Source organism: Flavobacterium zhoui, from assembly GCF_042787235.1.
Lineage (GTDB): Bacteria > Bacteroidota > Bacteroidia > Flavobacteriales > Flavobacteriaceae > Flavobacterium > Flavobacterium zhoui.
This window is the reverse complement of the sequence record NZ_JBHZPY010000008.1, coordinates 57,672-163,508: the sequence shown is the minus strand read 5'-3', so window position 1 is coordinate 163,508 and position 105,837 is coordinate 57,672. Positions and strand designations below refer to the sequence as shown.

General features: G+C 33.2%; 96 protein-coding genes, 1 other RNA gene and 2 pseudogenes. 38 read left to right on the top strand and 61 right to left on the bottom strand.

Translation table 11 applies throughout. The features are described 5' to 3' along the window. On the top strand, positions 1–1,171 hold a 1,171-nt coding region (locus ACFX5F_RS10775; protein ID WP_379852045.1), incomplete at its 5' end, for an OmpA family protein. A gap of 62 nt (positions 1,172–1,233) precedes the next feature. Here ACFX5F_RS10775 and ACFX5F_RS10770 read toward each other — a convergent pair. From ACFX5F_RS10770 to ACFX5F_RS10735, 8 genes are all read right to left on the bottom strand, one after another. Continuing rightward, positions 1,234–1,734 carry a CAP domain-containing protein gene (locus ACFX5F_RS10770; RefSeq protein ID WP_379852044.1) on the bottom strand — a complete coding sequence of 167 codons (501 nt, stop codon included), beginning with the start codon at positions 1,732–1,734 and terminating at the stop codon, positions 1,234–1,236. Positions 1,735–2,148: 414 nt separating this feature from the next. After that, a complete protein-coding gene (locus tag ACFX5F_RS10765; RefSeq protein WP_379852043.1) occupies positions 2,149–2,652 on the bottom strand; it encodes a CAP domain-containing protein in 504 nt (167 codons plus the stop codon). Positions 2,653–2,818: 166 nt separating this feature from the next. Further along, positions 2,819–3,463: a pyridoxamine 5'-phosphate oxidase gene (gene pdxH, locus ACFX5F_RS10760; protein ID WP_379852042.1), complete on the bottom strand. Its 645-nt coding sequence runs from the start codon at positions 3,461–3,463 to the stop codon at positions 2,819–2,821. A gap of 57 nt (positions 3,464–3,520) precedes the next feature. Continuing rightward, a complete protein-coding gene (locus ACFX5F_RS10755; RefSeq protein WP_379852041.1) occupies positions 3,521–4,426 on the bottom strand; it encodes a ribonuclease Z in 906 nt (301 codons plus the stop codon). Positions 4,427–4,500: 74 nt separating this feature from the next. Continuing rightward, positions 4,501–4,833, bottom strand: a complete 333-nt coding sequence (locus ACFX5F_RS10750) for a ribonuclease Z (RefSeq protein ID WP_379852040.1) — start codon at positions 4,831–4,833, stop codon at positions 4,501–4,503. Positions 4,834–4,906: 73 nt separating this feature from the next. Next, on the bottom strand, positions 4,907–5,833 hold the full coding sequence (locus ACFX5F_RS10745; protein ID WP_073205870.1) for an aspartate carbamoyltransferase catalytic subunit: 927 nt from the start codon (positions 5,831–5,833) through the stop codon (positions 4,907–4,909). A 53-nt stretch (positions 5,834–5,886) separates the two neighbouring features. Then, entirely contained in the window at positions 5,887–6,426 is a 540-nt protein-coding gene (gene pyrR / locus ACFX5F_RS10740) for a bifunctional pyr operon transcriptional regulator/uracil phosphoribosyltransferase PyrR (RefSeq protein ID WP_379852039.1), read from the bottom strand. 82 nt (positions 6,427–6,508) lie between these two features. After that, positions 6,509–7,696, bottom strand: coding sequence for a DUF418 domain-containing protein (locus ACFX5F_RS10735; protein ID WP_379852038.1), 1,188 nt, complete (start codon positions 7,694–7,696; stop codon positions 6,509–6,511). Positions 7,697–7,899: 203 nt separating this feature from the next. Between ACFX5F_RS10735 and ACFX5F_RS10730 the strand changes: the two genes are divergently transcribed. Further along, positions 7,900–8,073, top strand: a complete 174-nt coding sequence (locus ACFX5F_RS10730) for a hypothetical protein (protein ID WP_379852037.1) — start codon at positions 7,900–7,902, stop codon at positions 8,071–8,073. A 105-nt stretch (positions 8,074–8,178) separates the two neighbouring features. Here the strand turns inward: ACFX5F_RS10730 and ACFX5F_RS10725 are convergent, their stop codons facing one another. From ACFX5F_RS10725 to nagB, 3 genes are all read right to left on the bottom strand, one after another. Continuing rightward, complete coding sequence (locus ACFX5F_RS10725) at positions 8,179–9,798, bottom strand: ABC-F family ATP-binding cassette domain-containing protein (protein WP_379852036.1); 1,620 nt, start codon at positions 9,796–9,798, stop codon at positions 8,179–8,181. A gap of 188 nt (positions 9,799–9,986) precedes the next feature. Next, positions 9,987–12,014 carry a beta-N-acetylhexosaminidase gene (locus ACFX5F_RS10720; RefSeq protein ID WP_379852035.1) on the bottom strand — a complete coding sequence of 676 codons (2,028 nt, stop codon included), beginning with the start codon at positions 12,012–12,014 and terminating at the stop codon, positions 9,987–9,989. Between the two features lie 18 nt (positions 12,015–12,032). After that, positions 12,033–13,970 carry a glucosamine-6-phosphate deaminase gene (nagB, locus tag ACFX5F_RS10715; RefSeq protein ID WP_379852034.1) on the bottom strand — a complete coding sequence of 646 codons (1,938 nt, stop codon included), beginning with the start codon at positions 13,968–13,970 and terminating at the stop codon, positions 12,033–12,035. A 501-nt stretch (positions 13,971–14,471) separates the two neighbouring features. Between nagB and ACFX5F_RS10710 the strand changes: the two genes are divergently transcribed. Together ACFX5F_RS10710 and ACFX5F_RS10705 are read left to right on the top strand one after the other, a co-directional pair. Beyond that, positions 14,472–15,173: a LytR/AlgR family response regulator transcription factor gene (locus tag ACFX5F_RS10710; protein WP_379852033.1), complete on the top strand. Its 702-nt coding sequence runs from the start codon at positions 14,472–14,474 to the stop codon at positions 15,171–15,173. Between the two features lie 191 nt (positions 15,174–15,364). Then, positions 15,365–17,026: an MFS transporter gene (locus ACFX5F_RS10705; protein ID WP_379852032.1), complete on the top strand. Its 1,662-nt coding sequence runs from the start codon at positions 15,365–15,367 to the stop codon at positions 17,024–17,026. A gap of 120 nt (positions 17,027–17,146) precedes the next feature. Here the strand turns inward: ACFX5F_RS10705 and fsa are convergent, their stop codons facing one another. The 3 genes from fsa to ffs all read right to left on the bottom strand — a co-directional run bounded on the left by fsa (position 17,147) and on the right by ffs (position 18,945). Then, positions 17,147–17,803: a fructose-6-phosphate aldolase gene (fsa, locus tag ACFX5F_RS10700; protein ID WP_035672771.1), complete on the bottom strand. Its 657-nt coding sequence runs from the start codon at positions 17,801–17,803 to the stop codon at positions 17,147–17,149. A 127-nt stretch (positions 17,804–17,930) separates the two neighbouring features. Continuing rightward, positions 17,931–18,734 (bottom strand): SDR family oxidoreductase, encoded by an 804-nt coding sequence (locus ACFX5F_RS10695; RefSeq protein ID WP_379852031.1) that lies wholly within the window; start codon positions 18,732–18,734, stop codon positions 17,931–17,933. Between the two features lie 113 nt (positions 18,735–18,847). After that, positions 18,848–18,945: signal recognition particle sRNA small type (gene ffs / locus ACFX5F_RS10690), an RNA gene on the bottom strand. Between the two features lie 88 nt (positions 18,946–19,033). On the opposite strand from ffs, the gene ACFX5F_RS10685 reads away from it, so the two are divergent. Both ACFX5F_RS10685 and hutI read left to right on the top strand, forming a co-directional pair. Then, on the top strand, positions 19,034–20,083 hold the full coding sequence (locus ACFX5F_RS10685) for a glutaminyl-peptide cyclotransferase (protein ID WP_379852030.1): 1,050 nt from the start codon (positions 19,034–19,036) through the stop codon (positions 20,081–20,083). A gap of 11 nt (positions 20,084–20,094) precedes the next feature. Further along, positions 20,095–21,333, top strand: a complete 1,239-nt coding sequence (gene hutI, locus ACFX5F_RS10680) for an imidazolonepropionase (RefSeq protein WP_379852029.1) — start codon at positions 20,095–20,097, stop codon at positions 21,331–21,333. 48 nt (positions 21,334–21,381) lie between these two features. Here the strand turns inward: hutI and ACFX5F_RS10675 are convergent, their stop codons facing one another. Next, positions 21,382–22,266, bottom strand: a complete 885-nt coding sequence (locus ACFX5F_RS10675) for a DUF8428 domain-containing protein (RefSeq protein WP_379852028.1) — start codon at positions 22,264–22,266, stop codon at positions 21,382–21,384. A 100-nt stretch (positions 22,267–22,366) separates the two neighbouring features. On the opposite strand from ACFX5F_RS10675, the gene ACFX5F_RS10670 reads away from it, so the two are divergent. Together ACFX5F_RS10670 and ACFX5F_RS10665 are read left to right on the top strand one after the other, a co-directional pair. Beyond that, on the top strand, positions 22,367–23,404 hold the full coding sequence (locus ACFX5F_RS10670; protein ID WP_379852027.1) for a formimidoylglutamase: 1,038 nt from the start codon (positions 22,367–22,369) through the stop codon (positions 23,402–23,404). Positions 23,405–23,518: 114 nt separating this feature from the next. Next, positions 23,519–24,772, top strand: a complete 1,254-nt coding sequence (locus ACFX5F_RS10665; RefSeq protein WP_379852026.1) for a DEAD/DEAH box helicase — start codon at positions 23,519–23,521, stop codon at positions 24,770–24,772. Between the two features lie 134 nt (positions 24,773–24,906). Here ACFX5F_RS10665 and ACFX5F_RS10660 read toward each other — a convergent pair whose 3' ends face one another. Together ACFX5F_RS10660 and ACFX5F_RS10655 are read right to left on the bottom strand one after the other, a co-directional pair. Next, positions 24,907–25,302: an IS66 family transposase gene (locus ACFX5F_RS10660; protein WP_379852025.1), complete on the bottom strand. Its 396-nt coding sequence runs from the start codon at positions 25,300–25,302 to the stop codon at positions 24,907–24,909. A 134-nt stretch (positions 25,303–25,436) separates the two neighbouring features. Beyond that, positions 25,437–25,862: an IS66 family transposase gene (locus tag ACFX5F_RS10655; RefSeq protein WP_379852024.1), complete on the bottom strand. Its 426-nt coding sequence runs from the start codon at positions 25,860–25,862 to the stop codon at positions 25,437–25,439. A gap of 196 nt (positions 25,863–26,058) precedes the next feature. On the opposite strand from ACFX5F_RS10655, the gene ACFX5F_RS10650 reads away from it, so the two are divergent. The 15 genes from ACFX5F_RS10650 to ACFX5F_RS10580 all read left to right on the top strand — a co-directional run bounded on the left by ACFX5F_RS10650 (position 26,059) and on the right by ACFX5F_RS10580 (position 41,898). Further along, complete coding sequence (locus tag ACFX5F_RS10650) at positions 26,059–26,772, top strand: esterase family protein (protein ID WP_379852023.1); 714 nt, start codon at positions 26,059–26,061, stop codon at positions 26,770–26,772. A gap of 48 nt (positions 26,773–26,820) precedes the next feature. Continuing rightward, complete coding sequence (locus tag ACFX5F_RS10645) at positions 26,821–27,762, top strand: ATP-grasp domain-containing protein (RefSeq protein ID WP_379852022.1); 942 nt, start codon at positions 26,821–26,823, stop codon at positions 27,760–27,762. Positions 27,763–27,830: 68 nt separating this feature from the next. Continuing rightward, a complete protein-coding gene (locus tag ACFX5F_RS10640) occupies positions 27,831–28,940 on the top strand; it encodes a carboxylate-amine ligase (RefSeq protein WP_379852021.1) in 1,110 nt (369 codons plus the stop codon). A 42-nt stretch (positions 28,941–28,982) separates the two neighbouring features. After that, entirely contained in the window at positions 28,983–29,813 is an 831-nt protein-coding gene (locus ACFX5F_RS10635) for a type 1 glutamine amidotransferase (protein ID WP_379852020.1), read from the top strand. Between the two features lie 13 nt (positions 29,814–29,826). After that, the gene (locus tag ACFX5F_RS10630) at positions 29,827–31,017 is read left to right on the top strand and encodes a hypothetical protein (RefSeq protein ID WP_379852019.1); all 1,191 of its coding nucleotides are present in this window, start codon (positions 29,827–29,829) and stop codon (positions 31,015–31,017) included. Positions 31,018–31,517: 500 nt separating this feature from the next. Then, on the top strand, positions 31,518–32,081 hold the full coding sequence (locus tag ACFX5F_RS10625; protein ID WP_379852018.1) for a gluconate 2-dehydrogenase subunit 3 family protein: 564 nt from the start codon (positions 31,518–31,520) through the stop codon (positions 32,079–32,081). 57 nt (positions 32,082–32,138) lie between these two features. Then, positions 32,139–33,842: a GMC oxidoreductase gene (locus tag ACFX5F_RS10620; protein ID WP_379852017.1), complete on the top strand. Its 1,704-nt coding sequence runs from the start codon at positions 32,139–32,141 to the stop codon at positions 33,840–33,842. Positions 33,843–33,852: 10 nt separating this feature from the next. After that, on the top strand, positions 33,853–35,016 hold the full coding sequence (locus ACFX5F_RS10615; RefSeq protein WP_379852016.1) for a Gfo/Idh/MocA family protein: 1,164 nt from the start codon (positions 33,853–33,855) through the stop codon (positions 35,014–35,016). Positions 35,017–35,054: 38 nt separating this feature from the next. Then, entirely contained in the window at positions 35,055–36,107 is a 1,053-nt protein-coding gene (locus ACFX5F_RS10610; protein WP_379852015.1) for a sugar phosphate isomerase/epimerase family protein, read from the top strand. Positions 36,108–36,124: 17 nt separating this feature from the next. Then, positions 36,125–36,505 carry a c-type cytochrome gene (locus ACFX5F_RS10605; protein WP_379852014.1) on the top strand — a complete coding sequence of 127 codons (381 nt, stop codon included), beginning with the start codon at positions 36,125–36,127 and terminating at the stop codon, positions 36,503–36,505. Positions 36,506–36,587: 82 nt separating this feature from the next. Beyond that, complete coding sequence (locus tag ACFX5F_RS10600) at positions 36,588–38,045, top strand: Gfo/Idh/MocA family protein (protein ID WP_379852013.1); 1,458 nt, start codon at positions 36,588–36,590, stop codon at positions 38,043–38,045. 37 nt (positions 38,046–38,082) lie between these two features. Then, entirely contained in the window at positions 38,083–38,814 is a 732-nt protein-coding gene (locus tag ACFX5F_RS10595) for a 3-keto-disaccharide hydrolase (RefSeq protein ID WP_379852012.1), read from the top strand. A gap of 47 nt (positions 38,815–38,861) precedes the next feature. Next, on the top strand, positions 38,862–40,100 hold the full coding sequence (locus ACFX5F_RS10590) for a nucleoside permease (protein ID WP_379852011.1): 1,239 nt from the start codon (positions 38,862–38,864) through the stop codon (positions 40,098–40,100). 8 nt (positions 40,101–40,108) lie between these two features. Beyond that, positions 40,109–41,002: a hydroxypyruvate isomerase family protein gene (locus tag ACFX5F_RS10585; protein ID WP_379852010.1), complete on the top strand. Its 894-nt coding sequence runs from the start codon at positions 40,109–40,111 to the stop codon at positions 41,000–41,002. A gap of 20 nt (positions 41,003–41,022) precedes the next feature. Further along, the gene (locus ACFX5F_RS10580) at positions 41,023–41,898 is read left to right on the top strand and encodes a sugar phosphate isomerase/epimerase family protein (RefSeq protein ID WP_379852009.1); all 876 of its coding nucleotides are present in this window, start codon (positions 41,023–41,025) and stop codon (positions 41,896–41,898) included. Between the two features lie 265 nt (positions 41,899–42,163). Here ACFX5F_RS10580 and ACFX5F_RS10575 read toward each other — a convergent pair whose 3' ends face one another. Further along, a complete protein-coding gene (locus ACFX5F_RS10575; RefSeq protein WP_379852008.1) occupies positions 42,164–43,159 on the bottom strand; it encodes a phytanoyl-CoA dioxygenase family protein in 996 nt (331 codons plus the stop codon). A gap of 156 nt (positions 43,160–43,315) precedes the next feature. On the opposite strand from ACFX5F_RS10575, the gene ACFX5F_RS10570 reads away from it, so the two are divergent. Continuing rightward, positions 43,316–44,152 carry an AraC family transcriptional regulator gene (locus ACFX5F_RS10570; RefSeq protein ID WP_379852007.1) on the top strand — a complete coding sequence of 279 codons (837 nt, stop codon included), beginning with the start codon at positions 43,316–43,318 and terminating at the stop codon, positions 44,150–44,152. Positions 44,153–44,199: 47 nt separating this feature from the next. On the opposite strand, the gene ACFX5F_RS10565 is transcribed toward ACFX5F_RS10570, so the two are convergent. The 23 genes and pseudogenes from ACFX5F_RS10565 to ACFX5F_RS10455 form a co-directional block, all read right to left on the bottom strand. Continuing rightward, positions 44,200–45,855, bottom strand: a complete 1,656-nt coding sequence (locus tag ACFX5F_RS10565) for a M1 family metallopeptidase (protein ID WP_379852006.1) — start codon at positions 45,853–45,855, stop codon at positions 44,200–44,202. A 44-nt stretch (positions 45,856–45,899) separates the two neighbouring features. Beyond that, on the bottom strand, positions 45,900–47,114 hold the full coding sequence (locus tag ACFX5F_RS10560) for an ATP-grasp domain-containing protein (RefSeq protein WP_379852005.1): 1,215 nt from the start codon (positions 47,112–47,114) through the stop codon (positions 45,900–45,902). A 3-nt stretch (positions 47,115–47,117) separates the two neighbouring features. Continuing rightward, complete coding sequence (locus ACFX5F_RS10555) at positions 47,118–48,551, bottom strand: leucyl aminopeptidase family protein (RefSeq protein ID WP_379852004.1); 1,434 nt, start codon at positions 48,549–48,551, stop codon at positions 47,118–47,120. 85 nt (positions 48,552–48,636) lie between these two features. Further along, a complete protein-coding gene (locus ACFX5F_RS10550) occupies positions 48,637–49,767 on the bottom strand; it encodes an alpha/beta hydrolase (protein WP_379852003.1) in 1,131 nt (376 codons plus the stop codon). Positions 49,768–49,906: 139 nt separating this feature from the next. After that, positions 49,907–50,506, bottom strand: coding sequence for a bifunctional phosphoribosyl-AMP cyclohydrolase/phosphoribosyl-ATP diphosphatase HisIE (hisIE, locus tag ACFX5F_RS10545; protein ID WP_379852002.1), 600 nt, complete (start codon positions 50,504–50,506; stop codon positions 49,907–49,909). Positions 50,507–50,589: 83 nt separating this feature from the next. After that, positions 50,590–51,345 (bottom strand): imidazole glycerol phosphate synthase subunit HisF, encoded by a 756-nt coding sequence (hisF, locus tag ACFX5F_RS10540; protein WP_379852001.1) that lies wholly within the window; start codon positions 51,343–51,345, stop codon positions 50,590–50,592. Continuing rightward, a complete protein-coding gene (gene hisA, locus ACFX5F_RS10535) occupies positions 51,339–52,067 on the bottom strand; it encodes a 1-(5-phosphoribosyl)-5-[(5-phosphoribosylamino)methylideneamino]imidazole-4-carboxamide isomerase (protein ID WP_379852000.1) in 729 nt (242 codons plus the stop codon). Before hisA ends, hisF begins: the two co-directional genes overlap by 7 nt. Before the next feature lie 47 nt (positions 52,068–52,114). Continuing rightward, positions 52,115–52,696 (bottom strand): imidazole glycerol phosphate synthase subunit HisH, encoded by a 582-nt coding sequence (gene hisH / locus ACFX5F_RS10530; protein WP_379851999.1) that lies wholly within the window; start codon positions 52,694–52,696, stop codon positions 52,115–52,117. Positions 52,697–52,782: 86 nt separating this feature from the next. Next, the gene (hisB, locus tag ACFX5F_RS10525; RefSeq protein WP_379851998.1) at positions 52,783–53,919 is read right to left on the bottom strand and encodes a bifunctional histidinol-phosphatase/imidazoleglycerol-phosphate dehydratase HisB; all 1,137 of its coding nucleotides are present in this window, start codon (positions 53,917–53,919) and stop codon (positions 52,783–52,785) included. A 24-nt stretch (positions 53,920–53,943) separates the two neighbouring features. Beyond that, positions 53,944–54,993 (bottom strand): histidinol-phosphate transaminase, encoded by a 1,050-nt coding sequence (gene hisC / locus ACFX5F_RS10520; RefSeq protein WP_379851997.1) that lies wholly within the window; start codon positions 54,991–54,993, stop codon positions 53,944–53,946. Beyond that, the gene (hisD, locus tag ACFX5F_RS10515; RefSeq protein ID WP_379851996.1) at positions 54,983–56,275 is read right to left on the bottom strand and encodes a histidinol dehydrogenase; all 1,293 of its coding nucleotides are present in this window, start codon (positions 56,273–56,275) and stop codon (positions 54,983–54,985) included. The genes hisC and hisD overlap by 11 nt, the downstream gene beginning before the upstream one ends. A gap of 73 nt (positions 56,276–56,348) precedes the next feature. Beyond that, positions 56,349–57,206, bottom strand: coding sequence for an ATP phosphoribosyltransferase (gene hisG / locus ACFX5F_RS10510; protein ID WP_379851995.1), 858 nt, complete (start codon positions 57,204–57,206; stop codon positions 56,349–56,351). Between the two features lie 282 nt (positions 57,207–57,488). Continuing rightward, positions 57,489–58,001: a DUF2231 domain-containing protein gene (locus ACFX5F_RS10505; RefSeq protein ID WP_379851994.1), complete on the bottom strand. Its 513-nt coding sequence runs from the start codon at positions 57,999–58,001 to the stop codon at positions 57,489–57,491. A gap of 77 nt (positions 58,002–58,078) precedes the next feature. After that, positions 58,079–59,197 carry a VIT1/CCC1 transporter family protein gene (locus tag ACFX5F_RS10500; protein ID WP_379851993.1) on the bottom strand — a complete coding sequence of 373 codons (1,119 nt, stop codon included), beginning with the start codon at positions 59,195–59,197 and terminating at the stop codon, positions 58,079–58,081. A 123-nt stretch (positions 59,198–59,320) separates the two neighbouring features. Continuing rightward, on the bottom strand, positions 59,321–60,448 hold the full coding sequence (locus ACFX5F_RS10495) for an efflux RND transporter periplasmic adaptor subunit (protein WP_379851992.1): 1,128 nt from the start codon (positions 60,446–60,448) through the stop codon (positions 59,321–59,323). Then, entirely contained in the window at positions 60,449–64,792 is a 4,344-nt protein-coding gene (locus ACFX5F_RS10490) for a CusA/CzcA family heavy metal efflux RND transporter (RefSeq protein ID WP_379851991.1), read from the bottom strand. It lies immediately after the preceding gene. A gap of 691 nt (positions 64,793–65,483) precedes the next feature. Then, entirely contained in the window at positions 65,484–66,878 is a 1,395-nt protein-coding gene (locus ACFX5F_RS10485) for a HAMP domain-containing sensor histidine kinase (RefSeq protein WP_379851990.1), read from the bottom strand. Between the two features lie 6 nt (positions 66,879–66,884). Beyond that, positions 66,885–67,547 (bottom strand): response regulator transcription factor, encoded by a 663-nt coding sequence (locus tag ACFX5F_RS10480; protein ID WP_379852050.1) that lies wholly within the window; start codon positions 67,545–67,547, stop codon positions 66,885–66,887. 3 nt (positions 67,548–67,550) lie between these two features. Beyond that, a complete protein-coding gene (locus ACFX5F_RS10475; RefSeq protein WP_379851989.1) occupies positions 67,551–68,960 on the bottom strand; it encodes a DUF3570 domain-containing protein in 1,410 nt (469 codons plus the stop codon). 9 nt (positions 68,961–68,969) lie between these two features. Then, positions 68,970–69,179: a DUF4266 domain-containing protein gene (locus tag ACFX5F_RS10470; RefSeq protein WP_379851988.1), complete on the bottom strand. Its 210-nt coding sequence runs from the start codon at positions 69,177–69,179 to the stop codon at positions 68,970–68,972. Beyond that, a complete protein-coding gene (locus tag ACFX5F_RS10465; protein WP_379851987.1) occupies positions 69,172–70,161 on the bottom strand; it encodes an FAD:protein FMN transferase in 990 nt (329 codons plus the stop codon). The genes ACFX5F_RS10470 and ACFX5F_RS10465 overlap by 8 nt, the downstream gene beginning before the upstream one ends. Before the next feature lie 5 nt (positions 70,162–70,166). Further along, positions 70,167–70,601 carry a thioredoxin family protein gene (locus ACFX5F_RS10460; RefSeq protein ID WP_379851986.1) on the bottom strand — a complete coding sequence of 145 codons (435 nt, stop codon included), beginning with the start codon at positions 70,599–70,601 and terminating at the stop codon, positions 70,167–70,169. 20 nt (positions 70,602–70,621) lie between these two features. Beyond that, positions 70,622–70,741: pseudogene (locus ACFX5F_RS10455) on the bottom strand (hypothetical protein); the annotation flags it as partial. Positions 70,742–70,778: 37 nt separating this feature from the next. Here ACFX5F_RS10455 and ACFX5F_RS10450 point away from each other — a divergent pair. Continuing rightward, entirely contained in the window at positions 70,779–71,057 is a 279-nt protein-coding gene (locus ACFX5F_RS10450) for a hypothetical protein (protein ID WP_379851985.1), read from the top strand. A 164-nt stretch (positions 71,058–71,221) separates the two neighbouring features. Continuing rightward, positions 71,222–73,321 (top strand): LTA synthase family protein, encoded by a 2,100-nt coding sequence (locus ACFX5F_RS10445; RefSeq protein ID WP_379851984.1) that lies wholly within the window; start codon positions 71,222–71,224, stop codon positions 73,319–73,321. 61 nt (positions 73,322–73,382) lie between these two features. Here the strand turns inward: ACFX5F_RS10445 and ACFX5F_RS10440 are convergent, their stop codons facing one another. Then, the gene (locus ACFX5F_RS10440; RefSeq protein WP_379851983.1) at positions 73,383–74,381 is read right to left on the bottom strand and encodes a zinc dependent phospholipase C family protein; all 999 of its coding nucleotides are present in this window, start codon (positions 74,379–74,381) and stop codon (positions 73,383–73,385) included. A 98-nt stretch (positions 74,382–74,479) separates the two neighbouring features. On the opposite strand from ACFX5F_RS10440, the gene ACFX5F_RS10435 reads away from it, so the two are divergent. Next, positions 74,480–75,220, top strand: coding sequence for a YoaK family protein (locus ACFX5F_RS10435; protein ID WP_379851982.1), 741 nt, complete (start codon positions 74,480–74,482; stop codon positions 75,218–75,220). Here ACFX5F_RS10435 and ACFX5F_RS10430 read toward each other — a convergent pair. The 4 genes from ACFX5F_RS10430 to fabG all read right to left on the bottom strand — a co-directional run bounded on the left by ACFX5F_RS10430 (position 75,213) and on the right by fabG (position 80,048). Further along, positions 75,213–76,178, bottom strand: a complete 966-nt coding sequence (locus ACFX5F_RS10430) for a YeiH family protein (protein WP_379851981.1) — start codon at positions 76,176–76,178, stop codon at positions 75,213–75,215. The genes ACFX5F_RS10435 and ACFX5F_RS10430 overlap by 8 nt on opposite strands. A 75-nt stretch (positions 76,179–76,253) precedes the next feature. After that, positions 76,254–77,150, bottom strand: a complete 897-nt coding sequence (locus ACFX5F_RS10425) for a LysR family transcriptional regulator (RefSeq protein WP_379851980.1) — start codon at positions 77,148–77,150, stop codon at positions 76,254–76,256. A gap of 20 nt (positions 77,151–77,170) precedes the next feature. Beyond that, positions 77,171–79,198, bottom strand: a complete 2,028-nt coding sequence (locus ACFX5F_RS10420; protein ID WP_379851979.1) for a hypothetical protein — start codon at positions 79,196–79,198, stop codon at positions 77,171–77,173. Positions 79,199–79,301: 103 nt separating this feature from the next. Next, positions 79,302–80,048: a 3-oxoacyl-[acyl-carrier-protein] reductase gene (gene fabG / locus ACFX5F_RS10415; protein WP_379851978.1), complete on the bottom strand. Its 747-nt coding sequence runs from the start codon at positions 80,046–80,048 to the stop codon at positions 79,302–79,304. A gap of 479 nt (positions 80,049–80,527) precedes the next feature. Between fabG and ACFX5F_RS10410 the strand changes: the two are divergent. After that, a pseudogene (locus ACFX5F_RS10410) lies at positions 80,528–81,634 on the top strand (cytochrome-c peroxidase). A gap of 49 nt (positions 81,635–81,683) precedes the next feature. On the opposite strand, the gene ACFX5F_RS10405 reads toward ACFX5F_RS10410, so the two are convergent. The 13 genes from ACFX5F_RS10405 to ACFX5F_RS10345 form a co-directional block, all read right to left on the bottom strand. Next, the gene (locus ACFX5F_RS10405) at positions 81,684–82,106 is read right to left on the bottom strand and encodes a hypothetical protein (RefSeq protein WP_379851977.1); all 423 of its coding nucleotides are present in this window, start codon (positions 82,104–82,106) and stop codon (positions 81,684–81,686) included. 216 nt (positions 82,107–82,322) lie between these two features. Beyond that, the gene (gene sucD, locus ACFX5F_RS10400) at positions 82,323–83,195 is read right to left on the bottom strand and encodes a succinate--CoA ligase subunit alpha (RefSeq protein WP_035672307.1); all 873 of its coding nucleotides are present in this window, start codon (positions 83,193–83,195) and stop codon (positions 82,323–82,325) included. Between the two features lie 86 nt (positions 83,196–83,281). Next, positions 83,282–83,644, bottom strand: coding sequence for a nuclear transport factor 2-like protein (locus tag ACFX5F_RS10395; RefSeq protein WP_379851976.1), 363 nt, complete (start codon positions 83,642–83,644; stop codon positions 83,282–83,284). Position 83,645: 1 nt separating this feature from the next. Continuing rightward, on the bottom strand, positions 83,646–84,575 hold the full coding sequence (locus tag ACFX5F_RS10390) for a UDP-3-O-(3-hydroxymyristoyl)glucosamine N-acyltransferase (protein ID WP_379851975.1): 930 nt from the start codon (positions 84,573–84,575) through the stop codon (positions 83,646–83,648). A gap of 87 nt (positions 84,576–84,662) precedes the next feature. Then, a complete protein-coding gene (efp, locus tag ACFX5F_RS10385) occupies positions 84,663–85,229 on the bottom strand; it encodes an elongation factor P (RefSeq protein ID WP_379851974.1) in 567 nt (188 codons plus the stop codon). A 53-nt stretch (positions 85,230–85,282) separates the two neighbouring features. Further along, entirely contained in the window at positions 85,283–86,068 is a 786-nt protein-coding gene (gene lpxA, locus ACFX5F_RS10380) for an acyl-ACP--UDP-N-acetylglucosamine O-acyltransferase (RefSeq protein ID WP_073208626.1), read from the bottom strand. A gap of 70 nt (positions 86,069–86,138) precedes the next feature. Then, positions 86,139–87,527, bottom strand: a complete 1,389-nt coding sequence (locus ACFX5F_RS10375; protein ID WP_379851973.1) for a bifunctional UDP-3-O-[3-hydroxymyristoyl] N-acetylglucosamine deacetylase/3-hydroxyacyl-ACP dehydratase — start codon at positions 87,525–87,527, stop codon at positions 86,139–86,141. Continuing rightward, positions 87,520–88,563, bottom strand: coding sequence for a UDP-3-O-(3-hydroxymyristoyl)glucosamine N-acyltransferase (lpxD, locus tag ACFX5F_RS10370; protein WP_379851972.1), 1,044 nt, complete (start codon positions 88,561–88,563; stop codon positions 87,520–87,522). Before lpxD ends, ACFX5F_RS10375 begins: the two co-directional genes overlap by 8 nt. A gap of 118 nt (positions 88,564–88,681) precedes the next feature. Next, complete coding sequence (locus ACFX5F_RS10365) at positions 88,682–89,923, bottom strand: HD domain-containing protein (RefSeq protein WP_379851971.1); 1,242 nt, start codon at positions 89,921–89,923, stop codon at positions 88,682–88,684. 193 nt (positions 89,924–90,116) lie between these two features. After that, positions 90,117–91,517 (bottom strand): M16 family metallopeptidase, encoded by a 1,401-nt coding sequence (locus tag ACFX5F_RS10360; RefSeq protein ID WP_379851970.1) that lies wholly within the window; start codon positions 91,515–91,517, stop codon positions 90,117–90,119. A 4-nt stretch (positions 91,518–91,521) separates the two neighbouring features. Then, on the bottom strand, positions 91,522–92,835 hold the full coding sequence (locus tag ACFX5F_RS10355; protein ID WP_379851969.1) for a M16 family metallopeptidase: 1,314 nt from the start codon (positions 92,833–92,835) through the stop codon (positions 91,522–91,524). A 290-nt stretch (positions 92,836–93,125) separates the two neighbouring features. After that, complete coding sequence (locus ACFX5F_RS10350; protein ID WP_379851968.1) at positions 93,126–93,293, bottom strand: hypothetical protein; 168 nt, start codon at positions 93,291–93,293, stop codon at positions 93,126–93,128. A 546-nt stretch (positions 93,294–93,839) separates the two neighbouring features. After that, positions 93,840–94,634, bottom strand: a complete 795-nt coding sequence (locus ACFX5F_RS10345) for a 3-keto-disaccharide hydrolase (protein ID WP_379851967.1) — start codon at positions 94,632–94,634, stop codon at positions 93,840–93,842. 169 nt (positions 94,635–94,803) lie between these two features. Between ACFX5F_RS10345 and ACFX5F_RS10340 the strand changes: the two genes are divergently transcribed. The 6 genes from ACFX5F_RS10340 (at position 94,804) to ACFX5F_RS10315 (ending at position 99,580) form a co-directional block, all read left to right on the top strand. Beyond that, complete coding sequence (locus tag ACFX5F_RS10340) at positions 94,804–95,070, top strand: hypothetical protein (protein WP_379851966.1); 267 nt, start codon at positions 94,804–94,806, stop codon at positions 95,068–95,070. Positions 95,071–95,353: 283 nt separating this feature from the next. Continuing rightward, on the top strand, positions 95,354–96,907 hold the full coding sequence (porX, locus tag ACFX5F_RS10335; protein ID WP_379851965.1) for a T9SS response regulator signal transducer PorX: 1,554 nt from the start codon (positions 95,354–95,356) through the stop codon (positions 96,905–96,907). Between the two features lie 81 nt (positions 96,908–96,988). Then, positions 96,989–97,396 (top strand): tRNA (adenosine(37)-N6)-threonylcarbamoyltransferase complex ATPase subunit type 1 TsaE, encoded by a 408-nt coding sequence (gene tsaE / locus ACFX5F_RS10330; protein WP_379852049.1) that lies wholly within the window; start codon positions 96,989–96,991, stop codon positions 97,394–97,396. 8 nt (positions 97,397–97,404) lie between these two features. Beyond that, complete coding sequence (locus ACFX5F_RS10325) at positions 97,405–97,878, top strand: GNAT family N-acetyltransferase (RefSeq protein ID WP_379851964.1); 474 nt, start codon at positions 97,405–97,407, stop codon at positions 97,876–97,878. 91 nt (positions 97,879–97,969) lie between these two features. Beyond that, a complete protein-coding gene (locus tag ACFX5F_RS10320; RefSeq protein ID WP_379851963.1) occupies positions 97,970–99,169 on the top strand; it encodes an alanine dehydrogenase in 1,200 nt (399 codons plus the stop codon). Positions 99,170–99,205: 36 nt separating this feature from the next. Next, positions 99,206–99,580, top strand: a complete 375-nt coding sequence (locus ACFX5F_RS10315) for a DUF4258 domain-containing protein (RefSeq protein WP_379851962.1) — start codon at positions 99,206–99,208, stop codon at positions 99,578–99,580. Positions 99,581–99,759: 179 nt separating this feature from the next. Here ACFX5F_RS10315 and ung read toward each other — a convergent pair whose 3' ends face one another. Next, entirely contained in the window at positions 99,760–100,446 is a 687-nt protein-coding gene (gene ung / locus ACFX5F_RS10310; protein WP_379851961.1) for a uracil-DNA glycosylase, read from the bottom strand. A gap of 145 nt (positions 100,447–100,591) precedes the next feature. Between ung and ACFX5F_RS10305 the strand changes: the two genes are divergently transcribed. From ACFX5F_RS10305 to ACFX5F_RS10290, 4 genes are all read left to right on the top strand, one after another. After that, on the top strand, positions 100,592–102,757 hold the full coding sequence (locus tag ACFX5F_RS10305; RefSeq protein WP_379851960.1) for an endonuclease MutS2: 2,166 nt from the start codon (positions 100,592–100,594) through the stop codon (positions 102,755–102,757). Between the two features lie 189 nt (positions 102,758–102,946). Continuing rightward, on the top strand, positions 102,947–103,252 hold the full coding sequence (locus ACFX5F_RS10300) for a GIY-YIG nuclease family protein (protein WP_379851959.1): 306 nt from the start codon (positions 102,947–102,949) through the stop codon (positions 103,250–103,252). Between the two features lie 158 nt (positions 103,253–103,410). Next, positions 103,411–103,827, top strand: a complete 417-nt coding sequence (locus tag ACFX5F_RS10295) for a thiol-disulfide oxidoreductase DCC family protein (RefSeq protein WP_379852048.1) — start codon at positions 103,411–103,413, stop codon at positions 103,825–103,827. Between the two features lie 76 nt (positions 103,828–103,903). Next, the gene (locus ACFX5F_RS10290; RefSeq protein ID WP_379851958.1) at positions 103,904–104,032 is read left to right on the top strand and encodes a hypothetical protein; all 129 of its coding nucleotides are present in this window, start codon (positions 103,904–103,906) and stop codon (positions 104,030–104,032) included. A gap of 67 nt (positions 104,033–104,099) precedes the next feature. On the opposite strand, the gene ettA is transcribed toward ACFX5F_RS10290, so the two are convergent. Then, entirely contained in the window at positions 104,100–105,794 is a 1,695-nt protein-coding gene (gene ettA, locus ACFX5F_RS10285; protein ID WP_379851957.1) for an energy-dependent translational throttle protein EttA, read from the bottom strand. Positions 105,795–105,837: the final 43 nt, after the last annotated feature.

Sequence of the window (105,837 nt, the reverse complement as noted above, 5' to 3'; positions counted from 1 at the left end):
AATAAAAATATATAAAGCGAGTTTGGTGAATGATAAATGGTCTAACGTAACTGAATTGCCTTTTGACAGTAATAATTACAGTACAGCCCACCCCGCTTTAAGTCCCGATGGAAAAACGTTATATTTTGCTTCCGATATGCCCGGAACATTAGGTCAGTCTGATTTATTTAAGGTGACAATTAATGAAGATGGCAGTTTTGGAACTCCTCTGAATCTAGGAAATAAAATCAATACCGAAGGAAGAGAAACCTTTCCGTTTGTAAATTATGAAAATGAGATTTACTTTGCCTCAGACGGGCATCCGGGCCTCGGAGGATTAGATATTTTTATGTCTAAAATAAATGAAGATGGAACATTCAGTCCCATCCAAAATGTAGGTGCCGACGTAAATTCTCCTAAAGACGATTTTGCCTATTTGATTGATACAAAATCAAGAAGAGGTTTTTTTAGTTCCAATAGAGATGGTGGACAGGGTTATGACGATATTTATAAATTTCTGGAAACTAAAAGACTGATTTGTGAACAACTGTTGTATGGGGAAATAACTGATCTTGTTACAAAAGAACTTCTACCTGACGCAAAAATCAGTCTGTATGATAGTCAATTTAATCTTCTTAACACGACTATTTCAGATGAGAAAGGGAATTATACTTTTAAAGTGGAATGTAGGAAAACATATAATATAAGAGCTGAAAAACCAGAATACACCACAAAGGAAGAGAAAATTACTATTGCTGAAACAAATGGAAAAACATATTTCCCAATAACATTGGAAAAAGCAAAATGTAAAGTAACTATAGGTGATGATTTAGGTAAGTGCTTTGGAATAAAAATGATTTACTTTGATTTTGATAAATCTAACATTAGACAAGAGGCAGCTTTAGATTTAGAGAAAATATTAGATGTTTTAAATCAAAATCCAACTATGAAATTAGATATACGTTCACATACAGATAGTCGTGGAACATTCAAATACAATGAGGCTTTATCGCAAAGAAGGGTCACATCTACTATAGGATGGTTGATTAAAAATGGGGTCGATTTGAATAGATTAACCGGAAGAGGATATGGAGAAAATCAACTAGTTAACAATTGTTCTGATGGGGTCAAATGTACTGAAGAAGAACATCAGTTGAACAGACGAAGCGAGTTTATAATTACTGCTTTGTAAAAATTAAAAAGAGGCTGCGACTTGGGGAAGACAGCCTCTAATTCCAAAATAAAAAACTCAACTTATATTCTTGCGAAAATGTTAGTGTAATATTTTCTACCATTCGTTGGATTCTCTCTAATTGATATTCCAAAATGAGTAAAATTACCTTCGATATTCTCTTTATGTCCTGGACTTGCTAACCATGCATTTACCGCAGCTTGAGGGGTACTATAGTTATATGCTATATTCTCACTAACAGTTTTTGCACCTAAAACTTTCATTATATTTTCAGAGCGAGCAACAAAATCATTATGGTTCACTACGTTATTAGCAATCATGTAATTGTCATGCTCTTCTGACTTGTACGACATGTGATTGATCTTTTCTAACGGATTTAAACCAACACTAACTCTGTAAGTATTTATCAATTCCATTGTTTGTAATTCTGTTGCATTGTATGTGTATTCTGCTACTTTTAATGATGAAACATCTGTCGCCGATGAAGCATTATCTGAAGAACAGGAATTCAAAGTGCATACCATTGAAACAATCAATAATGTACGAAGTAGATTTCTTTTCATAAAAATAGTAGTTTAAGTTTAAAGAAGATTGTGGGGCAAACTTCTTTAATGTATTAACAAACATTTTGCTCTAATAATATTTAAAACTACATTTTTTATCGTTAAAACACCAAATAAAATCGATGAACTACATCATAAAAAAAAATAATCATATATATTTCTTACATTAACAAAATATTAACCAGTTTATTAATGGTAATCTTCTTAGGTCAAAAGTGAAAATTAAATGGAAATTTACATACAATATTTCTTATCAAATAACTAGACCATAAGGTGTTAAACGTAATTCATATACACTCCAATATTAAATTTCGATAAAGCTTTAGCTAGATACATAATTACAGAATTGTAATTATAAAAAAAGACCGCCTTTTTGGGAAAAGACGTCCTCTAATTTTTTTTAAAAAAATTAACTTATATTTTCACAAAAATATTGGTATAATATTTTGCCCCGTTTGCAGGATTTATTCTAATTGCAATACCAAAGTGATTAAAATCCCCTTCAATATTTGCTTTATGACCTGGACTAGCCAACCACGCATCAAAAGCGGCCTGTGCTGTATTATAATTATAAGCAACATTCTCACCAACAGTTTTCGCACCTACTACATTCATTATGTCCTGAGAACGAGCAACAAAATCATCATGATTAACAACATTGTTTGTAATCATGTAATTATCATGCTGTTCTGACTTTAAAGAAATGTAATTAATTTTTTGCAGAGTATTTAAACCAATACTAACTCTGTAGTTGTTTATTAAATCCATTGTTTGAATCTCTGAACTATTATAAGAATAATTAGTTGCTGTTGGAGAAGAAGTGCTTGATGCTGGATTTGCAGAAGAATCTGAAGAACAGGAATACATGGTATTCACCGCTAAAAAAAGTAATAATGTACGAAGCAAATTTAATTTCATAAAACCTAGTAGTTTAATTTTAAAGTAGATTTTGGCGTCAAAATTCTTTAAAAATTTAAAATATTATTCTTTAATAATACTCAAAACTACTTATTTTACCGGATAAGAGCCAAATAAAATCGACAAACTACACAAATCAAATAATTTACTCTATGTTTTTCTTACACTAAGGAGATAAACGTTCAATTTTCCAGTCAAAATTTTCTTGACTTGTATATCGAATCCTGTCATGCAATCTATTAGGTCGTCCCTGCCAAAATTCAACTTCTATAGGAGTAACCAAAAATCCTCCCCAATGTTCTGGTCTTGGAATTACAATACCTTCATAATCATTCTCTAACTGTTTTAAATTTTCTTCCAAAAAAGCACGCGAGGGAATAACTTCGCTTTGATTTGAAACTATAGCCCCTAATTTACTTCCGTCGGGTCTGGATTCGAAATAATTGTTTGAAGTAATTTCTGAAGTTTTATTTGCGATTCCTTTTATAATAACTTGACGTTCCATAGAATGCCAAAAAAAGGAAAGACATATCTTTGGATTTTGAGCAATTGCCTTCCCCTTTTCTGAATTATAATTAGTGTAGAATATAAATCCTTCTTCTGTGAATTTTTTTAATAGTACAACTCTTGATCGTGGAAATCCATCTAAACCAATTGTAGCAACAGTCATAGCATTGACTTCTTCATTTCCTCCAAAATCTTCTACCTCATGAAACCATCTATTAAAAAGATTAATGGGATCTTTAGGAATATTAGATTCTAATAACTCGCTCTTTTCATACGATTTTCGGTAATGACTTAAATCTTCCATATATTATATTTTTTGGTATTCTAGACTATTCAATTTTTATAAATTTAGGTTTTAAATTTAAAACTCAAAACTTTTTCCATCATCGGCTAACAGCACTTCGGGAAAAATAGTTTCGGCCTCTTCTTTAAAAAAAGTTATATTTTCATATCGTGTAGAATAATGTCCTAGAATTAATTGTTTTGCATTAGATTTAAAGGCAATCATTGCCGCTTCTTTTGCCGTAGAATGAAGTGTTTTTTTAGCTAAATTCTCTTCCGATTGTAAAAACGTAGATTCATGATATAAAACATCTATATTTTCAATAATAGGAATTATAGATTCATCATAAGCCGTATCAGAACAAAAAGCATAATTCTTTGCCGGAACTGGATCAAAAGTTAATTTTTCGTTTTCAATTACTCTTCCGTCCAGAAGGGTAATATCTTTTCCGCTTTTTATTTTTTGATAATAACAAGTATCAATTTCATAATTTTGAACGGCATCTAAATTAATTTTCCTCGCCCCTATTTTTTCTTGGAACAAAAAACCATTGGTGTAAATACGATGTTTTAATGGTATAGTTTTCACCAAAACCTTTTCATCTTCAAAGATCACTTCACCTTCTGCAGATTCTAATTCATGAAAAAACAAGCCGTAATTAGTCCAGGAATTGGATAATCGCAATTGTAACTTGATGATTTCTTTAATTCCTTTTGGACCATAAATATGCAAATCGGTTGTTCTATTCAATAATGTGAAAGTAGACACTAATCCTACAAGTCCAAAAAAATGATCTCCATGCAAATGCGAAATAAAAATATGATTAATCTTCGAAAACCGAATTTTGTTTTTGCGCAATTGCACTTGAGTACCTTCTCCACAATCAATTAAAAACAGTCTGTTTTTAATTTCTAAAATCTGAGATGTAGGATTCGTAAAAGTTCTGGGTGTAGCTGCATAGCAACCAAGTATTGTTAGTTTCAATTTCTTGTTTATTCGGTTATTGCGTATTGGGGTAAATCAATTGAACGGTTAAATAAATAATGGAATCCATTAATTTAAAAACCTAAATCTCTTTCTATTTCTTCCATTTCAATAATATCATGTGCTTCTAATAAAGAAGGTACAACGGTCAATTTGCTTGGAACTGCATTATAGTCAAAATCTGAGGCAACTATAACAAATGATTTTTTAGCTTTTTTATGCTGTTTGGATAATGGCATAAATGATTTGATATTATCAGTAGAAAAGCCTTTATAAAGCAAAAGATCAATAATCAGATTATGCTTTTCAAATGTTTTATATTGATGTGTAACTTTCATCAAAAAAGAGGTAAAATCACCTTGTGTGTCTCTAATGGTTATCGTGTGGGCTTTTTGATCTACTTTCATTTTTTTATTAATTTCAGAGAATGCAAAATCGCAAATTTTATGAATAGCTAAGTTACTAAGTTTTCAATTGAAATTACTGAATTTTTGAAGCTAAAAGATAAATAACTGCCATCCTTATTGCTACACCATTTTCTACCTGGTTTAATATCACAGATTGATGAGAATCAGCCACTTCACTTGTAATTTCGACTCCACGATTAATGGGCCCTGGATGCATGATTACGATTTCTTTATTGAGCGAATCCAATAAGGTTTTATCAACACCATACTGTTGCGCATATTCTCTTGTTGAGGGAAAATAATTCACATCCATTCGTTCATTTTGAACACGTAACATATTAGCAACGTCACACCATTCAAGCGCTTTTCTTAAGTTAGGCTCAACAGTTACACCGAGAGACTCAATATGTCGTGGTATAAGCGTTTTAGGTCCGCAAACTTTCACTTCTGCACCCTGCATTTGCAAAGCATATATATTTGATAATGCTACTCTTGAATGCAAAACATCACCCACAATAACTACTTTTTTGCCAGCAACTTCGCCTAGTTTTTCTCTAATTGAATAACTATCCAATAAAGCTTGTGTTGGGTGTTCATGTGCTCCGTCACCTGCGTTTACGATACTTGCTTTTACGTTTTTGGATAAGAAATAAGCTGCTCCAGGATTGGCATGTCGCATCACCACCATATCCACTTTCATAGAAAGTATATTATTTACTGTATCGATGAGTGTTTCTCCTTTTTTTACTGAAGATTGTGCTGCTGAAAAGCTAATAACATCGGCTGATAATCGTTTTTGTGCTAATTCAAAAGAAAGTTTTGTTCGTGTACTGTTTTCGAAGAAAATGTTAGCAATTGTAATATCTCGTAAGGAAGGCACTTTCTTTATTGGTCTGTTTATGACTTCTTTAAAATGATCGGCTGTTTCAAATATTAAGTCAATATCATTCTTGTTAATGTATTTTATACCTAATAAATGATTTACGCTTAATTCTTTCATTTTTTTTACGATTATTAATTTTTTTAATAGTTAGATTTTAAATATAATGTTGTCTAACTTGTAATTAAATACACGCCATCTTCACCATCATTTTCTTTCCAACTCACTTTCACTTTTTCGTTATTTATGGCATCTACCTGTCTTCCTCTATAATCCGGTTGTATGGGTAAATTTCTACTGAAACGTCTATCAATTAGAACCAATAATTCTATTTCAGAAGGTCTTCCAAAAGACTGAATAGCAGTCAAGGCTGATCTAATGCTTCGTCCCGTAAATAAAACATCATCTATAAAAATGACTTTTTTATTTTCGACAATAAAATTAATCTTGGTTTTATTTGCTTCCAATGGTTTATCGGTTCTGCGAAAATCATCTCTAAAAAAGGTAATATCCAAGTAACCCAATTGAATTTCAGGAGTTTGGTATTCTTTTTCTAATATTTCTTTTATACGTTCTGCTAAAAAAACGCCTCTTGGTTGAATCCCCACCAAAATGGTATCTGAAAAATCTAAGTGCTTTTCAATTAACTGACAGGCCAAACGATGTAATATGATAGTAACTTCTTTTGCAGTAAGTAATACTTTTTGACTCATGTTAAAGTGTGTTGTTTGGTTGCGCAAATATACGAATTCCCTTTTATGATTTTATAATTATAAAGCGAGAAAATAGATGTACTTATTTTTTACCGAATGAAATCCATGTTGCTTTGTGCCAAATATATTCTAAGGGTCCCTGCTTATGGGTTTTAAGCCACCAAGTACAGAACGATAATTGGCTAATAAACAATAGTATTCCTATCAACAGGCAGTAAGTTGCTCCAGTATACTCAAAAAGACCAAGGCCATATCTATAATAAATAAAGGCCCCAATCATGGATTGCATAATATAATTTGTCAAACTCATTTTCCCGAAAGGAACTAACATAGATAAAGTCTTATTAACAACTTCCTTTTGATACAGTAAAACAAAGGAAGAAACAAGAACTAACATAAATGCAACATTTGACCATGATGCAAAGATTATTGTAAGTTTATTTGATAACGTTGCTCTTGTTACTATATCCACCATATAGGTCTTTAAAAGATATAATGGAATAAAAAAAATAATTGCATAACGTAATACTTTGCTCCAAAATTGGTTCGTTGCAAGAGTTGTTGCAAAAAGTTGTTTTCTGCCTAATAACATTCCAAACATAAATAAAGCCGGAGCTTGGAAAATCCTTCCATTTTCCCATGACCATAATAAAGAGGCGGTTTTTCCTAATGTCAAGTCTCCAATAACATAATCCATAAAAGAACCATGTTTCATATAATAACTTATACTTTCATAATAGGCATTTGATAAATTAGGAGGAGCCACATAATCCGGATTCAAAATATAATAAATACATCTTGCCCATTCCAAAGGTTGCAACATCAAAATAATAGCAGTAATAAACACCGCTTTATTACTCCAATTTACAACAGGGATCAACAAAAGTCCCAGAAAAGCATATAAAGTAAGGATATCACCTTGATAAAAAGCCGTATTAATGAGTCCAAAAACCAACAACAGCATCATTCGCCAAAAGAAACGCCCTCTAAAATCATTTCCTTTTTTAGCTTGATTGTCATTTTGAATATAGAAACTAAACCCAAAAAGTAGTGCAAAAATAGCATAGGATTTACCACCAAAAAGGAAAAACAGCGAATCCCAAACAATTTTATCTAATGCTACAAGCCACGTTGGAAAATTTTCCGGCAAATAATAATATTCAAAATGTTCCACATTATGTAGTAACATAATTGACATAATGGCAAAACCGCGCAACGCATCAACCACTTCTATTCTTGGAGATTTTAAGTTTAATGTAATGTTGGTCATAATGATGGCATGCGTTAAATAAAATAGTAAACCTCAAAAATATATTTTTTTGGATAAATAGTAGTTAAAAAAAATATTTATAAACATCCATTTTGTGATTTTTGGGATAAACTATTCGAAAAATTATATAAAACTCTGTAGAAATTATATAAGTAATCAATTCATTGATTTTGTATCTTTATGTAAATAAAAAATAAAAATCCATGAAAAAAAAGATAACAAGATTATTGATGCTGTTGATAGTGTTAATTTCATTTACAAGCTGTTCAGTAATAGAAGGTATATTTAAGGCCGGTGTTGGTGTTGGTGTTTTTATTGTGGTTGTTATAATTGCCATTGTTGTACTTATTATAAGCAAAGTCTTCGGTAAGAAATGATTAAATATTATCAGCATTTACAACTTCTACAAAGGGATAAGCCACTATTTAAAAAAAACGCCAACTGAAAAGTTGGCGTTTTTTTTTATCAAGATAAACGACTGTTTAAATAGTATACATTTTAATTCTCAATTCTTGAACTTTTTCATCATCTAGATAGTCATCAAAAGTCATGTAACGGTCTATTGCTCCATTCGGTGTTAATTCAATAACACGATTAGCAACCGTTTGAGAAAATTCATGGTCATGAGTGGTGAAAATTACAGATCCTTTGAAGTTTTTCAATGAATTATTGAAAGCTGTAATAGACTCTAAGTCCAAGTGATTCGTAGGTTCATTAAGCATCAAAACATTTGCACGCTCCATCATCATTCGAGACAACATACAACGTACTTTTTCTCCTCCAGATAATACTCTGCACGTTTTCAAAGCTTCTTCTCCTGAAAAGATCATTTTACCAAGGAAACTACGAATATTAACCTCATCACGTTCTTCCTCCGTTTTTACCCATTGGCGTAACCAATCCACAAGAGAATAGTCACTCTCAAAAAAAGAATGATTTTCTACTGGCAGATAAGCTTGATTTGTAGTAACTCCCCAATCAAAAGTACCTGAATCCGCTTTTTGATTTCCATTTAAAATTTCGTAAAAAGCAGTTGTAGCACGTGAATCTTTTGAGAAAAGGACAATTTTATCACCTTTAGCCATATTCAAATCAACTCCTTTAAACAAAATATCTCCATCAATTGAAGCGCTCAAGTTTTGCACATTCAAAATTTGATCTCCTGCTTCACGCTCCTGATCAAAAATAATCGCTGGATAACGACGGCTTGATGGTTTTATATCCGAAATATTCAACTTACTAATCATTTTTTTACGAGAAGTAGCTTGTTTTGATTTGGCCACATTCGCACTAAAACGACGTATGAACTCTTCTAATTCCTGTTTCTTTTCTTCTGCTTTTTTGTTTTGTTGCGCACGTTGTTTAGCGGCTAACTGGCTTGATTCATACCAAAAAGTATAATTCCCGGAATAATGATTTATTTTACTAAAATCAATATCCGAAATATGCGTACAAACGGAGTCTAAAAAGTGTCTGTCGTGAGAAACTACAATTACTGTATTTTCATAATTTGCCAAGAAATTCTCTAACCAAGCAATGGTTTCAAAATCTAAATCATTGGTAGGCTCATCCATAATAAGTAAATCAGGATTTCCAAAAAGAGCTTGTGCCAAAAGGACACGAACTTTTATTTTACCCTCAAGATCTCCCATTAAAGTATAATGATGTTCTTCAGAAATTCCAAGATTTGACAACATCGATGCTGCATCAGAATCAGCATTCCAACCGTTCATTTCTTCAAATTGCACTTGCAACTCCCCTATTCTATCTGCATTTTTATCATTGTAATCTAAATACAAAGCATCCATTTCTTTTTTGATGGCATACAATGTCTTATTTCCCATCATTACAGTCTCAAGTACGGTGCTTTCGTCAAACATATTATGGTTTTGGTTTAAAACCGACATACGTTTTCCGGATTCCAAATGAATATGACCTGATGTAGGATCCATTTCACCTGCAATTATTTTAAGAAAAGTAGATTTTCCAGCACCGTTGGCTCCGATAACTCCGTATATATTACCATGTGTGAAGGTAGTATTTACTTCATCGAACAAAATTCGTTTGCCAAACTGAACTGATAAATTGTTAACTGTTAACATAAATATTTTTTATAAAAATTTTTGCAAAAGTACGAAAAAAATACTGATTTTTATGAATTGTAGATAGCTTAACATTAAAATAGTAGTCCTGGAAAAATACGATGAAAATTAAGCTTGTTAACACTTATATTTTCTTTAAAATTAACAAACAAACAAGCTTAATTTTAATACTTATTTTTTGGAATTCATCACTGACTTAATTTCTTTAAACTAGCTAAAACTGCCACCTCAACATCGGCAGGGCTTCTGGAATTAAATTGTTCTAATAAACCATTTAGTACATCAGGGTTAACTGTTTTTTTGTTTTCTATAACTAATAAGAGTTCTTCGGATATGTCCTTTAAATTTTTGGATAAAGGCAGAAGCGGTTGAATTAGCGGAGCATTGGCACTTAAATTATTTAAATCTGCATCCATAGCAATCCATTTTCTAAAAAAATTAGTTACTAAAGTTTGACTTTCTTTATTTTTATTTTCTAAAAAATTGTTTACCGCTATATCAAAATCATAGGCATCAAAAGCATCTACTGTGCAGGCATCAGCAAATAAAGTTAGTGGAGAAAACATAAAATATTTTTTTCCTCCTCCATTTCGTTTGTAATTTTTTAGTGGTTCACAAACATTAGAAAAATCTCTCAATGCTTTTGTGTCTTGATTATTACAGATGTTTCTTAAAATCACCTCTTTGTTTCTAAGATGCATAATGCCTAATTCTTCCAATCTAAAAGAGATCGTTTTCAATCTTTTATGCAAACTATTCAAATCATTAATATTTTCATTAGACCACAATCTTTCAGCAATAGCCGCAGTTCTTGGCCAAATTCTGGAGTCAATATTCAAAGGCGTCACCAGTTCGCTCCACATTGTTGCTTCGCCTCCTAATATTCTTGCTTTTTCCTCAGCAGTAAGAACAATATTTTTTGGTATCGGATCGTTCAAATAATGACTTTGTATGCTAAGCATCAAATCAATGTAATAGCCATTGGACAAAACTGTTTTGTAACCATTTTTAGCAGCAGCGATAAGAGAGCCTCCTGGAACAACACTTTCATTCGCTCCTTTCCAAGAATGAATAATAGCCTCTTTGGACATATCTTTTGTCATTATTTCTTCCCACCCCATTAATTCTTTATTATATTTTTTTAACATTGGAATCAATTTCATTGTGAAATAGGTCTGCAATTCATGATTATTTGCCAATCCATTTTTTTTCTTAAATTCTTGTATTTTAGGATTTTCATCCCATTCTTTCCCTTGATTTTCATCACCGCCAATATGAAAATAATTTCCTGGAAACAAGGGACAAACCTCATCAAAAATTTCACCTAACAACTGATACGTTTTTGGATTTGTCGGATCTAATGTTGGTGTATAAATTCCAGATCTCCTACCAACGATATAGGCAACTTCATTACTTACTTTACTTCCTATTTCTGGATACGCAGTCAATATTGCCGAACCATGACCGGGAACATCTATTTCCGGGACTACTAAAATCCCTCTTTCAGAAGCATATTTTACCACCGTTTTAATTTCCTCCTGAGTATAATAATATCCATCTGAAGCTAATTTCGTCAATTTAGGATGCTTTTTAATTTCAATTCTCCAACCTTGATCATCTGCTAAATGCCAATGGAATACATTCATTTTCATTGAAGCCATTGCATCGAGATTCCTTTTAATAACATTTACAGGTTGAAAATGCCTTGCTGCATCTATCATTAATCCTCTCCAAGTAAATCTTGGAGAATCCGTAATTTCAACCATTGGAAAATAATACGAAGTACTTGTGTTTTGCAATAATTGCAATAATGTTTCTAACCCATGCAATGCCCCAAGATCTGTTACTGCATTAATCATTATTTTATTCGAAGAAATCGTTAAGGCATAACTTTCGTCTTCATTCAATCCTACTTTCCCATTTCGAATACAATTAATTTGTAATTCTGCACCAGGAACCTCATTGTTTTTTGTTATAAAAGCCTGTTCCAAAAATAATCCAGTTCTGCCATCTAATCTTCTCAAAAAATTGGTCGCTCCTGCAAAAATTCGAGGGTTGGGATTGCCGGTAATATTTAATTTAAAACTTTTAGATAAAGTAAAAGTTCCTGAGGTCAAATTTATATTCTGCGGCCACGGCATCAGATCTAATTCTTCCTTTTTAATTTGTGAATTAGATAAAAAAGGAATAAACAGTAGGATTAAGATGTATTTCATATGTTTTTATTGTTCTTTTTAATAATCAAAACGCTTAAAAGCTTCAATCGCTTCGTATTCCGCTAAACCTAAATCATCATATAATTTAGCCGTATGCTTATTCCTATCTTCTGCTCTTACCCAAAATTCTCTGGAGTCATTTCCCTGAAACATCACTCTGTCTTTTTGAGATTGGTGATATAAAATAGCATGTCTTTTTAGTAGAACTTCATCTGGACTCAAAGGTACGGCCATGTCAATTTCATGAATATCCCATTCATGCCAAGCCCCTCGGTACAACCACAACCAGCAATCATTCATGTATTTCTCTGGCTTCAATTGTTTCATTGCCGCAAATATAGCATTAAGACAAACTTCATGTGTACCATGTGGGTCTGCTAAATCTCCTGCCGCAAAAACCTGATGAGGTTTAATTTTTGCGATAATACCCTGAACTATTGCAATATCTTCAGGACCTAACGGATTTTTTTTTATATGTCCTGTTTCATAAAATGGCATATCCAGAAAATGAATATTCTCCTCCTTTAATCCAATATATCTTGTCGCTGCATAAGACTCTCGGCGTCTAATCAATCCTTTCAATTTTCTAGCCTCAACTGTATCGACTTCATTTTCTGATTTATTATTTAAAAAATCTATAACCGCTTGAAAATTCATTTTAGTTTTAGCATCTCCAATGAAATCATTACAAACCTCAGCAAATTTCAAAGCTTCATCATCTGTTACTGCAATGTTTCCAGAGGTCTGATAAACCACATGAACATCGTGTCCTTGTTTTATTAATTTAGAAAAAGTTCCTCCCATAGAAATCACATCATCATCAGGATGCGGACTAAAAAGGATCACTCTTTTCTTATCAGGATTAGCCCTTTCCGGTCTATGGGAATCATCAGTATTAGGTTTACCTCCTGGCCATCCGGTTATGGTGTGCTGCAATACATTGAACATATTTATATTCAAGTCGTAAGCGGAACCTTCTAATGCTAAAAGATCAGACATTCCGTTATTATTGTAATCTCTGTCGGTCAATTTCAAAATAGATTGATTGGTACTTTGACACAGCCAAACAATTGCTTTGCTTTTTAACTCTTGAGTCCAAATACATTCGCCCACTAACCACGGTGTTTTAAAACGGGTTAATTCCGAAGCTGCCGATTGATCTAAAACGAACGTAGCATTAGCATGATTTTGCAAAAATGTCGCAGGAACTTCAGAGCTAATATCGCCTTGAATTGTTCTTTTTATTATATCTGCTTTGTTTTGGCCCCAAGCCATTAATACAATTCTTTTAGATCTTAGAATAGTTGAAACTCCCATGGTAATTGCTCTTTTAGGAACATTGTCAATCCCATTAAAATCAGATGAAGCATCGACTCTTGTAATGTGATCCAAAGTAATTATGCGAGTGCCCGAGTTGATATGGGATCCTGGTTCATTGAACCCTACGTGACCCGTACGACCAATACCTAATAATTGAAAATCAAGTCCGCCAGCATTTTTAATATTCATTTCATAATCAATACAATATTGATTCAGCTCTTCAATGGCTACAGTTCCGTCTGGAATATGTATGTTTTCAGGTTTAATATCAATATGATTAAAAAGATGCTGATTCATAAAATAATGATAGCTCTGATTGTTCTCTTTAGTCATTGGATAATATTCATCCAGATTAAAAGTGATAACATTACTAAAACTAAGTCCCTCTTCTCTATGCATTCTAACAAGTTCTTCATATACCTTTATAGGCGAAGAACCAGTAGCTAAACCAAGAACACAAGATTTATTTTGCTTTTCTTTTGATTTAATCAATTCAGCAATTTCCTGCGCTACAATTACAGAGGCTTCTGTTGAGTTTTTGAAAATTTCATTGTGAATTTTTTCAAATCTAGTTTCTTCGAATTTACCGGCACTTTTATAGCTGATGTCTGGTTTAATTTCTAAAGCACTTTTCATTTTTATTCTGTTTTAATTCTAATTTATAAAGATATGCATTTTTTTAAATGGTGTAAACGCTCCGGAATGCATTTAGGTTGGACACTATTTTATTCTTTTCATGTAAATATAGCTTTAACGTGATTTTAGAAAAAATAATTTATACCAACAGCACCTAATATTCAACCAACGACATTTTTTTATCAACAATGCGTTTTAAAAAACGACAAATGAATGCGTTGATTTTTGCTGATTTCAAATTATTGATTTTCGTAAACAAGTGTTTTCTATTTAAATAATGGCAACCTAAAAATAAAGATTAATTGTTAGGCCATTAACGGAAGTACCATGAGTTTTGAAATTCTGAATTATTTTGTACTTTCACCACATACAAAAACAAAAAAGGTATTGGTATAATAAAGACTAAGAAGCGGTTGAAATTAATTTTCAAAAAGCAATTCCCTTTCGAACATAAAGTAAAGTTCAAATATTATATCATCTCTTTACAAATACCTATTCCTAATGAAGATTAAATGTGTTTTAGTAGATGATGAACCATTAGCTATAAAAGTCCTTCAGAATTATTTTACCAATTTTGCGGATTTTGAAATTATTGGCAAATTTAGCAATGCACTGGAAGCACTGGAGTTTATCAATAACAATAGTGTAGATGCCGTATTTCTCGACATCAACATGCCTATGATGACTGGTTTTGAATTGATTCGATTAATTGAGTATAAAACTAAAATTGTAATCACCACAGCCTTTAGGGAATTTGCTGCCGAAAGTTATGAATTAGATGTATTGGACTATTTATTAAAGCCAATCCCTTTACCGAGATTCATTAAATGTATCAATAGAATTACAACTGAAATCAATTTAAAAAATAACACAAAAATTGAAGCGCATCGGATTGAACCCCATATTTTTATCAAAGTAGATAAGAAAATGATAAAAATAACATTAGATGAAATTCTTTTTATCGAAGGAATGAAAGAATACATTAAGGTCGTGACGAGCGATAAAACTTATATTACACACAAATCATTAACTTCCTTATCAGACGAATTACCAGCGGATCGATTTGTAAGAATTCATAAATCGTTTATCATTGCAATAGACAAGATAAAATCTATAGAAGGAAACCGAATTCAAATACTTTCTTACACTTTGCCCATAGGACGAAATTACAGCAAAGATGTAAAAAGTAAAATTTTAGAATAGAAGTCATTTGAATATTTTACTTGAAAGCGTAAAAAAATAAAAAAAAAGCATCATTTTTTAATAAAACGTGATTATTCTATAATTTTAAGAATATTTATTCTAAATAATTTTTTTTTAATTTACTTAACAAATATATTTACCATCTTACTGCAAAAAAAACAAAAAATTAAACTAAAAAACCAAAAAAAATTATGAATTCAGAACAGACGAAGTCGAATAATTCGGCTCTTTATACCTTAATTACAGTATTCTTCTTTTGGGGATTTATTGGAGCATCAAATGGTGTTTTCATCCCTTTTTGTAAAGCTAAATTTGGTTTAGACCAGTTCCAAAGCCAGCTTATCGATTTTGCTTTTTACGGGGCTTATTATATTGGAGCGTTACTGCTTTTCATTTTTAGTAGCTTAGCAAAAAATGACATTCTAAATGCTTGGGGTTTCAAAAAAGGAATTATCAACGGATTATTAGTAAGTACTTTTGGAGCTTTATTAATGATTTTGGCCGTATCTCAAGGAAGTTATTTATTCATTCTTGGTGCTTTATTCATAGTAGCTTTAGGTTTTTCTTTACAACAAACTTCCGCACAACCCTTTGCAGCTTCGTTAGGAGAAGCTCATACAGCATCAAACCGTTTAAACTTAGCTGGTGGAATCAATTCACTTGGAACCACAATAGGACCAATAGTTGTTTCTTTTGCCTTATTTGGAGTTATTTCCGGTGTCAGCATTGAAGAATTTGCTCAAAAAGAAGATTCATTAGATTCCATGAGAATACTTTATGTATTTGTTGGAGGTTTATTCTTATTGGCTGCCGCCTTATTCTATTTTTCAAAAAAATTACCATCCGGTAAAAGTGATTCTACTTTTGAACCTGCAAGCAAGGCAATGAAAACGCTTATAGCAATTACGGTAATTTTAGTAGCAATATTTGCTTATATATTCTCTCGATATGAAGATCAAGAGTTCATCACTCGTTTTATTGACAATAAAGAAAAGGATTATTTAGGTTTAGGATTGACAGTTGCAACATTATTAGTTGTGGTTATAGGGTTATTATTCGCTAATACCACAGCACAAAAAAATCCTGAAGGATGGGGAGCAATGAAATACCCACAATTAGTTTTGGGAATGTTAGCGCTCTTTACTTATGTAGGTGTCGAAGTAACCATTGGAAGTAATCTTGGATCATTATTAGAAACGGATACTTTTGGTAAAATTGCAGGTCCTTCATTAGCACCATACATGTCAATGTATTGGGGAAGTTTAATGATTGGTCGTTGGGCAGGAGCAATTTCAGTGTTTAATCCATCTTCTCAATTAAAGAAAATTTTACTTATCGTAATTCCATACTTAGCTTTTGGAGTAGTATTAGCTGCTAATGCAATCTCTGGCCAAGATGTTACACCATTATACGGTTATGCATTCGTAATTTTGTTCCAAATCGCAGGTTTCTTTTTAGGAAAAGATCATCCATCAAGAACATTAATGATTTTTGGATTAATGGGAATGACAGCAATGCTAATTGGTTTATTCACTACCGGAACAACAGCAATTTATGCTTTTATGAGTGGTGGTTTGTTTTTAAGTATTATGTGGCCATCTATTTTCTCATTGGCAATTGCTGGTTTAGGAAAATATACTTCTCAAGGTTCTGCCTTTTTAGTAATGATGATTTTAGGCGGTGGAATTATCCCACCATTACAAGGAAAAATATCTGATATTATTGGGATTCACGATTCTTATTTTATTCCTGTTTTATGTTTCGCTTTTATAGCATTCTATGGTTGGAAAGTGATTGGAATATTAGAAAAACAAGGAATTGGACATGAAATAGAAGTTGGTGGAGGACACTAATTTTTAATAGAACAACAGACCAAAAAACCAAACCAAAAAAAACTCCCATTTTGCTAAGCATAATGGGAGTTTCTGTTTATATCGAAATCTCAAATCAGAAATCGTTAATTTGCATTAAATCTATTTATTACCTTTTTCGAAATCAGCAACAAACTGAGCCAATCCAATATCTGTCAAAGGATGTTTCAATAAACCGTAAATTGCAGAAAGTGGCCCAGTCATAACATCAGCACCAATTTTAGCACAGTTTACAATGTGCATTGTATGACGAACAGATGCAGCAAGAATTTGAGTTTCATAACCGTAGTTATCGTAAATCAATCTGATTTCTTCAATCAAAGCCAAACCATCAGTAGATACATCATCTAAACGACCAATAAACGGAGAAACATAAGTAGCGCCCGCTTTAGCAGCCAATAAAGCCTGTCCTGCAGAGAATACTAAAGTTACATTCGTTTTTATTCCTTTATCCGAGAAATATTTAGCAGCCATAACTCCTTCTTTAGTCATAGGCAATTTTACAACGATTTGATCGTGCAAATCAGCTAATTCTTCTCCTTCTTTAATCATCCCGTCGTAATCTAAAGCATTCACTTCAGCACTTACATCCCCATCAACTAGATTACAAATATCTACATAATGCTTCAAAATACTGTTTTTCCCAGTAATTCCTTCTTTTGCCATCAATGATGGATTTGTAGTAACTCCATCCAAAACGCCTAATGCTTGCGCTTCCTTAATTTGAGCTAAATTAGCCGTGTCAATAAAAAATTTCATAGTATTTATATATTTAATTGTGTGTGTTTTTTATTTGGGCGTGACCACAAGGGTCAGGCTTTTCGCTGTATCCTCGCTAAAAAGCGAGGGATGCCGCTACAATCCTTCACGCAAATTTGGTGCAAAATTACAACTTATAATGGTTCATTAGCATTTTTTCATATACTTTATCTGGTAAGACTCTTTTAAGAACAATAGAGAACTTTTGCATAAAAGCCCCTACTTTGTAATGAATTTTAGGTTCAGGAGTTTGAATAATCTTATAAACCGCTTCAGCCATTTCATTTGGATTACTACCGCTATCCACATGTTCATCCATTGTTTTAAGGGTATTCCCATACGGAATTTCATAAGCAGAACCTTTAATTAAAGGAGCATGAAAACGTCCCGCAGCAATATTAGTCGCAAAATCTCCTGGTGCAACATTCGTAATATGAACTCCAAATGGTTTTACTTCCATTCGTAAAGCTTCTGTAATTATTTCAAGAGCTCCTTTTGAAGCCGAATAAATACTTCTGTAAGGCAAACCCATATATCCGGCAATAGAAGTAATATTAATAATAAGACCAGATTGCTGTTGACGCATTTGTGGCAACACCGCTTTCATCACTTCAATTGGTCCAAAAAAATTAGTCTCAAAATTATTTTTGATTTCATGCATTGGAATTTCTTCCAATGGTCCGGTAATTCCAACACCAGCATTATTGATTACAACATCCAATCTTCCGGAGATCGCAATTACTTTGGCTACAGCCGCATGAATCGAATCCGTATCCCGAACATCTAAGGCCACCAAAAGAAAAACCGAATTTAAAACGCGTTCCGGATTTCTGCTGGTACCGTAAACAACAAAACCCTTATGATGCAAAAATTCACCTATGGATTTCCCGATTCCCGACGAACCTCCTGTAATAAGAACTACTTTATTCATGTTTATTGATGTTTGTTATACGAAAGGTCCAAAAATAAAAAAATCCTCCCGAAGGAAGACCACTTTTGTACGAAATAATTCAAAAAAAAATCTTCCGCAATGGAAGATTAAAAAAATGGCAAGCGACCTACATCGCACCGCTCAACCACGTACCCTTGCTATGTTCCCATCCTGGGGGAGTCTGCAGGAGCTGGTCGTGTAGGACTTGCCGGTGCAAATATACAATACTTTTTATATTTTTGCAATACCTTTGCACCTATAAAATAACGTTGTATATTGGCTTATTAAAATTTTAAACTATGAAAAATTATAACTTCCTATCTATCATTTTATTAGGAATTACGTTAGCAAATTGCAACGATACAAAAAAAGGCAAAAATTCTATATTTACCATCGATAATACTAAATTTAAAACACAATATCAGCCTCAAGAGTCGCTACAAATTGGGATTTTAAACCCAAATGACAAGGCTGTGGATAGTATTATTTACTATGTCAATGATGAAAAAATTGCTTCAAAAAAAGATCTTGATAAAGTAGCTTTTGGATTGAAAGATCAAAAATTAGGGTATCAAAACTTAAAAGCCTTAGTTTATTTTGGAGGCGAAAACTCAGAAGCTACTGCTAGGATCGAATTAGTTTCCAATGTCACGCCAAAATTATTGAGCTATAAAATTATAAATACGTTCCCTCATGATACAGCGTCTTTTACCGAAGGATTAGAGTTTTATAAAGATACTCTATATGAAAGCACCGGATTAAAAGGCAATTCATACTTTAGAAAATACGATTATCGAACAGGAAAAGTTTATAAACAAATTAATCTTGATGCCAAATATTTTGGAGAAGGAATTACTTTTATAAATGATAAAATGTACCAACTGACTTGGCAAGAAAAAACAGGTTTTATTTACGATGCAAAAACATTAAAACTAGAAAAAACTTTTACATATGATAAAGATATTGAAGGTTGGGGAATGACAAATGACGGGAAATACATTTATCAAACGGACAAAACGGAGAAAATTTGGAAAATGGATCCAAACACTCAAAAAATGATTGATTATATTAACGTGTATTCTGGAGATTCTAAAATAAAATCTGTCAATGAATTAGAATGGATTAACGGTAAAATTTATACCAATGTATGGCAAAAAGATGCGATTGCCGTTGTAAATCCTAACAATGGTGCGGTAGAAGGAATTTTAAACCTCGCAGGTTTGCGAAAATTAATAAATGCAACTGCAGATGATTATTTAAACGGTATCGCTTACAACCCAAAAACTAAAACCATTTTTGTTACTGGGAAAAACTGGGACAAAATGTTTGAAATAACGGTTTCAGAGTAATTTTTAAAAAAATGATAACACTAATCATTAATATCAAGGAATTACTACAGGTTCGAGATTCTTCAATTTTGAAAGTATCTGGTGCTGAAATGGCAATTCTCCCAACAATCAAAAATGCTTATTTGGTAATTCAAAATGGGCTTATTTCTGATTTTGGCTCGATGAAGGATTTACCTAATATCAATCCAGAAAAGTGTATTGATGCTGACGGGAAAATGGTTTTACCTTCCTGGTGCGACAGTCATACTCATATTGTGTATGCAGGCAACAGAGAACAGGAATTTGTTGATCGAATAAATGGCTTGACTTATGAAGAAATTGCCAATCGTGGCGGCGGAATTTTAAATTCGGCAAAAAAATTGAATGAAACCACTGAAGAAGATATTTACAATCAATCAAAAGCGCGACTGGAAGAAGTAATGCGTTTAGGAACTGGTGCAGTTGAAATCAAATCAGGATACGGATTGACAGTTGATGGAGAGTTGAAAATGCTTCGTGTTATTCAACGTTTAGCACAAAACTATCCAATGACTATAAAAGCCACTTTTTTGGGTGCTCACGCGTTTCCATTAGAATACAAAGAAAACCATAAAGGATATATCGACTTAATCATCAACGAAATGCTTCCTGAAATTGCTAAAAATAAGCTGGCTGATTACATCGATGCATTCTGTGAAACCGGTTATTTTACAGTTGAAGAAGCAGAACAAATCATGGAAGCTGGAATCCGTTTTGGCTTAAAGCCAAAAATTCATGTGAATCAGTTCAACTCCATCGGAGGAATTCAGGCTGGAGTAAAATACAACGCACTTTCTGTAGATCATCTTGAAGTTATGAATACTGAGGATATTGAAGCTTTAAAAAATACGGAGACCATGCCTGTTGCATTACCTTCGTGTTCCTATTTTTTGAGTATTCCATATGCTCCAGCGCGAGAAATGATCGCTATGGGACTTCCAGTAGCACTTGCAACGGATTATAATCCTGGTTCTACTCCATCAGGAAATATGAATTTTGTAGTGGCAACTGCTTGCATAAAAATGAAAATGACTCCAGAGGAAGCCATCAACGCGGCCACACTTAATGGTGCTTACGCAATGGGAGTTTCTGAAACGCACGGAAGTATAACCATTGGCAAAAAAGCCAATCTGATTATTACAAAACCTATTCCCTCCTATTATCAATTACCTTATGCTTTTGGGAGTAATCTAATTGATATTGTAATTCTAGAAGGAGAAATAATCGCATAAAAAAAGAGGAACCGAAGTTCCTCTTTTTTATGCGAATCCTTTAAAATATTATTTTAAAGAAAAACTTGTTTTAGAAACCAATTGATCTTTATCAAAAATATTTACAAAATAAGTTCCTTTTGGAAAGTCTTTCCCTCGTAAATTCTCTGTAACATCAACTGTTTTGTTTTCATAATTAACATTAGACACAAAACTGTAAGTCAAAGTATTATCACCAAAAGTTTCTGTTTTCTTGTCTCCTAAAACATTATTTTTACTGTCAATAACTTGAACATAATAAGATTTAGTCCCTGATTGTGCTACTTGATTTTCAGCAATAGTAAAACTTATTTTAAGAACATCCGCTCTACTTGCTTTGTCTGTAGCAACTTCTTTTCCAGAACTTTTTAATTTATAAGCTGAACCTCTTGTATTCAAAACAGTTAATTTTGCTGCTTTTTCAACTACTTTAGATAATTCTTCATTTTGCCCAGCTAGTGCTTCATTAGATTTTTTTGCTTCTCCTATTACAACTACTGCGCTATCGCGTTGTGTTGTTAAGGTTGTATTTTGTTTTTTCAACCCTTCATTTTCAGCCATCAAAACTTTCATTTTTGATTGTAAAGCAATTGATTGTGTTTTGTATTTTGCTAATGAAGCCACATCTCCTTTTGATTTACTAAGATCATTCATCAAGTTTACCACTTTATCTCTCTCTTGAGTTAACTCATCAGACATTGAAGTGTTTTCTGAAATTGCAGCATCATAAGTAGATTTTAATTCCTGCAAATCTTTCATGACGGACTCTTTTTCAGTTAATGTGGTTTTTAATTCAGTCTTAACAACATCAGTATCAGAAGTCATTTTAAAAATATATACTAAACTTCCCACTAATAAAACTGCTAAAACTGCAATAATCGCTTTTAGACTTGAACTGCTTTTTTGATTTTCCATATTCTATTTAATTTATTTTTTACAAATTTAACAATATATAACTACCATTTAACGTAAGTTAACACAATTATAGTATTTTTGGAAAAAACATTTTCTTAAAATGGAAAAGATTACCCCTTTTACAATCAATGATCTTGCTAAAATTACCAACCACAGAAGTGGCGAAATAAAATTTGGAGAGAAAATGATAACAATACCGAAAGATAACGATGCATTAGATTTTCTTAAAGCTTCTGACGCTAAATATGTATTATTTGGAATCCCGGAAGATATTGGCATACGCGCTAATTTTGGGCGACCAGGAGCGGCATCTGCGTGGGAAAGTGCAATAAAAAGCATTGCTAATATTCAGCACAATCGGTTTTGCAAAGGAAATCAACTAATCGTTTTAGGCCAATTAGAGGTCAGCAAAGAAATGAAGGAAGTTGAAAATTTAGATTTTAATGACATTGATGACCGGGCCAAACTAAGTCAACTGGTAGAGCAAATAGATAAAGATGTATCTCATATAATTTTTAATATTGTAAAATTAGGAAAAACCCCAATAATCATTGGTGGTGGACACAATAATTCTTACGGGAATATTAAAGGATCGGCTCTGGCCAAAGGTAAATCTGTAAATGCAATAAACTTTGATGCCCACTCCGATTTTAGAATTTTAGAAGGACGACACAGTGGTAATGGTTTTTCCTATGCTTATGAAGAAGGTTTTCTGAAAAAATATTTTATTTTTGGTTTACACGAAAACTATACCTCTAAAAGCGTTCTTGATATAATTAAAAAAATTGAAGATCGGGTGCGTTACAATACGTATGACAGTATCAACATTAGACGAGAAAAAGAGTTTAACCAAGAAATGGAACAAGCTTTAGAATTCATAAATGATGACTTCTACGGCATCGAAATTGACTTGGATGCTATTCCCAACATAGCTTGCAGCGCAATGACGATGAGCGGTTTCTCTGTTGAACAACTGCGACAATTCATTTCCTTTTTTGCAAAATATAAAAATGCTACCTATTTACATATTTGTGAAGGTGCACCGGATCTGGGAGAAGATAAAAACAATCATTTAATTGGAAAACTTATTGGTTATCTCGTTACTGATTTTATCAAATCGAATCAGCAGATTGCATAACTGTTTATGCTACAAATTACTTAAACACATAACCCATATTTACCTAATCGATAATTAAGACTATCTTTGCAGCACTATCTATGTACCTAATACAAGATATTTAATATTAAAAATATGTTATTCGAAGATTTTTCACTTTCAAAAAGTATACAAAGGGCGGTATTTGAACAAGGCTATTTAGAAGCAACACCAATACAAGAACAAGCTATTCCAATCATTTTATCAGGCAGAGATATGATTGGCTGCGCACAAACCGGTACTGGGAAAACAGCCGCTTTTGCAATACCTATAATTCACCAGTTGCATAGAATAGTGGGCTCATCTAAAAAAGCAAGCCCAATTCGTGCCTTAATTATTACGCCCACAAGAGAACTAGCCGTACAAATTGGCCAAAATTTTGACCAATACGGAAAATATACAAACTTAGTACAACTTACCATTTTTGGAGGAGTTTCCCAAGTACCGCAAGTAGAAATGCTTAAAAAAGGCGTTGATGTTTTAATTGCCACTCCGGGACGTTTACTAGATTTAGTAAAACAAGGTTTTATAGATTTAGATCATTTACATACTCTGGTTCTTGATGAAGCAGATCAGATGCTTGATATGGGATTTGTAAATGATGTCAAAAAAATTGTAAAATTGACACCTAATAATAGACAAACACTCTTTTTTTCTGCAACAATGCCAATTGCCATCAGAGAATTAGCCGAAATGTTTCTTAAAGACCCAGTGACTGTTACTGTTTCTCCTGTTTCTTCTACAGCTGAAAATGTAGAGCAAAGAGTTTATTTTGTTGAAAAAACAGAAAAACGAAACTTATTATATCATTTAATTAAAAACGAAAATTTATCTGATGTATTGGTTTTTTCAAGAACTAAACACGGAGCAGATAATGTTGTTAAAGCACTTCGAAAGAATAATATTGCTGCTGAAGCCATTCATGGTGATAAATCTCAAAATGCAAGACAACGTGTTTTAGATGCTTTCAAAAATAAAGAAATTGGTGTTCTAGTTGCAACTGATATTGCCGCCAGAGGAATTGATATTGATCAATTACCTTTTGTTATAAATTTTGATTTACCAAATATTCCTGAAACTTACGTGCATAGAATTGGTAGAACGGGTCGTGCTGGAAATGGTGGAGTAGCGATTTCTTTTTGCAGTAAAGATGAGCATACTTATTGGAAAGACATTCAAAGACTGACAAAGACCGATGTAAAAATAATTAGTGATCATCCTTATCCATGGCATTCAGGAAGTCCTGAGACAGCTCCCGGAGCAAAGCAAAACAACTCTAATCGCAGTGGTGGAGCTCATAAGTCAAGAAAATCTGAGGTTTCAAAACAAAATAAAAAACGCTGGTATTAATCCGTTTATAATCTAAAGCTTAACATGTACGAAATGTCTTTATATCTTTTTATTCAAAAATACAATTCAACACTAATAGTCTCATTTTTAACGTTTTAAATGTTGATTTATTTTTAAGATTACATGTTTTGTAACTATTCAGCCTGTAATACAGCAATAGTTTTAAAAGCGTCCAATATGTTTTGATCGTTTTTAATACAGGTGTCGGTTACCGAACGGATAACCGCATAGATTTGAGCACCATTTTCAGTTTTGAACTGACCGGATACTTTTTGTTTAACTTTTACATTTCTGATCGCTCTTTCCGATGCATTATTGTCAGCAGGTACTTGGAAATGCTCAAGAAAAGTAAGAATATATTCTTTGTGTTTTATCATTGGTTTATGGAATGCACGCAGTTTCTTTTGATTTTCAGGAAGTGGATTTTCTAGTAAAGCTTCTAAAGAGATTCTTATTTTATCCCTTTCTAAGATTGGCTTGTTATATTGCTCTTGGTTTAAATTTTTCTTAAGTTCTAAAGCTGCATACAATGTTCTTTAGAAGTTTGTAGCCCAATTGGACTCAAAGCGTTGTTCAAAAAATATAAGTTCTCGCAATAAATGTGCAATGCATAATTGGTGCGTTTTGCATTGGGTTTGAAAATGACTTGCCCAACAATCATGGACTAAAACCGCATCATGAAAACTTGGAGAAAATTAGTATCAATAGTAGCTGTTCCTCTATTTTTTGAAAACACTACAAATGTAACGAACCTGCTTTGCCAAGTCCAAAACCAACCATTTTTGCCATTTACTCTAATACCTGTTTCATCAGTACCAACAACTTTTTCATTCGATACTTTTTGAGCAATTAAATCATATGCGGGTTGTGCTTTTAATGCAAAACCATCCAAGAGATTGCAAATTGTACCTTGTGGAATAGGCAGATTACAAACGTCTTTAAAATATTCGCTCATTCTCTCAAAAGGCAAGTATTGACGAGTATGAATATAGGCAATTGTCGCTTGAATATTAGCGCCGTAACTTATTGTTGCTTGTAACCGCAGAAGAGATTTATAGATAAATATATGTATGTACTCTATTTTGATCATTAAATCAGAAAACCAATCTAGTAAAAATCACTTGTTTTTTGCTTATAATTTAAAAAAGGAATACTAAATTATACACGAATCACAATTTCATTACTATTTAATAATCTTTATCGTTTTTTGTGATAATTATTAGTTAAGCTTAATTATTTATGTTTTTCACACGATTTTTTTCATTATAATTGTTAAAAATAAAGTTATGAAGGAAGAATATTTCAAATGGTATTCGCCGCATCTAAATAGAGATATAGAAATGTTGGTTTTTGGACATGCGGGCTATCCTGTTATTCTATTCCCAACTTCAATGGGGAGTTTTCATGAAAATAAAGATATGGGATTAATTGAATCAGCAAGATGGTATATCGAGCAAGGATTAATTCAAATTTTTTGTCCGGATAGTATTGACAAAGATAGTTTTTACAATAAAAATATCCATCCCATACATCGCATAGAAAATCACATAAAATACGACAAAATGATTTGTCATGAAATTGTCGAGAAAGTAAAAAACAACACTTCATCAGGAAAAGTGGCAATGGCCGGTTGCAGTTTTGGTGGATACCATGCTGCAAATTTTGCTTTCCGTCATCCAGGCTATGTGAGTCACCTTTTTTCTATAAGTGGTGCCTTTAATATCAAGAGTTTTTTAGATGGTTTTCATAATGATGATGTGTTTTACAACAGTCCGGAGGATTATTTGTATGGCTTAAACGATTCGGAATTATGGAAGATGGATATCGTTTTAGGAACTTCAAATTGGGATATTTGCTTTGACGCCAATCTAAAATTGAGTAAGGTTTTAAGTGAACGAAATATTCATCACTGGCTGGATATTCGTCAAGATAAAAAGCATGACTGGCCAATCTGGAGAGAAATGTTTCCTCATTATTTATCAAGAATTAAGTTTTTTTAAAATTATAAAATCGCGAGAATCAAGTATCAAGAAATTAAAAAGTAACAGATGAAAAAAATTGGAATCTTATTTGGAATGGAAGATACCTTTCCGCAAGCATTTATAGACAGAGTTAATTCAAAAAACGAGAAAGGCATAATTGCTGAAGCTGTTGCTATTGATAAAGTAGTTCAAAATCAGGATGGTGAATATGCAGTGATTATTGATCGGATTTCGCAAGATGTTCCGTTCTATCGTGCCTATTTAAAAAATGCTGCGTTAACGGGAACTAATGTGATTAATAATCCTTTTTGGTGGAGTGCCGATGATAAATTTTTTAATAATGCTTTAGCCAATACATTAGGAGTCCCATTACCTAATACCGTAATTCTTCCCTCAGCGGAACATCCTACAGATACTACCGGCAAATCATTTAGAAACTTGAAATACCCAATGGATTGGCAAGGAATTTTTGATTACATAGGTTTTCCCGCTTATATGAAACCGTATGCCGGTGGAGGTTGGAAAAATGTATACCGTCTTGAAAATAAAGAAGAATTTTGGGAAAAGCATCAGGAAACGGGACAATTAGTGATGATGTTACAGGAAGAAATTGTTTTTACAGAATATTTTAGAGTGTATTGTTTGGGCTGCAAAGCGGTTCGGATTATGCAATATGAGCCAAGAAACCCGCATCATTTGCGCTATGTAATTGATGGGCCACCAACGGATAAAAAACTGTTAGCAACTATAAAAGACTATACGTTGCGACTTTGTAAAGGACTGGGATATGACTTTAATACAGTTGAATTTGCGGTACGTGACGGAATCCCCTATGCAATAGATTTTGGAAATCCTGCTCCTGATGCCGAATTGACATCGGTTGGTGCCGAGAACTTTGAATGGGTGGTTGAAGAAGCTGCAAAAATGGCAATTGCTGCCGCAAAAAAGCAAAAACCGGCTAAAATGAATCTCACTTGGGGAACTTTTATTAAAGATGCAGCAAAATAGTTTTCAGTCACAGTATTCAGTAAACAGATTGAAAACTGCGACTGCGACTAAACACTAAAAAAATGATTATGTTAAAGAAACTACCCGTATTTACACTAGGTGTTGAAGAAGAATATCAAATTATTGATCCTGAGACACGAGACTTGCGTTCGCACTTGTCAAAAATTGTGGATGGTGCAAAAATAATATTAAACGAGCAAGTTAAGGCAGAAATGCATCAATCTGTTGTAGAAGTTGGGACTAATATTTGTAAAAGCGTCGCCGAAGCGAAGTGTGAAATTAAATTTTTACGTTCCAAAATCGTTGAATTAGCCGATAAACAGGATCTAATCGTTGGCGGTGCCGGAACACATCCCTTTTCTAAATGGCAAGACCAACCCATAACTGATGATCCCAGATATCATGATATTGTGAATGAATTGCAAGATGCAGCCCGTTCTAATTTAATTTTTGGGATGCATTGTCATGTGGGTATTGAAAATCGGGAAATTGGATTGCAATTGATGAATCAGGCGACCTACTTTTTGCCTCATATTTTTGCTCTTTCGACAAATTCTCCTTTTTGGGAAGGTCGAAAAACGGGATACAAATCATTTAGAACCAAAGTTTTTGATAAATTCCCTAGAACTGGATTGCCTGAATATTTTGATTCTGTTGCTGCATACCAAAATTATTTAGACACCTTAGTCAAAACCAATTGTATTGACAATCCTAAAAAAATATGGTGGGATTTACGTTTGCATCCGTTTTACAATACCATCGAATTTAGGATTTGTGATATGTGCTTAACAGTGGATGAAACAATTTGTATCGTCGCAATTATTCAGGCAATTGTGGCCAAGTTGTATAAACTTAATATGAATAACACTAGTTTTAATATCTACCGATTAGCCTTGATTAAAGAAAATAAATTTCGCGCTGCCCGATATGGAATTGATAACAATATGATTGATTTTGGATTGCAAAAAGAGGTTGAAACTAAAATGCTAATTCTGGAATTGCTTGATTTTGTTGATGATGTTGTAGATGAATTGGGTAGTCGTGACGATATTAATTATGTGCATGAAATTTTGAAAAATGGAACTGGGGCCGATAAGCAATTGGCAGTTTTTGAAAACACAGGTAATCTTTCCAGAGTTGTAGATTTTATAACGAGCGAATTTACTAAAGGATTATAAAATAAAAATTACCTTTGCCGATCGATTTTTTTAAATGAACGTATGTCCAATAAAATTATAAAAATAGCCCTGTTAGATATGTACAACGGAATTCCGAATCAGGGAATGCGCTGTATTATTGATGTCATCACCCGCTTTAGCCCTGTGGTGAGTTTCGAAATATTTGATGTCAGGGTTAAATGTGAATTGCCTGAAATTAATAAGTTTGATATTTATATTTCAACAGGAGGCCCGGGAAATCCCCTAGTAGGCGATGGCGAATGGGATAAAAAATATTATGAATTTATTGATTCCTTGACAAAGTGGAATAATGAAAATACGGTAAAAAAGCATGTATTGTTTATTTGCCATTCGTTTCAAATGGCTTGTCTTCATTTTGGTTTAGCAACTGTAACTAAAAGAAACGACACGTCCTTTGGCGTAATGACTATTCACAAAACCAAAGAAGGAAGTACAGATCCTTTGTTTGAAGGATTAGCAGATCCGTTCTACGCTATCGATTCTCGAGATTATCAAGTGGTACAGCCTAAATTGAGCATATTTGCAAAAAAAGGTGCTAAAATTATTTCCTTAGAAAAAATCAGAGATCATGTGCAATATGAGCGAGCAATTATGGCAGTGCGTTTTACGGATTATTTTGTAGGTACACAATTTCATCCAGAAGCTGATCCAATAAGTTTTGTTTCGCATTTAAGAAATAAAGAAGCAAAAGAAAAAATCAAAAGCATGAAAGGAAAAAAGAAGTTTAGAAACATGCTAGAAGATTTAATGGACGACGATAAAATCTACAGAACTAACGAAACTTTAATTCCAAATTTCCTTAGAATTGCCATAAATGATTTGATGAAAACAAAGAAGATGTTATCTAATTAGAAAATTTTAGTATATGATTTTAAAATATCGGGAGTTATTTAATACTCAATTTACAAATAAAAAATATCAAGAATTTAAAGATGATATTGCTTCCGATTTTGATTATATGCCCACTTTTCGAGTAGCCGAAACGCCATTTTTTATTTCAAATGAATTAAAAGCACAGCTAGTTGAAGGATGCAATGAAGTTATAGCTTTAATTAAACAAGACAACTTTAAGGATCTTACTGATAAAGCATTAGAGTTAAATCATAAAGTTCTAAACGAGGACGAACATACCATCTTTTTAGCTATTGATTTTGGGATTTGTGAAGAAGATGGCGCAGTTATGCCTAAATTAATTGAAGTGCAAGGCTTTCCTTCTCTATATAATTACCAATTTAATTTATATGAGAAATTCAAAAATCATTATCCTTTTCTTAGTGAATTAACGCCATTCTTTAACGGAATTGAACCACAGGAATATCTCTCAATTCTTGAAGAAGTTATTTGCAACAATCATCCTAAAGAGAATGTAATTCTGCTTGAAATTGAACCGGAAAAGCAAAATACAAAAATTGACTTTTATTATTGCCACAGAGATATTGGTATTCCAATAATTTGCGTGACAGAACTGATCAAAAAAGGCAAACAATTATTCTATAAAAATGAAAATGGCGATGAAATTCTGGTAAAACGAATTTACAATCGCGTTATTTTTGATGAATTAGATTTACGTACCGATTTGAAACTAAACTTCCATTTTTCAGATGACTTAGATGTAGAATGGGCAGGGCATCCCAATTGGTTTTTTAGAATCAGTAAATTTATTTTACCTTTCTTAAAAGGAAAATATTTCATAGAAACTACTTTATTAAGTGATGTAAAAGAAATTCCGGTAGATTTAGAAAATTACGTTCTAAAACCTTTATTTTCATTCTCAGGATCAGGTGTCATTTTTCATGTAAAAAAAGAAGATATCGAAGCGGTGGTCGAAAAAGAGCTTTATATTCTTCAGAAAAAAGTAAACTACCTACCGATCGTCCAATCTATGGACGGGAAAGTAAAAGCCGAAGTGCGGGTACTTTGCATTTGGAAAAAAGATGATAGTACACCTACTCTACTTTGTAATTTAGTGCGATTGAGTCGTGGCGAAATGATAGGCGTTAAGTTCAATAAAGAGAAAGACTGGGTTGGTGGGACTATAGGATTGTTAGAGCAATAAAGGTATTTTCGATTTTATTAGGGTGGCATTTTGTATTAGTACTTCAATTTTTGATATTTTCTAAACATTCTATTTTTTTTATATTTTCGTTTCTTGTAAAATATTTTTGATATATAACTTTAATGGTTTTTTCTTACACTACTTTTTTAAGGTAAAACACTATTCTTATTGTTTCTTTTTTAAGCAATGAAATCTAATTTATTGATTTTGTAATTTAATTAACAAGTAAATACTTATAATTTTGTAATTACTAGGTTTTTTTTTATAGTGATACTAACTAAACTATTTTTTTTTGGTTGCATAAATAGCAATTTAAAATTGTATACAATCAAAATTCATAAACATATAGATTAAATTTTCAAAAAATAATAATTATTTGATAATAATTGCATACTTCCATATAAAAATTTACGATTATAATAGTAAATTTAGTAATATTGAAAGGTTGTAATAATTACATATTTACTTTAAAATAATAGACATATCTAACAATTTGACAAATGAATAGAAGAGAAGCACTTAAAAATGTTGCGTTTTTGATGGGAAGCGCAATCTCAGTAACCTCGATGGGCGTTTTATTTGAAAGTTTTACTTTACCTGAAATAGAAAAGAATCATGTTTCATTTTCTGCCAAAGATGAAGAGTTGCTCGCTGAATTTGCCGATATCATTATACCTACTACAGCATCGTCACCTGGAGCAAAAGCTGCGGGACTCGGGACTTTTATTCCTATGATGATTAGAGATTGCTATCCAGCAAAAATGCAAGAAATTTTTGCTTCGGGGATGAAAGACATGCAAGCAAAATGTTTGAAAAACTTCAATAAAGATTTCTTGGCGATGTCAATTGAAGAACGTCAGAAGATAATGACTGACTTAAAAAATGAGACTATTGCCAATGATAAAGCTCCTTCTTTCTTTTTGATTGCACGTGATTTAACTATACTAGGTTATTTTTCATCAGAAATAGGTTGTACGCAAGCACGAGAATACCTTCCAGTTCCTGGTAGATATGATGGAAGTGCCGAATATAAACCAGGACAAAAAGCTTGGGCAACAAACTAATTTCATATTGATAGCGGCTATCTTAAAATATTTTAAAAATCAAAAAAAATACTACAAGTGAATATAAATACTGATTTAAAAAAACAAAATACATATGATGCTATTGTTGTAGGATCTGGTATTAGCGGTGGTTGGGCTGCAAAAGAGCTTACCGAAAAAGGATTAAGAGTTTTGATGTTGGAACGCGGAATGAACATCGAGCATGTTAAGGATTATGAATCTGCCATGAAGGATCCATGGGAATTTCAGCATGCAGGTAAACTTACAGAGGAGCAAAAAGCAACGCATCCGGTTCAAACTAGAGATTATCCCTACAATGAAGCTACTGAAAAATGGTGGGTAAATGATATTGAATGTCCTTACACTGAAGACAAGCGTTTTGACTGGTACAGAGGATTTCACGTCGGTGGAAAATCTTTAATGTGGGGTCGTCAAAGTTATCGTTTTAGTGATCATAATTTTGAAGATAACGCAAGAGATGGTCACGGTAATGACTGGCCTATCCGTTATAAAGATATATCTCCATGGTATGATTACGCAGAGAAATTTGCCGGTATTAGTGGTCAAAATGAAAATTGGCCTTTATTGCCAGATGGTCATTTTCTGCCGCCAATGGATATGAACTGTGTAGAAAAATCAGTAAAAGAAAGAATTGAAAAGCACTACAATAAGTCAAGAATTATGACTATTGGGCGTACAGCAAATTTAACCGTACCTCACAATGGTCGTGGCAGTTGCCAATATAGAAATTTATGCAGTCGCGGCTGTCCTTTTGGCGCATATTTCAGCACGCAATCAGCTACATTGCCAGCGGCAATGGCAACCAAAAGATTAACGGTAAGGCCCTACTCTATTGTCAATCATATAATTTATGATAAAGATACCAAAAAGGCAAAAGGTGTAATGGTAATTGATGCAGAAACAAATGAAACCATGGAGTTTTATGCCAAAATTGTTTTTGTAAATGGTTCCACTTTAGGATCAACTTTCATTTTGTTGAATTCAACTTCCGATGCTCATCCTAATGGAATGGGAAATGCGAGCGGACAATTAGGACATAATTTAATGGACCACCATTTCCGTTGCGGAGCAGAGGGTTCAGCGGAAGGATTTGAAGATAAATACACGTACGGTAGGAGAGCTAACGGAATTTATATTCCAAGATACCAAAACGTAGGAAATGATAAAAGAGATTATTTAAGAGGTTTTGGATATCAAGGAGGAGCAAGCAGAGGATTATGGCATAAAGAAGTTGCCGAATTAGCTTTTGGGGGTGATTTCAAAGATAGTATGTCACTTCCTGCTGATTCTTGGAGTATGGGCTTAGGTGGTTTTGGAGAAATGTTGCCATATTACGAAAATAAAGTATATATCGATCACAACAAAAAAGATAAATGGGGACAACCTGTTTTAGCAATCGATTGTGAATATAAGGAGAACGAAGCAAAAATGCGTGAAGATATGATGAATGATGCAGCAGAAATGCTTGAAGCATCTGGAATCAAAAATGTAAAAACGTATGATAATGATTGCTACCCTGGAATGGCTATACACGAAATGGGTACTGCCAGAATGGGTAATGATCCTAAAAATTCAGTATTAAATAAATGGAATCAAATGCACGAAGTAAGTAATGTATTTGTTACCGATGGTTCTTGCATGCCTTCTATAGCTTGTCAAAATCCATCACTTACATTTATGGCATTGACGGCGCGTGCGTGCGATTATGCTGTAAAAGAATTAAAAAAAGGCAATATTTAGTAAACAAAAGATGAATAGAAAATTAAAAATGGGTATGGTTGGTGGTGGCCAAGATGCATTTATAGGCGCCATTCACCGCTTAGCCGCTAATATGGATGGCCTTATAGAAATAACTTGTGGTGCGTTAAGTATTAATCCGGTAACTGCGGTAGCATCTGGTAAAGCCTTGTTTCTGGCCGAATCACGAACCTATCTAAATTATGAAGAAATGTTTAAAGCCGAGGCTGCACTTCCAGTTAATGAACGGATGGATTTTGTGACCATTGTTACACCAAATTTTGCACACTTTGCGCCAGCGATGATGGCTTTGGATTATGGATTTAATGTAGTGATAGAAAAACCAATTACTTTTTCACTTGAAGAAGCAAAATTATTAAAACAAAAAGTTGAAGAAACAGGTTTGATACTGTGTTTGACACACACCTATTCTGGCTACCCAATGGTGAAACAGGCAAAAGCTATGGTAAGAGAAGGAAAATTAGGTAACATAAGAAAAGTTTGGGTTGAATATCCACAAGGATGGTTGAGTAAATTATCCGAAAGAGAGGGGAATACACAGGCAGCGTGGAGAACAGACCCAACAAAGGCAGGAAAAAGCTCTGTAATGGGAGACATTGGAACTCATGCTGCACATTTAGCTGAATATATTACGGGAGCGAAGATTACTGATGTATGTGCAGAATTAAATACATTGGTTGAAGGACGGGCAATGGATGATGATGGCGCTGTAATGTTAAAATTTGATAATGGTGCTAAGGGGGTTTTGATGGCATCACAAGTTGCTGCAGGAGAAGAAAATGCCTTGAGAATAAGGGTATATGGTGAAAAAGGTGGTATAGAATGGCTGCAACATGATCCAAATACTTTGATTTTAAGATGGTTAGATGAACCTGCACAGATTTTAAGAGCAGGATCTAATTATGCACATCTATCCTCCTTTGCAACTCATAATTGTCGTACTCCAGGAGGGCATCCCGAAGGCTATTTAGAGGCTTTTGCTAATATTTATCGCAATTTTGCATTAACACTAAGTTGCAAATTAGATGGTACAGAGCCTACTGCTGAAATGTTAGATTTCCCTTCCGTTGAAGATGGATTAAGAGGTATGGCATTTATAGATAACGTAGTAACATCTTCACAATCTGATAAAAAATGGACTCCTTATATTATGTAATAAAATAGGAATTCATAAAAGTTTTAGAAAAAAATAATATGACAACAATACAAGGCCCCGCGGTATTTTTAGCTCAGTTTATTGGTGATCAAGCTCCTTTCAATTCCTTAGATGGGATTTGCAAATGGGCTGCCGATTTAGGTTTTAAAGGTATACAAATGCCAACATTAGACACTCGATTCATCGATTTACAAAAAGCAGCACAAAGCAAAACTTACGCTGATGAACTTAAAGGTAAAATTGCTTCTTACGGTTTAGAAATAACTGAATTATCCACACATTTACAAGGGCAGTTGGTGGCAGTTCATCCTGCTTATGATGATTTTTTTGATGCATTTGCTCCAAAAAATGTACATGGGAATTCTAAAGCACGACAGGAATGGGCAGTTCAGCAATTGAAATTTGCTGCTAAAGCATCTCAAAATTTAGGATTGAATGCACATGCAACATTTAGTGGTTCTTTACTTTGGCAATATTTTCACCCTTGGCCTCAAAGACCACCGGGTTTGGTCGAAGATGGTTTTGCTGAATTAGCTAAACGATGGCTACCCATCTTAAATGAGTTTGATAAAAGTGGTGTTGATCTTTGTTACGAAATTCACCCAGGAGAAGATTTATTTGACGGAGAAACCTACGAAATGTTCTTGAAAGCTGTAAATAATCACTCGAGAGCTTGTATTTTATATGATCCCTCACATTTTGTATTACAGCAGTTAGACTATATACAATACATCGATTTTTATCACGAACGAATTAAAGCCTTTCATGTAAAGGATGCTGAATTTAATCCAACTGGAAAGCAAGGAACTTTTGGAGGGTATCAAAGTTGGGTGAATCGCGCGGGAAGATATCGCTCACCGGGAGATGGCCAAATTGATTTTAAAACGATTTTTAGCAAATTGGCACAATATGATTTTAAAGGTTGGGCAGTTATGGAATGGGAATGCTGCCTTAAAAATCAGGAAGATGGAGCCCGCGAGGGTGCTGAATTTATTAAAAAACACATTATAAAAGTTACAGATAAGGCATTCGATGACTTCGCAGCTGTAGAAACGAATAGAGCATTTAACAGAAAAAACTTAGGATTATAAATTTAAATAAAATACAAATGAAATTAAAATATTTATTTTTTGGGGTAGCTTTAGTAAGCTTGACCTCATTTTCTAATGGTAATTTAGATACAAAATATAGTACACCGACTAAAAAATCGAATACGGTTCTTCAAACATCTGATGGGGAAAAATTAATTGCTAAATCTGATTGTGTAGGTTGTCATAAATTAGACAAGAAATTGATAGGTCCCTCCTACTTAGATATTGCAAAAAAATATGCTTCTAATGAAAAAAATGTCAATTATTTGTCTGGAAAAATAATTAAAGGTGGAGCTGGAGTTTGGGGAACAATACCAATGGCAGCGCATGCATCATTAAAAAAGAATGATGCTAAATCAATGGCGACCTATATTTTATCTCTAAAAAAAGCAAGTTAAAAGTGTAACTAAGGTTGCCGTATAAAATCACGCCTGGTTTACTGACGCATTTTATTACCACCAAATAACCGTATTAAAATAAATGAAAGAAAAAGAAGAAGTCGATAAAATTACGAATAACCGTCGCGATTTTATAAAAACAACGGCTATTGCCGCAGCTGCATTTATGATTGTTCCTCGCCATGTTTTAGGTAGAGGATTTGTGGCGCCAAGCGATCGCTTGTCAATTGCTAGTATAGGAGTTGGCGGAAAAGGGAAATCTGATGTAGCTATGTTTGCCAAAAGCGGAAAAGCCGACATTTCATTTTTATGTGATGTCGACACCCGAAGAGCCGCCGAAAGTGTAAATGCATTTCCTAAAGCTAAATTCTATAAGGACTGGCGTGAAATGTTGGATAAAGAACATAAAAACTTCGATGCTGTTTCTGTATCAACTCCGGATCACAACCATGCAATACAAGCTCTTGCAGCTATGCAGTTAGGAAAACATGTATATGTTCAAAAACCTATGGCGCATGATATTTATGAAGCTCGCATTTTGACTCAAGCCGCTAAAAAATACAAAGTGGTAACGCAAATGGGTAATCAAGGTTCTTCAAATGATGGTACCCGTATTATGAAAGAATGGTATGAGGCAGGTTTAATAGGTGATGTTCACACCATTCACGCTTGGACAGACCGTCCAGTTTGGCCGCAAGGTATTCCTTGGTCAGCCAATAAAGCAGATATTCCTAAAGAATTAGATTGGGATTTGTGGTTGGGAACAGCACCTTACAAAGAATATGTAAATAAATTAGTGCCTTTCAACTGGCGCGGATGGTGGGATTACGGAACAGGTGCTTTAGGAGACATGGGTTGTCACCTATTGGAAGCTCCATTTAGTGTGTTAAACCTTAAATATGCTAAAGATGTTCAGTGTAGTGTTGGTTCGGTGTACGTAGACGAATTTCAAAGAGGCTATTTTCCGGAGAGTTGCCCACCTTCAAGCCACGTAACGTTGACATTTCCAAAAACAGAAAAAACAAATGGTGATATAGCAGTACACTGGATGGATGGAGGAATCCAACCAGAAAGGCCTTCTGAATTAGGACCAAATGAAATTTTTGGAGACGGTGGAAATGGAACACTGTTCACAGGTACAAAAGGGAAAATGATGTGCGATACATATGGTTTAAATCCTCGTCTACTTCCTCTTAGCAAAAATGAAAATATCAATATTGCTCAAAAATACGCCCGAGTAAAAGATGGAGCAGATGGACATTACAAGCAATGGATTGAAGCTTCGATAGCTGGTTATGGAAAACAAGAACTTAGCTCTCCTTTTGAAATTGCAGGCCCTTTAACAGAAGCATTACTAATGGCAAATTTAGCAATTAGAGGATATGATATTAAGCGCGATGAGCTTGGTGAAGAGGTTTATCCAGGACGTTCTGCAAAATTATTGTGGGATAATGACAATATGAAAATTACAAATTTTGATGAAGTGAATCGATTTGTGAAACGCGAGTATCGTCAGGGTTGGAAAGCGTTAACGTTATAACCCAACAGTCAATTAATAAATATTAAAAAACGGAAAAATGATTAAAAATATTTGTACTTCATTAATACTTTTTATAATGATTCAAACAACAAATGCTCAAGCAATACCTAAAGGTTTTAAATCGATATTTGATGGTAAAACCACTACAGGATGGCATTCTTATGGAAAAGCTGTTGCAGGTTCCGCATGGAAAGTAGAAGAAGGTGTGTTGCATTTTGATCCTACAGCATCAAAAGAGGGTCAAGGTGGGGATTTAGTAACCGATTTAGAATACACAAATTTTCATTTGAAATTAGAATGGAAAGTTGCCGCGAAATCAAACAGCGGAGTTATTTTCTTTGTAAACGAGGATTTAACAAAATTCAAAAATACCTATGAAACCGGTTTAGAAATGCAAGTATTGGATAATGAAGGTCACCCTGACGGAAAAATAACAAAACATCGTGCAGGTGACTTATATGATTTAATCAAAAGTTATTCAGAGCCGGTGAAACCGGTAGGCGAATGGAATTCTGTTGACATTGTATGTAAATTCGGAAAACTGACAATGTTATTGAATGGCGTAAAAGTAGTTGAAACTACACTTTGGGATGCTAATTTTAAAACATTGGTAGCAGGAAGTAAATTTGCTTCTTGGCCTGGTTTCGCTGCATTCAAAAAAGGTAAAATTGCATTACAAGATCACGGAGATCATGTGTGGTTTAGAAACATTCAGATAAAAGAATGGAATACGATGAAAATTACAACCGGATGTGAGGCCGGAATGTAAGCTGTTGTTTAACATTAAAAAATAACCAAAACCAAAACTAAAAACAAATGAATCGCACCATTCGAATTAAATTATCCATAATGATGTTCCTAGAATTTTTTATCTGGGGAGCATGGTTTGTAACCCTTGGTACGTTTCTGGGGAATAATCTAAAAGCATCGGGATCAGAAACTGCCGCAATTTTTTCTACACAATCATGGGGTGCTATTGTTGCTCCTTTTATCGTTGGTTTAATTGCAGATCGTTACTTTAATGCGGAGAAAATATTAGGAATACTACATTTAGTCGGTGCTTTTTTAATGTATCAAATGTATCAGTCAGTAGAAGTCGGGATGTTCTATACCTACGTTTTGAGTTACATGATTTTATACATGCCAACATTAGCATTAGTAAATTCAGTAGCTTTTAACCAAATGAAAGATCCGGAGAAAGAATTTGCAAATATTAGAGTTTGGGGAACAATTGGCTGGATTTTAGCTGGTTTGTCTATTAGTTTTATTTTCCATTGGGATACTGCAGAAGCAATTTCTGAAGGTTTTCTTAAAAACACGTTCCTTTTAGCAGGAATAGCCGCTTTAATTTTAGGTCTATTCAGTTTTTCTTTACCAAAAACACCACCAAAAGTTAGTGACGAAAAAATAAAAATAGGAGATATTATAGGTCTTGATGCTTTAAAGTTACTGAAAGATAAAAACTTCGCCATCTTTTTTATCTCATCAATCCTTATCTGCATTCCGTTAGCCTTTTATTATCAAAATGCACATCCATTTTTGACAGAATCAGGCGTTGAAAATCCGACGGGAAAAATGGCAATTGGACAAATATCTGAAGCCTTATTCTTATTATTGATTCCGGTATTTTTCACTCGTTTTGGTTTCAAAAAAACGATTTTAATCGGGATGTTAGCATGGGCAATTCGTTACGTTTTATTTGCTTATGGCAATGGTGGAGAATTAAGTTTCATGTTAATTATAGGTATTGCGCTGCACGGTATTTGTTATGATTTCTTTTTTGTTTCTGGTCAAATTTACACCAATTCAAAAGCGGGAGAAAAATATAAAAGTGCTGCTCAAGGCTTAATTACATTAGCGACTTACGGAGTTGGAATGTTAATCGGTTTTGCCGTTGCTGGTTGGATAACTGATAATTATAAAACGTTAGAAGGCACAATCAATTGGGAAATGGTATGGATTATTCCCGCTGGAATTGCTTTTGCTGTATTTGTACTTTTTGCACTTTTATTTAATGAAAAAAACAAAGGAGAAGCAACTACTTCTGCTGTATAAAATTAAAGATGGATACTAATTTAAATAGAAGGTCTGCTATAAAAGGAATTCTTGCCGGAACAGCCGCAATGACACTTCCTACTGGTTTTTCTGCTTTGGCTATGCCAAAAGTTGAAACCGATATAACTTCTAATTTTTTGAAGGGAAATATAAATCATTCCGTGGCTCGGTGGTGTTTCAACGACTTTGATATAGAAAATCTTTGTATCGAAGTAAAAAAAATAGGAATTACTGGTATTGATCTAGTTGGACCTAAAGATTGGCCTATACTAAAGAAATATGATTTAGTTTCCACAATGTGTAATGGAGCAGAAATTAATTTAGTTGATGGATTCAATGATATCAAATTCCACGAGACCCTCATTAAGAATTATACAGAAATGATCCCGCTTGTAGCAAAAGCAGGATACAAAAATCTAATTTGCTTTAGCGGAAGCCGACGAGGAAAAACGGATGAAGAAGGTTGGACCAACTGTGTATTAGGTTTACAAAAGCTGATTCCATTGGCAGAAAAATATAATGTAACGCTGGTAATGGAACTTTTAAACAGTAAAATTGACCATAAAGATTATCAATGTGATAAAACGTACTGGGGAGTAGAATTAGCTAAACGTTTGAATTCTGAAAATTTCAAATTGCTCTTTGATATTTACCATATGCAGATTGATGAAGGTGATGTAATCAGAAACATAAATGAAAATCATCATTATATTGCACATTTTCATACTGCGGGAGTTCCGGGTAGAAATGAAATAGACGAAACACAGGAATTAAATTACCCTGCAATTATGAAAGCGATTGCCAAAACAGGTTACAAAGGTTTTGTAGGTCAGGAATTTATTCCTAAAAATCCGAACAAATTGATTTCATTGAAGCAGGCTATTGCAATTTGTGATATTTAAACTAATTTAAAAAATAACTCATGATAAAAAGAAGAGAATTTTTAATTAATACGGGTTTAGCTTTAGGCGCATTAGCCATTGCTCCCTCATTTGCTTTTGAATCAAAAAAGAGAGCTATCGGAATTCAGTTATGGACACTGCGAGATACTTTACCAAAAGATGTAAAAGGGGTTTTAGCCCAGGTTGGAAAAGCTGGTTTCTCAGAAGTAGAAACTTTTGGTTATTCCGTTGAAAAAGGATTTTTTGGTACTTCTTTGCACGATTTTAAATCAATGCTTAGTGATAATGGTTTGAAAGCGACCAGTAATCATTTCGATTTTAATTCCATGATCAAAGATGGTTCTACTGATTTATTAAAATCGTACGTAGAAGCAGCAAACCATTTAGGTAGTGAGTATATAACTGTACCTTATGTTATTGCAGAATTACGTGGAAAAAGTGGTGATGATTACAAAAAATTAGCTTTACAAATAAATAAATTTGGAGAGCTTTGTAAAGCTGGGGGTTTAAAATTAGCCTACCACAATCATGATTTTGAGTTTACAAAATTCGGATCAACGAATGGATATGAGATTTTATTGAATGAAACCGATAAAAAGTTAGTTGATTTTGAAATGGATTTGTACTGGGTAATTCGTTCCGGAAATGATCCGTTGCAATTATTCAAAAAATATCCAGGACGTTTTAAAATGTGGCATGTGAAAGATATGGACAAAGTTAATCCAGATTGGAATGCCGAAATAGGAACGGGAAAAATCGATTTCAAATCAATTTTTGCAGAAGCTAAACTTTCAGGAATGAAGCGTTTCTTTTTGGAACACGAATCAAACTACAAACCTAATCCAATAGAATCTGCTATAAAAAGTTTTAACTACATTAAGAAAAACCTAATCTAAACATTTTGAGAAATAATAAAAAAAGGGATACTTACATAGAGGGCACTGAAAAAGTATCGCTTTTCAAAAAACCATAAAAAAATTGGATAAATAAAGCTTTAATTTTATTTATCCGATTTTTTTCATTCAAATTTAATTTTCAAAGATTTATAGCGTCTTATAATAGCCAAAAGAAGCTAAAAATACTATGTTTTGTCTTTTTTTGATTATTTCACTTTGGTCGTTCAAGGGACTTTTTCATTGTCCCTTACATATCCCTTTTTTTTTACCACTTTTCTACTCCTAATAATTTTTTTCCAAGTTCACTAAGTTCTGCTGTTTTATATTTCGTTTGCTCCCAATTTCTAGGGTCTCCAGGAAACGCATATCCTTCTGGAGCGATTCTGTTTTTCCATGAGTTCACGCGCCATTGACGTAATTCGTCATTATCCTCTTCTGCAGGCATCATAGAGATATATTGTGCCATTCTTACTTTGTCTTTTGTAATATTGGGACGTATACCATGAGGTTGAGTGCTATTAAAAATTAGTAAATCACCTGCTTCCATTTTTACTTTTACAAGTTTATTTTCCAGTCCCGTAACATCCGGCTTAAAGTGATTTCTGTCTTCAGGTTGCGTCAGCTTCCAAGTGTCATAATTTCGATATAAATCAGGAATACACTGAAAGCCTCCCATATTTTCATCAGTTTGATCCGCCAAAGCAAGAACTCCTTGCACATTTTGAGGTTTTGTTTCCGGATCATAATCCCAGTGTATGAATCCTTTGAAATCATAACCAGGTCTAATTGGCAAATTGAGATTAGCTCTGTCAATTGTAACCCATAATTTTTCGGTTCCCCAAATATCAACAAAAGCATCATATACTTTTTGTATTTGTCGGTTATCCCATTGATATTGATGGTTGTATACTTCTACCATACCACTATTAGTAAGCTCTTTCATTTGCATTTCGGCTCTGGGCGGTGCATACCAAGTTTCAGGATCATTTTGATTTTTTTCTTCAAATTCCCATAAAAAATCTGCCATTTTTTTAGCATTTTCTTTTGGCACTGCATTTTTTATTACGATATATCCATTCTCGATCCAAAATTTCCAATCTTCTTCTGTCAGTAAACGTAATGGTTTCCCATTTGAACGATCATTTAATTTAGATGTACTGGATTTTGCTATTGATGGATTCCCAGGAATATCTTTGTGAGCATTATTTTGCGCCATTGTAGGAGTCATAGTTGGTGTCATTGATTTATCATTCTTTTCCATTGTTCTGATATATAGTGTTATTACTAATTCAAAATTAGAGAAAGAGAACACTAAATACTTTCACAAAATTTACTGCTATTTGTACAATATTGATTTATTTAGTACTTTTAATTCTGTCTATGTATAATTTTGAGCAATTTAAGTATTAATAGTATTATGAAAATAGTTTTTGAAGATATAAAAAGATTAGCGGGTAGTTCCTTTAGAATCTTAGTTAATCCTAAATTGAATGATTTTTATTATTGGCATTTCCACCCCGAATTTGAATTGACTTTCATTGTTGCTCCAAATGGAACAAGGCGTGTGGGAAATCATGTGGGCGATTTTGAAGGAAGTGATTTGGTTTTTATAGGTTCCAATATTCCACATTTGAATTTTGATTACGGAATTAAAACGGAATATGAAAAAGTAGTTTTACAGATAAAAGAAGATTTTTTCAAAAATGATTTTATAACAACTCCTGAATTAGCTTCCATTTATCAGTTATTTGAAAACTCAAAAAAGGTAGTTAGTTTTCATGGAGGTATAAAGGATAAAATTGGAAAGAGACTTCAGAAAATTCACCTTTTATCTCATTTTGAACAATTTATAGAAGTGCTGTCTTTATTTCAAATTTTAGCAACAACAAATGAAATGACTCTTTTACATGATAAGCCATTTGAAAACCTATATAATAATAAAGAACAATTACGACTAAAAGTGGTCTATAAATTTATTGAAAATAACTATAAAAGGCCTGTATCCATTGAAGAAATTGCAAAGTTGACTCATTTATCAAAAGCTGCTTTTTGTCGTTATTTTAAGAAAATGACACGCTTGACGTTTACTGAATTTCTGAATCAATATCGAATTGAACAAGCAAAAAGACTTTTGCAAAGCGATAAAAATGTAACTGAAACTTGTTACGAATGCGGTTTTGACAGCCTGTCTTATTTTAATAGGATTTTCAAAAAAGTAGTGGGTGAAAATCCGATTCAGTTTAAGAAAAGATAAAAGGATGTGTTACTTAATTTTTGAAAAACACATCCTTCTATTTGTTTTTATTCCGTTATATTAAATCCTGCAACATAAAAATTTTTGTCTACTTCTAATTTTGAATTTTCGTTTTTAGCTGGAATAGCCTTCCATTTTGTTTCTGGTTTTAGTAATTCTACTTTCCCATTCAAAATTACTCTAACGGGCATATTAAAATTAGGAACACAATTTGCCCAGCGGTATCCCAGTTGATTATCCTTCAAAAAGTATTCTAATGTTGGAATTCTGGTATCTCTCAAATATTGGTTAAAGAATGTATTTAACTCTATTCCAACTTTTTGACTTAAGTAATCTTCTATTTGTTTGGTAGTAACTGTTTGATGATAAAAAGTACTATTCAAACCTCTTAAAATAGTTCTCCATTTAGCATCATCATTAACAATTTGGCGCAAAGTGTGTAGCATATTAGCCCCCTTGTAGTACATATCACTGGAACCTTCATTGTTGACATCATATTTTCCAATTATTGGTTTGTCATTTTGAATGTTCTTTCTTAAGCCTCTGATATAAGTATAAGCAGGTTCCTCACCGTAGTAATATTCAAGAAAAAGACTCTCGGAATAGTCTGTGAAACTTTCATGTATCCACATGTCAGCAATATCTTTGTAAGTGATATTATTAGCAAACCACTCGTGCCCTGATTCATGAATAATAATGTAATCAAATTTTAAACCCCAACCTGTTCCGCTTAAATCTCTTCCTAAATATCCATTCTTAAAACCATTGCCATACGTTACGCTACTTTGATGTTCCATCCCTAAGTATGGTGCTTCAACTAATTTATAGCTATCTTCATAAAAGGGATAAGGTCCGAACCAGTGCTCGAAAGCCTTCAACATTCTTGGCGCGTCTTGGAATTGTTTTTTTGCTTTATCAAGATTATTTCTCAAAACATAATAGGTACAGTCCAAATTTCCTTTCTCTCCTTTAAATTTTTCAGAAAAAGTAACGTAATCGCCAATATTTATATTTACACCATAATTATTAATTGGATTTGATACCAACCAATTATAAGTATTTGTTCCATCCTTCAATTGTTTTACGCTTTGCAAACGACCGTTGGAAACATCCATTAACCCTTTCGGAACATTTACACTGATTAACATACTTTCTACTTCGTCATACATATGGTCTTTGTTAGGCCACCAAACGCTGGCACCTAATCCTTGACAAGAAGAAGCTACAAAAGGATTCCCATTACTGTCATTTTTCCAGGTTATTCCTCCATCCCAAGGAGGATTTACAGCAACCTTAGGTTTTCCTCCGTAAAATACAATTAGCTCTTTTGTTGAGCCTATTTTTTGAGGAGCTATCAATTCAATAAAAAAAGCATTTCCTTCTCTTTTGTATTTTAAAGCTACTCCATCCTGAATGACTTTGTAAATCTCCATAGGATTCTGCAAGTCAATTTGCATGATATTATATTCCTGAATTACTTGATATTTTATTGTATTTGAACCTGAAATAGTACTATCGGCAGGATTTACTTTAATATCCAGATGATAGTATTTTACATCCCACCAAGCTCTTTCTTTTGTTATACTACCTCTTAAAGAATCTTGTCTAGTGAAAACTACTTCTTTTCGTCCAAGTAGGCCTTGCGCACTAGTACTATTAAAAATAAGAAATGAAAAACAAATGAGACTTAAATATCTTTTCATAAATTTGAAATTTTGAAATAAAATATACCTAAATTTTTATAAAATTAATGTAACTTAGAAACTGAATTTTGTTTTACTACCGCCGTAAAATCAGTAGCTAAGCGATTCCCATAATCATCTAACAATTCTAAAACCCTTACTTGCTTATCTGATTTTACAATAAGACCCGCATGATATTCTAACGGAACTCTAAAACAAACTTCGGGATCTGAAAAAGATGATAAATCCGGATGCTGGAATTTTGACAATGTCAAAACGATACCTGCATATTCTTTTTTTACTTTCGGTAAAATGTATTTTGTTCCTTTTGCCAATGCATCTTCAATAGCAGCCCATTCCTTCCATAAATTAATATTAGAAGCTTCGGCTACCATTTCAGCCAAATGCGCTCCTCCTACTCTTGAAGAAGTTTCCAGAAAATAAATTTGACCATCTTCATTGCTTTTTATAAATTCTGTATGGGCAGCTCCATGTTTCAATCCAAAGCCTTTCAATACTTGTTCGTTTATCTTTTTGATGGCTTTGTCATCATCAGAATCATAAAGAATATTGGCAGAACGAAAAACACCTCCGCCTTGTGAAATTTCCATTGGCGTAGCTAAATATTTTGAAGTCAAACTAAAGATTACTTTGCTATCCGAAATCAAACTATCACAATGATACACATCGCCTGGTTTGAATTGCTCCAATAAATACTTGAATCTATTATTCCCCATTTCATTGATGTGGATCCATAAACTCTCTTTGTCATATACTTTTATAATCCCGTTAGCCGAGGCTTCCGAACGTGGTTTCAAAACCCACGGAGCTTCAATCGTATCAGCAAAAGTATTAATGTCATGGTCATTAAATAACGAACAAAAAGCAGGAATTGGAATACCGCAACTTTTCGCTCTCATGCGCATAGCGAGTTTATCCCTAAAATAACGTCCGGTGGTTTGTCCCATTCCGTCAATACGAAGATTTTCCCTGAGGTAAGTTGCTTTTTCAACATCATAATCATCAAGAGCAACAATAGCATCAATTTTAGTAGACTTCATGAAATTTCCAACACCCAATAATAAATGCTCTAAATTCCAATCAACATCTTGACCTTCCATATAAAAAATCTCATCAATATATTGATGTGGCCATGGTTTGTCTCTCAGTTTTTCGCTTGTCACTAAATAGACTTTATTCCCCACCTTTTTTAAATTAATTAAAAAATCGACACCTTTGAAATAATTTGAAATACAAAGGAAGGTTTTAGAGTTTTCCATACATTATAAATTTTCAATGAATTTAGTTAATAAATGAACTCCATATGCTGTAGCATGTTTACTTTTAGCAAATTCATCATCGCCAAATGCTACGCCTGCAACGTCAAGATGCGCCCAAGCTTTGTGCTCTTGGGTAAAATATTCTAAAAATTTAGCGGCACTTATGGCTCCTGCAACTGGTTTTCCACTATAATTTTTGACATCTGCAATATCGCTTTCAATGTCTGATTTATAAACATCCCAAAGTGGTAAAGGCCACAAACGCTCTCCAATTGCATCTCCGTTTTCTTGTAATTTCTTTGACATTTCTTCATTATTCGTAAACAAAGCACCACATTCATACCCAAAAGTACCAACGCTGCTTCCGGTAAGTGTGGCAATATCAACAATATATTCCGGGTTGAAATTTTTAATTAAATACGATAATCCATCGGCTAAAATGAGTCTTCCTTCAGCATCAGTATCAATTATTTCTATGGAATATCCACTGTAACTGTGAATTACATCACTAGGCAAAAAGGACTTGTTGTCCACCGAGTTTTCGGCACAAGGAACAATAGCGGTTACTTTGACAGGCAATTGTAAATCGGCTATGAGTTGCATGGCACCTAGTACCGCCCCAGCGCCAGCCATATCACATTTCATATGAACCATTCCTGCCGTTTTTATATTTAATCCGCCAGTATCAAAGGTGATTCCTTTTCCCACCAATCCAACATGTTTTATATCTTCCACTTCCATTTCAGGAGTATACTTCATAATGATAAATTGAGGTTCATTTTCACTTCCTTTCCCTACCGCCAAAAAGGCACCAAGACCTGCAATTTTTGAAGCTTCATAACCAAGAACTTCTACATCAAAGCCATATTTTTCGCCAGTCTCTATCGCCCAATTCGACAAGTATTTGGGATTAATTGTATTCGGTGGTAAATCAACTAAATTATAGGTCGCTAATTGTGCTTTGGCAATTTTAATTCCTTTTTTGGCTGTAGCCAAATAATCCTTTTCAGAAACCAAATTCAATGTGAATTCAGGATCTAAAAAAGGATGTTCTTCTTTTTCAGATTTAAAATGGCCTAAATTATAAGTCCCTAAAAGCAAACCTGAAATCATGGCTTCAACCTGATCCTGAGTAAATTGCTCTGGTATAACTAAAGCAACATTTGAACTAAAATTTTCTTTTTGTTTTGATGAAACTCGTCTAAAAACAGTCTTTAAAGATTTATAATCGATCATTTTTCCCAAACCAATAAAAACATAGGTATTATCATTTTTTTCGGCTAAATAATGGGTGTCTTTTTTTCCAAAAAAAACTTTAGAAGTAATTTCCAATCCATTAAATGAAATGGGAACAATACTTTTTAAATACGTCTCAAAAGCTGGTACTAAAATTGTTCCTGAAAAATTATCTAAGTTGACTACTGTATTTGTTTTCATTTGTTCTTTTAATTTTTTTGCTTTTTGATTGAAATGATATAAGTGCATTATGCTTAATTTATTTTAGACTCGATAAATCGCATCTCTACTTTGTATTAAAAAACAACCATTCTATAGCTTTTGGAAATTCATCACTCCAGTAGGTTTCACTATGTTTTCCTTGTCTATTGATACTTACATTAATCTTTGATTTATCTTTTACAAATTCGCTTGAAATCAAATCCTTTTGAAACTTTTTTACGTGTTCGATCATGGTTTTACTTTCATCTCCACCAGCATACAAATAGATTTTTGTATCTGCTGAATTAGCTTTTTCAACATTGATTTTTAATTCAGGAACGACCCAAAGTGATGGCGAGAATATCATTAATTTACCATAAACTTCCGGGTTTCGCAATCCACTAAAAATACTGATTAATCCACCCATAGAACTTCCTCCTATTCCCGTAAATTCCTGTTCTTTTTTGGTTCGAAAATTACTGTCCACATACGGTTTTAAAGTATCTGTTACAAAACGGATGTATTTTTTGCCTTGCCCTTTTCCTAATACTGTTTTACCTACATTGTATTCTTTTACACGATCTTCTTCTGCATGTTCTATTGCAATTATTATAATTTTTCCAATTTTATATTCTGACATAACTGCCAGTTTTTTATCAATTTCCCAATTACCAAATTCGGCTGATTCATTGAATAAATTTTGGGCATCCTGCAAATACATGACCGGATAACTTTCACTTGAATTGTCATAATCATGAGGTAACAAAGCCCAAATCTTTCTTGTTTTGTTGAGTTGTGGGATTTCAAATTCATCTGAAATCAACTGAATTTGCGGCAAAAAAGATTGTTTAAATGGCAACCAATTTTTTCTCCATCTTGCTACATGTTCCTTTTGAATACCTGTATGATTTGTCGTTGTACGATTTTCGGTACGATTACCATGGCTGTCGATTTCTACTTCACTCCAATCCCCTTTAGTAAATTTATACAAAAGCTCAACAGGATAATCAAAATCGTGTGTGAATTTATAATGATATTGACCAACGCCAATTTTCTCCATCATAAACTCTTTATCCTGCGTACGCCAATTATTGAAATTTCCAGAAATATAAACAGGTCGTGAATCATCTTCGTCGGTTGTTAGAATTATATACAAACCAGTATTTATTGTTGGATTATCTAATTCTTGTGTAAAGGTGGTATTGTCTGTATTCATCACTTGCATTATTCTTGCTTGTATTTTAAAATAAATAGTAAATATAGTTGATTGCGATTTGAAATAAAAGAAAAAAGAAAACCCAATAGCAAATGAATTTGCTACTGGGTTTTAATTAGTGAAAATTATTTTATAAGATTTACTTTTGGCGGCTTTTTAAAACTTCCACAACATCATTTAGCTTAAATCCTTTGGCTTGCAATAAAATAAGGTAGTGAAAAAGCAAATCAGCACTTTCACTCAAAAATAAATCATCATTATCATCTTTGGCTTCAATTACCACTTCAATCGCTTCCTCCCCTACTTTTTGGGCAATTTTATTGATTCCTAATTTGAATAAAGAAGCCACGTAACTTTTTTCTGAATCAGCATTTTCTCTTCGAAGTTCGATTATATCTTCTAAATTCGAAATAAAGCCATAATCAGCTTTGTTTTCGTCTGCCCAGCAAGTATCAGTTCCTTTGTGACATGTTGGTCCTTCTGGTTTTACCTGAATCAACAATGTATCATTATCACAGTCGTTTTTGATGTCAATCAGATTCAGAAAATTGCCACTTTCCTCGCCTTTTGTCCAAAGTCTTTGTTTGGTACGACTATAAAATGTTACTTTCTTAGTATCAACCGTTTTTTGATAGGCTTCGGCATTCATGAAACCCAGCATCAAAACCGTTTTGGTTTCGCTGTCTTGAATTATGGCTGGAATTAATCCGTCTGTATTTTTTGAGAAATCTATATTCATGTTTTTAATTTAAAGATTGAAAGATTAAAGATTGAAAGATTATCTAATCCGATTTTCTTTTCTCTTTATTCTATTATCTGTTTCTATATCCTAACTTCGATATTGTTGTTTTTAAGTTCTTTTTTTAATGTTTTGATTTCAATTTCTTTAAAATGAAATACACTTGCTGCTAATGCTGCGTCTGCTTTTCCTTCCAGAAAAGTATCTACAAAATGCTGTATGTTTCCCGCACCACCAGAAGCAATAATAGGAATATTAACTAATTCCGAAAGTCTAGCCAAAGCTTCGTTTGCAAAACCGTTTTTAGTCCCGTCATTGTCCATGGAGGTAAATAGAATTTCGCCTGCGCCTCTTTGCGCTACTTCTTTGGCCCAATCAAATAAATTCAATTCGGTAGGCACTTTTCCTCCTACTAAATGAACAATCCATTGGCCATCAATTTGTTTGGCATCAATCGCAACAACAACACATTGACTTCCAAATTTTTGCGCCAAATCATTAATCAACTGCGGATTTTTTACTGCCGATGAATTAATGGAAACCTTATCCGCTCCATTTTGCAATAAAATTTCCACATCTTCTACGGATGAAATTCCACCACCAACAGTAAACGGAATGTTAATCGTTGAGGCAACTTTTCGAACCAAATCAATTAAGGTTTTTCTTCTTTCTTCGGTTGCAGAAATATCTAGAAAGACCAATTCATCCGCACCTTCATCCGAATATATTTTGGCTAATTCTACCGGATCTCCAGCATCACGCAAGTCTACAAAATTAACACCTTTTACGGTTCTGCCATTTTTTATATCGAGACAGGGAATAATTCTTTTTGTTAACATTTTTCTAATATATAATTTTCCAATTGTTTCAGTGAAATTCGTCCTTCGTAAATTGCTTTTCCGATTATTGTTCCTTCACAACCTAATTCAGCGAGTCTTGGTAATTCATCAAAAGTAGAAATTCCTCCTGAGGCAATTAATTTTATGACGTTAGCTTCGGCCAAAATTTTAGCATATAAATCAAAAGATGGCCCTTCAAGCATACCGTCTTTGGCAATATCCGTACAAATTACGTATTGAATTCCTTTACTTTGGTAATCTTGTATAAATGGAATTAAATCTTCATTTGAATCTTCTAACCAACCTGAAACAGCAACTTTTTCATTAGTAGCATCTGCTCCCAAAATGATTTTATCAGCACCGTATTCTGCAATCCATTTTTCGAATAGTTCTCTGTTTTTAACGGCAATACTTCCACCGGTAATTTGATTCGCACCACTTTCGAAAGCAATTTTTAAATCGGAATCCGATTTTAATCCTCCACCAAAATCAATTTTCAATTTGGTTTGTGTAGCTATTTGCTCCAAGATCTTATAATTCACAATTTGACTTGACTTTGCACCGTCTAAATCAACCAAGTGCAAATATTCGATTCCATGTGCTTCAAATGATTTCGCCACCTCAAGCGGATTTTCATTGTATATAATTTTGGTATTGTAATCGCCTTTTGATAAGCGAACACATTTCCCTTCTATGATGTCTATTGCAGGTATTATTCTCATTGTAATTAGTCTTAAAGTTTGAAAGTCGAACGTCTTAAAGACTCAACTTAAAGGTTTAAAAAATTAGCCAAAATTTGTTCTCCAATATCTCCACTTTTTTCAGGGTGAAACTGTGTGCCGTAGAAATTGCCTTTTTGTAACGCTGAGGTATATTCAACTTCATAATCTGTTGTAGCAATAGCTTCAGGACAATTAGGAGCATAAAAACTATGTACTAAATACATGTATTCGTTTTCATTAATACCAGTAAATAATGGCGATTTTAGATTATAAATTTGGTTCCAACCCATCTGTGGCACTTTTACTTTTGGCGTGAACTTAATCACATCAACATCAAAAATTCCCAAACCTTTGGTATTCCCTTCCTCCGATTTGTTGCACATCAATTGCATACCCAGACAAATTCCCAAAACGGGTTGTTTCAAGGTTGGAATCAAAGTTTCCAAACCACTTTCTAAAAGCATTTTCATTGCTGAACTTGCTTCGCCAACGCCTGGAAAAATAACCTTATCGGCAGCCTTGATTTCGTCCGGATTATTACTCAAAACCGCCGTGAATCCCAATCTTTCGATGGCAAAAATAATACTCTGAATATTTCCTGCTCCGTAATTTATGATTACTATTTTCATTTATTTTTTAAACATTAAGAAATTAAGGTTTATTAAGGATTTAACACTTAATAATTCATAATTTATAATTCATAATTTATAATTCATTAAAGCATTCCTTTCGTACTTGGTAATATCATCTTTTCAGTATCACGTTTTACTGCTACTTTTATTGCTTTTGCAAAAGCTTTAAAAATAGCTTCAATCTTGTGATGTTCGTTCGTTCCTTCTGCCTTGATATTGATGTTTGCTTTCGCACCATCAGAGAAAGATTTGAAGAAATGATAGAACATCTCTGTTGGCATTTTTCCAACCATTTCACGTTTAAATTCGGTTTCCCAAACTAGCCAGTTTCTCCCTCCAAAATCAATAGCCACTTGTGCCAAACAGTCATCCATTGGTAAACAAAAACCGTAACGTTCTATTCCTAATTTATTTCCTAATGCTTTTGCAAAAACCTCTCCAAGTGCAATCGCAGTGTCTTCAATTGTGTGGTGTTCATCTACCTCTAGATCACCTTTTACAAGAATTTCCAAATCCATTTGTCCGTGACGCGCAATTTGGTCCAGCATATGGTCAAAAAAGGCAATTCCTGTTTCGATTTTACTCTTTCCTGTTCCGTCCAGATTTAAATTGATGTAAATATCCGTTTCATTAGTTTTTCTTGTTATTGAAGCAGAACGTTCCTCTAATTTCAAAAACTCATAAATTACTTTCCAATCTGTAGTTTGTAAAGCAATAACAGAGTCCAATTCGTGTCTTTTAGAGGATATTTCATCACCACCCAACTCTTCATCCGTGTTGATAAAAATTGCTTTTGCCCCTAAGTTTTTTGCCAATTCTACATCGGTTATTCTGTCTCCAATTACGAATGAATTTGCTAAATCATAGTCCGAATTATTAATGTATTTTGTTAACATCCCAGTTGCAGGCTTGCGAGTTGGCGCATTTTCGTGCGGAAATGTTTTGTCAATTAATACTTCTTTGAAAACAACTCCTTCATTTTCAAAAGCTTTCATAATCAAGTTATGAACCGGCCAAAAGTTAATTTCCGGATGAGAATCAGTTCCCAATCCATCTTGATTTGTAACCATTACTAATTCAAAATCTAATTCTAAAGCAATTTTTCCTAGATATTGAAACGCTTTAGGATAAAATTCTAATTTTTCAAAACTGTCTAATTGATAATCGTTTGGTTCCAAAACCATTGTTCCGTCACGATCTATAAAAAGTATTTTTTTCATTAAAAAAAGTTTAAGGTTTAAGGTTTAAAGTTGCTTTAACACCTCAATTAATTTCATGTTTTCTTGTTCTGTTCCAACGGTAAAACGCAAACAGTTTTCGCATAACGGTTGGGTCGTTCTGTTTCTAATTACAATTCCTTTTGCAATCAATTCAGCGTATCTTTTATTAGCATCATTTACTTTTACCAAAATAAAATTAGCATCCGTGGGATAAATTTTTTCGACAAATTTAACATTAAGTAGGACTTTAAGTAACTCTTCCCTTTGTGTTATTATAGATTCAATTTCAGATTTTATTTTTTCTGGATTGTCTAATCGTTCCAAAGCTCTTTTTTGAGACAATTCATTCACATTATAAGGAGGCTTTATTTTATTTAAAACCGAAATTACTTCAGTGGATGCATAACAAATTCCCAATCTAATTCCTGCCAAACCATACGCTTTTGATAGTGTTTGGGTAATGACCAAATTTGGATATTCATCTAATTCGTTAATCCAACTTTCCTTTTTTGAAAAGTCAATATACGCTTCATCAATCACAACCAAACCTTTAAAATTTTGCAAAAGATACGCCACACTTTCATCAGAAAATGAATTTCCTGTTGGGTTATTTGGAGAGCACAAAAAGATAATTTTAGTGTTTTTATCTATGGCTTCCATAATTTCTTCAATTCGTGGCTGAAAATCTTCTGAAAGCAACACTTCTTTATTTTCAACAGCATTGATATTTGCCAAAACACCATACATTCCGTATGTTGGTGGCAAAGTAATTACATTGTCCGTTTTTGGTTCGCAAAAAGCTCTGAATAACAAATCCAAAACTTCATCACTTCCATTGCCTAATAAAATTTGATTCGTTTTGATCTTTTTTTGTTTTGCCAAAATTCCTTTTACACTCATTTGTTGCGGATCCGGATAGCGATTTACACCATTTTCAAACGGATTTTCATTGGCATCCAGAAAAATCATATCAGCGGTGTCAAAATCCTCAAATTCATCACGAGCCGAAGAATACGGTTTCAATTGCTTTACGTTTTCTCGGACTATAGTATTTATATCGAAATTATTTTCCATTTTCAATCGCTTTTAATCGTAAGGTAACTGCGTTTTTGTGCGCTTGTAAACCTTCTGCTTCTGCCATGATTTCAATAGCTTTACCAATGTTCTGTATTCCTTGTTTAGATATTTTTTGAAAAGTCATGGCTTTCGTAAAACTATCCAGATTTACGCCACTATAGTTCTTAGCATAACCATTCGTTGGCAAAGTATGATTAGTTCCTGACGCATAATCTCCAGCACTTTCTGGTGTATAATTCCCTATAAATACAGAGCCAGCATTTTGAACACCGTTGCTATAAAAATCATCAAATTCAGAACAAATAATAAAGTGTTCCGGTCCATATTCATTGATTAAGTCCAAAGCAATTTTATCATTTTCGACAAAAATCAATTTAGAATTGGCAATGGCTTTCTCAGCAATGGCTTTTCTTAGCAGAGCATCCAACTGTATTTGGATCTCTGTTTCTACGGCATCAATTAATTTTCTGGAAGTAGAAACTAAAATAACCTGACTATCTGCTCCGTGTTCTGCCTGAGATAATAAATCTGATGCTACAAAAGCCGGAACAGCAGTATCGTCAGCAACAATCAATAATTCTGATGGACCGGCCGGCATATCGATTGCCACGCCAAATTGTGTTGCCAATTGTTTAGCCACCGTCACAAATTGATTTCCGGGACCAAAAATTTTATACACTTTAGGAATCGTTTCTGTTCCAAAAGTCATTCCTGCGATAGCTTGAATTCCGCCAACTTTTAAAATTTTTGTTACTCCGCATAAATTCGCAGCATACAATATTGCAGGATTGATATTTCCGTTTTTATCGGGAGGGGAACACAAAACAATTTCGTTGCAGCCAGCAATTTCTGCCGGAACAGCTAACATCAAGACAGTAGAAAATAATGGCGCAGTTCCTCCTGGAATGTATAAACCAATTTTTTGAATAGGTCGTTTTTCTTGCCAGCAATTTACGCCTTCAATAGTTTCTACAACAACTCTTTCTGTTTTTTGAGCAGAATGGAATTTTTTTATATTTGCTTTAGCTAATTGAATAGCCGTTTTTAATTCAGAAGATATAGATGCGATTGCTAAACCAATTTCAGCTGTAGAAACCTCTAACTTATCTATTAAAGCACCATCAAAAAGCGAAGTATATTTTGCAACAGCCTGATCACCTTTCTTCTGTACTTCCTTAAAAATTTCTTTTACTGTTGCTTCTATATCATCAACAGTTTTTGTTGGTCTCTCTAAAATCGAAGACCAAGTTTCTGGTTTTGGATTGTATATTTTATTCATTTTTAATTTTATTCAAAGATTAAATGATTTAAAAATTAAAAAACTTTACTTTTAAATCATATCATTCATAACTCTATAGAACCATTTTCTCAATTGGACAAACTAAAATTCCTTCGGCTCCAGCTTCTTTCAATTGATCAATCACATCCCAGAAAGTATCTTTATCGATTACAGAGTGTACACTGCTCCATCCTTCTTGTGCCAAAGGTAAAACGGTTAAACTTCGTAATACCGGAAGAATTTTTCCAACAGCATCAATTTTGTCATTTGGTACATTCATCAAGATATATTTCGATTTTCTTGCTCTTAAAACCGATTCGATTCTGAATTTTAAGGTATCGATTATTTTTTGAGATTCAGGACTTACTTTTGGAGAAACAGCTAAAACCGCTTCACTTTTAAAAATAACTTCAACCTCTTTTAAATTGTTTTTAAACAATGTACTCCCGCTGGAAACAATATCAACAATAGCATCGGCTAAACCAATGTTTGGAGCAATTTCTACGGAACCTGATATCTGGTGAATATCGACTTTTACCCCTTTAGAATTAAAAAAATCAAGTACTGTTTTAGGGTAGGAAGTTGCGATACGCATACCATCTAAATCTTGAACGGATTTGTAATTAAATGCTTTCGGTACAGCAACGGATACTTTACATTTTGAAAAACCTAATTTTTGAATAACTTCAATATTGTTTCCTTTTTCAACTAATAAATTATCGCCTACAATAGCGATATCAACAACTCCATCTATTAAATATTGAGGAATGTCAGAATTTCGTAAATACAAAACCTCCAAAGGAAAATTAGATGCTTCGGCTTTTAATTGATCGATCCCATTATCGATTGAAATTCCTGCATCTTTGAGAATTTGTATGCTGTCTTCGTTTAAACGTCCTGATTTTTGAATTGCAATTTTTAGTGTACTCATTTTTTTTTGTTTTAGTTTTTTGTTTTTGAATATTAGGTTTGAGTACAAATATTAGGCAATAAAAAACCCGTTTGATGTACTCAAACGGGTTTTTAGATTATGATGATTTACACACATAACATTAACACATCGCTTGAGAGCAATAATGGAAATGATGATGATGTAATTGAATTGAAAACATTTGTGTATGTATTTAGAATTTAATTTCTTTTGCAAATATAAGAGTTATTTTATTTAGAACGCTATTTTATATTTAACTTAATGTAACTAAATTGTTAAAAATTATTTCTCGTCATTTTCTTTGCTTTCTTCTTTAGAAATAGAACCTGCAGGACTAACTTTGGTTGTAAGCGCATCATCTCTAATTTCAGTGTGGCGAATCTCTCCTCCGGAAGTTCCTACTAAGGTAGCGATATACGTAGTTGCTACTGCTGTAACAACCGCTACTAAAGATATAAATTTTGCTTTTGGATGATTTTTTATGTTTAAAATTATACCCATAATTGAAATTGCTCCAAGTAAATACAATGCTATCGCTAACTTTTCTGCTATTTCTTCATGTTCATGGATAATACTTTTACCTATGTTAGGCATATCTTCAACCAATTCTTCTGCTCCATCACCTGTAGCCATACTCGCTAGCGCAAAAAGTGCTGCAACAATGAATAGAAAGTAAGCGGTATTTTTAACAGAATTATTTTTTAAAATTATTCCCGTAATTAATATCCCTAGACCTAAAATCGTTCCGATAATAGGAAAATGGTTAACTACCATGTGCAAGTGTGCGTCATTCATAATGTAATTTGTTTTAAGGTTTATTATTTAAAGTTAAGAGCAATTGTTTATTTTTTGTTCTAAAGTGAAATATCTATTTATCCCGCTAATGAAACACCAATTAACGAACCTATTCCATAGGTTACCGCTGCCGCTGCTAAACCAAAAGATACTTGTCTAAGTCCTGAGAACATAATACTTTTCCCTGTTAATAAGGTTATTGCGGCCCCAATTCCAAAAAGTCCAATGACACTGCTTCCTACACTCAATAAAATGGCATTTTTCCCATCTAAAAACATAAATGGATATAAGGGAATGATCGCTCCTATTGAAAATAAAACAAAAGATGCTATAGCTGCTTCCCATGCTGAGCCTCCTAATTCTTCTTTATCAATTCCCAATTCTTCTGTTATAATTGCATCTATAGCCGTTTGCGGATTTTCAAATGCTTTATCAGCTAGTTTTTGAGCTTCAACGATATTCATTCCTTTGGCTTGATAGAGCAAAACTAATTCCTTTTTTTCTTCTTCGGGTGAAGCTTCGAGTTCTTCAGTTTCTAAATCAATTTGGCGTTGATTTAATTCTCGAGAACTTTGTACAGAAAGCCATTCGCCTAAAGCCATTGAAATTGCTCCCGCCATTAATCCTGCTATTCCTGTCAATAAAATAGTATTGTTAGAAACTGCCGCTCCTGCTACTCCCATTACCAAACTCATATTAGAAACCAATCCGTCATTAGAACCTAAAACGGCGGCTCGTAATGCATTTCCGCCAACTGATTTGTGTCGGCTTTCGAATTTTGATAAAAAACCACCAGAAACATTAAGTGCGGCGTTATTATTTACTGCTTCTATAATTTTGAGGTGATTGTGTTCAAAACCGGTTGGTTTCTCACCATTTTCAATTTTATTTTTGATTGCATTTACTGCAAATTGCTTTTCTATACTCGAAAGGCTGCTAATGATTGAATTATATCCAAAAAGTTTACCCAGCTTCAATTGGAATTTAGCTCTTCCTGAAGGCAAAGGCATTTTGTAATTTGGCTCAAAAGTCAATACTTTATTGAGCATATGTTGTGCATGCCCCTTTTCAATCTCTCCAAGACTGCGTAATACTCTTGTCAGATTATAGTCAGATTGAATAGCGGCAATACTGTCATATAAAAAAGCCGTATCTACTTCTGTTTGTAATTGACCTTTTAGCTTATTTAAATCCATATTTTCTTGTTTACTTTTCTAAATTAATAATTTCATGTATCAGTATTTTTTGCACTATTCATTTCACTAATTTAAAGATTTTCATTTAAAAAACTATTCCGTTTAGATTATAAATCTAACCCTTTATTCCTCTAAATTTTTCATTTTCATCAAAAGCGAATAAGACCCTTTTATAACAATATTTACGTCTTTTAAATCTTCGTTGGAAACAATTTCTACATATCCATTTTCTGATGTTCCGGTTGTTACTTCTTTCATTTCAAAGAGCTTGTTTCCCTTTTCTATAAAGATATAATTTTTGTTTTCATAATTTACAATAGCCTCTGATGGCAAAACATTGGATTGCTGGCTTTTTAATTTTATTTCTGCATTCATGTACATTCCCGGTAATAGTGTTTTATCGTAGTTAGCAAAATGGCAATGCATTTCTGTACTTCGGTCTTCAGAAAAATCTTTTCCTATTAAAATAATTTCGCAGTGATATTTTTTTTCTGGATTAGTGTTATTATAAGCTATAACTGACTGACCAATTGCCATTTTGTTAATGTCTTTTTCGAATACAGTTAGTGCCAAATGAATATCAGAAGGATTTACAATCTCAAATAAAATGTCGCTAGGAGCTACATATTTTCCTGTATTTACATTCACTTTAGACACATAGCCGCTTATTGGCGAATAAATATTGATGCTCTTTGAAATGTTTTTTGCAGATACATTACTTGGATTTAATCCTGCGAATTTTAATTTCTCTCCATACGATTGCACCATTACCAATAGTGAATTGTATTCTGATTGTGCCTGTTGATACACTTTATCGCTGCTGGCTTTGCTTCGGTTAAGTTCTTTTTGTCTTTCGAATTCGGATTTTGCATACCCAATTTTTGCTTTTGCTAAAAGGTAATCTTCCTGCAACTGAATGTATTGTTGGTCTTCAACAACGCATAAAACTTGCTCTTTGGTCACATACATTCCCTCTAAAAGTTTGGTGTATTTTAAATATCCTCCCATCGGCACACTTATGGACACTAAATTTTGAGGTGGTACATCTATTTTTCCATTTAATTTTAATAGTGATGAGATCTCTTTTTGCTCGATTTTACCCGTTTCAATACCTGCATTTTTTATTTGTGCTTCGGTAAGTGTTGTTGTGTTTTCAATAGCTGGAGCAGCTTCGGGATCGATTTCTGTTTTCTTGTCTCCACAGGAAGAAAGGAAGATTAAAGCTGCAATTGTAATGACTATATTTTTCATTTATTTTGATATTAAATTTCCTAATTTAAGAATTGTTTCATTGAATTTTCTAACTGTTTCAATGTAGTTACTTTGAATTTCTGTGTTTTGATTTATCAACATTACCCATTCCAGATAATTGATGTCACCATTGATGAATTTATCATTAGCAGCTTTAGTTACCAAATCCACATTCTTTAACGCCTGACTTTCGTAATAAGCAATAGTTTCTTGGTGTTTTTTCGATTCTTGAATTAATTCATTATACTGACTTTGCAACTTTATTTTTTCATTAGTCAAATTATTTTCTGCAATTTGGCTGTTGATTTCTAATGCTTTTTGTCTGTTTTTTATGTTTGAATTGAAAAGTGGCAGCGACACTCCAAATTGTCCATAAACTCCATTATAGCCGTCTTGAAACGCCGTATTTGTTTTGAATGTCTGCCAAAAAACACCGCCTATTAATTCGGGTAGTTTTTTAGATTTTTCAAGTGAAATTTGCGCTTTGTTACTATTTAATTCTTGCTCAAGTAATTTTATACTGGGTTGATTGTCTATAGCATTTTTATCTAAATTTTCGGCAAAATCCATTTTGTATTTATCTGAAACCGGGATAAAATCTTTATCTGTATTAAGGACATATTTGAATTGCAATTGTGTCATTTTATAATCACTTTGTAATTCCAGAAGTTGTATTTTTATTTGTCCAGATTGGTTTTCAGCGGTTGCTTTTTCTAATATATTGCTTTCTCCTTTGTCAAAACGAAGTGTTGATTTTCTTAAAAATTCAGTATAAATACTATCACTTTTTAGCAATAATTTTTCCTTTTCTTTGAGATAAATCATCTCGTAAAAAACAGTTGTTACTTGTCGGGTCAATTCTTTTTTCTGTAATGCTTCGTTCCATTCGCCAGTTTTGGCTTCTTCAATTAACAGTTGTTTCTGTCTTTTGTAAACTGTTGGAAATTTAATAGTTTGTGAAACACCAATTTTTATATCATTAACATTGCTGTTAAACTGACCGTACTCGCCCAAAATTCCTGTGTTGGAGATGTCATACCCCGTCTTGGTCATTTTCTGTAAATATTCAGAATTTAGTTTTCCGTTTTTTATTTTTATATTATTCTGCAACGCGGTTTCAATGGCTTTTTCAAGTGAAATTTTTTCTTGAGCATTTGCATTTTGAAAAGAAAAAAACAGTCCCAATATCATGATTGTTGTAATTGATTTTATCTTTTTTGGTTTTAAATTAATTTCTTTTTCAAACATGATATATAAAATTGGTAAAACAAATAAAGTTAAGAATGTTGCAATTAATAAACCGCCAATTACCACAGTTGCCAATGGTTTTTGAACTTCTGCACCTGAACCGTTGCTTAATGCCATTGGCAAAAATCCTAATGATGCTACAAATGCGGTCATTAAAACAGGACGTAAACGTATCTTAGTTCCTTGTAAAACAATAGTCTTTAAATCGGTTTCGCCTGATTTTCTTATGCTGTTGAATTCGGCTATTAATACCAATCCATTCAGAACCGCGACACCAAATAAGGCAATAAAACCAACTCCTGCACTAATACTAAAAGGCATTCCACGCAATGCTAAAAAGAAAATACCTCCAATTGCAGAAAGTGGAATGGCTGAATAAATCAATAAGCCTTGTTTCACTGAATTAAAAGCAAAATATAACAAAATAAATATTAATATCAATGATATGGGAACTGCAATCATCAATCGGTTTTTGGCTTCGTTTAAGTTTTCAAAAGCACCTCCATACGTAGGATAGTAACCTGCAGGAAATTTAATTTGGGCTTCGACTTTTCCTTGCAATTCTTTTACAATACTTTGCACATCACGACCTCTAACATTAAAACCAACCACAATTCTACGTTTAGCATCTTCTCTTTGTATCTGATTTGGACCTTCAGTAATTTCAACTTTTGCCAATTGAGATAAAGGAATTTGCAAACCATTTGGTGTTGGAATTAATAAATTTTGAACATCTGCCAAATCCTGACGTTTTTCGCCTGTTAAACGAACTACTAAATCAAATCGTTTTTCACCTTCGTAAACAACCCCTGTGCTCTGTCCTGCAAATGCGGTGTTTACTATTCGATTAATATCCTGAATATTCAATCCGTATTGCGCAATAGAGGCTCGGTTGTAGTCGATTACTACTTGTGGCATTCCGGTAACTGTTTCTACATAAAGGTCAGAAGTACCCTCGACTGTGTTCACAATTTTACCTAATTTATTGGCGTACAACGCCAGTGTGTCTAGATTTTCTCCAAATATTTTGCACACTACATCTTGTCTTGCACCAGTCATTAATTCATTAAAACGCATTTGTACAGGATATTGAAAACCGTAAGAAACACCAGGGACAGCTTCTAATTCTTTTGCCATTTTTTCTGATAATTCGTCAAAATTTTTAGCTGAAGTCCATTCGCTTTTGTCCTTTAAAATAATCATCATATCGCTGGCATCAATAGGCATTGGATCGGTAGGGACTTCACTGCTTCCTGTTTTGCCTACAATTTTTTCAACTTCGGGAAATTTTTCTATTAGTATTTTTGCGCCTTGGGAAATGGCTGTCATTGAGGTTTGCAAATTACTTCCCGGCAAAACCCTTGTTTCTACAGCAAAATCTCCTTCTTCCAATGAGGGCATAAATTCGCCACCCATAAACGAAAGCGTAATCAGTGCTAAAACAAATAATCCCAAAGTTGTTCCGATAATTATTCGCGGAATTCCTAATGATTTATGAAGAAGTGGTTGATAGAAATTTTCTAATTTTTCCATCATTCTATCCGAAAATGTTTTTTTATGAGATATGTTTTTATTCAAAAATAAAGCAGTCATCATAGGAATATAAGTCAACGAAAGTATAAAAGCACCAAATAATGCAAATGCAATAGTTTGTGCCATCGGCAAAAACATTTTCCCCTCAATACCGCGCAAAGTAAAAATAGGAATATAAACAATTAATATAATTAACTCCCCAAAAACAGATACATTACGCATTTTTATTGATGTTTTTAATACGGTATTGTCCATTTCTTTCTGTGATATTTGAGAAGTTTTCCTGCTGTGTAAACTAAACAAACAGGCTTCAACAATAATAACGGCTCCATCTACAATCAATCCAAAATCTAATGCTCCCAAACTCATTAAATTTCCGCTAACGCCAAATAAATTCATCAATATGACTGCTATCAGCATCGCCATTGGAATAACTGATGCTACGATTAATCCAGCCCTTACATTTCCTAAAAAGAAAATAAGAACAAAAAGTACTATTAGCGCCCCTTCTAATAAGTTTTTTTCTACTGTTGAAATAGAATTATTAACCATTTTTGTGCGATCTAAAAATGGTTCTACAATAACACCTTCAGGTAGCGTTTTTTGTATTTGTTCTATACGTTCTTTAATTTTTTTGATAACCACATTGCTGTTAGCGCCTTTTAGCATCATCACTACAGCACCCGAAACTTCGCCGGATTGAACTCCTTTTTTATTAAAAGTCATTGCTCCATAACGAATAGCACTCCCTATTCGAACATCTGCCACATCACGAATAAATAAAGGACTTCCGCTATTAGTATTTTTAATAGAAATATCTTTTATATTTTCGATAGTATTAATTAATCCTTCGCTTCGGATGTATAAAACTTTAGGTCCTTTTTCAATATAAGCACCGCCTGTATTTTGATTATTTTTTTCTAAAGCAGTAAAAACATCAGTAATCGTAATATTATAAGATTGTAATTTATTTGGGTCAATAGCAATTTCAAATTGCTTCAATTTTCCACCAAAACTACTTACTTCTGCAACACCTTCAACACTTAATAATTGACGGCGAACAATCCAATCCTGAATGGTTCTCAACTCAGTTACATCATACTTTTTTTCATAACCAGGTTTTGTTCGAACAGCATATTGGTAAATTTCGCCCAAACCAGTAGTTACGGGTGCAAGAAATGGATCTCCAATACCTCTTGGAATTTGGTCTTTAACAGCACTTAATCGTTCCGTTACTTGTTGTCTGGCCCAATAGACATCAATTGCATCATCAAAAACAATAGTTACTACAGATAAACCGAAACGAGAAAAACTACGAATTTCTTTCAGCCCGGGAATATTACTGTTGGCTTGTTCAATTGGAAAAGTAATCAGCCGTTCTATATCAGTTGCGCCCAGTGATGGTGCAGAAGTGATTACTTGTACCTGATTATTCGTAATATCAGGAACTGCATCGATTGGTAATTTGGTAAATTGGAAACTCCCATATACGATAAGAGCGACAATGAAAAGACCAACGATAAGTTTATTTTTGATTGAAAATTCAATTATTTTATTCAACATAATTTATAATTATTAATTATTTTTATAAGAATATTCTGTACTAATAACCTTCATCAATGTATATACGAAGATGAATTGTAAAAAGCACTAAAATAATTAACAATACTTTGGTGGTCTCCAAATAGATAGTAGAACACTTGAAGAAAAATAGTTTTGCAAAAAAGCTATTTTTTGTGGTTCTTTAAAATAGTAGTTAGGAATAAATTTGAATAATTTTATTTCTAAATTTATTACTAAATTGTGATTAGACGAAAAATCCGAATGGCTATGAAAGGGTAAATCTCCATGGTCATCCTGCTTCTCATTTTGATGTTTGTCTAAATAATGATCTGTCAAAAAATGGATGAGAGTAACACCATTGTGATTGTAAGTGTGTTGAATAAAATGTGAAACTAAAATAGGTAAGCGTAAACTATCCTCAACAACAAAAGGAACTGTTAGTTGTAGACAAATAATTAGGGCTATTATGTTTTTAAAAAATTTCACGAAACAAATATAAGTACTTTTTAGATTTTATTTTAATTGGAATACTAAGCTAAACTTCAGTTTTGGTTGAATAAATACCTTGTTTTAAAGAAGATTAATGAGCGAATGACCTATTATAAAAATTGAATTCATTAATTTATCATTGTATAAATGTGGTTACAGAAAGTATAAATGTAAAGCATAAATTTGAGGATTACCTTAAGAACTACTTAAAGTCTACTTCAAATAAACTTAAAATTACTGTAGTTCCGCTATTTTCCTTACTGAAAATTGCAATGTTAATATTGAGTAAGGAGCACAATCTTTTTACGATTGACAACCCTAATCCTGTTCCTTTAATTTCTGGGTGGTTGCTGGATTTTGAACGGTAAAACTGATTGAAGATTTTTTCTAAGTCTTCTGCAGGTATTCCAACTCCGGAATCAATGATGTGGCATTCAATTTTAGAATCGATCGTTTTTATGGTGACTGCCAAATTTCCATTTTGATTCGAATATTTCAACGCATTTGATATCAGATTATTAATCACTATTGAAAATAAATAACTATCTGTTTCTCGGTAATAATCTTGAGAGAATTCAGTAGAAACAGTAATTTTTTTTGATTGAATTACAGTAGAATATCGAGCGATTGTATCTAAAAATAATGCATTCAAATATACTTTCTCCGTTTTTAAGGTTTGCTTTTGGTTTTCAAATCGAGCCAATAAAAGCAACTGATCCACTAGATTATTCAAGCGATTGACTTCTGTAACACAAAAATTTATTTTCTCTTCATATTCTTCATGATTTCGAGGTTTACGAATCAAAACTTCCAGTGTTCCTTTGATAACTGTCAATGGGGTTCTCAATTCGTGTGATGCATCCGAAGTGAATTGTTTTTCTCTTTCAACGGCAGTTTCGATTCTGTCCAATAAATTATTGATTGTATGAGACAAAATATATAATTCATCGCGATTGATTGGCAACGGAATTCTGGATTTTAAATTATCCTTTGTAATAACATTAGAGGTTTCAATAATGGAACTGATAGGTTTTATGCTTCTTCCGGCTATAAATCGGGCAATTAGAAAAAGAGCAATCAGGATTAGAGGGAAAGCAATAATCAAGACTTCAGATAAATTATTCAGCACCATCGTGGCATCTTCTAATGACATGGCAACGATGACATAACCTATAATTTTACTGTCTTTGCATATGGGAACTTGAATTTGTCGGATGGTTTTATTGGCCAACTTGGTATCGAATAATTTATTTTCAATAATTTCCGAATGAAATTTTAAGGTACGGTTTTTTAGGTTTGGAGATTTCTCAACAACGTTTCCAGTCCCGTCAACAAATTGGACAAAAACAGGATTTACATCTATAGTATTGTGTTCTCTTTCTTTCCATTCTTCCTCGTGAATTAAATGAAAACTATTTCCTTCGATTTCAATTTCTGATAAATGCTTTTGAGATTCGTTTTTTATGTCATAATTTATATGACCAAAAACACTGAGTTTTACAATGGAATAAATCACAAAAAACACCACAAAAATCAATAAAGCTGTGGTGATAATATAATTAGACGCGATTCTGTTTTTAAAGGAAAGTTGTTGCATTTTTATTTAGTCATTAGCAATATAGCCTACTCCGCGAACGGTTTTTATATAGTCTTCTTCTATTTTTAAATTCAATTTTTTCCGAATGGCATTCATAAAAACATCTATTACACCAGTGTCATAGTCAAAATGAATATTCCAAACATCCTCAATAATTTGGGTTCGTGTACATACTTTACCTTTATTTTTCACCAAATAGCACAGTAAGTCATATTCTCTATGAGTCAAGTTTACTTCGTTACCATTCGCCAAAACACGATGTTGGGAAACATTAATTTCAATCGTCCCAAGGTTTAGGATTTCTTGTTCTTTTTGATTTCTAAAATGAATTTTGATTCGCTCAGTCAATTCATCAAAACTGAAAGGTTTTTTTATATAATCATTGGCTCCGGCTTTCAGCCCTTCTATTGTTTCCTGAATAGTATCTTTGGCTGTCAAGAAAATAATTGGTGTACTGTTATCTTTTAATCGAACGGCTTTACAAAGTTCTAATCCGGTCATTTTTGGAAGCATCCAATCCAATAATATCAAATCAAATTTTTTCTTTTGAATTAATTCAAATCCTTGCAAACCATCTGTTGCGCAAGTAATTTTATAACCTTCCTCTTCTAATCCCTGTTTCAGGAATTGAACAATGCCAACTTCATCTTCTACAATTAATATATGCATCATTTATTGCATTATAAATTTAATACCTAAGGATACAATATTGGCGTTCAAGCCATCATTTCTGACATAGTGATTGTATCTGAAGTCTATGTTTTTTAATCCAAATTTCCAAATTTTAGAACCTAGCAAAATATCTAAATAGCTTACGCCAAATCCGTATTGACTGGCATTAAATGCTGATAAATCGTAGTCTGAAGTATAATATTTTTCAGTAGAAATATGTTTTTCAAAAGGGGCAAAATAGTCGGATGCTGTTTGCACGTAATATCTGTACATAGGGTAAACTGTAAATTTCTTCCCTAATTTAACGGGCAATTCAATAGAAGCGGTATGTGCCTGAATGCCCCAATTATCTTCATAATATCTATAATACGTCTTAGCAACTATATATTCATTTATATAAAAATTGATTCTGGCACCTATTGGAACTTTAAATCGAGTATTTGGTAATCGTTCAATATCATCCGCAAGTCTGTAAACTCCCCTGTTTTCTGCTGTTTCATAAACAGGAATATATTGCGCTTGTCCAATATAATAATTTGATTTATCTGAAAAATAAACTCTTTGATAAGGTGTAGCCAATAATCCTTCTTGTTTAAGAACATCCATGAATACTGACATTTGAATCCTTTTTGAAAGTATTTGTGAAAAGGATAAAGAAGCCGAATATGAATTTCTATTTTTGGTATTATAAGTTGTGAAAGAAGATGGCAAATAATTATTTGATAGATTTCCATTCTGATCCAAAACTGTCACTCCTAAAAAATAACCTTGATTCTGGAAATTACTGCCATATAATGAATACTCATGTAATTCTGTTGGATAAATCGGTCTCCATTGATCTAAATATGCATTTACTTTTAAACCAATGTCTGTATTTTTTTCATTGAATAATTTAGTTAAGCCTCCGCCAAAACCAACTGAAGTATAATCGTATTCATTCGAAAATGAAACATCTGCGCTCCAAATGGTATTTCTATTATCAGAACTATGACTATAATTAGCAACAACTGAAGTTAACTCATCATTTCCAGAAGCACCAGATGAGGCTTGCCAAGGTGTTCCGTAAGGGCCTGTAGAATTCCCGGAACCAGATGCACCTGTAGCATTAAATGGGTTTATATTACTTGATGATGCTGAAGTGTAAGCAGAAATTCCAACATCAAATGTCAAAACATCGTCTTCATTTAATGGAACAGCCACAACGATATTAGAAGCAATATCAGTTAGTTTTTCAGAACCTATTCCACCTGCAACAGGCGAATGTACTCCATCTTGTTTATAATAACTGAATAAAAAATCAATCTCAGTATTTTCTAAAACTCTTTTCTTAAAAGTTGTTGTGGTATCTTGAGTTTGAGCCATGGCAGCTATATTTACTAATAAAACAATTAAAGATATTCTTTTTTTCATAACCCTTACTCAATTACAACCACAACCACCACCTGTTTTTCCTCCATTTGCTCCAGCGGCAGCTTCCCGATAAACTTGAAATGCCGTCTCATATCGTTCAGCCGTTTTTGCACTTAATTTCATATCCGGATCATTGATGTATTGTTTATCATATTCTTTTACCGCTACACAAGATTGCATTACCACTAATAAAATTATAAAAAGTGCTATTTTATTCATCTTTATATTTTTTTAAATCTATATTCTTTGAGGAAAATATTTTTCCACTATCATCTACATAAATGCAACCAATTCCCGGTAATTGATTCACTAAATCCAATCCAACATCAACTCCCAGCACAAATATACCCGTTGCTAAAGCATCGGCTAATTCAGTTGTTTTTGCAAAAACGGATACACTTATAACTCCTGATGAAGGATAGCCTGTTCTAGTGTCAATTATATGTGAATATCTTTTTCCGTTGAAAGTTACAAATTTCTCATAGCTTCCGGATGTTTCTACAGCGCTGTCCTCTAATGGAAATGTTGCAAATATTTTATTTTTGTTTAAAGGATTTTTAATCCCAACTTTCCATTTTTCACCATTGGTTTGTTTTCCCCAAGTATTAATGTCTCCTGAGATGTTTACGATTCCGGCGACTACACCTTTTGAAATAAGTAAAGATTTAATTTTATCTGCTATAAATCCCTGTCCAATTCCTCCTAAGCCCAGTTTCATTCCTTCGAATTTTAGAAAAATAGTACTGTTTTTATGGTCTAAAATTATATTTTTGAATCCCACTTTTAAAACAGAATTCTTGATCTCTTGTGGAGTAGGCATTTTGGTCATACTTCCGTCAAATTTCCAGATCTTATCCATAGAAGCATAACTGATATCAAAAGCACCTGAGGTTAATTTTGATATTTCTATCGAGCGCTCCACTAAATCAAAAACTTCCTGAGGAACTTTAATTGGTCTTATACCTGCAAATTTATTAACCTGTGAAATTGGAGTTGTTGGGATCCAATCTGAAATTAGATTTTCAATGCGAGATACTTCAGCAACCGACATATCGATATAAAAATCTGCCTCTGGAATATCTTTTGCAACAACAGTCATCTCAAAAGGGCTGCCTAACATAGATAAAGTCCTTTTTTGAGTCACTTGAGCAGTTCCTACAGTGACCGCAAAGAGAAAAGAAATAGAAACAATTAATCTCATTATTTTTATTTGATAAATGATTTAAGCAACACAATATATTCTGTAGGAGAAACTTTCTTATAACCTGTTTTCCCTAGTACTTTACCTTTTTTATCCAAAACAATAACTAATGGAAACATCCCATCTTTATTATATTTTTCAGCTAAACTTTGATTCATTTTTTTTATTTCTGGTGACAATTGATTTTGTTTTTTCTTTGGAAAATCAGCACGTTCTAAGATTAAATTATTTTTTGCATATTCCATAAACTCGGTCGATTTCCAGATGTCTCTATCTAATTTAATACATGGTCCACACCAATCTGAACCAGAAAAAACAAGGAGAATATTCTTATTCTGTATAGCTGCTTCTGTTTTTGCTATCTCAAAATTAGTTTTCCATTCCTGCGAATAACCAATTGTTACTAAAAAAAGCAACATTACTAAGAATATTTTTTTCATGATTAATTTTCGTTTTTTATTTATGAATAGACTCTAAGAGAGTTTCCGGTCAATGAAGTATTGTATTGCTTCAAATTTGTGTTTGCCGGACCTCGAGCAACTACACCGGTACTGCTAAACTGCGCACCATGATTTGGACAAAGGAAATCATTTGCTGAAGCAACTTAATTTACATTAGTGCCTTCATGTGTACATGCAGCTGATACGGCAATGAAAGGTCCTGAATTAGTCCTTGCAACAACAATGCCTTGCGATACTAAAAACCCTCCACTTGAAGCTAATGAACCGGTACTCACATCAAGTATAAAATCTACTCCAGCTGGCGCAGGCGCTGGTGACGGTGTAGTGGAATTGTCACTAGAACAAGTAGAAGCTAATCCTGCGATGCAAGCAGGCACTAATACGGCTGCTGCCCCAAATCCTACTCTTGAAAAAAATCTTTCCTATTCATATTAATTTTTTTTTTTTAATAATACTATTACTACTCTACAAATTAACTCTAAATATAAAAGAAAATTGTTAAAAATTAACCTTCTTAAGCTAAAATTAAGAAGGCAATACATCTAGTAATTAATGCTTTTATTGTTTCAAATTAGTATTTTTGTAAAAAATAAATCCTTATGACGCTTTCAAAGAAGTTCTCTCCATTTTACAATCTTATGCTTTTCTATATTATTGTAAGCATTGTTTTAAGAATAGTTCTACTGTTTCATCCCATTACTCAAAGCTCATTTAGTTTTATCGATATCATTAAAATATTCGGTTTTGGATTGATTTCTGACTTTTTCATTTTTGTATTGGTGAGTGGCTTTTTATGGTTATACCTGATTTTTATTTCCAATTCAAAATACTTAAACCCTTACGGCTACCTCTTTTTCGGATTATTAGTAGCTTTTTTGTTATATGTGTCATTTGGCAACACGATTCTTAATGAATATGGCGGAGCTTTGCCTACAATTGGAATTGCTTTCATTGCCATAAAAACAATTTTATTTGGTTTATTGTTATTTTTACCAAAATATCGCAGTCAAATCAGGTTCTGGTTATTCACATTTGTCATTTTCTTGTATGTCGTTTTAATTTTGCAAAATGGAATCAGTGAATACTTTTTCTGGAATGAATTTGGTGTAAAATATAATTTTATAGCCGTAAATTATTTGGTTTATACCAATGAGGTTATTGGAAATATCATGCAGTCTTACCCTGTTATTCCTATATTCAGCGCATTGTTTATTGTTGCGGGTTTAATAACCTATATAATTGTAAGAAGATCGCGAAGTTATATTGACAACATCCCTTCTTTTATTCAAAAAATACAACTATCCGGAATATATCTTACTCTTTTTGGTCTTTCTTTATTCGCAATACCAGTTTTAGCGACTCAGGAAAATTCTCAGAATATTTTTGCGAATGAATTAGAAGCGAATGGAATATATAAATTCTTTTTAGCCTTTAAAAATAGTGAATTAGACTATTTTAAATTCTATAAAACACTACCAGAAAAAGAAGCATATACTTTGTTGCAAGAACAAATTCCTGGAATTTCAGGAGAAACTTCTTTAAGGAAAATTCAAAGTGAAGCAGCCGAAAATCATAAGAATGTTGTATTAATCACTATCGAAAGCTATAGTGCTGATTTTATGAAAGCATACGGAAATGAGTCAAATCTTACTCCGTTCTTGGATAGTTTAGCAACAAAAAGTTTAATGTTTACTAATCTTTATGCCGTGGGGAATAGAACCGTTCGAGGTCTTGAAGCCGTAACTTTGTGTTTCCCGCCTACTGCTGGTGAAAGTGTGGTAAAAAGAGAAGATAATAAGAACAAATTTTCAACTGGAAATATCTTTAAACAGAAAGGATACAATGTAAAATTCCTTTACGGTGGTGATGCTTTCTTTGATAACATGGAAGATTTTTATACCGGAAATGGCTACGGAATAGTGGATAAAAAAACATTCACTCCTGAAGAAATTACTTTTGCGAATGTATGGGGCGTTTGTGACGAGGACATGTACAATAAAGCCATTAAGGTCATGAATGTTGAAGCTAAGCAAAACAAGCCGTTCTTTAACCACATTATGACGGTAAGTAATCACCGACCATTTACGTATCCCAATAATAAAATTGATATTCCAGGAGATGCCAAATCTCGTGATGGTGGCGTAAAATATACGGATTTTGCGATGAAGAAATTCTTCGAAATGGCGAGCAAGCAACCTTGGTTTGCTAACACTGTTTTTGTAATTCTTGCGGATCATTGTGCTTCTAGTGCAGGAAAAACAGAACTCCCAGTTGATAAGTATCGAATTCCCGCAATGATTTACAGCCCAGGTTATGTTCAACCAAAACAATACACGAAGTTGATGTCTCAAATAGATGTCATGCCTACATTATTGGGATTATTGAATTTTAATTATCAAAGTAAATTCTATGGTCAGGATGTCTTAAAACCAGATTATAAGCCTAGAGCTTTAATAGCTACTTATCAGGATTTAGGATTGATAAAAGATAACGTTTTAACGGTTATTTCGCCAAAACAGCAAGTGAAGCAATTTCAATTAACTTTGAAAAAAGAGCAAAAAACAGCGCCCGATTTTCAAATCTATTACGATCAAATTCCTTTGGTAAAGGAAAGAACCGATTTAGTAAATCAAACTATTTCGTATTATCAAACGGCTTCGGATATTCTAAAGAAAAAGAAATATCAGAATGTAAACTAAATGAAAATGGGTGAGATATTAGTCTCACCCATTTTCATTTAGAATAATTACTGAAAATAATTTATTCTTTTTCGCTTTCTAAACCAAAAAGATCTCCTTTTTTAAATGATTTTAAATCGTGTTTTAGTCCTTTTTTATTGCGTTTTGTAAGTGCCGCATTATCAAGGTTACTTAAATCAGGTTTACCAGCATTTACCCAAGCAGTGTACCAAAAACTAGCCGTTGCAGTAATCGCTTTTTTCATTTGTTTCTCAACCATGCCGTCTAAAGCCGTATGAAGGTTAGCTGCATATTCATCAGAATATAGAACACCACCATATTTATTCTTTACGATCTTTCCGGCTTCATCAACAACATACATTTTATTTTCAGGAGTCGCAGTTCTTAATTTTTTGTCAATAGCTAATAATGGTTCCACTAAATTATGTGTGTCTACAATAATATCCCATGTTGCCTGATCTACATTTTCAATATATTTACCTTGTTCTACATTGAATTTATAATCTTTTACAAATAATTCAGGCAAACGGCTTTCCCATAAAGAATGAATTCCTTTTTGATTGGTATTTTGACCATCATGATTGTCTGAAGTATGCAATGGCATATGGGCATCTCCAATATAATGTCCTAGGTCAGCAGCAATGAATAATATTTCAGTTTTTCTTTTTTCTTTGAAGGCCTTCGTCAATTTGCCCATCATTTCCTGAATGTACCAAGGTAATGTTCCATTTTTCGACAAGAATTTCTCATCATATTTTTTCTTGGCAGCTTCCATAGTTTTAGGAAAACTGTCATTAGCACCAAAATTCTCCATATCAAAATAATGACGAGGACCTTCTGATTTGTCACTTAAAACAGATTTTCTTAAATCTGGAACAGTTGATTCCTGCGTAATAAAATCAATATGATTATAAAAAAAAGTCTGTAATGGTTTTGGGAGCGCCATTACTGCAGCATTATTGATTCGTTCATGTCCGACGATTCCCCATGATAAAAGAAAAAAAGTAATGCTTATTACAGATAACGCAATGAGTGTAGGTCTAATTTTAAAATTTTTCATTAAATTTATTTTTTTTGAAGGACAAATGTATTTCTTTAAATCGTTATTAAAAAAAATCTAGTTTAAGATTCTGTTAATTTTAAAAAAAATCTATCGAAATGTTTCGTCATCAAGGAAAAAACAGAACTTTTATTCATAATTTACGTTTGGCTACTTTATTGTCATTTGTGGCTGGAATTGTAAATGTAACTGGTGTTTTATCCATAAAAACATTGACAACTAATGTTACTGGACATTTTGCCTATTTTGCTGAAGAGGTTATGAAGCACAATTATTCCGCTGCATTTACCTTTTTTATTTTCACGATTTTCTTTCTCATCGGTTCTTTCGTATCTAATTTTTTAGCCGAATTAATTTCGAAAAAGCACCCGGATTTATCTCATGTCATTCCCATCACCTTAGAAATAATTGTTTTGATTGGTGTTGGCATTTTTGGAGGGCAATCGGAATTATCTTCATTTGAAGGAAAATGGATTGCTTTTGCAATGCTTTTTGCAATGGGAATTCAAAACTCATTAGTGACAAAAATATCACAATCAACGGTTAGGACAACCCATTTAACAGGGCTTTTTACTGATTTGGGAATAGAGCTGTCCCAACTTTTTTTCTATAAAAAACCGGAAGAAACAAAAAAATTAAAGACCAGTATTTATTTAAGATTATCGATTATAATTTTTTTCTTTCTAGGATGCTTTTCGGGAGGTTTTATGTATATTTTCTTGGAAATGAAAACACTTTTTGTATCCGCGTTCTTTCTTTTGGTGGCACTTTTATATGATTACATCAGACTTCAATTTCATGTTATTAAAAGAAAAACCTTTCATCATAAAACTAATTGAAATAAATTATTGCCGAAAGAGTGCCAATTGCAATGAAAATCCAAAGTGAAATACCTTGCAATAAAGGTTTGAAACCAACTGATTTTAATGCATTTAGATTCAAGCCTGCACCAATTAAAAACAAAGTTACCGTAAGGCCTATTTTAGCAATTGATACTAAATGCGGCGCTATTATGGCAGTTTGAGGTGTGTAAGTATTCATAATCATGGCCAAAATAAACAGTCCTATAAAATATGGGATTTTGATTTTACTGGATTTATTTTTAAAAATAACTGAAGTGATTAAAGCAACTGGAATTATCCATAAAGCTCTGGCTAATTTTACTGTAGTTGCTATTTGTAAAGCTTGAGCACCATATTTATTAGCAGCGCCAACAACAGAACTGGTGTCGTGAATAGCTATGGCACACCATAATCCAAATTCTTTTTGCGATAAATTCAATGCATGACCTACAGCAGGAAACAAAAATAGTGCAACCGAATTCAGAATAAAAATAACTCCCAAAGCAACTGATGTTTGCTTTTCATCTGATTGAATTATCGGTGCAATTGCAGCAATAGCACTTCCTCCACAAATAGCAGTTCCACAAGAAATTAAATGGGAAGTTTTCTTTTCGATGTTAAACCATCTGCCAAGAAAAGTTCCTAAAATTAAAGTACTAAAAATAGATGCGACTGTAAATAGAAATCCTTCCTTTCCCGCTGATAAAGTGGTAGTGATATTCATACCAAAACCTAACCCAACAACCGAAATTTGCAGCAATATATTCGTTGCTTTATGGTTGAGATGTATAAAAGGATGCCCCGAAATATTTGCTAAAATTAAACCTAACAATAAAGCAATTGGTGGGGAAATAAATGAAGTCATACAAACCAATAACAAAACAGCAAAAATAATTTGTTGCAATGTTGGTTTGATTTTTAATGAATTAATGCTGGTATATTGATTCCTTTCCAAAGTAAAACTGTTAAATTATCACCTAACAAAGGTGCACAGATAATTCAATAGTTACCAATTGTATAAAATAATGACTTATAACTTTAAGTTATAGTAACTGGCTATGTTTTTAATAAATAACTCCGAAAGCGAATCTGTTTTTCCTTGCAAAGTAATGATATAAAAAAAACGTTCAATCATTAAGTTCTTGACATCAATAATAGTCAATTCATTGTTTTTTAACTCTTTATTTATTGCGTGAATCGAAATAAAAGCAACACAATCAGAATTCATCAGGTACGATTTTATACTTTCAGTGCTTCCTAATTGCATTTCAATTGTCAGTTGAGAAAGTTTAATTTCAAAAGGTCTCAAAGCATATTCGATAACTTCCAGTGTTCCTGAACCTTGTTCGCGCATTAAAAATCGCATAGTTTTAAGATCTTCTTTTGTAATTTCTTCTTTGCTAACCAATGGATTTTTACTGTTGCAAACCAATACTAATTCATCTTTTAAAAATTTGGTGTAATTAATAGCCTGATTTTTAGATTGCCCTTCTACAATTCCAATTTCAATTTCTTTGTTCAATAAGGCGCTCTCAATTTGCTCTGTATTACCATTAAGCAAAGTAACCTTGATATCCTGCAATTTTTGATGGAAACGCGCTAAAAGTGGTGGAATTATATATTGAGAAATCGTAGTGCTGGCTCCCAATCGTAACATTCCTTGTTGTTTATTTATGAGAGCACTCAAATCAAAATCTATTTCACGGTAAATTTTAAATATATTTTTAGTGTGTTTTAATAACAGCTCTCCAGCTTTTGTAAGTGAAATTTTCGAACCATTTCTATCAAAAAGCTTGATTTTGTATTGTTCTTCTAATTCTTGAATGTGTTTAGAAACGGCAGGTTGCGTAATAAACAACTCGGTTGCTGCTTTTGTAAAACTCAATCTGTTGGCAACAGTAAAGAATACTTTTAGTCTAAAATCCATATTGTTTTTATTGTATTTTATTACAGTAATCCGTTGTATTTTCGAACAAACCATTCTGTCGCCAGAAGAATGGAAATCAACACCAACAACCAAACCCAATCAATCAAAGGCATTCTGGTAATGTTGTTTTTTTGAATTGATTTATATTCCTCATTTTCTAAAAGTGATTTTATCAAAACATCTACCTGATCAGGATAATACTCTTTTCCCTTAGTTTCCAAGGCTAACTGAAATAGTTTTTCCACATCGGGATTTACAAATTGTTTTTCAATATCAAAATCCAAAATTTCAAAATGACTGGAATAAGTGGTTTTTGAATTTAATTCTTTTACAGAAAAATTATAACTTCCCGCAGAAAGTCCATCAAGATTGACCGTATAAGAATTATTTCCTTTTAACAAGTCGTAGTTTTTAGTTTGTCTGGTTTTAGTATTGGTAACGGCAATTGTCAATCGTGCTTTTTCGTCAAATTCATAATTTTTATTAAAATACTGCGCAGAAATTTCAATAGCTTCTCCTGAATTATAAAAACTTTCGTGTTCTACAACCAATGACTTTTTGGAGTTATTGGAAGCCAAAAACTGAACAATCTTATCTATAAAAATATCAAATTTTTCAAAGGACTGATTATCAATATGACTCTGTAAACGCCATTTCCAGCTATTTTCACCTAAAAGAAAAGCAGAACGTTTTCCTTGATTTTCTGAAAAAGCAAGTAACGGAGCACTCGTTTCAATATTTCTGATTTTTGACGAAAGCAAAACAGACACATTACCATTGGCAATTACAGTTCCAAAAGCATTTTGCAAAGGAGCAAAATTTTCAAAACCAATATTATCAATTGCAAATAAATTAAACTGAGAATTAAATACAGACAAATAATCTTCTTTTTGTCCACTCATTTTAAATGTTAGACTGCTTTGGTTTTGATTCAAAAAATTGAAATCGGTATTATTTCCAGTAATAATAAAAGTATTGATTTCTGCTAATTTAGCGGTGTCAAAGACGGACTTAAATTCGCTAGTTGGTTGATACAAAATCAAAACATTATAATCTTGTAATGATTTGATATCGTTTGGCTTAATAATAGTAACTTTACGTTGTGCATTAGTTTCTATGGCACGTTTTAAAGCAGCAATATCAGGATGATTTATAGCTGAAATTATGGCCACATTTGTTTTCTGATCAATAACTTCTACGGCGAAATTCTTATTATTATTGAACGCATTTTTTTCTTTTTCTCCAGATGTAATGCTAGCTTTAAAAACTTGCAAACCTATTTTATTGGCTGGCAAGAGTACATTTATTGTTACTGTCTTTTTCGATGGAGAAAATAAAATATTTTGTTTGCTTACTACTGAATTTCCTTGCGTAATATTAAAATCGGCAGATACATTTTTGGTTCCTGAATACTGCAAAAAAACTTCTGCCGGGAATTTATTTTTATAGAAAGCATATTTATTAACGTTCAGTTGATTTATTTTTAAGTCAAATAATTTTGTGGTATCTCCTATTATTACAGGATATACTTTATTACCAGCATCAAAACTATATACATAATCATTTCCCGAAGTCTGATTCCCATCAGTTATAATAACTGTAGGGAAAATTACATTTCGATTAATACTCTTTAAGTTCTTGGCAATTACTTCAAGATTGGTTTGGCTTCCTTTGAAATTAAAAGTTGTAGACGGCTCAAAATCACTGTCAAATTGATAGGATTGAACATCAAACTTATTTTGGATTGACCCATTTGAGCTAATTTTTTTATACAATTCCAATGCTTTCTCTTTAGCATTCAAAAAAGTAACAGAACTGGAATTATCAACAACAATTGCTAAAGGTGTTTTTACAATTTCTAAAGTGCTTTTGGTAATTATTGGATTTATAAGCAATAATAAAATCAAAAATATGGAAGCAAAACGTAAAAATGCCAAAAACAAATTGACTTTCAATTTGTTTTTGGCATTGTATAAATATTGGTAAAATGACAAACCACCCGCTACAACTAATGAAAATATAATCAATAAGATAGTCGTTGTTGTCATTCTTTTTTATTTAAAAATTCAAAGATTAAATGATTTAAAGATTATGAAATTTCAACAATAACTCTTCAGACCAATTTTTAAATCTTTAGATTATTTAATTATGCTAAGTAAGCATTCCTCCACAAACGTTCATAACTTGACCGGTCACATAAGCACTCATATCAGACGCAAAGAAAAGACAAGCATTAGCAACATCTTCAGTAGTTCCGCCACGTTTCAATGGAATTCCGTCTCTCCATCCTTGAACCACATCATCACTTAATTTTGCCGTCATTTCAGTTTCGATAAATCCTGGTGCAATCGCGTTACAACGAATGTTCCGAGAACCTAATTCAAGTGCAACTGATTTTGTAAACCCAATAACACCTGCTTTCGATGCCGCATAATTGGTCTGACCCGCGTTACCCTTCACTCCTACTACAGAACTCATATTGATAATTGATCCTGAACGTTGTTTCAAGAAAGTACGTTGAATCGCTTTGGTCATATTAAAAACGGATTTCAAATTTACATCAATTACTTGGTCAAAATCGGCTTCAGACATACGCATCAATAAATTATCTTTGGTAATCCCAGCATTATTGATCAAAACATCTACAGTTCCAAATTCAGCAATTACTGCATTAACCATAGTTTGCGCTTCATTAAAATCAGCAGCGTTTGATTGATATCCTTTGGCTTTAATTCCTAAAGCGTTCAATTCATTCTCAAGAGCCAAAGCTGATTCAACAGAGGAACTATACGTAAAAGCAACATTTGCACCATTTTTTGCAAAAACCTCTGCAATTCCTTTACCAATTCCGCGACTTGCGCCAGTAATAATGACAACCTTTCCTTCTAGTAATTTCATGTTCTAAAATTAATTTAATATTTATTTGAAGCTATTCCTGCTATACGTTTCAATCTTTTTCTTTTGTTCTCTTCCTCGCTTTTCAAGCGAAATCGAACTGACAAGAAAAAGGATTTCCACTTCTATCAGGGCTAATTTACACTCGTCAAATATAGCAATAATTGTGGGTTCAAAAAAAATTACAGCTTCAATTAAACCTTTTATAAAAAAAAATGTCCTAAAACTAAGTAAAACGGTTTAACGTGATTAAAGCTTCAAAATATTTAGATACAATCATAATAAAATTACTAGATTTGAAATTGACTCTAATTAAGAAAAAAAGTAAAAAAAACAATCTAAAATACAAGAAACCCAAATAGAATCAACGACCTCATTTTTTAACTTAACCAATTAATAAGAACAAGATCTCCTCCTTATTATTTTTTGCAGGATTACTCGTTTTTACAGCTTGTAGCAAAAATGAAAGCACTGAAACAACTGTGATTGCCGATTCCTATCCCAATGTGACTGCTACTTTTTCTGATAAAATTGACTTAAATAATTTGAGTAATTATGCTAACCTAAGTATCCCTTCTTACATAACTAAAGATAACATTGCAGGAAATCCAGTAACTGACAAAGGAACGACATTAGGTAGGGTTCTGTTTTATGATAAAAACTTATCCTCAAATAATACAATTTCATGTTCTTCCTTCCACATTCTAGCAAATGCTTTTGGAGATGTGGCTATTGCCAGCGACGGAATAAACGGAACGAGCACCAGACATTCCATGAGGTTGGTAAATTCTAGATTTTCAAGAGAAAACAAGTTTTTTTAGGACAAACGAGCAGCGACATTAGAATTGCAAACTACACAACCTATTCAAAATCATATTGAAATGGGTTTTAGCGGAACCTTAGGTGATGCAAACCTGACAATTCTCATTGCAAAGCTGCAGAACATTGGCTATTACAAAGAATTGTTTAAATATACTTATGGCTCTGAAATTATTACAGAAAGCAAGATTCAGCTGACTTTGACACAATTTATAAGAAGCATTCAATCCTTTGATTCTAAATATGATGCTGGAAGAGCATTAGTTGCAAATGACGGCCAACCCTTCGCTAACTTTACGGCACAAGAAAATCAAGGTAAGAATTTGTTTTTAACACCTCCGGTTTTTGACGCAACCGGAAATAGAACTTCTGGACGGGTAGGATGCGCGGTTTGCCATGCCGCTCCTGAGTTTGATATTGATGGCAATAAAAAAAACAATGGTATTATAGGTGTTTTAAACGCACCGGGAATTGACATCACAAACACAAGAGCACCATCATTGAGAGATCTGGTCAAACCAAATGGGAGTTCAAATGGTTCCTTGATGCATACGGGAAATTTAGCAACACTACAAAATGTTATTGGGCATTATGGAAGTATCAATTTAGCTCCCGGAAATACAAATTTGGATCCAAGATTAGCGCCAAATGGTGTTGGACAAAAATTAAATTTTACTGCTCCCGAAGTTAACGCTCTTGTCGCTTTCATTCAAACATTATCAGGAACTAATGTATATGTGGATACAAAATGGTCGACACCCTTTAAATAGAAAAAGCTCCAAATAGGAGCTTTTAAATTATTTTAAAAAACGGATTGTATTAAAAAGCTACATTCCATTTTGGTAATTTTTCATTTTCATCAAGGAAATTTTGCAAAACTTGTCCTTCTACGAATGTTGGGATTACTTTAGTTTTATCATTGAAAGTTTCATACCAAACCACTTCAATTGTACTAATGTCTTCGATTTTCATTTGAGCTGGCCAAGAATATTTTCTTCCAGTTTTTGCAAATTGGTGTCCTTCAACGATTTTATCCTTAAGACCACCATTTTTAATTTTCAAAGTTCCGTCATTCTGAACCGTTCCAGTAGAACCAACCATAATTAACTCTTTCTCATCTCCTACCGAATACACTAAAAACACTCCAGATCCTTCGGAAGCATTACAAACTTCTTCTAAACTATCGTCTGTCGTAAATGAAAACTGATTGGTAACTTTGAATTTTTTTAACTCTTTGTACATATTATTATATTTTTATTTGAATTGGCTTTAACAAAAAAAATACCTCACAAAATCGTGAGGCTCACTGAAAACCATTCGTTTATGTTTGCTCTTATTATTATTGACTGGGTAAACCAAAGAATTTTAATAAAGTGCAAAGATATTTCTTTAATTCAATTTATAATAAAAAAGCCCCACAAATTGTGAGGCTTTTAAAATATTTAATTCACGGTTAGATTAACCTAAAACTTCTTTTACTTTTTTACCAATTTCAGCTGGAGAATCCACAACGTGTATTCCACATTCTCTCATGATCTGTTTTTTAGCTTCAGCAGTATCATCAGATCCACCAACAATAGCACCTGCATGTCCCATTGTACGTCCTGGAGGAGCCGTAACTCCTGCAATAAACCCTACAACTGGTTTACGGTTACCATCAGCTTTTATCCAATGAGCAGCATCCGCTTCTAATTGTCCACCAATTTCACCTATCATTACGATACATTCTGTTTCTGGGTCATTCATCAATAGTTCAACCGCTTCTTTTGTAGTTGTTCCAATGATTGGGTCTCCACCAATACCAATTGCAGTAGTGATTCCTAATCCTTGTTTTACCACTTGGTCAGCAGCTTCATAGGTTAATGTTCCTGATTTAGAAACAATACCTACAGTTCCTTTTTTGAAAACAAATCCTGGCATAATTCCAACTTTAGCTTCACCTGGAGTAATTATTCCTGGGCAGTTAGGTCCAATTAATCGAGCATTTCTTTCTTTAACATAGCTATTCGCCTTAATCATATCAGCTACAGGAATTCCCTCAGTGATAGCGATAATTACTTTAATACCCGCATCAGCAGCTTCCATAATTGCATCAGCAGCAAAAGCTGGCGGAACAAAAATGATAGTTGTATCTGCTCCTGCTTGCTCAACGGCGTCTTTTACCGTATTGAAAACGGGTCTGTCTAAGTGAGTTGTCCCACCTTTTCCTGGAGTTACACCACCAACAACATTCGTACCGTATTCAATCATTTGAGAAGCGTGGAAGGTTCCTTCACTTCCGGTAAATCCTTGAACAATTATTTTGGAATCTTTATTAACTAAAACACTCATGATATATATTTTATGTAGTTTTTAAAATTGTCAAGCAAAAGTAAGGTTTTCGAAATTATTTCCGAGCCTTTTTTTGTCAAAATAAATTATGATAGTTGGCTCATTTGATAACCCCTGAACAATTTATTGTCTTTTATTTGCCATATCGCCATAAAATGAGCTAATAACATTTCCTCTCTTGGATTTTCAATTGTTTTTACAAAATGAGAATACCGCACTGAAATCGTATCATTTTCCGCAATTATTTGGCTTATTCTTACTTTAGATCGAACATAAGCTTTGCTTAAATCATGCGATAAATTCAATAAGGAATCATAATTGAGTTGCAAAAATCCCTTACTGCTATTCCAATCTAAAAGAACATCAGGATGCAAAAATTCTTTCATGACATCGCTGTCAATCAGTGCATCTGATTTATAAAATTTTTGAACAATTTCTTTAGCAGACATATTATTTTAATTTATTTAGAATTTCTGGGATCTTCTTGATATTAGCTAGTTGCTTCAATTTTTCTCTTGACTCTTCTATTGGAGTACCAAAATAAGACTTACCGCCTTCCACAGATTTAGTCACTCCAGTTTGACCCAGAATAACTGCCTTTGCTCCAATTGTTATCCCACTTGTAGTTCCGACTTGTCCCCAAATCGTTACATCATCTTCGATTATTACACATCCTGCAATTCCAGTTTGTGAAGCAATCAAACAGTTTTTCCCAATCACGGTATCATGACCTACGTGAACCTGATTATCAATTTTAGTACCTTCTCCAATGGTAGTGTCGCCTGTAACTCCTTTGTCTATTGTACAAAGAGCACCAATTCCAACATTATCTTTTATTACCACGCGACCTCCGGAAAGTAATTGATCATAACCTTCAGCACGTTTCTTATAATAAAAGGCATCGGCTCCAAGAATTGTACCTGCGTGTATCATTACATTATCACCAATAACCGTATAATCATAAATGGAAACGTTAGAATGTATTAAGCAATTTTTCCCAATGACCACATGATTTCCAATAAACGTATTTGGTTGTATAATAGTTCCTTGGCCTATAGAAGCTGAAGTGGCTATTGACACATTGGAAAACTGGAAAGGTTTAAAATGATTGGTTAATTTATTGAAATCTCTAAAAGGATCATCAGAAATCAAAAGTGCTTTCCCTTCAGGGCAATCCACTTTTTTATTAATCAAAACTATAGTGGCAGCTGAATTTAATGCTTTGTCGTAATATTTAGGATGATCTACAAAAACGATATCACCTGATTCAACAACATGGATTTCATTCATTCCAGATACTGTAAAATTAGCATCACCAACATATTCACAGTTGATAATATTGGCAATTTCTTCTAAAGAATAAACTTTTTGGAATTTCATTTTTTTAGTTTTTAGTCTCAGTTTTCAGTCCCAGTTTTCAATCTTTACCGACACGAACTGTCTACTGAGACTGAAAACTTATAAAAACTATTCCTTAACTCGTTCCATGTAAGAACCAGTTGCTGTATCAATTTTTATTTTATCACCTTCATTAATAAATAAAGGAACATTTACTGTCGCTCCAGTTTCAACTGTAGCTGATTTTGTAGCATTTGTAGCTGTATTTCCTTTAATTCCAGGTTCAGCATAAGTCACTTCAAGAACTACTGAAGCCGGCATATCAACTGAAAGCGGTAAATCAGTTTCAGTATTGATACTTACCATTACATTTTCTCCTTCTTTTAATAAATCAGGTGAATCTAATATGTTTTTATTCAAAGAAATTTGCTCGAAAGTCTCTGCATTCATAAAGTGAAACAAATCACCTTCTGGGTATAAATATTGAAATTTATGATTCTCAACTCTAACTTCTTCAATTTTATGTCCTGCAGAAAAAGTATTGTCCAAAACTTTCCCATTTGTCAAACTTCTTAGCTTGGTTCTTACAAACGCAGGACCTTTACCTGGTTTAACGTGAAGAAATTCAATTATTTTATATATATCATTATTGTACTTGATGCACAATCCGTTTTTAATATCTGATGTAGATGCCATTATATTGTTTGTTTTTTATTAATATTTTTATTTTGTACTAACTGAAATTAATTTTAATAATTTCCAGAATATCCTTTCATTACTCCCCTTGACGAATTTCTGATAAAATCAATAATTTCATCTCTCTCCGGTGTTGCTTCCATCTCCGCTTCTATAATTCCTAAAGCTTGAGTTGTGTTGTAATTTTTTTGATAAAGAATTCGGTATATATCCTGAATTTCTCTAATTTTTTCTGTTGTAAATCCTCGTCTTCTTAACCCTACAGAATTGATTCCAACATAAGATAACGGTTCTTTTGCCGCTTTTGTGTAAGGAGGAACGTCTTTTCTAACTAATGACCCGCCTGATATCATGGCATGATCCCCTATCTGAATAAACTGATGCACTGCTGCCAAACCACCAATCACTGCAAATTTACCCACAGTAACATGACCTGCAAGGGCAACTCCGTTTACAATAATTGCATTATCACCAATATGGCAATCGTGCGCAATATGAGCTGTAGCCATTACTAAACAATTATTACCCAGTGTGGTTTGTCCTGATGCTATTGTACCTCTATTAATAGTTACGCATTCTCTAATCGTACAATTGTCTCCAATTATTGCTAAAGAATCTTCTCCACCAAACTTCAAATCTTGTGGAACAGCTGAAATAACTGCACCTGGAAAAATATTACAATTTTTCCCTATTCTCGCCCCTTCCATAATGGTAACATTTGATCCAATCCACGTTCCGTCACCTATAATAACATTATTATGAATGGTCGTGAATGGCTCAATAACTACATTTTTAGCAATTTTAGCGCCTGGATGAACATATGCTAGTGGTTGATTCATATTCTTTTTTTAATCGTTTAACTGTTTTATCGATTAATCGAATTAACGATTAATCAAATCAACAAAAAAATTACTGTTTTTTTGCAATTTGCGCCATTAATTCCGCTTCAGCAACCAATTTTCCATTTGCGTAAGCATTAGCTTGCATATGACAAATTCCTCTTCTGATAGGCGTTATTAAATCACATTTAAAAATCAAAGTATCACCAGGCAATACTTTTTGTTTGAATTTGACATTGTCTATTTTCATAAAATAAGTCAAATAATTTTCTGGATCAGGAACCGTGCTCAAAACAAGAATTCCTCCTGTTTGCGCCATTGCCTCCACAATTAAAACGCCTGGCATAACCGGAGCTTCCGGAAAATGTCCAACAAAGAAATTTTCGTTCATCGTAACATTTTTCATCCCTACAACATGACTTTCAGACATTTCAATAATTCTGTCAATCAATAAAAATGGTGGTCTGTGAGGAAGAACAGCCATGATTTTATGAATATCCATCAATGGTTCTTGATGCAAATCGTAAACAGGGACGTAATTTCTCTGTTCTATTTTTATGATTTTTGCCATTTTTTTGGCAAATTGTGTATTTACAAAATGTCCTGGTTTATTAGCAATAACTTTACCTTGTATTTTGGTTCCAATTAAAGCTAAATCCCCAACCACATCAAGGAGTTTATGTCTTGCAGCTTCATTAGGATAATGTAACGTAAGATTGTCTAATATTCCGTTAGGTTTCACCGTCAATTCCTCTTTACCAAATGCAACTTTCAAATTTTCCATTGTAGCTGCTGATATTTCTTTATCAACGTATACAATAGCATTATTTAAATCGCCTCCTTTGATCAATCCGTTTTCTAAAAGGGATTCTAATTCATGCAAAAAACTAAAAGTTCTGGAATCAGATATTTCTGTTTTAAATTCAGAAATGCCTTTCATAGTAGCATTTTGAGTTCCCAAAATTTTAGTTCCGAAATCAACCATCGCAGTCACACAATAATGTTCGCTGGGCATAATTAATATTTCACTTCCTGTAGCTTCATCAGTAAAAGAAATAACTTCTTTCACCACATAAACATTACGCTTTGCATTTTGTTCTTCAATACCCGCTTTTTCAAGCGCTTCCACAAAATATTTAGCAGAACCATCCATTATAGGCAATTCTGATGCATTAAGTTCAATGATCACATTGTCTAAATCGCATCCGGTAAGTGCTGCTAAAACGTGTTCTGGAGTTTGTATTTTTACACCAAGTTTCTCTAAATTAGTACCTCTTTGTGTGTTTACAACATAATTTGCATCAGCTTCAACTATAGGACTTCCTTCCAGATCTACCCTAACAAAAGTAAAACCATTGTTTATTGGAGCAGGTTTGAAAGTCATTTTCACTTCTTTTCCTGTATGTAATCCAACTCCAGTTAGTGAAATTTCCGTTTTGATGGTCTTCTGTTTAACCATTTTTTCCATTTTTTTGGTTTAATATTTGTTTTTTTAATTCTTTTATTTCTGCTATAATTTTTGGGAAATTCTTGAAATGAACATACGATTTACTAAAATCGTTATATCCAAATGCTGGGCTTCCCTGTAAAATATCATTGTCTTTTATATTCTTTCCAACTCCGGATTGTGCCTGAATTCTAACGTTGCTTCCAATAGTCAAATGACCTGCAATTCCTACCTGACCGCCTATCATTCCGTTTTTTCCGATTTTTGTAGAACCAGCTACTCCAGTTTGAGCAGCGATAACTGTATTCTCACCAATCTCAACATTATGGGCAATCTGAATCTGATTGTCAAGCTTCACTCCTTTTCTAATAATTGTTGAACCCATTGTCGCCCTATCGATCGTTGTACAAGATCCAATATCAACATTATCTTCTATAACTACATTCCCTATTTGAGGAATTTTACTATAAGTTCCATCTGGATTTGGTGCAAAACCAAAGCCGTCAGCCCCTATAATAGCTCCGGAATGTATCGTGCAATTATTCCCTATAATAGTTTCTGAATAAATTTTTGCACCAGCAAAAATAGTCACATTATCGCCTACTACAACATTATCTCCAAGAAAACAATTAGGGTAAATTTTTACCTTTTCTCCTAATATTACATTTTCACCTATATAACTAAAACTGCCTAAGTATAAGTTCTCTCCATAAATTGCAGTTTCTGAAATAACGGATGGTTGTTCAATCCCATTTTTATTTCCTTTCGCCTTGTCGTAAAATTCTAATAATTTAGAAAAAGACATATAAGGATCTTCCACTTTTATTAGAGTGGTCTTTATTTCTATTTCAGGGACAAAGGTTTTGTTTACAATCGTAATTGTAGCTTCCGTTGTATAAATAAAGTTATTGTATTTGGGGTTCGATAAAAAAGTTAATGAACCCTCTTTTCCTTCTTCAATCTTAGACAATTGATTCACTTCAGCTTTGGGATTCCCAACAACTTCACCCTCCAAAATACCCGCTATTTGTTCTGCTGTAAATTTCATCTTATCGGATTATATTTTTTATAGGTATAAGATGGAACTCGCTGTATAAAGTTCTCTCAAAATTAAAAAAAAATGCTTCGGCTCGTTTCATTGCGACAAAAATATAAAAAAATAGATTTTAAATGTTCATTTCTACCAGTTGTTTTGGGAAACAGATATAATATTTGGTAACCAATTTAGATAATGATTTTAAATTCAGCTGGTCAGAGGATTCAATTACATCTTCCACTGTTCTGTCTTTTTTCAATATTCGTATTGGCTCCGCTTCTTTGCTGTAAGCTTGATTTTTTATTTTTCCTTTAAATATAAAATAATTAGTTTCTTGCAAGGTAATATTATTTTCTAATGCAAAGCGTTCTTTCAATGGCTGCAATTCTTCTAATGAAACTTTTTCACTAGTTAACTTTATCTTTAATAAATCCCTGTTTACAATCATCTTACTTAGAGAAGATAATATAAAATCATCCTGTCTTTGCCATGCTTTTAAAGCACTAATAACATCAAAATCATCCAGTTGCGAAAACAAATCTAGAGTAGATGTGTCAAAAGTTTCCATTGTGATTTTATTTCGCATAAAAAACAATAAAGGTTCGCTACACGGTAATTGCACTCCCTTAAGGGTCAGTTCTTTGGCACGCTTTAAGACTTTCGTCAAAATCAACTCCGCTACTAAACTGGTTTTATGCAAATACGCCTGCCAATACATTAATCTTCTGGACATAAGGAATTTCTCTACGGAATATATCCCTTTTTCTTCTATCACTAGATAATCATCTGTAACATTCATCATTTGAATCAGTCGCTCTGAATTGACATTTCCTTCCGCCACGCCCGAATAAAAACTATCTCTTTTTAAATAATCCATTCTATCCATATCCAATTGACTAGAAATCAATTGCAACATGAATTTCCTGTCGTATTCTCCTTTAAAAATCTGAATTGCTAAACTCAACTGACCGTTAAATTCCACGTTCAACTGGTTCATAAATAAAAGTGAAATTTCTTCATGATGCACATCCTCGACAATACTTCTTTCCATGGCATGTGAAAAAGGACCATGACCAATATCATGCAATAAAATAGCAATATATAGGGCGTTTTCTTCCTCCGAAGATATTGAAACGCCTTTAAAACGTATTACTTCAACTGCTTTTTGCATCAGGTGCATACAGCCCAAAGCATGATGAAAACGAGTGTGATTTGCCCCAGGATATACTAAATACGACAATCCCATTTGGGAAATGCGTCGCAACCTTTGAAAATAAGGATGCTGAACTAAGTCGTAAATTAAGGCATTAGGAATGGTAATAAACCCGTAAATGGGATCATTGAATATTTTCAGCTTATTGATTTGACTCACTATAACTTTATTTTGGTGAACAAATATAGGCAAATTAGATTGTATAACAGTTAAGCACAATATATCGTGTATTTTTCATCAAATCGGATTGATTTATTAATGCTGAAAACTTCTTGAATTTAAGATTAAAGCATTCAAAACCTTGAAAAATATGTATAAAAAAGCGGGAATATTATCCCCGCTTTTTCGTTTTTCACAACACTTTCTTCTGTTCGTCTTTTATATCCACCTCGGTGACTTTACCGTATTTTTCAGCAATTTTTTTGATTTCGGCTGATTTGCCCACTAAGATAAATTGGAATTTATCCTTAGGAAAATATTTGGTAATGATTTGGTTGGCTTTTGCCAAGTCAAGACCATCCACATTTTTCTCAAAATTATCGATAAAAGATTTGTCAAAATTATACCAGAACATTTGCGTCATCAGTCCAGATAGTTGACCTGCGGTTTCATAACGTGGAGGAAATTGTCCTTTGACGTAATTTTTGGCAGAGGTTAATGATTTTTCATCGAGACCATTTGTATGCAGTTTGTTTATGACTTCTAAAGCTTTATCAATTGCAGCTTCGGTCGTTTTATTGGCAGTAAAAGTGCTAATTACAAAAGAACCTCCATTTTTCAAAGTATTAAATCTACTTGATGCACCATAAGTCAAACCGGAGTTCACGCGTAGTTCATCATTCAACATAGAAGTAAATCGTCCGCCAAAAAGAGTATTTACAACCTCTATGGCGACAAAATCAGGATTATTTCTGCTAATTCCAGGTGCTCCTATATAAAATGTAGTCTCCTTAGCATCATTTTTATTAACCAATAACACTCTGTTTTCAGTAGGAACACTAATCGTTTTTAGTGCAGGATTTTCTTTTTCTTTTGTTGATTTTCCCCAAGTTGAAAATAAAGTAGTTAGCTCCCCTTTCATGTCTTTAGTATTAAAATCTCCAACTATACTTATGGCAGAATTATCAGGCTTATAATTAGTTTTATAAAAATTCATCAAATCATCAACCGTCAATTTGCTAACTGTGGAATTTATACCACTAATTACATTCCCATACGGATGATTACCGTACAAAAAAGCATCAAAATATGACCCTATTACTGATCGTGGGCTTTCTTTTTGCTGTTCAAGCATTACCAATAAACGGCTTTTCTCTTTATTAAACTCTGCAGGATCAAAAACAGGATTGAGCAATAAATCTTTAATAATAGAAAGCACTTTGACCTTGTCTTTTGCAGCAAAATTCGAAGAAAGACCTGCATATTCTTTGGTAGCGTATGTATTTACATTGGCCCCAATAAAATCAAGTTCTTCATCTAATTTTGTCTTTGTGAAATTTTTGGTACCATGCTTTAGAGCCGTAGCAGTTAATGATGCAAGTCCAGCTTTGTCATTATCATAAATTGCGCCAGCCGCCAGTATAGCTGATACGCTAATTACTGGAACATCATGCTTTTCCATTAGGTAAACGGTAAGTCCATTAGATAATTTAAAGGTAGTGTAATCGGGTAATTTATAACTCTGTGCTGACAGACTTATATGTGCCAATACTAGTAAACAGGTAGCTAGTATTGTTTTATTGATTGATTCCATAAAATTAATTTTCTACGTTTGTTTTTAATATACCTACCGTTCTGTTGCTTTTTATAAAATATTTTTTGGCTACGTTCTGCACATCAGCAACGGTAATTTTATTGTAGTTGGCTGGGGCATTGAACATTTTTCTATAATCCCCAAAAAACACTTCGTAAGTACCTATATTGTTTGACTTCCCATCAATTGTTTCAACCTGAGAATAAAACTCCATTAGTTTCTGATTCTTTATTTTTTGAAGTTCCGTTTCATTAATTCCATTGGTTTTTATTTTTTCAATCTCCTCATAAATCGCATTTTCTAGATCTGTTTCATTTATATTCTTATTGGCAACAGCATAAAAATTGAAAAGATTAGGATCAAAACTATCTCCAAAATCAGAAGATACTTGAGTTGCTAATTGTTGTTTATCAACCAGAGCAGTATACAATCTTGATGATTTTCCGCTTGAAAGAACGGAACTAAGAATATTCAATGCGTAATAATCTTCATTTTTTGACTCAGGAGTATGATAAGCAATCATTAAATACGGAGTCGCGACCTCTTTTTTCACGGTTATTCTTCGTTCTCCGGTTTGCGCAGGTTCTACGATATGCACAACGGGCGGTGCGGGTTGTGCCGGAATTGGTTCCAAATATTTCTCGGCCAATCGTTTCACCTGATCCAATTTGATTGCTCCGGAAACCACAACTACGCAGTTGTTTGGAGCATAATAGGTTTTGAAATAACGTTCCAAATCTTGTTGTGTCCAGTTTTTCATATCGTCTTCATAACCAATAACTGGCCAATGGTAAGGATGCTCTTGAAAAGCAGTTGCTTGCACAGATTGGGACAAAAGTCTCCATGGAGAGTTCTCCAATCCAGTACGTCGCTCGCTTAAAACTACACCTCTTTCACTTTCAACCATTTTTGGATCAATGCTTAAACTCGAAATCCTATCGGCTTCTATATCAAAAATAATTTCTGAGGCTGATGCCGGAAACCAGTCTGTGTAAACCGTAACATTTTCTGTAGTATACGCATTATTGGCTCCTCCGTTAAATTCCATTGTTCGGTCAAAAAGTTTAGGACCATATTTTTTAGCTCCATTAAACATCATATGTTCAAAAAAATGTGAAAGTCCCGTAATTCCTTGATATTCGTTACGGCTTCCTACCTTGTAAAATAAATACATATTGGCATTGGGAATAGAAAAGTCTTCCACTACTAGGAATTTCATACCGTTTTTCAGGGTAAAGGTTTTTACATCATCTGCTTTCATTTGTGCCTGACCTATTAAGGCAAGCATCAGAAAAAGAGGCAAGATTATTTTTTTCATACTAGATAAATAAATATTAATTAAACATTTTGGTTTTGGTTGAACTTACGCTTTTGCAAAAGAAGGATAAATATACAAAGGTATTTCAGATAAATACTTCAAAATAATATTGATAAACCGCTAAAATACTTATTTTTAATTCTCCGCTAATTTTAAAAAAAACAATTTAATAAGTATTTATTTTAAGAATTATTATACAAAATTATTTTTTTAAATTGAGTGTTGTTTAAATCTAAAATCACTAAATATCCCAATAATGAACATTCTAAAACAACAGAAGCTAAAACTAATTAGTATCCATCGTCTTCATCTGGTTCTGATTCTTTTCTAACTGTTGTATCCGTATTAAAAAACTGGGTTACATCTTTTTTATCCTTCTGATTCTTTTTAATCAAATATAAAAGTAAAACAATTGCACCTACCAAAAATACCGCTACAATAAACCAATTTATTTCCATTTTTTTACTTTTTAATAAAGTTACATAAAGATAAAAATAATAATATTTAAGAATGTTAATCTATGATTAAAAACCTAAAAGCAGTAGTAATCATTGCTTAAAGTCAAGCTCTTGTTAATGATCTTGTCCCGTTGTTCTTTTCTGCTAGTGCAGTTTTAAACTTTTCAGTTTGTCTTCTATGACGTAAAACAGGTACGACTGTATGTTCCATTAATTGTTCAATATCATGAAGTTGTCCCCAAGAATTAAATATTTTTTAGAATTGTCTAGCTCTTCCAGATCGTTATCACTTAAAGCAGCAAATGTATTATAGGTAAATTCAAGATCATCATCCAACTCTTTTGTATATTCAACTTTAATGTCCGATTCACTTTTTTGAGTCTTTCACTGTTAATGTTTTTCAATTTTTGAATGTAAATACAATACGAATATCTTGAATTTACGACATGTGAACGTACTTTATTACTACATTTTAGGATCAAATACAGTAACCTTTTGTTATCTCAACAAAAAAAAAGGAGAGTCATTAGCTCTCCTTTACTTGTTTTACAGTTTTCTAAGCCAGATATTTCTGAATTGAGTTTTGCAACCGTGTTCTTGTAATGAAATTACATCTTCACCGTGTGGTGACGGATAATTATGCAAACCAATATAAAGTGTTAATCCATTAATAGTTGCATTATTTTGGACCAAAACTCCATTATGCAGCACTGTTATTCTTGCCGGTGCATCGATATTTCCATCTGTTTTGAATCGTGGAGCGGTATAAATAATATCGTATGTATTCCATTCCAAAGGTGCTTTCATAGCATTAACTAACGGTGGATGATCTTTATAAATACTTCCTGCCTGCCCATTACTATAGGTTCTGTTATTGTAGGAATCCAATACTTGAAGTTCGTATCTGTTTTGTAAAAATATACCGCTGTTTCCTCTCCATTGTCCTCCATCAACAACAACGTCCGGTGCGCTCCACTCCACATGTAATTGACAATCTCCAAATTGCATTTTTGTCTGAATTGCCCCTGAACCATCTACCACTTCCATATATTCCTTATCTACAATTTTCCAAGGAGCTGGCTTTGTAATATCTTTTTGACTTACCCATTGATCTAAGTTTTTACCGTCAAATAAAACAATAGCATCCGAAGGTGCATCTCCCATTTTTTTTGCAGGAGTTATTACTTTTACCTGCGGCTCCCAAATTTCCGTCATTTCAGGTTTCATAGCCATTGGTGTTACCAGCGGCGGCGTATTCACGTAATCGTGTTGTGCAATTGCAACGGTCATTGAAAATAAAGTGATGCTTAAAAAATAGGTTCTAATTGTATTCGGTTTCATAAAATATTCGGTTTGGTTTGATAAAAGTATAAATTTAGGATAAAATCGTTTTGTTTTACATTTAGAGCAAAAAAAAGTTTTTATTATTTAAATGTCAAGATAATATGCGAGTGAATCTTTAGGCAATACATAACTCCGTTTACAAATATCTAACTAAACCATTAATGGTTTGGAAGAAGAAATGAAAGTTATGAACGAGAATACAAAACTAGATTATAAAATAAATACCAATTTATCCTATGGCTTCCTGAAAAATAGAATTTTAGAATTGCTTATTAAAGAAGCACCATTGGAATCTGTATTTAAAGAATTAGAAAACCTATTTCTTCAAAACACAATTCCCATTCGGAAAAACAGAAACAATAAACGTGAAGTAGGTAAATACAACAAACGAATTAGACCTAAAGTCCTTAAAAATCAGAAAGATGCAATATAGAAATAGCTTAACTTAATGACATTGCGCGCGAGGGATGGAAGCGGCATCCTTTCCTTTTTCTTTAAAAAGGAAAGATACAGCGTACAGCCCGACCCGGACGTAGTTTACGCAGGATGGGTCACGCCCAAAAAACAAGTTTAAACAAAATAAAATTCTTATCTTAGTTTAGCAATACAAGCTGCTATTGTACTAAAAATTATCATAATATTAGCAAAGAACCGTTGCAAAAATCAGTAAATTGGCGCTTTCAATTAGTACTTTAGAATACTTGTTAACACGACTTATGGAGAAAATAAAAATACTTTGGGTGGATGATGAAATCGACCTTTTGAAACCACATATATTATTTCTTGAAAAGAAAAATTACGAGGTAACCACCTGTAATAACGGTCGGGATGCGATTGATATTTTTGAGGAAAACAATTTTGATATTGTTTTTCTAGATGAGAATATGCCCGGAATGAGTGGTCTAGAAACGTTGTCGGAGATGAAAGAGAAAAAGTCTTCGGTTCCCATGATTATGATTACCAAAAGTGAGGAGGAATACATCATGGAGGAAGCGATTGGCTCAAAAATTGCCGATTATTTGATCAAACCCGTGAATCCGAATCAGATTTTGTTGAGTTTGAAGAAAAATCTGGATCATTCCCGATTGATTTCGCAAAAAACAACCTTGGATTATCAGAAGGAATTTAGAAAAATAACCCTGGAAATGGCGATGGTGAATTCCTATGAAGATTGGATAGAATTGTACAAGAAATTGATTTTTTGGGAACTGGAATTGGAAAATATTGACGATCAAAGTATGGTTGAGATTCTCGAATCTCAAAAAACCGAAGCTAATTCGCAATTTGGAAAATTCATAGAGCGCAATTATGAAGACTGGTTTGCGCCAAAAGCGGATAAACCAATTCAGTCGCATACTTTATTCAGAGAATTAGTGGTGCCGGAAATCGTTAAAAAAGACAAACCAATTCTATTTGTTGTGATTGATAATTTGCGTTACGATCAATGGAAAACCTTTGAAAGCGTGGTGGCCAATTATTATAAACTGGAAAAAGAAGTTCCGTATTACGCCATTTTGCCTACAGCCACGCAATATGCCCGAAACGCAATTTTCTCTGGTTTAACGCCTCTTGAAATGGAAAAACAGTTTCCTCAATATTGGAAAAATGATCCGGAAGAAGGCGGGAAAAATTTATATGAAGCGGAGTTCTTGACGGCACAATTGAAACGTTTGGGATTAAACATTAAGCAAGACTATTATAAAATCACCAATTTAGCTGGTGGCAAAAAACTAGTTGAAAACTTTAAATCTTTAAAAGACAATGATTTGGTTACGGTAGTTTACAACTTTGTAGATATGCTTTCGCATGCCAAGACTGAGATGGACGTGGTAAAAGAACTCGCCTCCGATGATAAAGCTTATCGCTCGCTTACATTAAGTTGGTTTAAGAATTCACCTTTGTTGGAAATTATTCAACAGGCTCAAAAATTAGGTTTCAAATTGATTTTAACTACAGATCACGGAACTATAAACGTGAAAAATCCATCGAAAGTGGTGGGTGATAAAAACACCAGTTTGAATTTGCGTTACAAAACAGGACGCAGTCTGACCTACGAACACAAAGACGTTTATGCGGTGAAAGAACCAAAAAATATTGGTTTGCCTACCATAAATATGAGCAGTTCTTATATTTTTGCAAAAAATGATTTGTTTCTGGCCTATGTCAATAATTACAATCATTATGTGAGTTATTACAAAAACACCTATCAGCACGGCGGAATATCATTGGAAGAAATGATTATTCCTTTCTTAGTTTTTAACCCGAAATAAAAAAAGAGTCGGTTCACAAACAAGATATTTTTAACCGTTTTGATGGAACTTTTAACCTTAAACTTTAAACAAAAAAGAAGAATGAATGTTACTTTTTCTTTAGATCAACTCGAGGAAGTTGCGCAAAAAATCATAGCCGAAAAGCCAAATAAAGTAATTCTTTTTCATGGAGAAATGGGTGTTGGCAAAACTACTTTGATCAAACAACTGTGCAAAACAGTGGGTGTTACGGATGCCACAAGCAGTCCAACTTTCTCTTTAGTTAATGAGTATCAAACTATTAAAAATCAAACTGTTTACCATTTTGATTTTTACAGGTTAAACAGCGAAACGGAAGCTATGGACATGGGAATTGATGATTACCTCTATTCTGGGAATTTGTGTTTTATAGAATGGGCCGAAAAAATTCCAAATCTAATTCCTGAAGCACATTCTGTAATTACTATTGAATTGCTTGCCGATGGAAAACGTTCTTTAGAATTAAGTTAAATAAAATTATGAGTTTAGAAAATACCGTAGAAATCATTCCTTTTTCAACAGACTTAAAGGAACATATTAAAATACTTAATTTAGAATGGCTGAAGAAATATTTCAAAGTGGAACCGAAAGACGAAATCGTACTTTCGAATCCGCAAAGCGAAATTATTGATAAAGGTGGAATGATATTTTATGCGAAATACAATAATCAAATCATAGGTACCGTTTCCCTGATAAAAATAGATGATTTTACTTTTGAATTGAGTAAAATGGCGGTTACAAATACGATTCAAGGTTTAGGAATTGGTAAAAAAATAATGGAACATTGTTTGGCTGTTGCAAAAAAGGAAGGTATTTATAAACTTATCTTGTACTCCAATAGAAGTTTACTGTCCGCTATCCATTTGTATGAAAAATATGGTTTTGTAGAAATAGCATTAGAAGATGGCGTTTATGAAAGAGCCGATATAAAAATGGAAAGAATCATCCGTTAAATTTTAAAATAACGATTACTATACTTATCATCGTTACAATTGCATTTTTCTAAAACTTTTGCGTAAATTGTACCACAAATTAACAATTATAATGTCAATTACTATAACTCCATTCACAAAGCAACAGCTATTACCTCAAGAAGAAAAATTGGAAATAGCAAGACAAAAAAGCGAACTTTTTATTGGTATCCCAAAAGAAACCAGCTATCAGGAACGCCGCATTTGTCTTACTCCCGATGCAGTAAATTCACTGACTTATCATGGACACCGAGTAATGATTGAAGCTGGTGCAGGACAAAGTTCCAGTTATTCTGATAAGGAATATTGTGATGCCGGTGCAGAAGTTACAAATGACACTAAAAAAGTATTTAGCTGTCCAATGATTTTAAAAGTAGAACCAGCTACGACAGCCGAAATTCAAATGATGAATCCGGAATCAATCTTGATTTCCGCGATACAATTAAAAACAAGAAAGAAATCTTATTTTGAAGCTTTGGCTAAGAAAAAAATTACAGCTCTTGCTTTTGAATACATAAAAGATGAAGACGGCACTTACCCGGCCGTAAAATCATTAAGCGAGATAGCCGGTACCGCTTCTATACTAATTGCAGCCGAGTTGATGATTACCAATGAATTTGGAAAAGGATTGTTATTTGGCAATATAACCGGAGTTCCCCCTACCGATGTGGTTATTCTGGGAGCTGGAACTGTGGGTGAATTTGCCGCTAAAACCGCAATCGGTTTAGGCGCCAATGTGAAAGTATTTGACAATTCTATTACAAAATTACGTCGTTTGCAAAACAATTTAAACCAACGAATTTTTACTTCTACCATTCAGCCAAAATCTTTGTTAAAAGCTTTGAGACGTTGCGATGTGGCGATTGGAGCCATGAGGGGAAAAGAACGTTGCCCTGTCGTTGTTACCGAAACAATGGTCGAACACATGAAAAATGGTGCCGTAATTGTGGATGTAAGTATTGACACCGGTGGTTGTTTTGAAACCTCGGAGGTGACCTCACATGAGAAACCTACATTTATTAAAAACAATGTGTTGCATTATTGTGTACCCAATATTCCTTCCCGATATTCAAAAACTGCCTCTCTTTCCATTAGCAACATCATTACCCCTTATTTAATGCAAATCGCTGCAGATGGCGGTATTGAGACTGCAATTCGTTGTGATAAAGGACTGAAAAACGGAGTGTATTTGTATCACGGAATTCTTACCAACAAAGCCATTGGCGACTGGTTTGATTTACCGGATAAGGATATCAATTTAATTGTTTTTTAAGTAAACTTTCTTTTACCTTTGCCAAAAATTTGATTCATGAAATTTGTACATCGTTTTGCATATTATTTAGTTGGTTTAATTATGGGATTGTTCTTTGTAGCTGCTATCTTTAGCGGGAAAGACACCCGTTGTAATTATTTTCCAAATGCCAGGGTTTTGAATGATTTAAGAAATAAACCTTTCTACTATTCCGATAAAGCATCCCAAATATTAGCTGAAAAATGGATAGACACCACCGATATTAAAAACACATTAAAATTTGGTGATGTTGATTTCGACAAAAGTAATGTAGAGCTTAAAAAAGGGAAACTTTACATAATCGAAGGTCAAACTGTAAAAAAACAAGAAGTCATTCTTAAAGTGATTAATTACAACGATAAAGCGGTATTAGAAGATATTGAAAAAAAATAAACAGTCTAAAAAGTATTATTTATAGTAATAACATGATTTCAATTTGGGCGTGACCCTTCGTAAAAACTTCGGGTCGTGCTGTACGTTCCTGCTTTTTTTTGAGTGGCTGAAACGCCTCACAAAAAAAGAGCTCCACTGCCATCACTCACGCGGAGCAATCTAAAAATCAAGTTATACCTTTAGGATACATCCTCTGAAATCCAGTTGATGGCCACTATTCCATTTTGTTTTAAATAGTCGTTTGTTTTGCTGAAATGTTTGTTGCCAAACCACTTTCCTTGATTAGCACTCATAGGGGACGGATGTCCCGATTCTAAAACCAAATGTTTATTGCGGTCAATTTTCACTCCTTTTTTGTGCGCAAAATTTCCCCAAAGCAAGAACACAACATGCTCTTTTTCTTCAGAAATTTTTTGGATTATAGCATCCGTAAAAAGATTCCATTTTAAATGTTTATGACTGTTTGGATTGTCTTCTCTTACAGTTAAAGAAGCGTTTAAAAGCAAAACGCCTTGTTTTGCCCAAAAATCTAAATTGCCGGATGTGGGCATAAAAATAGTTCCCAAATCATCATTCAGTTCCCGAAATATGTTCCGCAAAGAAGGTGGAATTCGAACCTCTTCATTTACAGAGAAACACAAACCATTGGCCTCGCCTTTTCCATGATACGGATCTTGACCAATAATAACCACTTTTACATCGTTGAAACAGCAATAGTTAAAGGCCGAAAAAATCAATTCCTTGGGAGGATAACAGGTGTGATCCTTGTATTCATCATCGACAAATCCCAATAAATCTGAAAAATAAGGTTTCTGGATTTCGTTTGATAAAATGGATTGCCATTCCGCTTTAAGACTGATTTGCATAATTATGTATTAGAAAGCAAAGATACAGCGGGATTTTTTTTTTAAATCATAAAAAGGATACTAAACATTCTTTAATTCTTTGTGAAAGTCGGTTAAATTATCTTAACTATTAGCTATTTTTGTCTTGAAAAGAATTATACGATAAATGATATCCATCACCGAAAAAACATTACAAGATTTACAATTTCCTACTGTTCTCGAAACCATTTCAACCATTTGCAATACTGACATTGGAAAACAAAAAGCCTTGGAAATAACTCCATTTAAAGACAAGGAAACGTTGATGCAGGCATTAATGCAAACGTCAGAGTATGTGTCCTCTTTCCAAAATAATAATGCAATTCCCAATCATGGTTTTGATGCTATTACTCATGAAATCAGGTTTCTTGCCATAGAAGACAGTTTTCTTGAAGTAGGTAGTTTTAGAAAAATTGCTACTATTTCATCCACTTCTAATTTTTTGCTGAATTTCCTGAAAAAATTCGAGGATTATTATCCCAACCTAAACGCAAGGGCTTTAGAAATCGAATTTACCAAAGAGATTATCACCATGGTCGATGAAGTAGTCGATAAATATGGCGAAATAAAAGACAATGCTTCACCGGATTTATTGAATATCCGTCGGAATATGAATACGGTTCGCGGTAAAGTCAATCAGAGTTTTGGTACGGCTTTAACGCAATACAACGCTTTGGGATATCTAGATGATATCAAAGAAAGTTTTGTTCAAAACAGACGTGTTTTGGCGGTTTTGGCCATGTACCGTCGTAAAGTAAAAGGATCAATCATGGGCAGTTCTAAGACAGGAAGTATTGCCTATATCGAGCCCGAAGCTACCTTACAATATTCGCGCGAATTGAGTAATTTAGAATATGAAGAAAAAGAAGAAATCAACCGAATATTAAAACAGTTATCCAATTATATTCGTCCTTTTTTACCACTTTTAATCAAATACCAAGATTTTCTCAGTGATGTTGATGTCATTGCCGCAAAAGCAAAATATGCTAATAAGATAAATGGAATTTTACCCACAATTACCGAAAATCGCCGACTTTATTTTAGAGATGCTTATCATCCAGTTTTGTACTTAAATAATAAACAAAAAAATGAAATCACGCATCCGCAAACCATTGAATTAAGCCAGGAAAGCAGAATTATTGTAATTTCAGGACCTAATGCAGGTGGAAAAACCATTTCATTAAAAACCGTTGGATTACTCCAATTAATGTTGCAGTCTGGTATGCTCATCCCAGTTCATGAACGCAGTGAAACATTTTTATTCGATAGAATACTTACCGATATTGGAGATAATCAATCTATTGAAAATCATCTTAGTACCTATAGTTACCGATTAAAGAACATGAACTATTTTTTGAAGAAGTGTAATAAGAAAACCATGTTCTTGATTGATGAATTTGGTACTGGTTCTGATCCAGAATTAGGTGGAGCATTAGCAGAAATTTTCTTAGAGGAGTTCTATCATCGGGAGGCTTTTGGGATTATTACAACTCATTATTCCAATTTAAAAATTCTAGCAAATGAGTTACCTTATGCAACCAATGCAAACATGTTATTCGACGAAAAAACATTAGAACCTTTATACAAACTGGTTTTAGGACAAGCGGGAAGTTCTTTTACATTTGAAGTTGCCTTAAAAAACGGAATTCCATTTAGTTTAATCAATCGTGCAAAAAAGAAAATTGAAGTGGGAAAAGTACGTTTCGATAAAACGATTGCTACCCTTCAGAAAGAGCGTTCAAAAATGGAGAAGACTTCACAAACGTTAAAAGAAGAGGAAAAGAAAGCGCGAGAAGAGGGAAAGAAAATGGAAACTATCAATGTAAAAATCAAACAAAAACTAGAAAGCTACCAGGAATTGTACGACAGCAATCAGAAAACGATTTATATTGGACAAAAAATTGAAGACATAGCTGAGAAATATTTTAACAACAAAAGTAAAAAAGACCTACTTGGTGAGTTTTTAAAAATTATTGAAATTGAAAATTCAAAACGTAAAAAAGCTACACCCAAAGAAACTAAAGCGCTGATAGAACAGAAAAAAGTAGTTGTTGAAGAGGTTACTCTTCAGGTCGAAGAAATCAGAAAAGAAAAGAAAGAGAAGAAACTAAAAGTAGTGGTTGAAAAACCAAAACCTATTCTAAAAGTCGGCGATCGAGTCCGAATGTCCGATGGAAAAGCAGTGGGAAGTATTGATAAGATTGAGAAGAACAAAGCGGTCGTGAATTACGGTGTGTTTACCTCTAAAGTAAGCCTTGAATCACTAGAATTCGTTGAAGCGGGAAAAAAGTAAGTAGTATTCAGTATTCAGTTTGCAGTATTAAGTTGCTGTAAGTCATTGCGAGGAACGAAGCAAACCCACTAACAAGAGTAGATTTAGTACATATTTGAATCATCGAACTAAGTTTAAGCGATTAATTGAAACGGATATACCACATGAGATTGCTTCGTTCCTCGCAATGACAAATACAAATAAATAAATATGAAACCTGGATTTATCTACATCATCACTAATAAATACCAAACTGTTGTGTATACAGGTGTTACTTCAAATCTTCCACAAAGAATTTTGGAACACAAAGAGAAAAGATATCCTAATTCATTTTCTGCTCGTTATAATTTGGATGTATTAATATATTATGAACAATTTCAATGGATTGGTGATGCAATAGCTAGAGAAAAACAAATAAAAGCAGGTTCAAGAGAAACAAAAAATGAATTAATTCATTCTTTGAATCCAACTTGGAAAGATTTATTTGAAGAAATTAAAGATATAATGACGGAATAATACCCGAAACGATACACACAAAGTCATTGCGAGGAACGAAGCAATCACACTAACAAGTGTAACTAATAAATAATTTAAATGCATTAACAAATAAATTGTGCTTAATTGGAACGGATAAACCGTATGCGATTGCTTCGTTCCTCGCAATGACAAAAAAAATGATAAACCTTCCTAAAAACAAAAAAATAATCCTCTTTGACGGAGTTTGTAATCTTTGTGATGCAGCGGTACAATTCGTCATTAAGCATGACAAAAAAGATATTTTTAGATTTGCATCTCTGCAATCTGATTTGGGTCAGGAAATCATTAAATATATAGGAATTAACAACAGCAATATAGATAGTATAATTTTATACCAATCAGGAATTGCCTATTATTATAAATCGGATGCGGTCTTGGAAATTGCAAAAAATTTAAGTGGAATTTTTTATTTTGTAACAATTTTTAAAATTTTCCCTATCAAATTAAGAAACTATATTTACGATTATATTGCTAAAAATCGTTACAAATGGTATGGTAAAAAAGATACTTGTATGATTCCTACAAAGGAGTTAAAATCTAAGTTTTTAGAATAAAAAATACTGTTATGATAATTATCATAAATTATATTTTGAAGGAAATCTAAATTTGAATAACCTTAAAATTTAAATTATGAAAGACACATCACTTTTTTCTTGGGACAATGGATCGTTTATGATGATTGTCGTTTTTGGTTTAGTGGTAGTGGGAATAGTTGCTGCGGTGCTTATTATGATGTATTCCGATACCAAAAAAAAATAATGACACAAAAAAAGAGGATGCCTTTTCAGACATCCTCTCAATATTTAAAAAAAGTTCTTTTTAAATATTAACTTCGTATTAGTTTTCTATATTTCAATCGTTTCGGGGTTAAATCACCACCCAAACGTTTTTTCTTATTCTCTTCATAATCAGTGAAACCACCTTCAAAATAATAAACTTCAGAGTTTCCTTCGAAAGCTAGAATATGCGTACAAATTCTGTCTAAGAACCATCTGTCGTGAGAAATCACTACTGCACAACCTGCAAAATTCTCCAACCCTTCTTCCAAAGCACGAAGTGTATTAATATCCAAATCATTTGTAGGCTCATCCAGCAAAAGCACGTTTCCTTCTTCTTTCAAAGTCATTGCAAGGTGCAAACGGTTTCTTTCACCACCGGAAAGCATCGAAACTTTCTTATTTTGTTCTCCACCACCAAAATTAAAACGTGACAAATAGGCTCTTGAATTCACTTGTTTTCCGCCCATCATAATTAATTCCTGACCATCAGCAAAGTTTTCCCAAATTGATTTTTCAGGATTTATATTTGAGTGTGCTTGATCTACATAAGCGATTTTTACAGTGTCCCCAATCAAGAACTCTCCCGAATCTGGCTTTTCCTCACCCATTATCATTTTAAAAATTGTAGATTTACCAGCACCATTGGGTCCTATAATACCTACAATTCCTGCCTGCGGTAAAGTGAAATTTAAATTATCATACAGCAATTTATCGCCAAAAGCTTTCGAAACATTTTTGGCTTCAATAACATTAGTCCCTAAACGTGGACCATTTGGAATATAAATTTCTAGATTCTCATCCAATTGCTTTTGATCTTCGTTCAATAATTTATCGTAGTTCTGCAAACGCGCTTTTTGTTTCGTTTGACGCCCTTTTGCTCCTTGACGAACCCACTCCAACTCGCGTTCTAAATTTTTTCTACGTTTGGAAGCTACTTTTTCTTCCAGTGCCATACGGCTTGATTTTTGGTCTAACCAAGAGGAATAATTTCCTTTCCAAGGAATTCCTTCACCTCTGTCCAATTCCAAAATCCATCCGGCAACATTATCCAAAAAGTATCTATCGTGTGTTACGGCAATTACCGTTCCTGCGTACTGTGCTAAATGTTGTTCTAACCAAAGAACACTTTCTGCATCCAAATGGTTCGTAGGCTCATCTAATAGCAAAACGTCAGGTTGCTGCAATAGCAAACGACATAAAGCTACACGACGACGCTCACCTCCAGATAAATTTTTGATTGGTGTATCTCCTTCTGGCGTACGCAAGGCATCCATTGCAATTTCCAGTTTGGTATCAATTTCCCAAGCACCCAATGCATCAATTTTATCTTGTAAAAGCGCTTGACGATCCATCAATTGCTCCATTTTATCTGCATTTTCATAGACTTCAGGCAAACCAAAACTATCATTGATTTTGTTGAATTCATCTAAAACTGCCATAGTTTCTGCAACACCTTCTCTTACAATTTCGATAACCGTTTTACTATCATCTAGAATAGGCTCTTGTTCTAAATAACCAACAGTATAGCCTGGCGCAAAAACGACATCCCCTTGGTAGTTTTTATCAACCCCGGCAATAATCTTCAATAATGAAGATTTTCCTGAGCCATTTAAACCCAAAATACCAATTTTTGCTCCATAAAAGAAACTCAAATAAATATTTTTAAGCACTGGTTTATCTGCTCCTTGATAGGTTTTACTCAATTTTGACATTGAGAATATTACTTTCTTATCGTCTGCCATTTTCTTTTTTAATTTAAAATTTAAAATTAATTCGTTCTTCTCT

Bases quoted from the DNA above. Each gene is read 5' to 3' on its own strand.
- ACFX5F_RS10770 (WP_379852044.1), bottom strand. From the start codon at position 1,734: ATGAAAAGAAATCTACTTCGTACATTATTGATTGTTTCAATGGTATGC.
- ACFX5F_RS10765 (WP_379852043.1), bottom strand. From the start codon at position 2,652: ATGAAATTAAATTTGCTTCGTACATTATTACTTTTTTTAGCGGTGAAT.
- pdxH (WP_379852042.1), bottom strand. From the start codon at position 3,463: ATGGAAGATTTAAGTCATTACCGAAAATCGTATGAAAAGAGCGAGTTA.
- ACFX5F_RS10750 (WP_379852040.1), bottom strand. From the start codon at position 4,833: ATGAAAGTAGATCAAAAAGCCCACACGATAACCATTAGAGACACACAA.
- ACFX5F_RS10745 (WP_073205870.1), bottom strand. From the start codon at position 5,833: ATGAAAGAATTAAGCGTAAATCATTTATTAGGTATAAAATACATTAAC.
- pyrR (WP_379852039.1), bottom strand. From the start codon at position 6,426: ATGAGTCAAAAAGTATTACTTACTGCAAAAGAAGTTACTATCATATTA.
- ACFX5F_RS10735 (WP_379852038.1), bottom strand. From the start codon at position 7,696: ATGACCAACATTACATTAAACTTAAAATCTCCAAGAATAGAAGTGGTT.
- ACFX5F_RS10730 (WP_379852037.1), top strand. From the start codon at position 7,900: ATGAAAAAAAAGATAACAAGATTATTGATGCTGTTGATAGTGTTAATT.
- ACFX5F_RS10725 (WP_379852036.1), bottom strand. From the start codon at position 9,798: ATGTTAACAGTTAACAATTTATCAGTTCAGTTTGGCAAACGAATTTTG.
- ACFX5F_RS10720 (WP_379852035.1), bottom strand. From the start codon at position 12,014: ATGAAATACATCTTAATCCTACTGTTTATTCCTTTTTTATCTAATTCA.
- nagB (WP_379852034.1), bottom strand. From the start codon at position 13,970: ATGAAAAGTGCTTTAGAAATTAAACCAGACATCAGCTATAAAAGTGCC.
- ACFX5F_RS10710 (WP_379852033.1), top strand. From the start codon at position 14,472: ATGAAGATTAAATGTGTTTTAGTAGATGATGAACCATTAGCTATAAAA.
- ACFX5F_RS10705 (WP_379852032.1), top strand. From the start codon at position 15,365: ATGAATTCAGAACAGACGAAGTCGAATAATTCGGCTCTTTATACCTTA.
- fsa (WP_035672771.1), bottom strand. From the start codon at position 17,803: ATGAAATTTTTTATTGACACGGCTAATTTAGCTCAAATTAAGGAAGCG.
- ACFX5F_RS10695 (WP_379852031.1), bottom strand. From the start codon at position 18,734: ATGAATAAAGTAGTTCTTATTACAGGAGGTTCGTCGGGAATCGGGAAA.
- ACFX5F_RS10685 (WP_379852030.1), top strand. From the start codon at position 19,034: ATGAAAAATTATAACTTCCTATCTATCATTTTATTAGGAATTACGTTA.
- hutI (WP_379852029.1), top strand. From the start codon at position 20,095: ATGATAACACTAATCATTAATATCAAGGAATTACTACAGGTTCGAGAT.
- ACFX5F_RS10675 (WP_379852028.1), bottom strand. From the start codon at position 22,266: ATGGAAAATCAAAAAAGCAGTTCAAGTCTAAAAGCGATTATTGCAGTT.
- ACFX5F_RS10670 (WP_379852027.1), top strand. From the start codon at position 22,367: ATGGAAAAGATTACCCCTTTTACAATCAATGATCTTGCTAAAATTACC.
- ACFX5F_RS10665 (WP_379852026.1), top strand. From the start codon at position 23,519: ATGTTATTCGAAGATTTTTCACTTTCAAAAAGTATACAAAGGGCGGTA.
- ACFX5F_RS10655 (WP_379852024.1), bottom strand. From the start codon at position 25,862: ATGATCAAAATAGAGTACATACATATATTTATCTATAAATCTCTTCTG.
- ACFX5F_RS10650 (WP_379852023.1), top strand. From the start codon at position 26,059: ATGAAGGAAGAATATTTCAAATGGTATTCGCCGCATCTAAATAGAGAT.
- ACFX5F_RS10645 (WP_379852022.1), top strand. From the start codon at position 26,821: ATGAAAAAAATTGGAATCTTATTTGGAATGGAAGATACCTTTCCGCAA.
- ACFX5F_RS10640 (WP_379852021.1), top strand. From the start codon at position 27,831: ATGTTAAAGAAACTACCCGTATTTACACTAGGTGTTGAAGAAGAATAT.
- ACFX5F_RS10635 (WP_379852020.1), top strand. From the start codon at position 28,983: ATGTCCAATAAAATTATAAAAATAGCCCTGTTAGATATGTACAACGGA.
- ACFX5F_RS10630 (WP_379852019.1), top strand. From the start codon at position 29,827: ATGATTTTAAAATATCGGGAGTTATTTAATACTCAATTTACAAATAAA.
- ACFX5F_RS10625 (WP_379852018.1), top strand. From the start codon at position 31,518: ATGAATAGAAGAGAAGCACTTAAAAATGTTGCGTTTTTGATGGGAAGC.
- ACFX5F_RS10615 (WP_379852016.1), top strand. From the start codon at position 33,853: ATGAATAGAAAATTAAAAATGGGTATGGTTGGTGGTGGCCAAGATGCA.
- ACFX5F_RS10610 (WP_379852015.1), top strand. From the start codon at position 35,055: ATGACAACAATACAAGGCCCCGCGGTATTTTTAGCTCAGTTTATTGGT.
- ACFX5F_RS10605 (WP_379852014.1), top strand. From the start codon at position 36,125: ATGAAATTAAAATATTTATTTTTTGGGGTAGCTTTAGTAAGCTTGACC.
- ACFX5F_RS10600 (WP_379852013.1), top strand. From the start codon at position 36,588: ATGAAAGAAAAAGAAGAAGTCGATAAAATTACGAATAACCGTCGCGAT.
- ACFX5F_RS10595 (WP_379852012.1), top strand. From the start codon at position 38,083: ATGATTAAAAATATTTGTACTTCATTAATACTTTTTATAATGATTCAA.
- ACFX5F_RS10590 (WP_379852011.1), top strand. From the start codon at position 38,862: ATGAATCGCACCATTCGAATTAAATTATCCATAATGATGTTCCTAGAA.
- ACFX5F_RS10585 (WP_379852010.1), top strand. From the start codon at position 40,109: ATGGATACTAATTTAAATAGAAGGTCTGCTATAAAAGGAATTCTTGCC.
- ACFX5F_RS10580 (WP_379852009.1), top strand. From the start codon at position 41,023: ATGATAAAAAGAAGAGAATTTTTAATTAATACGGGTTTAGCTTTAGGC.
- ACFX5F_RS10575 (WP_379852008.1), bottom strand. From the start codon at position 43,159: ATGGAAAAGAATGATAAATCAATGACACCAACTATGACTCCTACAATG.
- ACFX5F_RS10570 (WP_379852007.1), top strand. From the start codon at position 43,316: ATGAAAATAGTTTTTGAAGATATAAAAAGATTAGCGGGTAGTTCCTTT.
- ACFX5F_RS10565 (WP_379852006.1), bottom strand. From the start codon at position 45,855: ATGAAAAGATATTTAAGTCTCATTTGTTTTTCATTTCTTATTTTTAAT.
- ACFX5F_RS10560 (WP_379852005.1), bottom strand. From the start codon at position 47,114: ATGGAAAACTCTAAAACCTTCCTTTGTATTTCAAATTATTTCAAAGGT.
- ACFX5F_RS10555 (WP_379852004.1), bottom strand. From the start codon at position 48,551: ATGAAAACAAATACAGTAGTCAACTTAGATAATTTTTCAGGAACAATT.
- ACFX5F_RS10550 (WP_379852003.1), bottom strand. From the start codon at position 49,767: ATGAATACAGACAATACCACCTTTACACAAGAATTAGATAATCCAACA.
- hisIE (WP_379852002.1), bottom strand. From the start codon at position 50,506: ATGAATATAGATTTCTCAAAAAATACAGACGGATTAATTCCAGCCATA.
- hisF (WP_379852001.1), bottom strand. From the start codon at position 51,345: ATGTTAACAAAAAGAATTATTCCCTGTCTCGATATAAAAAATGGCAGA.
- hisA (WP_379852000.1), bottom strand. From the start codon at position 52,067: ATGAGAATAATACCTGCAATAGACATCATAGAAGGGAAATGTGTTCGC.
- hisH (WP_379851999.1), bottom strand. From the start codon at position 52,696: ATGAAAATAGTAATCATAAATTACGGAGCAGGAAATATTCAGAGTATT.
- hisB (WP_379851998.1), bottom strand. From the start codon at position 53,919: ATGAAAAAAATACTTTTTATAGATCGTGACGGAACAATGGTTTTGGAA.
- hisC (WP_379851997.1), bottom strand. From the start codon at position 54,993: ATGGAAAATAATTTCGATATAAATACTATAGTCCGAGAAAACGTAAAG.
- hisD (WP_379851996.1), bottom strand. From the start codon at position 56,275: ATGAATAAAATATACAATCCAAAACCAGAAACTTGGTCTTCGATTTTA.
- hisG (WP_379851995.1), bottom strand. From the start codon at position 57,206: ATGAGTACACTAAAAATTGCAATTCAAAAATCAGGACGTTTAAACGAA.
- ACFX5F_RS10505 (WP_379851994.1), bottom strand. From the start codon at position 58,001: ATGAATGACGCACACTTGCACATGGTAGTTAACCATTTTCCTATTATC.
- ACFX5F_RS10500 (WP_379851993.1), bottom strand. From the start codon at position 59,197: ATGGATTTAAATAAGCTAAAAGGTCAATTACAAACAGAAGTAGATACG.
- ACFX5F_RS10495 (WP_379851992.1), bottom strand. From the start codon at position 60,448: ATGAAAAATATAGTCATTACAATTGCAGCTTTAATCTTCCTTTCTTCC.
- ACFX5F_RS10490 (WP_379851991.1), bottom strand. From the start codon at position 64,792: ATGTTGAATAAAATAATTGAATTTTCAATCAAAAATAAACTTATCGTT.
- ACFX5F_RS10485 (WP_379851990.1), bottom strand. From the start codon at position 66,878: ATGCAACAACTTTCCTTTAAAAACAGAATCGCGTCTAATTATATTATC.
- ACFX5F_RS10480 (WP_379852050.1), bottom strand. From the start codon at position 67,547: ATGCATATATTAATTGTAGAAGATGAAGTTGGCATTGTTCAATTCCTG.
- ACFX5F_RS10475 (WP_379851989.1), bottom strand. From the start codon at position 68,960: ATGAAAAAAAGAATATCTTTAATTGTTTTATTAGTAAATATAGCTGCC.
- ACFX5F_RS10470 (WP_379851988.1), bottom strand. From the start codon at position 69,179: ATGAATAAAATAGCACTTTTTATAATTTTATTAGTGGTAATGCAATCT.
- ACFX5F_RS10465 (WP_379851987.1), bottom strand. From the start codon at position 70,161: ATGAGATTAATTGTTTCTATTTCTTTTCTCTTTGCGGTCACTGTAGGA.
- ACFX5F_RS10460 (WP_379851986.1), bottom strand. From the start codon at position 70,601: ATGAAAAAAATATTCTTAGTAATGTTGCTTTTTTTAGTAACAATTGGT.
- ACFX5F_RS10445 (WP_379851984.1), top strand. From the start codon at position 71,222: ATGACGCTTTCAAAGAAGTTCTCTCCATTTTACAATCTTATGCTTTTC.
- ACFX5F_RS10440 (WP_379851983.1), bottom strand. From the start codon at position 74,381: ATGAAAAATTTTAAAATTAGACCTACACTCATTGCGTTATCTGTAATA.
- ACFX5F_RS10435 (WP_379851982.1), top strand. From the start codon at position 74,480: ATGTTTCGTCATCAAGGAAAAAACAGAACTTTTATTCATAATTTACGT.
- ACFX5F_RS10425 (WP_379851980.1), bottom strand. From the start codon at position 77,150: ATGGATTTTAGACTAAAAGTATTCTTTACTGTTGCCAACAGATTGAGT.
- ACFX5F_RS10420 (WP_379851979.1), bottom strand. From the start codon at position 79,198: ATGACAACAACGACTATCTTATTGATTATATTTTCATTAGTTGTAGCG.
- fabG (WP_379851978.1), bottom strand. From the start codon at position 80,048: ATGAAATTACTAGAAGGAAAGGTTGTCATTATTACTGGCGCAAGTCGC.
- ACFX5F_RS10405 (WP_379851977.1), bottom strand. From the start codon at position 82,106: ATGTACAAAGAGTTAAAAAAATTCAAAGTTACCAATCAGTTTTCATTT.
- sucD (WP_035672307.1), bottom strand. From the start codon at position 83,195: ATGAGTGTTTTAGTTAATAAAGATTCCAAAATAATTGTTCAAGGATTT.
- ACFX5F_RS10395 (WP_379851976.1), bottom strand. From the start codon at position 83,644: ATGTCTGCTAAAGAAATTGTTCAAAAATTTTATAAATCAGATGCACTG.
- ACFX5F_RS10390 (WP_379851975.1), bottom strand. From the start codon at position 84,575: ATGAAATTCCAAAAAGTTTATTCTTTAGAAGAAATTGCCAATATTATC.
- efp (WP_379851974.1), bottom strand. From the start codon at position 85,229: ATGGCATCTACATCAGATATTAAAAACGGATTGTGCATCAAGTACAAT.
- lpxA (WP_073208626.1), bottom strand. From the start codon at position 86,068: ATGAATCAACCACTAGCATATGTTCATCCAGGCGCTAAAATTGCTAAA.
- ACFX5F_RS10375 (WP_379851973.1), bottom strand. From the start codon at position 87,527: ATGGTTAAACAGAAGACCATCAAAACGGAAATTTCACTAACTGGAGTT.
- lpxD (WP_379851972.1), bottom strand. From the start codon at position 88,563: ATGAAATTTACAGCAGAACAAATAGCGGGTATTTTGGAGGGTGAAGTT.
- ACFX5F_RS10360 (WP_379851970.1), bottom strand. From the start codon at position 91,517: ATGGAATCAATCAATAAAACAATACTAGCTACCTGTTTACTAGTATTG.
- ACFX5F_RS10355 (WP_379851969.1), bottom strand. From the start codon at position 92,835: ATGAAAAAAATAATCTTGCCTCTTTTTCTGATGCTTGCCTTAATAGGT.
- ACFX5F_RS10350 (WP_379851968.1), bottom strand. From the start codon at position 93,293: ATGGAAATAAATTGGTTTATTGTAGCGGTATTTTTGGTAGGTGCAATT.
- ACFX5F_RS10345 (WP_379851967.1), bottom strand. From the start codon at position 94,634: ATGAAACCGAATACAATTAGAACCTATTTTTTAAGCATCACTTTATTT.
- porX (WP_379851965.1), top strand. From the start codon at position 95,354: ATGGAGAAAATAAAAATACTTTGGGTGGATGATGAAATCGACCTTTTG.
- tsaE (WP_379852049.1), top strand. From the start codon at position 96,989: ATGAATGTTACTTTTTCTTTAGATCAACTCGAGGAAGTTGCGCAAAAA.
- ACFX5F_RS10325 (WP_379851964.1), top strand. From the start codon at position 97,405: ATGAGTTTAGAAAATACCGTAGAAATCATTCCTTTTTCAACAGACTTA.
- ACFX5F_RS10320 (WP_379851963.1), top strand. From the start codon at position 97,970: ATGTCAATTACTATAACTCCATTCACAAAGCAACAGCTATTACCTCAA.
- ACFX5F_RS10315 (WP_379851962.1), top strand. From the start codon at position 99,206: ATGAAATTTGTACATCGTTTTGCATATTATTTAGTTGGTTTAATTATG.
- ung (WP_379851961.1), bottom strand. From the start codon at position 100,446: ATGCAAATCAGTCTTAAAGCGGAATGGCAATCCATTTTATCAAACGAA.
- ACFX5F_RS10305 (WP_379851960.1), top strand. From the start codon at position 100,592: ATGATATCCATCACCGAAAAAACATTACAAGATTTACAATTTCCTACT.
- ACFX5F_RS10300 (WP_379851959.1), top strand. From the start codon at position 102,947: ATGAAACCTGGATTTATCTACATCATCACTAATAAATACCAAACTGTT.
- ACFX5F_RS10295 (WP_379852048.1), top strand. From the start codon at position 103,411: ATGATAAACCTTCCTAAAAACAAAAAAATAATCCTCTTTGACGGAGTT.
- ACFX5F_RS10290 (WP_379851958.1), top strand. From the start codon at position 103,904: ATGAAAGACACATCACTTTTTTCTTGGGACAATGGATCGTTTATGATG.
- ettA (WP_379851957.1), bottom strand. From the start codon at position 105,794: ATGGCAGACGATAAGAAAGTAATATTCTCAATGTCAAAATTGAGTAAA.